Source organism: Paenarthrobacter sp. GQ52 (assembly GCF_059759005.1).
Genome location: NZ_JCAXEJ010000007.1, coordinates 55,746 through 166,482, shown reverse-complemented (window position 1 = coordinate 166,482; position 110,737 = coordinate 55,746). Strand labels below are relative to the sequence as shown.

The 110,737-nt window shown below is 62.5% G+C and carries 110 protein-coding genes, 1 pseudogene and 1 riboswitch (1 of these 112 running past the window's edge); of the genes and pseudogenes, 60 read left to right on the top strand and 51 right to left on the bottom strand.

The features are described 5' to 3' along the window. The 6 genes from AC6CH8_RS12035 to AC6CH8_RS12010 all read left to right on the top strand — a co-directional run. Positions 1–347, top strand: partial view of a DUF7793 family protein gene (locus AC6CH8_RS12035; protein ID WP_498190741.1) — the 3' portion only. It extends 61 nt beyond the left edge of the window; the window shows 347 of its 408 coding nt (coding positions 62–408); its start codon lies beyond the left edge, outside the window; the stop codon is at positions 345–347. 69 nt (positions 348–416) lie between these two features. Next, positions 417–896, top strand: a complete 480-nt coding sequence (locus AC6CH8_RS12030) for a hypothetical protein (RefSeq protein WP_498190739.1) — start codon at positions 417–419, stop codon at positions 894–896. A 205-nt stretch (positions 897–1,101) separates the two neighbouring features. Continuing rightward, entirely contained in the window at positions 1,102–1,305 is a 204-nt protein-coding gene (locus tag AC6CH8_RS12025; protein WP_420179353.1) for a hypothetical protein, read from the top strand. Positions 1,306–1,422: 117 nt separating this feature from the next. Next, positions 1,423–2,226 carry a DUF1206 domain-containing protein gene (locus AC6CH8_RS12020; protein WP_498190737.1) on the top strand — a complete coding sequence of 268 codons (804 nt, stop codon included), beginning with the start codon at positions 1,423–1,425 and terminating at the stop codon, positions 2,224–2,226. Positions 2,227–2,325: 99 nt separating this feature from the next. Beyond that, positions 2,326–3,261 carry an SDR family oxidoreductase gene (locus AC6CH8_RS12015; protein ID WP_420179351.1) on the top strand — a complete coding sequence of 312 codons (936 nt, stop codon included), beginning with the start codon at positions 2,326–2,328 and terminating at the stop codon, positions 3,259–3,261. A 47-nt stretch (positions 3,262–3,308) separates the two neighbouring features. Beyond that, positions 3,309–3,872: a cysteine hydrolase family protein gene (locus tag AC6CH8_RS12010; protein ID WP_498190735.1), complete on the top strand. Its 564-nt coding sequence runs from the start codon at positions 3,309–3,311 to the stop codon at positions 3,870–3,872. Here AC6CH8_RS12010 and AC6CH8_RS12005 read toward each other — a convergent pair. From AC6CH8_RS12005 to AC6CH8_RS11990, 4 genes are all read right to left on the bottom strand, one after another. After that, entirely contained in the window at positions 3,864–4,745 is an 882-nt protein-coding gene (locus AC6CH8_RS12005; protein WP_498190733.1) for an AraC family transcriptional regulator, read from the bottom strand. The two genes, AC6CH8_RS12010 and AC6CH8_RS12005, sit on opposite strands and share 9 nt — an antisense overlap. A 161-nt stretch (positions 4,746–4,906) precedes the next feature. Next, entirely contained in the window at positions 4,907–5,167 is a 261-nt protein-coding gene (locus AC6CH8_RS12000; protein ID WP_498190731.1) for a hypothetical protein, read from the bottom strand. Beyond that, entirely contained in the window at positions 5,160–5,429 is a 270-nt protein-coding gene (locus AC6CH8_RS11995; RefSeq protein ID WP_178993727.1) for a GlsB/YeaQ/YmgE family stress response membrane protein, read from the bottom strand. Before AC6CH8_RS11995 ends, AC6CH8_RS12000 begins: the two co-directional genes overlap by 8 nt. A 304-nt stretch (positions 5,430–5,733) precedes the next feature. Then, positions 5,734–5,931, bottom strand: coding sequence for a CsbD family protein (locus AC6CH8_RS11990; RefSeq protein WP_498190729.1), 198 nt, complete (start codon positions 5,929–5,931; stop codon positions 5,734–5,736). A 183-nt stretch (positions 5,932–6,114) separates the two neighbouring features. Between AC6CH8_RS11990 and AC6CH8_RS11985 the strand changes: the two genes are divergently transcribed. After that, positions 6,115–6,549, top strand: a complete 435-nt coding sequence (locus AC6CH8_RS11985; protein WP_420179346.1) for a hypothetical protein — start codon at positions 6,115–6,117, stop codon at positions 6,547–6,549. A gap of 50 nt (positions 6,550–6,599) precedes the next feature. Here AC6CH8_RS11985 and AC6CH8_RS11980 read toward each other — a convergent pair whose 3' ends face one another. Continuing rightward, positions 6,600–7,304, bottom strand: coding sequence for an alpha/beta fold hydrolase (locus tag AC6CH8_RS11980; protein WP_498190727.1), 705 nt, complete (start codon positions 7,302–7,304; stop codon positions 6,600–6,602). 42 nt (positions 7,305–7,346) lie between these two features. Further along, complete coding sequence (locus AC6CH8_RS11975) at positions 7,347–7,916, bottom strand: YdeI/OmpD-associated family protein (RefSeq protein ID WP_420179344.1); 570 nt, start codon at positions 7,914–7,916, stop codon at positions 7,347–7,349. Between the two features lie 200 nt (positions 7,917–8,116). On the opposite strand from AC6CH8_RS11975, the gene AC6CH8_RS11970 reads away from it, so the two are divergent. The 6 genes from AC6CH8_RS11970 to AC6CH8_RS11945 all read left to right on the top strand — a co-directional run bounded on the left by AC6CH8_RS11970 (position 8,117) and on the right by AC6CH8_RS11945 (position 14,636). Continuing rightward, entirely contained in the window at positions 8,117–9,634 is a 1,518-nt protein-coding gene (locus tag AC6CH8_RS11970; protein ID WP_498190725.1) for a fumarylacetoacetate hydrolase family protein, read from the top strand. Then, positions 9,627–10,310, top strand: coding sequence for a GntR family transcriptional regulator (locus tag AC6CH8_RS11965; protein WP_420179343.1), 684 nt, complete (start codon positions 9,627–9,629; stop codon positions 10,308–10,310). Before AC6CH8_RS11970 ends, AC6CH8_RS11965 begins: the two co-directional genes overlap by 8 nt. Positions 10,311–10,345: 35 nt before the next feature. Next, on the top strand, positions 10,346–11,857 hold the full coding sequence (hpaE, locus tag AC6CH8_RS11960) for a 5-carboxymethyl-2-hydroxymuconate semialdehyde dehydrogenase (RefSeq protein ID WP_498190723.1): 1,512 nt from the start codon (positions 10,346–10,348) through the stop codon (positions 11,855–11,857). Between the two features lie 103 nt (positions 11,858–11,960). Continuing rightward, positions 11,961–13,058, top strand: a complete 1,098-nt coding sequence (hpaD, locus tag AC6CH8_RS11955) for a 3,4-dihydroxyphenylacetate 2,3-dioxygenase (protein WP_498190721.1) — start codon at positions 11,961–11,963, stop codon at positions 13,056–13,058. Positions 13,059–13,062: 4 nt separating this feature from the next. Beyond that, the gene (gene hpaH / locus AC6CH8_RS11950) at positions 13,063–13,848 is read left to right on the top strand and encodes a 2-oxo-hept-4-ene-1,7-dioate hydratase (protein WP_018779811.1); all 786 of its coding nucleotides are present in this window, start codon (positions 13,063–13,065) and stop codon (positions 13,846–13,848) included. Continuing rightward, positions 13,833–14,636 (top strand): HpcH/HpaI aldolase family protein, encoded by an 804-nt coding sequence (locus AC6CH8_RS11945; protein WP_498190719.1) that lies wholly within the window; start codon positions 13,833–13,835, stop codon positions 14,634–14,636. Before hpaH ends, AC6CH8_RS11945 begins: the two co-directional genes overlap by 16 nt. Before the next feature lie 14 nt (positions 14,637–14,650). Here the strand turns inward: AC6CH8_RS11945 and AC6CH8_RS11940 are convergent, their stop codons facing one another. From AC6CH8_RS11940 to purB, 5 genes are all read right to left on the bottom strand, one after another. After that, positions 14,651–15,022 (bottom strand): nuclear transport factor 2 family protein, encoded by a 372-nt coding sequence (locus AC6CH8_RS11940; RefSeq protein WP_498190717.1) that lies wholly within the window; start codon positions 15,020–15,022, stop codon positions 14,651–14,653. Between the two features lie 126 nt (positions 15,023–15,148). Continuing rightward, positions 15,149–15,583, bottom strand: a complete 435-nt coding sequence (locus tag AC6CH8_RS11935) for an acyl-CoA thioesterase (protein WP_017198826.1) — start codon at positions 15,581–15,583, stop codon at positions 15,149–15,151. Between the two features lie 52 nt (positions 15,584–15,635). Then, positions 15,636–16,139, bottom strand: a complete 504-nt coding sequence (locus AC6CH8_RS11930; RefSeq protein ID WP_017198825.1) for a GNAT family N-acetyltransferase — start codon at positions 16,137–16,139, stop codon at positions 15,636–15,638. 238 nt (positions 16,140–16,377) lie between these two features. Further along, complete coding sequence (locus AC6CH8_RS11925; RefSeq protein WP_498190714.1) at positions 16,378–17,040, bottom strand: histidine phosphatase family protein; 663 nt, start codon at positions 17,038–17,040, stop codon at positions 16,378–16,380. A gap of 149 nt (positions 17,041–17,189) precedes the next feature. Then, a complete protein-coding gene (gene purB, locus AC6CH8_RS11920; RefSeq protein WP_091463764.1) occupies positions 17,190–18,596 on the bottom strand; it encodes an adenylosuccinate lyase in 1,407 nt (468 codons plus the stop codon). Positions 18,597–18,779: 183 nt separating this feature from the next. On the opposite strand from purB, the gene AC6CH8_RS11915 reads away from it, so the two are divergent. Together AC6CH8_RS11915 and AC6CH8_RS11910 are read left to right on the top strand one after the other, a co-directional pair. Continuing rightward, entirely contained in the window at positions 18,780–19,076 is a 297-nt protein-coding gene (locus AC6CH8_RS11915; protein ID WP_256870589.1) for a hypothetical protein, read from the top strand. 95 nt (positions 19,077–19,171) lie between these two features. Further along, positions 19,172–20,419, top strand: coding sequence for a hypothetical protein (locus AC6CH8_RS11910; RefSeq protein WP_498190712.1), 1,248 nt, complete (start codon positions 19,172–19,174; stop codon positions 20,417–20,419). 28 nt (positions 20,420–20,447) lie between these two features. Here the strand turns inward: AC6CH8_RS11910 and AC6CH8_RS11905 are convergent, their stop codons facing one another. Further along, positions 20,448–20,876, bottom strand: a complete 429-nt coding sequence (locus tag AC6CH8_RS11905; RefSeq protein ID WP_017198820.1) for a phage holin family protein — start codon at positions 20,874–20,876, stop codon at positions 20,448–20,450. Between the two features lie 72 nt (positions 20,877–20,948). On the opposite strand from AC6CH8_RS11905, the gene AC6CH8_RS11900 reads away from it, so the two are divergent. The 5 genes from AC6CH8_RS11900 to AC6CH8_RS11880 all read left to right on the top strand — a co-directional run bounded on the left by AC6CH8_RS11900 (position 20,949) and on the right by AC6CH8_RS11880 (position 26,703). After that, positions 20,949–22,067 (top strand): histidinol-phosphate transaminase, encoded by a 1,119-nt coding sequence (locus AC6CH8_RS11900; RefSeq protein WP_178993705.1) that lies wholly within the window; start codon positions 20,949–20,951, stop codon positions 22,065–22,067. 151 nt (positions 22,068–22,218) lie between these two features. Beyond that, entirely contained in the window at positions 22,219–23,412 is a 1,194-nt protein-coding gene (pdhA, locus tag AC6CH8_RS11895; RefSeq protein WP_178993703.1) for a pyruvate dehydrogenase (acetyl-transferring) E1 component subunit alpha, read from the top strand. Next, a complete protein-coding gene (locus tag AC6CH8_RS11890) occupies positions 23,412–24,392 on the top strand; it encodes an alpha-ketoacid dehydrogenase subunit beta (RefSeq protein ID WP_091463755.1) in 981 nt (326 codons plus the stop codon). Before pdhA ends, AC6CH8_RS11890 begins: the two co-directional genes overlap by 1 nt. A gap of 66 nt (positions 24,393–24,458) precedes the next feature. After that, on the top strand, positions 24,459–26,030 hold the full coding sequence (locus AC6CH8_RS11885) for a dihydrolipoamide acetyltransferase family protein (protein ID WP_498190709.1): 1,572 nt from the start codon (positions 24,459–24,461) through the stop codon (positions 26,028–26,030). 76 nt (positions 26,031–26,106) lie between these two features. Further along, positions 26,107–26,703, top strand: a complete 597-nt coding sequence (locus AC6CH8_RS11880) for a phosphatase PAP2 family protein (protein WP_498190817.1) — start codon at positions 26,107–26,109, stop codon at positions 26,701–26,703. A 3-nt stretch (positions 26,704–26,706) separates the two neighbouring features. Here AC6CH8_RS11880 and AC6CH8_RS11875 read toward each other — a convergent pair whose 3' ends face one another. From AC6CH8_RS11875 to AC6CH8_RS11865, 3 genes are all read right to left on the bottom strand, one after another. Further along, positions 26,707–27,018 (bottom strand): hypothetical protein, encoded by a 312-nt coding sequence (locus tag AC6CH8_RS11875; protein ID WP_420181208.1) that lies wholly within the window; start codon positions 27,016–27,018, stop codon positions 26,707–26,709. A 173-nt stretch (positions 27,019–27,191) separates the two neighbouring features. Then, on the bottom strand, positions 27,192–27,620 hold the full coding sequence (locus AC6CH8_RS11870) for a universal stress protein (RefSeq protein WP_178993701.1): 429 nt from the start codon (positions 27,618–27,620) through the stop codon (positions 27,192–27,194). Continuing rightward, entirely contained in the window at positions 27,617–28,924 is a 1,308-nt protein-coding gene (locus AC6CH8_RS11865) for an aminotransferase-like domain-containing protein (protein WP_429330788.1), read from the bottom strand. The genes AC6CH8_RS11870 and AC6CH8_RS11865 overlap by 4 nt, the downstream gene beginning before the upstream one ends. Before the next feature lie 110 nt (positions 28,925–29,034). On the opposite strand from AC6CH8_RS11865, the gene AC6CH8_RS11860 reads away from it, so the two are divergent. The 3 genes from AC6CH8_RS11860 (at position 29,035) to AC6CH8_RS11850 (ending at position 31,556) form a co-directional block, all read left to right on the top strand. After that, positions 29,035–29,883, top strand: coding sequence for an isocitrate lyase/PEP mutase family protein (locus tag AC6CH8_RS11860; protein ID WP_498190707.1), 849 nt, complete (start codon positions 29,035–29,037; stop codon positions 29,881–29,883). A 100-nt stretch (positions 29,884–29,983) separates the two neighbouring features. Continuing rightward, positions 29,984–31,036, top strand: coding sequence for a hypothetical protein (locus tag AC6CH8_RS11855; protein ID WP_498190705.1), 1,053 nt, complete (start codon positions 29,984–29,986; stop codon positions 31,034–31,036). Continuing rightward, positions 31,017–31,556, top strand: a complete 540-nt coding sequence (locus tag AC6CH8_RS11850; protein WP_091467373.1) for a hypothetical protein — start codon at positions 31,017–31,019, stop codon at positions 31,554–31,556. The genes AC6CH8_RS11855 and AC6CH8_RS11850 overlap by 20 nt, the downstream gene beginning before the upstream one ends. Before the next feature lie 52 nt (positions 31,557–31,608). Here AC6CH8_RS11850 and AC6CH8_RS11845 read toward each other — a convergent pair whose 3' ends face one another. Continuing rightward, on the bottom strand, positions 31,609–32,280 hold the full coding sequence (locus tag AC6CH8_RS11845) for a GerMN domain-containing protein (protein WP_498190703.1): 672 nt from the start codon (positions 32,278–32,280) through the stop codon (positions 31,609–31,611). Between the two features lie 323 nt (positions 32,281–32,603). Continuing rightward, the gene (locus AC6CH8_RS11840) at positions 32,604–33,170 is read right to left on the bottom strand and encodes an NAD(P)H-dependent oxidoreductase (RefSeq protein ID WP_017198806.1); all 567 of its coding nucleotides are present in this window, start codon (positions 33,168–33,170) and stop codon (positions 32,604–32,606) included. 119 nt (positions 33,171–33,289) lie between these two features. On the opposite strand from AC6CH8_RS11840, the gene AC6CH8_RS11835 reads away from it, so the two are divergent. The 8 genes from AC6CH8_RS11835 (at position 33,290) to AC6CH8_RS11800 (ending at position 42,036) form a co-directional block, all read left to right on the top strand. After that, positions 33,290–33,895, top strand: a complete 606-nt coding sequence (locus AC6CH8_RS11835; RefSeq protein WP_498190701.1) for a TetR/AcrR family transcriptional regulator — start codon at positions 33,290–33,292, stop codon at positions 33,893–33,895. 354 nt (positions 33,896–34,249) lie between these two features. Next, complete coding sequence (locus tag AC6CH8_RS11830) at positions 34,250–35,233, top strand: ABC transporter permease (protein ID WP_091463741.1); 984 nt, start codon at positions 34,250–34,252, stop codon at positions 35,231–35,233. Beyond that, positions 35,233–36,192, top strand: coding sequence for an ABC transporter permease (locus tag AC6CH8_RS11825; protein ID WP_364308427.1), 960 nt, complete (start codon positions 35,233–35,235; stop codon positions 36,190–36,192). The genes AC6CH8_RS11830 and AC6CH8_RS11825 overlap by 1 nt, the downstream gene beginning before the upstream one ends. Further along, a complete protein-coding gene (locus AC6CH8_RS11820) occupies positions 36,189–38,348 on the top strand; it encodes a dipeptide ABC transporter ATP-binding protein (protein WP_498190699.1) in 2,160 nt (719 codons plus the stop codon). Before AC6CH8_RS11825 ends, AC6CH8_RS11820 begins: the two co-directional genes overlap by 4 nt. 76 nt (positions 38,349–38,424) lie before the next feature. Beyond that, positions 38,425–40,152 (top strand): ABC transporter family substrate-binding protein, encoded by a 1,728-nt coding sequence (locus tag AC6CH8_RS11815; protein ID WP_498190697.1) that lies wholly within the window; start codon positions 38,425–38,427, stop codon positions 40,150–40,152. Between the two features lie 299 nt (positions 40,153–40,451). Next, the gene (locus AC6CH8_RS11810) at positions 40,452–40,721 is read left to right on the top strand and encodes a type II toxin-antitoxin system Phd/YefM family antitoxin (RefSeq protein ID WP_309075110.1); all 270 of its coding nucleotides are present in this window, start codon (positions 40,452–40,454) and stop codon (positions 40,719–40,721) included. Further along, positions 40,718–40,975, top strand: a complete 258-nt coding sequence (locus tag AC6CH8_RS11805; protein WP_498190695.1) for a type II toxin-antitoxin system RelE family toxin — start codon at positions 40,718–40,720, stop codon at positions 40,973–40,975. Before AC6CH8_RS11810 ends, AC6CH8_RS11805 begins: the two co-directional genes overlap by 4 nt. Before the next feature lie 14 nt (positions 40,976–40,989). After that, positions 40,990–42,036: a Gfo/Idh/MocA family protein gene (locus AC6CH8_RS11800; RefSeq protein ID WP_498190693.1), complete on the top strand. Its 1,047-nt coding sequence runs from the start codon at positions 40,990–40,992 to the stop codon at positions 42,034–42,036. On the opposite strand, the gene AC6CH8_RS11795 is transcribed toward AC6CH8_RS11800, so the two are convergent. After that, entirely contained in the window at positions 42,020–42,499 is a 480-nt protein-coding gene (locus AC6CH8_RS11795; protein WP_091463728.1) for a hypothetical protein, read from the bottom strand. The two genes, AC6CH8_RS11800 and AC6CH8_RS11795, sit on opposite strands and share 17 nt — an antisense overlap. A gap of 34 nt (positions 42,500–42,533) precedes the next feature. Next, entirely contained in the window at positions 42,534–43,739 is a 1,206-nt protein-coding gene (locus AC6CH8_RS11790) for a WXG100 family type VII secretion target (protein ID WP_498190691.1), read from the bottom strand. A gap of 298 nt (positions 43,740–44,037) precedes the next feature. Between AC6CH8_RS11790 and AC6CH8_RS11785 the strand changes: the two genes are divergently transcribed. From AC6CH8_RS11785 to AC6CH8_RS11775, 3 genes are all read left to right on the top strand, one after another. Further along, the gene (locus AC6CH8_RS11785; RefSeq protein ID WP_498190689.1) at positions 44,038–44,748 is read left to right on the top strand and encodes a hypothetical protein; all 711 of its coding nucleotides are present in this window, start codon (positions 44,038–44,040) and stop codon (positions 44,746–44,748) included. An 89-nt stretch (positions 44,749–44,837) separates the two neighbouring features. Then, positions 44,838–45,389 carry an RNA polymerase sigma factor gene (locus AC6CH8_RS11780; protein WP_498190687.1) on the top strand — a complete coding sequence of 184 codons (552 nt, stop codon included), beginning with the start codon at positions 44,838–44,840 and terminating at the stop codon, positions 45,387–45,389. Then, on the top strand, positions 45,386–46,246 hold the full coding sequence (locus AC6CH8_RS11775) for a hypothetical protein (protein ID WP_498190686.1): 861 nt from the start codon (positions 45,386–45,388) through the stop codon (positions 46,244–46,246). The genes AC6CH8_RS11780 and AC6CH8_RS11775 overlap by 4 nt, the downstream gene beginning before the upstream one ends. A gap of 150 nt (positions 46,247–46,396) precedes the next feature. Here the strand turns inward: AC6CH8_RS11775 and ald are convergent, their stop codons facing one another. After that, positions 46,397–47,515, bottom strand: a complete 1,119-nt coding sequence (gene ald, locus AC6CH8_RS11770) for an alanine dehydrogenase (RefSeq protein WP_017198625.1) — start codon at positions 47,513–47,515, stop codon at positions 46,397–46,399. Positions 47,516–47,724: 209 nt separating this feature from the next. Between ald and AC6CH8_RS11765 the strand changes: the two genes are divergently transcribed. Further along, positions 47,725–48,939 carry a PucR family transcriptional regulator gene (locus tag AC6CH8_RS11765; protein ID WP_498190684.1) on the top strand — a complete coding sequence of 405 codons (1,215 nt, stop codon included), beginning with the start codon at positions 47,725–47,727 and terminating at the stop codon, positions 48,937–48,939. A 127-nt stretch (positions 48,940–49,066) separates the two neighbouring features. Here the strand turns inward: AC6CH8_RS11765 and AC6CH8_RS11760 are convergent, their stop codons facing one another. Next, positions 49,067–50,536 (bottom strand): hypothetical protein, encoded by a 1,470-nt coding sequence (locus AC6CH8_RS11760; RefSeq protein WP_498190682.1) that lies wholly within the window; start codon positions 50,534–50,536, stop codon positions 49,067–49,069. 2 nt (positions 50,537–50,538) lie between these two features. After that, positions 50,539–50,685: riboswitch (cyclic di-AMP (ydaO/yuaA leader) on the bottom strand. A gap of 129 nt (positions 50,686–50,814) precedes the next feature. Then, positions 50,815–51,048 carry a hypothetical protein gene (locus AC6CH8_RS11755; RefSeq protein ID WP_498190680.1) on the bottom strand — a complete coding sequence of 78 codons (234 nt, stop codon included), beginning with the start codon at positions 51,046–51,048 and terminating at the stop codon, positions 50,815–50,817. A 45-nt stretch (positions 51,049–51,093) separates the two neighbouring features. On the opposite strand from AC6CH8_RS11755, the gene AC6CH8_RS11750 reads away from it, so the two are divergent. Next, positions 51,094–52,164, top strand: a complete 1,071-nt coding sequence (locus AC6CH8_RS11750; protein ID WP_498190678.1) for an ATP-dependent DNA ligase — start codon at positions 51,094–51,096, stop codon at positions 52,162–52,164. A 61-nt stretch (positions 52,165–52,225) separates the two neighbouring features. On the opposite strand, the gene AC6CH8_RS11745 is transcribed toward AC6CH8_RS11750, so the two are convergent. The 7 genes from AC6CH8_RS11745 to ptsP all read right to left on the bottom strand — a co-directional run bounded on the left by AC6CH8_RS11745 (position 52,226) and on the right by ptsP (position 57,529). Further along, the gene (locus AC6CH8_RS11745) at positions 52,226–52,489 is read right to left on the bottom strand and encodes a DUF6480 family protein (RefSeq protein WP_420179309.1); all 264 of its coding nucleotides are present in this window, start codon (positions 52,487–52,489) and stop codon (positions 52,226–52,228) included. Between the two features lie 151 nt (positions 52,490–52,640). Continuing rightward, complete coding sequence (locus AC6CH8_RS11740) at positions 52,641–53,399, bottom strand: alpha/beta fold hydrolase (RefSeq protein WP_498190815.1); 759 nt, start codon at positions 53,397–53,399, stop codon at positions 52,641–52,643. A 59-nt stretch (positions 53,400–53,458) separates the two neighbouring features. After that, positions 53,459–54,124 (bottom strand): maleylpyruvate isomerase family mycothiol-dependent enzyme, encoded by a 666-nt coding sequence (locus tag AC6CH8_RS11735; protein ID WP_498190677.1) that lies wholly within the window; start codon positions 54,122–54,124, stop codon positions 53,459–53,461. An 18-nt stretch (positions 54,125–54,142) separates the two neighbouring features. Further along, positions 54,143–54,562, bottom strand: a complete 420-nt coding sequence (locus AC6CH8_RS11730) for a helix-turn-helix domain-containing protein (protein ID WP_498190675.1) — start codon at positions 54,560–54,562, stop codon at positions 54,143–54,145. 136 nt (positions 54,563–54,698) lie between these two features. Continuing rightward, positions 54,699–55,400: a DUF8817 family protein gene (locus AC6CH8_RS11725; protein ID WP_498190673.1), complete on the bottom strand. Its 702-nt coding sequence runs from the start codon at positions 55,398–55,400 to the stop codon at positions 54,699–54,701. Between the two features lie 118 nt (positions 55,401–55,518). Then, positions 55,519–55,797, bottom strand: a complete 279-nt coding sequence (locus AC6CH8_RS11720; protein WP_498190671.1) for an HPr family phosphocarrier protein — start codon at positions 55,795–55,797, stop codon at positions 55,519–55,521. Positions 55,798–55,828: 31 nt separating this feature from the next. Then, positions 55,829–57,529 carry a phosphoenolpyruvate--protein phosphotransferase gene (gene ptsP / locus AC6CH8_RS11715; protein ID WP_498190669.1) on the bottom strand — a complete coding sequence of 567 codons (1,701 nt, stop codon included), beginning with the start codon at positions 57,527–57,529 and terminating at the stop codon, positions 55,829–55,831. 129 nt (positions 57,530–57,658) lie between these two features. On the opposite strand from ptsP, the gene AC6CH8_RS11710 reads away from it, so the two are divergent. From AC6CH8_RS11710 to AC6CH8_RS11680, 7 genes are all read left to right on the top strand, one after another. Beyond that, positions 57,659–58,381, top strand: coding sequence for a TetR/AcrR family transcriptional regulator (locus tag AC6CH8_RS11710; protein WP_017198635.1), 723 nt, complete (start codon positions 57,659–57,661; stop codon positions 58,379–58,381). Between the two features lie 66 nt (positions 58,382–58,447). Next, positions 58,448–60,511 (top strand): PTS mannitol transporter subunit IICBA, encoded by a 2,064-nt coding sequence (locus tag AC6CH8_RS11705; protein WP_498190667.1) that lies wholly within the window; start codon positions 58,448–58,450, stop codon positions 60,509–60,511. After that, on the top strand, positions 60,511–61,659 hold the full coding sequence (locus tag AC6CH8_RS11700; protein ID WP_498190665.1) for a mannitol-1-phosphate 5-dehydrogenase: 1,149 nt from the start codon (positions 60,511–60,513) through the stop codon (positions 61,657–61,659). Before AC6CH8_RS11705 ends, AC6CH8_RS11700 begins: the two co-directional genes overlap by 1 nt. Before the next feature lie 169 nt (positions 61,660–61,828). Further along, complete coding sequence (locus AC6CH8_RS11695; protein WP_498190663.1) at positions 61,829–62,779, top strand: siderophore ABC transporter substrate-binding protein; 951 nt, start codon at positions 61,829–61,831, stop codon at positions 62,777–62,779. Positions 62,780–62,803: 24 nt separating this feature from the next. Then, a complete protein-coding gene (locus AC6CH8_RS11690) occupies positions 62,804–63,811 on the top strand; it encodes an ABC transporter permease (protein ID WP_498190661.1) in 1,008 nt (335 codons plus the stop codon). Next, positions 63,804–64,820: an iron chelate uptake ABC transporter family permease subunit gene (locus AC6CH8_RS11685; protein ID WP_498190659.1), complete on the top strand. Its 1,017-nt coding sequence runs from the start codon at positions 63,804–63,806 to the stop codon at positions 64,818–64,820. Before AC6CH8_RS11690 ends, AC6CH8_RS11685 begins: the two co-directional genes overlap by 8 nt. Before the next feature lie 25 nt (positions 64,821–64,845). Then, positions 64,846–65,604 (top strand): iron ABC transporter ATP-binding protein, encoded by a 759-nt coding sequence (locus tag AC6CH8_RS11680; RefSeq protein WP_498190657.1) that lies wholly within the window; start codon positions 64,846–64,848, stop codon positions 65,602–65,604. A gap of 79 nt (positions 65,605–65,683) precedes the next feature. Here AC6CH8_RS11680 and cycA read toward each other — a convergent pair whose 3' ends face one another. From cycA to AC6CH8_RS11655, 5 genes and pseudogenes are all read right to left on the bottom strand, one after another. Continuing rightward, positions 65,684–67,144, bottom strand: a complete 1,461-nt coding sequence (gene cycA / locus AC6CH8_RS11675) for a D-serine/D-alanine/glycine transporter (protein ID WP_498190655.1) — start codon at positions 67,142–67,144, stop codon at positions 65,684–65,686. Between the two features lie 175 nt (positions 67,145–67,319). Further along, on the bottom strand, positions 67,320–68,081 hold the full coding sequence (locus AC6CH8_RS11670; RefSeq protein WP_498190654.1) for an ABC transporter permease: 762 nt from the start codon (positions 68,079–68,081) through the stop codon (positions 67,320–67,322). Next, the gene (locus tag AC6CH8_RS11665) at positions 68,078–68,857 is read right to left on the bottom strand and encodes an ABC transporter ATP-binding protein (RefSeq protein WP_498190652.1); all 780 of its coding nucleotides are present in this window, start codon (positions 68,855–68,857) and stop codon (positions 68,078–68,080) included. The genes AC6CH8_RS11670 and AC6CH8_RS11665 overlap by 4 nt, the downstream gene beginning before the upstream one ends. Further along, entirely contained in the window at positions 68,854–69,219 is a 366-nt protein-coding gene (locus AC6CH8_RS11660; protein ID WP_498190650.1) for a DUF1048 domain-containing protein, read from the bottom strand. Before AC6CH8_RS11660 ends, AC6CH8_RS11665 begins: the two co-directional genes overlap by 4 nt. Before the next feature lie 7 nt (positions 69,220–69,226). Next, positions 69,227–69,550 (bottom strand): annotated as a pseudogene (locus AC6CH8_RS11655) (PadR family transcriptional regulator); the annotation flags it as partial. Between the two features lie 112 nt (positions 69,551–69,662). On the opposite strand from AC6CH8_RS11655, the gene AC6CH8_RS11650 reads away from it, so the two are divergent. The 4 genes from AC6CH8_RS11650 to AC6CH8_RS11635 all read left to right on the top strand — a co-directional run bounded on the left by AC6CH8_RS11650 (position 69,663) and on the right by AC6CH8_RS11635 (position 73,374). Further along, a complete protein-coding gene (locus tag AC6CH8_RS11650; protein ID WP_498190648.1) occupies positions 69,663–70,169 on the top strand; it encodes a GNAT family N-acetyltransferase in 507 nt (168 codons plus the stop codon). Between the two features lie 79 nt (positions 70,170–70,248). Continuing rightward, the gene (locus AC6CH8_RS11645; RefSeq protein ID WP_498190646.1) at positions 70,249–71,625 is read left to right on the top strand and encodes an HNH endonuclease; all 1,377 of its coding nucleotides are present in this window, start codon (positions 70,249–70,251) and stop codon (positions 71,623–71,625) included. Between the two features lie 34 nt (positions 71,626–71,659). After that, positions 71,660–72,100, top strand: coding sequence for a MarR family winged helix-turn-helix transcriptional regulator (locus AC6CH8_RS11640; protein ID WP_420179290.1), 441 nt, complete (start codon positions 71,660–71,662; stop codon positions 72,098–72,100). A gap of 47 nt (positions 72,101–72,147) precedes the next feature. Next, complete coding sequence (locus AC6CH8_RS11635; protein WP_420179289.1) at positions 72,148–73,374, top strand: MFS transporter; 1,227 nt, start codon at positions 72,148–72,150, stop codon at positions 73,372–73,374. Positions 73,375–73,439: 65 nt separating this feature from the next. Here the strand turns inward: AC6CH8_RS11635 and AC6CH8_RS11630 are convergent, their stop codons facing one another. The 3 genes from AC6CH8_RS11630 to AC6CH8_RS11620 form a co-directional block, all read right to left on the bottom strand. Then, the gene (locus AC6CH8_RS11630; protein ID WP_091463674.1) at positions 73,440–74,909 is read right to left on the bottom strand and encodes a sugar porter family MFS transporter; all 1,470 of its coding nucleotides are present in this window, start codon (positions 74,907–74,909) and stop codon (positions 73,440–73,442) included. A 330-nt stretch (positions 74,910–75,239) separates the two neighbouring features. Then, the gene (locus AC6CH8_RS11625; protein WP_498190643.1) at positions 75,240–76,601 is read right to left on the bottom strand and encodes a formimidoylglutamate deiminase; all 1,362 of its coding nucleotides are present in this window, start codon (positions 76,599–76,601) and stop codon (positions 75,240–75,242) included. After that, positions 76,598–77,797 carry an allantoate amidohydrolase gene (locus AC6CH8_RS11620; RefSeq protein ID WP_498190641.1) on the bottom strand — a complete coding sequence of 400 codons (1,200 nt, stop codon included), beginning with the start codon at positions 77,795–77,797 and terminating at the stop codon, positions 76,598–76,600. Before AC6CH8_RS11620 ends, AC6CH8_RS11625 begins: the two co-directional genes overlap by 4 nt. 188 nt (positions 77,798–77,985) lie before the next feature. On the opposite strand from AC6CH8_RS11620, the gene AC6CH8_RS11615 reads away from it, so the two are divergent. From AC6CH8_RS11615 to AC6CH8_RS11585, 7 genes are all read left to right on the top strand, one after another. Beyond that, positions 77,986–78,714 (top strand): IclR family transcriptional regulator, encoded by a 729-nt coding sequence (locus AC6CH8_RS11615; protein WP_091463666.1) that lies wholly within the window; start codon positions 77,986–77,988, stop codon positions 78,712–78,714. Beyond that, positions 78,715–79,818 carry an ABC transporter ATP-binding protein gene (locus AC6CH8_RS11610; protein WP_498190639.1) on the top strand — a complete coding sequence of 368 codons (1,104 nt, stop codon included), beginning with the start codon at positions 78,715–78,717 and terminating at the stop codon, positions 79,816–79,818. Beyond that, a complete protein-coding gene (locus AC6CH8_RS11605) occupies positions 79,818–80,468 on the top strand; it encodes an ABC transporter permease (protein ID WP_014923069.1) in 651 nt (216 codons plus the stop codon). Before AC6CH8_RS11610 ends, AC6CH8_RS11605 begins: the two co-directional genes overlap by 1 nt. Further along, on the top strand, positions 80,429–81,181 hold the full coding sequence (locus AC6CH8_RS11600; RefSeq protein ID WP_243836611.1) for an ABC transporter permease: 753 nt from the start codon (positions 80,429–80,431) through the stop codon (positions 81,179–81,181). Before AC6CH8_RS11605 ends, AC6CH8_RS11600 begins: the two co-directional genes overlap by 40 nt. Before the next feature lie 97 nt (positions 81,182–81,278). Then, complete coding sequence (locus AC6CH8_RS11595) at positions 81,279–82,193, top strand: ABC transporter substrate-binding protein (protein ID WP_091463659.1); 915 nt, start codon at positions 81,279–81,281, stop codon at positions 82,191–82,193. A 46-nt stretch (positions 82,194–82,239) separates the two neighbouring features. Next, positions 82,240–83,976 carry a urocanate hydratase gene (gene hutU, locus AC6CH8_RS11590; RefSeq protein WP_498190636.1) on the top strand — a complete coding sequence of 579 codons (1,737 nt, stop codon included), beginning with the start codon at positions 82,240–82,242 and terminating at the stop codon, positions 83,974–83,976. 480 nt (positions 83,977–84,456) lie between these two features. Then, positions 84,457–85,911 (top strand): aromatic amino acid ammonia-lyase, encoded by a 1,455-nt coding sequence (locus AC6CH8_RS11585; RefSeq protein ID WP_498190634.1) that lies wholly within the window; start codon positions 84,457–84,459, stop codon positions 85,909–85,911. 163 nt (positions 85,912–86,074) lie between these two features. Here the strand turns inward: AC6CH8_RS11585 and AC6CH8_RS11580 are convergent, their stop codons facing one another. Both AC6CH8_RS11580 and rraA read right to left on the bottom strand, forming a co-directional pair. Further along, positions 86,075–87,727: an MDR family MFS transporter gene (locus AC6CH8_RS11580; RefSeq protein ID WP_498190632.1), complete on the bottom strand. Its 1,653-nt coding sequence runs from the start codon at positions 87,725–87,727 to the stop codon at positions 86,075–86,077. Positions 87,728–87,859: 132 nt separating this feature from the next. Next, a complete protein-coding gene (gene rraA / locus AC6CH8_RS11575) occupies positions 87,860–88,333 on the bottom strand; it encodes a ribonuclease E activity regulator RraA (protein WP_017198727.1) in 474 nt (157 codons plus the stop codon). 157 nt (positions 88,334–88,490) lie between these two features. On the opposite strand from rraA, the gene AC6CH8_RS11570 reads away from it, so the two are divergent. Continuing rightward, positions 88,491–89,795, top strand: a complete 1,305-nt coding sequence (locus AC6CH8_RS11570) for an MFS transporter (protein ID WP_498190630.1) — start codon at positions 88,491–88,493, stop codon at positions 89,793–89,795. 252 nt (positions 89,796–90,047) lie between these two features. Here AC6CH8_RS11570 and AC6CH8_RS11565 read toward each other — a convergent pair whose 3' ends face one another. From AC6CH8_RS11565 to AC6CH8_RS11555, 3 genes are all read right to left on the bottom strand, one after another. Next, complete coding sequence (locus AC6CH8_RS11565; RefSeq protein WP_498190628.1) at positions 90,048–91,061, bottom strand: FG-GAP repeat domain-containing protein; 1,014 nt, start codon at positions 91,059–91,061, stop codon at positions 90,048–90,050. Between the two features lie 163 nt (positions 91,062–91,224). Continuing rightward, positions 91,225–92,370: an FG-GAP-like repeat-containing protein gene (locus AC6CH8_RS11560; RefSeq protein ID WP_498190626.1), complete on the bottom strand. Its 1,146-nt coding sequence runs from the start codon at positions 92,368–92,370 to the stop codon at positions 91,225–91,227. A 51-nt stretch (positions 92,371–92,421) separates the two neighbouring features. Continuing rightward, the gene (locus AC6CH8_RS11555) at positions 92,422–93,549 is read right to left on the bottom strand and encodes an FG-GAP repeat domain-containing protein (RefSeq protein WP_498190624.1); all 1,128 of its coding nucleotides are present in this window, start codon (positions 93,547–93,549) and stop codon (positions 92,422–92,424) included. A 205-nt stretch (positions 93,550–93,754) separates the two neighbouring features. Here AC6CH8_RS11555 and AC6CH8_RS11550 point away from each other — a divergent pair, with 205 nt between their 5' ends. The 3 genes from AC6CH8_RS11550 (at position 93,755) to AC6CH8_RS11540 (ending at position 96,460) form a co-directional block, all read left to right on the top strand. Continuing rightward, positions 93,755–94,366, top strand: a complete 612-nt coding sequence (locus AC6CH8_RS11550) for a TetR/AcrR family transcriptional regulator (protein ID WP_091463639.1) — start codon at positions 93,755–93,757, stop codon at positions 94,364–94,366. Positions 94,367–94,642: 276 nt separating this feature from the next. Continuing rightward, positions 94,643–95,833 (top strand): NAD(P)-dependent malic enzyme, encoded by a 1,191-nt coding sequence (locus AC6CH8_RS11545; RefSeq protein WP_179016759.1) that lies wholly within the window; start codon positions 94,643–94,645, stop codon positions 95,831–95,833. A gap of 123 nt (positions 95,834–95,956) precedes the next feature. Next, positions 95,957–96,460 (top strand): DUF456 domain-containing protein, encoded by a 504-nt coding sequence (locus tag AC6CH8_RS11540; RefSeq protein ID WP_091463635.1) that lies wholly within the window; start codon positions 95,957–95,959, stop codon positions 96,458–96,460. Positions 96,461–96,544: 84 nt separating this feature from the next. On the opposite strand, the gene AC6CH8_RS11535 is transcribed toward AC6CH8_RS11540, so the two are convergent. Continuing rightward, positions 96,545–97,492 carry a polysaccharide deacetylase family protein gene (locus AC6CH8_RS11535; protein WP_498190621.1) on the bottom strand — a complete coding sequence of 316 codons (948 nt, stop codon included), beginning with the start codon at positions 97,490–97,492 and terminating at the stop codon, positions 96,545–96,547. Continuing rightward, positions 97,489–99,024, bottom strand: coding sequence for a purine-cytosine permease family protein (locus tag AC6CH8_RS11530; RefSeq protein ID WP_498190619.1), 1,536 nt, complete (start codon positions 99,022–99,024; stop codon positions 97,489–97,491). Before AC6CH8_RS11530 ends, AC6CH8_RS11535 begins: the two co-directional genes overlap by 4 nt. Positions 99,025–99,132: 108 nt before the next feature. Here AC6CH8_RS11530 and AC6CH8_RS11525 point away from each other — a divergent pair, with 108 nt between their 5' ends. Beyond that, entirely contained in the window at positions 99,133–100,614 is a 1,482-nt protein-coding gene (locus AC6CH8_RS11525; RefSeq protein ID WP_498190618.1) for a PucR family transcriptional regulator, read from the top strand. A gap of 93 nt (positions 100,615–100,707) precedes the next feature. Here the strand turns inward: AC6CH8_RS11525 and purU are convergent, their stop codons facing one another. From purU to glyA, 7 genes are read right to left on the bottom strand one after another with little or no spacing between them, the layout of a single operon-like run. Continuing rightward, the gene (gene purU, locus AC6CH8_RS11520; RefSeq protein ID WP_498190616.1) at positions 100,708–101,607 is read right to left on the bottom strand and encodes a formyltetrahydrofolate deformylase; all 900 of its coding nucleotides are present in this window, start codon (positions 101,605–101,607) and stop codon (positions 100,708–100,710) included. Between the two features lie 2 nt (positions 101,608–101,609). Further along, on the bottom strand, positions 101,610–103,001 hold the full coding sequence (locus AC6CH8_RS11515; RefSeq protein ID WP_091463615.1) for an L-serine ammonia-lyase: 1,392 nt from the start codon (positions 102,999–103,001) through the stop codon (positions 101,610–101,612). Continuing rightward, the gene (locus AC6CH8_RS11510; protein ID WP_498190614.1) at positions 103,001–103,639 is read right to left on the bottom strand and encodes a sarcosine oxidase subunit gamma; all 639 of its coding nucleotides are present in this window, start codon (positions 103,637–103,639) and stop codon (positions 103,001–103,003) included. Before AC6CH8_RS11510 ends, AC6CH8_RS11515 begins: the two co-directional genes overlap by 1 nt. Then, complete coding sequence (locus AC6CH8_RS11505; RefSeq protein ID WP_498190612.1) at positions 103,632–106,577, bottom strand: sarcosine oxidase subunit alpha family protein; 2,946 nt, start codon at positions 106,575–106,577, stop codon at positions 103,632–103,634. The genes AC6CH8_RS11510 and AC6CH8_RS11505 overlap by 8 nt, the downstream gene beginning before the upstream one ends. Positions 106,578–106,579: 2 nt before the next feature. After that, the gene (locus AC6CH8_RS11500; protein ID WP_498190610.1) at positions 106,580–107,020 is read right to left on the bottom strand and encodes a sarcosine oxidase subunit delta; all 441 of its coding nucleotides are present in this window, start codon (positions 107,018–107,020) and stop codon (positions 106,580–106,582) included. A 21-nt stretch (positions 107,021–107,041) separates the two neighbouring features. Continuing rightward, positions 107,042–108,262 (bottom strand): sarcosine oxidase subunit beta family protein, encoded by a 1,221-nt coding sequence (locus AC6CH8_RS11495; protein ID WP_091463603.1) that lies wholly within the window; start codon positions 108,260–108,262, stop codon positions 107,042–107,044. Continuing rightward, on the bottom strand, positions 108,259–109,641 hold the full coding sequence (gene glyA, locus AC6CH8_RS11490) for a serine hydroxymethyltransferase (protein WP_498190608.1): 1,383 nt from the start codon (positions 109,639–109,641) through the stop codon (positions 108,259–108,261). Before glyA ends, AC6CH8_RS11495 begins: the two co-directional genes overlap by 4 nt. 150 nt (positions 109,642–109,791) lie before the next feature. Here glyA and AC6CH8_RS11485 point away from each other — a divergent pair, with 150 nt between their 5' ends. Next, on the top strand, positions 109,792–110,463 hold the full coding sequence (locus AC6CH8_RS11485; protein ID WP_498190606.1) for a GntR family transcriptional regulator: 672 nt from the start codon (positions 109,792–109,794) through the stop codon (positions 110,461–110,463). Positions 110,464–110,737 lie beyond the last annotated feature (274 nt).

Sequence of the window (110,737 nt, the reverse complement as noted above, 5' to 3'; positions counted from 1 at the left end):
TGGCTTGGGACCCGGGTGTCAGAATTGAAGCCGGCAACGCCCGGGCTGCCGTGGACGCTGTCAACGAGTTCGCTGCCGGTAGTCGCTATCCCTTGCTGGTCAGGATGGCCAACGCGAGCCACTTGAGTCGCGCCGCACGTGACGTTTTCATCGAGCCCTGTGCGGCCTCCAGAATCGCGTTGCTGGGTGAAAATCCTGTTGACCGCATACTCGTCGACTACCAACTGGCCGCCCAGCCCGCGCCCTGCCCCACGAGGTTCTTTACCTCCGAAGCCGAGGCAATGACTTGGCTCTTGGAACCGGAGCAGCAGGCTATCGATCCGCATCAGGGCCGTGCAGTTGAGTGAGAACACCGTGACGCTCTATACCTCTAACAGGAGGTGTGGAATCATCGGCGAATGGACCAATATCTGTGGGTGTTGAAACAAGATCAACTTGATTTGATTCGCGAATTGGAGCCAGCAAGACTTGAGCTCCTCGACGAGGAAGGCCTGCTCCAACTCCATAAACGGGTGCGGAAGGCCCGGAACAAATACACCACCAACTATCGACGCAAAGCGGCAGACGAAGTGCTGGAAGCCGGTGGTCGCGGAGCCGCCGCCAACAAGTCGGACAAAGCGCGTGCCCGGGCCCTGGTGTTCGAGGAAGCACTCTCCATAGTGAGCACAGAACTCGCCAGGGTGGCTCACGAGGCGGCAGAAGAACTCAAGGATGAGAGACTGGAACGCGCCGGCGCCGACAAGTCCACCGGGCCGGAGAGCTCCGGAACCGGCACCAAATCCACTACCACTTCGGGCCGGACCCGGTCTCACCAGAAGACCACCGGCGGAGTAAAGCGGGACGCTTCCAGCCGTTCGCAAGGTGCCCAGCGCCAAGCCAAAAAGGACGCCCGCTAGATCCTTTGCCCCGCCGAGGTGGCACTTAGTGACAATCGCGACGCGGAACATTGTCATTAAATGCCACCTCGGCGGGCGGACTCGACGCGCCGGGAGGAATCTTGAGGGAATCTTGAGATGACCCGGCGTCCTTCTTGAGGACCCCGTCCGATGGTTGAAACATCAGCCAATCAGCTGACGGGAACTTCCAGGAAGGACCACCGAAATGACTGACCAGATCTCCGCCAAGTCCGTGACTGCCGGCGCCGCCCACACCAAGTCCGAAGCCCTCACAGGTGCCCCGGACGCCGCGGGCCACGCTGGGGAAACCGTTGGCCAGACCCGTGCAGTGGTGACCGTCCGTGAGCAGTTCAACCCCCTTGGCGCGGGGCTCAGGAGCATCTGGCCGCAGTCGGTCGTCGGCTTCTAGGGCGCCAAGCTTTCACTAGGGCAGGCACCTCGTTATTCGGGCGAGTACCTGCCCGACGCCGTTTAAGGGACGATGGAGTCCAGCGCGAAAATAAGGAGGCTTGCCATCAAGGAAGAGATGAGAAAGGCCGCTGATGTGGCCGAGGAAGCCGCGAATTCGCAGGCTTTCGCAGCTGTTGCCCGGGCCGGTTATGCCGTGAGCGGGCTCCTGCACCTGCTCATTGGCGTCATAGCGATCCAACTCGCGGTGGGCCGCGGCGGCGAGGCTGATGTCAGCGGCGCTGTGACCGAGTTGGCCAACAAACCAGCCGGGCCCCTCCTGCTCTGGGCCTGCTTTGGAGCCTGTGCGGCGTTGGCTTTATGGCAACTGGGAAATGCCATCCTCGGCTACCGAATCGCCTCTGACAACAAACTGACCAAGCGGTTATCGGCTTTAGGCCAGGCCTTGGTGTTCGCTGCGTTGGCGGCCACCATCATTTCTTTCGTAGTGGGGCAGGGCCAGAACAGTCGGGAGTCCAGCAGCGACTTCACCGTCACTCTTATGAAGGCGCCGTTCGGGGTCTTCTTGCTGATCGCCATCGGCGCCGGCGTCGCGATTACCGGCGTCGTCTTCGCTGTGAGGGGTTTTCGTCGAAAGTTCACCAAGGACCTATCCCTTTCACCCAACCCGGGCGTGCACAAGTTCCAACTCTGGGTTGGCATAGTGGGTTACATCGCCAAGGGGATCGCCCTCTTCCTGGTGGGGCTGTTGGTGGTCATCGCCGCGGTTCGCGCGCAGCCCGAGCAATCAACGGGCCTTGATGGAAGTTTGAAAGCCTTGAAGGAGCAGCCCTATGGCCCGTACTTGTTGGCCGCCGTCGCACTGGGGCTCATCGCCTACGGGTTGTTCCTTATGGTCAAAGCGAGGACCCTCCGGACCTAGTCCTGACTGCGTTTAGGAGCTCGGGTGTACGGGTACAGGGCAAAAGTACCGTGGAGTGAATAAAGCACCGTGCCGTGCAATCTGAAAAGGGGCAGAACCATGACTCAAGGTGATCCGAACCAGACTGACAAGCCGCAAACCGACGGGAACCGTCTCACCTCCCCACCGTCAGACCCCCGCCGCGGGTACCACTCGGGCGAATTCCCCCAGCAGGAGCAGGAACAGCCGGGCCTCACCAAACCACTGGATCCGCAACCGGACCATGGCGAGAAGAGTTATGTGGGGCACGGACGCCTGCAGGGTAAGACCGCGTTGATCACCGGCGGTGACTCCGGCATCGGCGCTGCGGTAGCCATTGCCTACGCGCGCGAGGGCGCCAACGTGGCCATTAGTTATCTTCCGGAGGAAGAGGAAGATGCGCAGTCGACGGCGGATTGGATCCGTGAGTGCGGAGCGCAAGCCCTGCTGTTGCCCGGTGATGCGCGGGATGAAGGCTTCGCGGCGGAGATTGTGCAACGTACAGTGCAGGAGCTTGGTGGGCTCAACGTGGTGGTTTTGAACGCGGCTTACCAGAAGAACCGCGAAGGCCTGGAAACCATACCCACGGAGGAGTTCGACCGTGTCTTCAAAACCAATCTGTACTCGCTGATCTGGACGGCGCAGGCAGCCATTCCGCATCTCCGGCCGGGCGCCTCGATCATTGTCACGGCATCCATCCAGGCGTTTAATCCGTCCGCCCAGTTGATCGACTATGCCATGACCAAAGCGGCCCAGGTGGCCTTCACCAAGGCCATGGCCGAGGAACTCGGGCCCAAGGGGATCCGCGTCAATGCAGTGGCGCCTGGCCCTATCTGGACTCCACTGATCCCAGCCACCGAATGGCCGGACAAGCTCCCCACCTTTGGGCAGGACACACCCCTGGGTCGTGCCGGCCAGCCTGCCGAGCTGGCGCCAGCCTACGTGTTGCTGGCGTCCGATGAAGGTTCCTATATTTCGGGAGCAGTCCTTCCCGTCACGGGCGGGAAGGGACTCTGATCTCTGCCCGGGCGGATTGTTGAGGTTTAGGTTTAGGGAGTACAACGATGATCGCTGTGTTGGTGATCGACATGCAGAACGCCTACTTCGAGGACCCTGCTCTCAAGAGGCGCCAGGAAGAAATTGTTGCTGCCTGCAATTCGTTGACCAGCGCAGCGCTCCAAGCCGGGTCCAAAGTGCTCCTGGTAGGAACAGTGCATGAACGGGACAAATCCACATGGAGCCTGAACATGCTCGACGATGATCAGGGATTTATCTTCAGGGGCAGTGAGCAGGCCGAGTTCGTTCCCGGACTGCTCACTGCCGATCATCCCCGGCTGGTCAAGACCCGGGACAGCGCCTTTTTCGGTACAGATCTTGCCATGCGCCTGAGGAACTGGGGCGTCGACACCGTCATTCTTGCCGGCATTTCAGCCCATAACTGCATCGCCCAAACGGCCGCTGACGCCTTTGCCCACAACATCAAGGTGATTTATGCGGCCGAGGCCATTGGGACAGAGAACGCGGAAGCCGCAGAGTCCGTACTGCGGGTCCTCACCCGTGAATACCGGCAGAACGTGTTGCCCTTGGATGAAATTCGGCAGCTTCTGGGATCAGCTCCCTCAGCGTAGTTCTTCCCTTTCAATGGGGATCCACAGTTGCCCGCGGCCATGCGTGCCGCCGGGTTCCACCTGGACGCTGAGCATTTCCGGACCCGGTGCCCACCTGTAGGGGTTGGCAGGAAACCATTCCGTGGCGGCATCAGCCCACATACCCTGCAGGACTTCCGGGAACTTTCCCTCGGCTTCAAAGACCACCCACAGGCCGGCCGGGACCTCCATGGACTCGAAACCTTCCGGGACCGGTTTCGTAGAGGCTACTGCGTGCCAGTAGTCCAGTTCGCTTCCCTCGATGCGCTGCTCTTCGATGTTGTCAGTGACTGATAGCGGGCCTGCGGGATCCATGTCCGCAATCTTCAACAATTGCTTGGTGACAGCGGGGTCCAGTCCTCGCTGGAAGTCGATGATGGCTTGATTGGGTCCCTCGTGGACCAAAGGGACACGGGCTTTCAGGCCTATGAGGCGGAAAGCAGGTTGATCTTCTATGCGGTGCTTCATGTCGGCGTTTCCTTCAACTCGGAGGTGGAACCTCAATTGAGGTTGGGAATGGAGAACCGCGCCCGGCAGTCGTGCCTCAGAGGGGCTCAACCCGTGCAGGGCTTTGAACGCACGGGTGAATGCCTCTGCCGATCCGTACCCATAGCGGACGGCAACGTTCAGCACAGTCCCGCCCTCGAGGATTTCCGCAGTGGCTGCCGTCAGGCGCCGCCTGCGGATGTACTCAGATATGGGCAGGCCAGCCAGGGAGGAAAACATCCGGCGGAAGTGGTACTCGGAGGTCAGGGCAGCACGAGCCAAAACACCTACCTCGATATCCGAGGTGAGGTCTTGCTCGATGAGCTCTATGGCCCGATTCCAACCCTGCATCATGCCTCCGTCTTGCACCCGGTGCTCCATCCTTTTCATCGACGCTACGCGGACTTCCGAGTCGATGCCCCAACAATCCATGCCCGAAAATATCAGGCCACACAATGTATGAACCCGCACAACGCAAGAACCCGGAGACTGCATCTGCAGTTCTCCGGGTTCTTGGCTGTATTCAGTTGTTACGGTCGACTGGAGCCTGAAGCTTCTTCGTCCGGTTCGGAGGAGAAGGGTCGGTCCTCAGGGATGTCTTCCGTGTTCTTTTCATCCAGTTCGGCGTCAGCCGAAGGTACCGTCTTCTCGGCGTAGTCACCTTCGGTATAGTCGCCTCCGGCATCTTCCTTCAGTGTCTCCGGGGACACACCTGTGTCTCCGTAGTCGCCTTCGGAATACTGGCCTTCGAGTTCGTCGCCGTTGGCGTCGCGGTTCTGGTTGTTAGCCATGGTGGGTCCTGCGGTTGGTGACCAGGCCGTAGATCAGCAGCACAATGATGGAGCCGCCGATAGCCAGGAGCCATGTGGTGAGGGAGAAGAATTCCTGCAGGCCCGTGTTAAAGATGAGCCCGCCGATCCAGCCACCCAGGAGTGCGCCGACGACGCCCAACAGGAGGGTGACCAGCCAGCCGCCACCCTGGCGGCCGGGAAGAATAAGCTTTGCGATAGCGCCGGCCAAAAGACCGAGCAGAAGAAAACCAAAGAAACCCATTTTTGCTCCTACTTTCTTGTTGATGGAAATTCCATGAACGTGATGAAGCGAGTATGTTCATCGGGTGCCTGTTCCAAGGTGTAGGCACCGTAATGGGGCCCCTGGAGGCCCTATGGAATGTGGGGATTGGAACTATTTATGCAACCCCGATGAATTTATGAAATGCAGCCAATAAAGCACTCCTGCCGATTGGGTCGGACTCGGTACTACATCAGCAACGCTAGCGGCTCCCGGGGCAAGTAGCAAGTAACCTGACTATTAGTCAGCCCTTGCTTGCGGGCCCCGAATGCTGCGGATTCGCGGTCTAGTGGCCCTTGAGGGAGTCTTTGGCTCCTTGAGCTGCGTCCTTGACTTTCTCGCCGGACTGCTTGAGGTTTGCCTCAGATTGTTCGCCGACGCCCTCGGCCTGCAGGTTCCTGTCGCCGGTGGTTTCGCCGGTCTTTTCCTTGACCTTGCCGCCTGCTTCTTCGGCGGCATTATTAATCTTGTCACCCAGTCCCATGGTTTCACTCCTCGGGTTTCATGCGGCTACTTCCTGCGGTTATCCGCTGGTTGGCATAACAGTTTAGTCGAATGTTTTATTTCGGCAAATCACTATTAACCGGCCTGCAATCAATGGGCAGGTGACACGGCATGCCCGGCAGGGATAGTGTCAAGGAATAACACCTCGGAAGGAGTGATTGCTGTGAAAGGCAAAGCATTGTTCGCCGTCGGCGTGGCTGTCGGCTACGTATGGGGATCGAAGTCCTGGCCGGAGGTGTACCGGCGGGTCCGCGGAGGCACCGAGAAGCTTTGGAAGAACCCTGAGGTTCAAGAGAACGTGCACCAGGCCACGGAAGCAGTCCAGGAATCCGTGCCGGACGTTCTGGACAATCTGTATGAGGCCGGCAAGAAGTTGCTGGAAAAGGCAGAAGCGATGTTCCCTGGCATCACTTCCCCCAAGGCGGGTCAGCATACTGACTCCTCTTCCAGCAGCAAGCCCACCGTCACCACCGTCCCTACTATCAAGTCGGACGTGGTGTCCGACCCTGCCTTGGATGACGCCACGGGAAGTGACTGGACAGGCGAGGGCGGCGCTGCGCCGGAAGGTCCGGCGACCAACACGCCGCCCAAGGCCTGAACTCTCCTCACTGAGGGCAGCCGCGTCGGGTAAGTGCCGCCGTCGGAGGTCTATTTGGCGCGTTCGACCGCCGTCAGGATCGCCTCACCCAGCTCTTTGGGTTTGGTGAACTGAGGCCAATGTCCGGTGGGGAGGTCGAGGTACTCGACGTCCCGGATCCTGGCCAGTTCTGCCGTGAACGGGTGCCCGGCATCCATCCACTCCTTGAGAAGCGACGACGGGAACTGGCAGGCGATGATCGTGGCCGGTACGTCGTAGCGCCGGATGTCGCTCAGGTGTTGCTGGTCGAAGGCAACGCCCTTGGGCTCCGGGATGGCCCGTACCCGGAACGCGTCCTTGAGGTCGTCAGTCAGGTCTACGAGGTCTTCTTCCTCGAACAACTCCCATGGCGGCAGCGGGACGTCGTCGCCGTCGTCGGGCAGTTCGTCATTGATGACCCCGCCCTCACCGAGTGGTCCGCTGTCAACGTAAATGGCGCGGGCCACTCGGTCCGGGCGGGCATCTGCTACGCCATGGATGATGGCGCCGCCACCTGAATGGCCCACCAGGATGACCTTGCCGTCGAGGGAGTCTACTTTCGCCACCACGGCGTCGATGTGGGTGCGAAGGCCGATGCCCGCGCGTGATGCGTCCACCGACTCCAGCCCCGGCAGCGTCAGCGGATGAACCGTGTGGCCGGCTGCTTCCAGCGGTGGCGTCACCTCCTCCCACGACGACGCGTCCAACCAGAAACCGGGTACAAGGATGATGTCCATGCCGGTGCCCTACGGGAGCCCACCGACAGTTTGTAAGGGCAGCTAGCTCCTCACCGCCAGCGTCTCCACTGCCTTCGCCAGGATCTTGGCGCGCGACTCCGTGGAGCGAGCTTTTAACACCTGCAAAATGATGAGGTAGCGCTCTGTCTTGCCCAGATTTTCAAAGGTTTCCTTGGCGGCCCGGTTTCCGGCGAGTGCGGCCTGCAGGTCCTCCGGAACCTCTGCGTTGGCTTGCGAAACGTAGGCGGCTTCCCAGCGGCCATCAGCTTTGGCTGCATCTATTTCGGCGTACCCGGCAGGTTGCATGCGTCGTGCCCGTATCAGTGCTTCCACTTTGCCCACGTTCACTTGGGACCACGAGCTTCGGGCCCGACGTCGGGAGTACCTTTGCAGGAATGTCTTGTCGTCGTGGCCCTTGCGTTGGCCGTCGATCCAGCCGAAACAGAGGGCGCCGTCCAAGGCTTCCTGTATCTCAATGAGTCCGGCGCCCGAGTTCTTTTTCCCGATGACAAGCCAGGCTTCGGCCTTGGTGTTGTGGTTCGCGGAGAGCCAGTCTTCCCACTCCGCGCCGCTGGCAAATCTCAGCAGCTCCGGCTCACTCTTCTGCTCCATGCTGCTACCTCCCCACTGCTCCTGGTTCAAGTACCAGCATCCCCCAAGTAGGTAGCAGCAGAGGCCGTGTTGGACGCTCAAAACGCCTCAGCTGCTACTTAGTTGGGTTTTGGGGAGGGGGTTGACGCAGATCACGTTTCCGGTCCATAGTTATCGTATACGATTTCGTACTTGATGCAGCTTGAGGAAGAGGAGGCGCCGTGACACTGGAGTTCCGGACTCAGGAAGTCAGCCAGGAGATGCTGGCCCGGACGCGCAAAGTCATTGCGGTCCACATCAACTACCCCAGCCGCGCGGCCCAGCGCGGGCGTACTCCCGAGCAGCCGTCCTACTTCCTGAAGCCTTCCTCGTCGCTGGCAATCGGCTCCACGGATGCTCCCGGAACGGTTGAGCGCCCGGCCGGCTGCGAACTCCTCGGCTACGAGGGCGAGATCGCGTTGGTGATCGGCAAGACCGCCCGCCGTGTCGGGTTGGAGGATGCCTGGAGCCACGTCGAGTGGGTTACCGCGTCCAACGACCTCGGTGTCTACGATCTCCGTTACGCAGACAAGGGATCCAATGTCCGGTCCAAGGGCGGCGACGGCTTCACTCCCGTTGGCCCGGCACTCATTCCTGCCGACGCCGTCGACCCCACCGATTTGCGGATCCGCACCTGGCATAACGGTGACCTGGTCCAGGACGATACCACCGGGGACCTGCTCTTCCCGTTCGCACAACTCGTCGCGGACCTCTCCCAGCTGCTCACGCTCGAAGAGGGCGACATCATCCTCACCGGCACCCCGGCCGGCGCCTCGGTAGCCAAGCCGGGCGACGTCGTCGAGATTGAGGTCACCGGAGGTGATTTCAGCAGCGGCCGCCTGGCCACCAAAGTAACGGAAGGCACGACGCCGTTCGCGGACTTTGGTGCCCGTCCCAAGACCGATGACACCCAGCGGGAAGAGGCGTATGGATCGCGGGAGGCGGCTGGTCTGGAGGCTGCAGGACCGGAGGCTGCTTCCGTCCTGACGCCGGAGCTGAAGGCGAAGCTGGAGTCTGTCGCCACCGCCACATTGTCGTCCCAGCTCCGTAAGCGCGGGCTGAACAATGTGAGCATTGACGGCTTGCAGGCCACCCGCCCGGACCGTAAGGTGGTGGGCCTGGCCCGGACCCTGCGCTACGTACCCAACCGCGAGGATCTCTTCAAGACCCATGGCGGCGGTTTCAATGCCCAGAAGCGCGCCATCGACGCCGTGAACGACGGCGAAATCCTGGTCATGGAAGCCCGCGGCGAGAAAGGCACCGGCACCGTGGGGGACATCCTGGCACTGCGTGCCCAGGTCCGCGGAGCTGCTGCCATCATCACTGACGGCGGTGTCCGCGACTACTCCGCGGTGGCTGACCTGGAGATGCCCACCTACTTCGCCAACCCCCACCCGGCAGTGCTGGGACGCCGCCACATTCCGTGGGACACCGACATCACCATCGCATGCGGCGGCGCGACCGTTCAGCCGGGCGACATCATCGTGGCCGACTCGGACGGCATCCTGGTGATCCCGCCGGCCATTGCCGAGGAACTGGTGGACGACTGCATCCAGCAGGAAAAGGAAGAGACGTTCATCTTCCAGATGGTCCAGGAAGGCAACAGCGTTGATGGGCTGTACCCGATGAACAAGGAATGGCAGGCACGCTACACGGAATGGTCGGCCAGCCAAAGCCCGGAAGGAGCCTCAGGTGACTGAAACCGCCGTCGGAAGTCCTGCCCTGAAAGCTAATCCCGAAAGCAAGTCCCAACAGGCGTATGCCGCCGTGAAGGCGCGCATCGTGGAAGGCGCGTACACCCCGGGGTACCGGCTGGTGCTCGCGAAGATCGCCGAGGACCTGGGCTTCAGTGTGGTGCCGGTCCGGGAGGCGATCCGCCGGCTTGAGGCCGAAGGGCTGGTCAAGTTCGAGCGGAACGTGGGCGCCACGGTGGCCGGAATCGATCCCACCGAATACCTGTACACGATGCAGACGCTGAGCATCGTGGAGGGCGCGGCCACCGCGTTGTCGGCACCGCTGATCGATTCGGTAGCCGTCGCCCGTGCTCGTGCGGTGAACGAGGAAATGCGGGAGTGCCTGGAGCACTTCGATCCCGTCCGCTTCACCGCGCTGAACCAGGACTTCCACAGCGTCCTTTTTGAGCACTGCCCCAATCCGCACATTCTTGACCTGGTGCATCGGGGATGGAACCGGCTGGCCTCGCTTCGTTCGTCGACTTTCCGGTTCGTTCCCGGCCGCGCGCAGGAGTCGGTGCGCGAACACGAGGCCTTGCTGCAGCTTATTGAGGGCGCTGCAGACGCCGACACCATCGAAAAAGCAGCCCGCCAGCACCGCGCAGCCACCCTGGACGCCTACCTGGCCCAAGCCAAACAGTAACCACCAGCCACTGATCACTAGTTAGGACTTCAACGATGACGACCTCCGTAGAGACCGCCAAGCACTACATTCCCGAGAACCTTCCGTCCCATATCCAGCACTTCATCAACGGCGAGTTCGTTGATTCGGTATCCGGCAAGACCTTCGACGTCCTGGACCCGGTATCGAACGGCAACTACGCCACCGCTGCTGCCGGCCAGAAAGAAGATATCGACCTCGCCGTCGCCGCGGCCCGCGAAGCATTCGTCAATGGTCCGTGGCCGAAGATGAAGCCGCGTGAGCGTGCCCGGGTGCTGAACAAGATCGCCGACGCCGTGGAAGCCCAGGAGGCCCGCCTCGCCGAACTCGAAACCTTCGATACCGGCCTGCCGATCACCCAGGCCAAGGGCCAGGCGCTGCGCGCTGCCGAGAACTTCCGCTTCTTCGCGGACCTGATCGTGGCCCAGTTCGACGACGCCATGAAGGTCCCGGGCTCGCAGATCAACTACGTGAACCGCAAGCCCATCGGCGTCGCTGGCCTGATCACGCCGTGGAACACCCCGTTCATGCTGGAGTCTTGGAAGCTCGCCCCGGCTTTGGCCACCGGTAACACCGTGGTCCTCAAGCCGGCCGAGTTCACGCCACTTTCAGCCTCGCTCTGGGCTCAGATCTTCGAGGACGCCGGCCTCCCTGACGGTGTGTTCAACCTGGTCAACGGCCTGGGTGAAGAAGCCGGCGATGCCCTGGTGAAGCACCCGGACGTGCCGCTGATCTCCTTCACCGGTGAGACCACCACGGGCCAAACGATCTTCCGCAACGCAGCCGCCAACCTCAAGGGCCTGTCCATGGAGCTCGGCGGCAAGTCACCGTGCGTCGTGTTCGCTGACGCCGACCTGGACGCCGCCATCGACTCGGCACTGTTCGGTGTGTTCTCCCTCAACGGCGAACGCTGCACCGCCGGCTCCCGCATCCTGGTTGAGCGCGCCATTTACGACGAATTCTGCGAAAAGTACGCCGCCCGGGCCAAGAACATCGTGGTGGGCGATCCCCACGATCCCAAGACCCAGGTAGGTGCCCTGGTTCATCCCGAGCACTACCGGAAGGTGGCCTCTTACGTGGAGATCGGCAAGTCGGAGGGTCGGCTCCTGGCCGGCGGAGGCCGACCCGCCCACCTGCCTGAAGGCAACTACATCGCACCCACGGTGTTTGCCGACGTCGCGCCTGACGCGCGGATCTTCCAAGAGGAGATCTTCGGTCCCGTCGTGGCCATCACGCCCTTCGAGAACGACGACGAAGCCCTCGCCTTGGCCAACAACACCAAGTACGGCCTGGCGGCCTACATCTGGACCCAGAACCTCACCCGGGCCCACAACTTCTCCCAGAACGTGGAGGCCGGCATGGTGTGGCTCAACAGCCACAACGTCCGCGATCTGCGTACTCCGTTCGGGGGCGTCAAGGCCTCCGGTCTTGGTCATGAGGGCGGCTACCGTTCCATCGACTTCTACACCGATCAGCAAGCCGTGCACATCACGCTCGGCTCCGTCCACACGCCCAAGTTCGGCGCCTAGTACCCGACTAGGTCGCAATAGTGCGCGTTTTGAGTCTCCAAAACGGCATCTACTGCTACTCAGTTGGGTTCCCACACCACCCTTTCAACGAAGAGAGACCATCATGAGCACCCCCTTCAGCGGCCCCATCCCCACTCCCGCAGTCCCGGCTCCGGACATCGTCCGCTGCGCCTACCTGGAACTCGTGGTCACGGATCTGGCCAAATCCCGCGCGTTCTACGTGGACCTTCTGGGCCTGCACGTCACCGAGGAAGATGAGAACACCATCTACCTGCGCTCCTTCGAGGAGTTCATCCACCACAACCTGGTCCTCCGCAAAGGCCCGGTCGCAGCAGCCGCAGCGTTCGCGTACCGTGTGAAGTCCCCGGCCGAGGTGGACGCCGCCGAGGCGTACTACCGCGAGTTGGGCTGCCGGGTTGAGCGCCGCAAGGAAGGCTTCACCAAAGGTGTGGGCGACTCCGTCCGCGTGGAGGACCCGCTGGGCTTCCCGTACGAGTTCTTCTACGACGTTGAGCACGTCGAACGCCTCACCCAGCGCTACGACCTCTACTCCGCCGGAGAACTCGTCCGCCTGGACCACTTCAACCAGGTGACCCCTGACGTCCCGCGTGGCCGCAAGTACCTGGAGGACCTCGGCTTCCGCGTCTCGGAAGACATCAAGGATTCCGACGGCGTCACGTACGCCGCGTGGATGCACCGCAAGCAGACTGTGCACGACACCGCGCTGACCGGTGGCAACGGACCCCGCCTGCACCACATCGCGTTCTCCACGCACGAGAAGCACAACATCATCCAGATCTGCGACAAGATGGGCGCCCTGCGCATCTCCGACCGCATCGAACGCGGCCCCGGACGCCACGGTGTGTCCAACGCTTTCTATCTCTACATCCTTGACCCGGACGGCCACCGCGTAGAGATCTACACCCAGGACTACTACACGGGTGATCCGGACAACCCCACCGTCACCTGGGACGTCCACGACAACCAGCGCCGCGACTGGTGGGGCAACCCGGTGGTCCCGTCCTGGTACACCGAAGCCTCCCTGGTCCTTGACCTCGACGGCAACCCGCAACCCGTGATCGAGCGTACCGACGCCTCGGAAATGGCTGTCACCGTGGGCGCCGACGGATTCTCCTACACTCGTCCGGATGGCGCATCCGGCGAGGCTGCCGAGGGTTTCAAACTGGGAGCGCAGGTCTAAAGCCATGCTGGACGCGAAAACGATCGAAGCCATTGCCGACGAACTGCTCGAGGCCGGACGCAACCGCAAGCCGGTACCGCGCCTCACCGCCCGCTACCCGGACATGACGGTGGAGGATTCCTACGCCGTGCAGCAGTTGTGGATGCGGCGGAACGAGGAAGCGGGGCGCACGTTGGTGGGGCGTAAGATCGGCCTCACGTCCAAGGCCATGCAGGCCGCCACGGGCATCACGGAGCCGGACTACGGCGCCATTTTTGATGACATGGTCCTGGAGACCGGATGCTCCGTGGAATGGGATAAGTACACCCATCCCCGGGTTGAGGTGGAGCTGGCATTCGTGCTCAAGTCAGGCCTCAAAGGACCGGGCTGCACCATTTTCGATGTCCTCAACGCCACCGACTACGTGGTTCCGGCCCTCGAAATCCTGGACTCCAGGATCGAGATGGAGGGCCGGACCATCGTGGACACCATCTCGGACAACGCCGCGATGGGCGCCATGGTGGTGGGTGGCCGCCCGGTGCGACCCGACGCCGTCGACCTCCGCTGGGTCTCCGCCATCCTGTACAAAAACCAGACAGTGGAAGAGACCGGAGTGGCTGCCGGAGTGCTCGATCATCCGGCCAACGGAGTGCATTGGCTGGCCAACAAGATCGCTGCACACGGGGACTCAATGAAAGCCGGAGATATCATCCTCGCGGGCTCGTTTACACGCCCCTTATGGGTGTACAAAGGTGATACCGTACACGCAGACTACGGACCGTTGGGAGTTGTGACATGTCACTTCAGCTGAGCCCCACCTTCTATTCGGCCCTTGGTGACGCGGGGCGTCCGCTGGCGGGCATGTGGGTGTGTTCCGGAAGTCCGCTGGTTGCAGAGATCTGTGCCGGCTCGGGTTTGGACTGGCTGCTGATTGACGCAGAGCATAGCCCGAACGGCCTCGAATCCATCGTGGCACAGCTTCATGCCGTGAGCGGCTACCCTCTGCAGGTCATGGTCCGGCCTCCCGTGAATGACACGGTGGTAATCAAGCAGTATTTGGACCTCGGCGTGCAGAACCTGCTGATCCCCATGGTGAACTCAGCCTTTGAGGCAGCCACCGCCGTTGCCGCTGTTCGTTATCCGCCGCTTGGCGTCCGTGGTGTTGGCTCGGCACTTGCCCGAGCCTCGCGTTGGAACCGCGTCCCGGACTACTTGGCCAACGCCTCCGACTCGATCAGCCTCACCGTTCAGATCGAGTCCGAGGCCGCGGCATCCGCCGTTGAGGAGATCCTTGCCGTCGATGGCGTTGACGGCATCTTCCTTGGTCCCTCGGACCTCGCCGCTTCAATGGGCCTGCTGGGACAGCAGGAGAATCCCCTGGTGAGGGCCGTCGTCGAGCATTGCCTTGCAGCCGCGAAAGCAGCCGGAAAACCGGCTGGCGTAAACGCCTTCAATGAGGCAACTGCCCGCGCATACCTCGACGCTGGTGCCTCCTTTGTACTGGTCGGCGCCGATGTCGCTGTGCTTGCCCGCGCTTCCGAGGGCTTCGCATCAACGTTCATTCCGGTGCCTGAAACGGCTGAGCGCGAAAGCTACTGAGCCAGTTGCGCGGGCTAGTTGGCCGATGACTTCTTGCGGGCCATGTACCACTCCGTGAATTCGCGGGCGCGACCGTCCTCGGCGAAACGGATAACCCAGAGGTTGTCATAGGTGGGCTCGCCATTCAGGTACGTGGTGAGGCCCTGGACGAACACGGTGTCACCATCCTGTCCGAGCAGCGTCCATTCGAAGGTCCAGTCCTCGGGCTTGTCGCCGGCGTCTGCCCAGGCTTTGACGATCTCGTCGTGGCCGCCCCATTGTTTTTCGGTGTTCGGCCGATCGGAATAGACGGCATCTTCGGTAAACAGGGCACGGATATCGTCGGGGTCATTCGAGGTCCACGCGCGTACGTACTGATCCATCCAAGAGTTCACGTCGTTGGTCATTTATCCGTTCTACCCTCCGATGGCCTGGGGTTCAACGGTGGCTTGCGCTGTTTGCCCAACGTTCCTGCTTGGTTGGCGGGCTGGTTACACGCCGCCAACCTGCGGGAACGCACGACGCCGGGTGGTTTAGTCCTCGTCCAGGGTTTCCGTGAGGTGGTGCGTGGGAATGCGGTCGCGATCGTACGTAATCTCCGTGTAGCCGTGCGGCTGGGGGCGGCCATCGGCGCCGAGATTCACGAAGACAATTTCCTCGATGGTGAGGATCGCCTCCCGGGTGATCATATTGCGGACCTCGGCCCGCATGGTCAGGGACGTGCGTCCGAAGCGTTTCGCCGTCAGGCCCATCTCCACCAAGTCGCCCTGGACCGCGGAGCTCACAAAGTTGATCTCGGAAATGTACTTGGTGACGGCGCGGCCGTTGCCCAGTTGGAGGATGGCGTAGATCGCAGCCTCTTCATCGATCCACTTAAGCAGGCTGCCACCAAAGAGTGTGCCGTTGGCGTTAAGGTCCTCGGGCCGCACCCATTTGCGGGTGCGAAAGGTGATGTCTGCTTTTTCCATAATCCGAGATTATCGAACCGGCGCAACCTTCGCTTGATATTGCGCCCGTGACCTAGGCCATTGCAGTGTGCGACGCGCTGTGTGAGTCGATCCGCTTGGAATAGCAATACGACTCGCTAACGCCAACGTAGGGACCAAAATTTGGCACGGCGGCAAACCCCGCACTTTCGTAGAAACTCCGCCCATCCGACTGGGCCGATCCTGCCTCAGCCGCGATCACACTGAACCCGTGGGAATGAGCCTGCGCTTCGAGCGCTGCGAGGATCGAGCTCGCCACTCCCGAGCCCCGGGCATAGGGGACAACGTAAAGCCGCTTGATCTCGGCGGTCTTCTCGTCCAGCATTCTCAGGCCGCCGCAGCCGAGAGGTTGGCCGGAGCACTTCTCGTAGGCCACAACGAATACTGCGGTGTCGGCCTCCGACGGCGGGGGCCCGGGCTCGTGATCAGTGGTTCCGAACCTGGCATCGAGTTCTGCCTGCTGTGCGGCGCGGAGGTCTGCGCCCACGGGGTTCGCCCAAGTTACCTGCCGGATGTTGAGCCGTGGGTTGGTCTGCATCTTGCCTCATTTCGCCGGGTTTCGGGGAGGTGTCTATGCGTCTTAAGCCTAGGGAACTGTGGTTACCGCGGTGTTTCCTGCGCGTAAGCGTCGGGAGAAATGCAGGCAGTTCCCCCCCTTTGTGAGGCCCGCTCGGCGCCCTCCGGAGTGGGTTTTGCGTGCAAAGCAGGCCCCGCAACGTACCGGAGCCCTGCAACATCCCTGAATCACGCAACGTCGCTGAATGGGCCAAGCCGGATCAGGGCTGAAGTGCCTCGCCCGTGGGATCCTCGGCCGTTTGGTCTGCCAGCGCCATGCCTCCAACCGGGATCTGGTCCCAATGCAGTACGCGCCATCCGCCTTCGGGATCGCCCTCCAGGGCCACAATCCCGGTGTTGGGGAGTTGATGGGTTTCTGCGAACACCGTATCTATGTCCGTTGCCCTGCGTCCTGCCCAGCAGCGGATTGCGGCACCGTGGCTGACGATGGCCGCTGTGGAGTGTCCAGCTTGGGCAACTTTCCGTACTGAAGCATCAAACCTGGCGAAGAAGTCGTGGCCGCTGAATGCTCCGGGCATGCGCACATCCAAGTCGCCGTCTGTCCAAGCGAAGACTGTGCTCATGTAGCGGAGGTGGGATTCGTGGTCGGTTTTCTTCTCCAGAGCCCCTGCCTCAATTTCATGGACGCCGTCCAGAATTGTCGGCTCCAATCCGGTGGCCTTCGCCAAAGGCGCGACGGTCCGGCGGGTGCGCAGCAACGTCGAGGTGTACAGGGCTTCGATGGCTTCGTCAGCCAAGGCCTCAGGCAGTGCGGCCGCTTGTCGTTCGCCGAGCTCTGTGAGCCCTGGCCCCGGGAATGCTGTGTCCAACTGGCCTGCGACGTTGCCGGGTGTCTGTCCGTGCCTGATCAACAGGAGCTTCATGCGTGCTCCGCTCCTTACGTTGGTAACTGTTCCGCGATTTGTGGTGAGGAAACACAATTCTGTTCATCAGCTTAAACGCCGACGGCGGACCGAGGCACTCAGCCCCGGCCCGCCGTCGTCGAGCATTCTGTCCTACCTGCAGGTGATCCTTACTGAAGGTGGTCCACCAGTTTGTCCGCGATGCCCGTGTACTTGCCCGGCGTAAGGGCGAGCAGGCGTGCCTCGGCGTCGGGGGAGAGGCCAAGACCCTGGACGAATTCCTGCATCCGGGCGCCGTCCACGCGCTGGCCGCGGGTCAGGTCCTTGAGTCGTTCGTACGGGTTTTCCATACCTTCGACGCCGGCGATGGCTTCGGCGCGCATGACCATCTGGATTGCTTCGCCCAGTACTTCCCAGTTGGTGTTGAGGTCACCGGCGAGGACTTCCTCTGCGACGTCCAGGGCCTTCAGGCCCTTGGCTACGTTGGAGATCGCGAGCAGCGAGTGGCCGAAGGCAACGCCGATGTTCCGCTGCGAGGAGGAGTCCGTGAGGTCGCGCTGCCAACGCGAGGTGACCAGTGTGGCGCCCAAGGTGTCCAGGAGCCCGTTGGAAATTTCCAGGTTGGCTTCGGCGTTCTCGAAGCGGATCGGGTTGACCTTGTGCGGCATCGTGGAGGAACCCGTGGCCCCGGCGACCGGGATCTGGCGGAAGTAACCGATTGAGATGTAGCTCCAGATGTCCGTGCAGACGTTGTGCAGGATGCGGTTGAAGCGTGCGATGTCGGCGTAAAGCTCTGCCTGCCAGTCGTGGCTTTCGATCTGCGTGGTGAGCGGGTTCCAAGTGAGGCCCAGGCCTTCCACGAATGTCTTGGCGACAGCTTCCCAGTCAGCACCAGGGACGGAAGCGACGTGCGCGGCGTAGGTGCCGGTGGCGCCGTTGATCTTACCGAGGTATTCCGTCTTTGCAATGCGCGCCAGTTGGCGGTTCAAGCGGTGCGCTATGACAGCAAGTTCCTTGCCAAGCGTGGTGGGCGTTGCAGGCTGGCCGTGGGTGCGGGACAGCATGGGCACCGAGCGGTTTGCTTCGGCCATGGCTTCGATCTGCTTCACGAGGGCGGTGGCGTTGGGCAGCCATACGTTCTCCACGGCACCCTTGATACCCACAGCGTAGGAGAGGTTGTTGATGTCCTCGGAGGTGCACCCGAAATGCACCATGGCGGTGAGGTTCTCGATGCCAATGGCCGGCAGTCGGCGGCCGATGTAGTACTCAACAGCCTTGACGTCGTGGACGGTGACGGCTTCGATCTCGGCGAGTTCGTTGACAGAGGCGGCATCGAATTCATTAACGATGGCACGCAACTGGGCCACTTGCTCGTCGGACAGCGGCCCCGCGCCGGGCAGTACGGACTGGCTGGTCAGGTGGATGAGCCATTCAACTTCGACGTGAACGCGATCGCGGTTAAGCGCAGCCTCGGACAAGTAGTCAACGAGGGGCGCGACGGCGGCGCGGTAGCGGCCATCAAGGGCGCCAAGGGCGAGAGGTTCGGAAGCGAGGGACACTCGGGTGGATTCAGCCATGTCGACTATTCTTTCATGCTCCGTGCAGGGGTCGGGAGTCGATGACAAGCCTATGTGGACGGCTGATCGGGTTATCCACATAGCCGACGGCGGCACTTCCGTTGGGTTCGGCCGCTGCGTAGCGTCGACCCTACCGATCAGCAGAACAATCAACGGAGTACACAGACGATGAGCGTCGGCTTGATGCCTGCACCCAACCCGCCTACTTTTGATCCCTTGGAATGTGCTTCCCGAAGCCACGAAGTCCAAAGGCTCGCTTGGCGGATGCAAGCGTGCGTAGACCAAGTGGACCAGGTTCTCACGTCCCTGCGGAGAGCGCAGGTGGATGACTGGCTTTCTCCCGCGGGACGGGCCTACCGGACCACCCTTGCCCTGCATGCTTCAGCGCTGATGCGTGCGCGTGAGTCGGTGGAAGCTTCCGTTGCCATGGTGCTCCGACACTCTCAAAACGTCTCCGTCTCAGGCGAACGGGGTCCGTAATGGCAGATGCAGCTCCCGTCGGGGCCGGCACAGCACCACAGCCCTCTCGCCCAGCCAGTGACGGAATCCTCGCTATCAGGGGAGGGGTGGGCGGAATGTCCTTTCAGCTCGAGGAGCTCCTGAGGGGTGCGGGCAAGCTTGACGAACTGGTCCAGCAGCTCCTGGACATCGAAGAAGAAGCGCGTCAGGTTCAAGACTGCCTGGAACCCTTTCTCTACGATTCCTATGACACTGGCTGTAACGCCCTCAACGCTGTGGCCGAGAGCCGGAAGGAAGTGGGAAAGGTTCGCCAGGAATTGGTGGAGATCAGTGGAAGTGTGCGGGCCAGCCACAGGGACTATGTGGAAGCGGAGGCCAAGAACGCCAGGCCGCGACTCCCGGCCTTTGACGAGATGAAATTGGCCTGGCCGCCGACGCGGGACACGAGTAATTACCTGGCAGGTGCAGTTTTTCCTTATTGGACGAGTTCAGGGGGCGTCGCTCGCGGCGTCCTTGAATCGCCTCTCCGTCCGGACCTGCGGCCAAGACCCGTGAGTGTTGAAAGAGTGGACGAATCGGTGGCGGACGTGGATCCGTCCATGGCGGAAAGCCTCCGTCGTCTCGAGAGGCTCCACGCCCGCAACAGCGGAGAAATTGAAGTGATCCGCTTTGACAACAACGGCTCTGCTTCATGGATGGTGCTGATCCCTGGAACCCAGCCTGATTCACCCCCTACCAATCCATTCGACATTCAAGGAATAGGTGAAGCACTGGGCTACGACTCCGAAGAAGTTGTCCCGGCTGTTGGCGCGGCACTGCGTGAAGCCGGGGCTGAAGCGGGCGATCAAGTGGTGGCAGTGGGACACAGTCAGGGAGGTGTTCACGCCATGAACCTCAGCCGGGACAAGGCGTTTCTCAGCGAATTCGATCTCAAGTATGTGCTGACGGCCGGGGCACCTGTCGGCGGCATCACCGCTGAGCCCGGCATCAGTTCACTCCATTTGGAGCAGGTCCAAGACTGGGTTCCAGGAGCAGACGGCCGGGTCAACGCCGATACTAAGGACAGGGTGACGGTCACGCTGACCAATGAAGTCAAGACACCCGAAGGGGAAAATCCCGGCATCGGTCCTGGACACGATCAGGAAAACTACGCTGCCGGAGCGGAACTCGTTGAGGCAAGCCGTGACGAGTCACTAGCGGCATCTACTGCCGCGTTTGCTGGTGTTGTCGGGGCTGGCGGGGCTGGCGGGGTGGCCAAGGTGACGCGGTTCAAGCTGGAAAGAGCGCCGATCCCGGCTCTCCGTCCCGGAACGCCAGCCACTTCCGGATACGAGGGCTGGAGCCGGAACAAGGTAAAGCCCTGAAGAAGGAGGTGACGAGTACGAGGAGATGCTAGCGCTTCCTGGCCCCTGGAATTAGGCCCGCCACCATGGAGATGATGCTGATGATGATCGAGGCCAGGATTGCCGTCCAGAAAAAGGAATCGATAGTGAGGTGCACGGGCGTGAAGGTGCTCAGCCATGCCGTCAGGTACAGCATCGCTGCGTTGATCACGATGGTGAACAAGCCAAGCGTCAGGATGGTCACAGGGAGGGACAACAGCCTGACCAGCGGACGGACAAAGGCGTTCACCACTCCAAAGATCAGGCCGATGAACAGATACGCCAGAATGATGCCGGCGGTGTCTGCCCCCTGCGTAAGCCCGGCGTTGGCTGCGGCCGACTCTGTGGCACTTGTGGAGATATCCATGCCTTGCAGGAGCCAGGTTGCAACCCACAGGGCAAGCCCGTTGATCAGGACACGAATGATGAAGGAACCCATGGGCCCATGCTTTCACACACGCCTGTTAAAGAGCTCGGCGGAAGCCGTAGATGGGCAAGTAGGCTTGAAGCCATGACTACTACTGACAACGTACCGGAGGGCGTACTCCCTCGTCCGGTCGTAGACAGGCTCCCCAAGTATGCGGCTGGAAAACCCCCTGCTGCGATTGAGGGCCTCACCAGCTACAAATTGTCGTCCAACGAAAACCCTCTGCCTCCGATTCCTGCAGTGTTGCAGGCAATTGCGGACCAGACCGACATCAATCGATACCCGGACCCCCTGGCCACGAAGCTACGGAACGCTTTGGCCGGCTTCCTGGATGTTCCCGCTGACGATGTCGTCACCGGCGCCGGGAGCCTTGGGGCGCTGAACCAGATTTTGGCCACGTTTGCCGGCCAGAATGAGGACGGCAAGCAGGACGAAGTGATCTACGCCTGGCGGTCCTTTGAGGCCTACCCCATCTGCGTGGGCCTCGCAGGGGCAGCCAGTGTGCAAATCCCCCTGTTGTCGGACGGGCGCCACGACCTCGAGACCATGGCTGCCGCAGTCACCGTACGCACCAAAGTGATTCTCCTGTGCACGCCCAATAATCCCACCGGACCGATCCTCACGGCTGAGGAAACGGAGCAGTTCATCCAAGCCGTGCCGCCCAATGTTGTGGTGGTCATCGATGAGGCCTACCAGGAATTTGTACGGGACGCGGAGGCCGTGGACGGCATTAAGCTCTACCGCAAATACCCCAATGTGGTTGTGTTGAGGACCTTCTCCAAGGCGCACGGCCTGGCTGGCCTGCGTGTTGGCTACAGTGTCTCCGGCCCTTTGCTTACCCAGCACCTCCGGGTCACGGCCACTCCTTTTGCCGTTTCCCAAATTGCAGAACGTGCCGCCGTTACTTCACTCGAGAATTTCGATCAGGTTGTGGAAAGGGTACAAAGCCTGGTGGACGAACGGGATCGCGTGACGGCTGGCCTGAGGGAACTGGGCTGGTTCGTTCCCGAGGCTCAAGGCAACTTCGTCTGGTTGAATCTCGGGGAGCATAGCGGGGAGTTTGCTGCCTTGGCGGCAGGACAGGCCTTGTCTGTTCGTGCCTTTGGAAATGAAGGTGTTCGGGTCAGCATCGGCGAGGTGGAAGCCAACACCCGGTTCTTGGATCTCTGTGCAGGTTATACAAAGGCTCCGCAAGGTTCCTAGCGGTTAACAAATGCGCCATCGCTACTTACTGCCGATAAAGTAAGGGACGAAAGCCAAAATATATGCCTGTTCCGGAATGCATTCCGGAACAGGCATATATCCCAGCGACAGACATTGCCCGGCGCCTCGCCACGGCAAGCAAGGAGACGGAATGGGCTCGACACAACTGCCCCACGGGACGGAAGAAAGTCTCGCGGCAACCACCGCGGCAGCAGCCGCACCAGGCGAACCAGTGGAAATGGTGCAGTTGCTCGGGCCCGACGGCAAACTGGGCTCCGATCCCGTCTTCTCGGACTACGCCAAGCGGATCGATCCGGAGAAGCTCCGTGTTTTCTACACGGATATGGCGAGGATCCGTCGCTTTGACCAGGAGGCCACCGCGCTGCAGCGCCAAGGCGAGCTTGCCTTGTGGGTGCCGCTGACTGGCCAGGAGGCCGCGCAGATTGGTTCGGGCCACGCAAGCCAGGCCCAGGACTACATCTTCCCCACCTACCGTGAACACGGCGTCGCGCTGGTCCGCAATGTAGACCTCGCCGAGCTGCTCAAGCAATTCCGCGGTGTGTCCAACGGTGGCTGGGATCCGCGGGAGAACAACTTCCACCTCTATACATTGGTGCTCGCAGCCCAGACGCTTCACGCTGTTGGCTACGCCATGGGCATCCAAAGGGACCAGAAGCTCGCCTCGGCCTCAGACTCCACAGACCCCAAGGCTGCAGTCATCGCTTACTTCGGTGACGGCGCCAGCTCCGAAGGCGACGTCCACGAGTCGATGGTCTTTGCGGCGTCGTACAACGCCCCGGTTGTTTTCTTCTGCCAGAACAACCACTGGGCCATTTCCGTGCCTACTGAAGTCCAGACGAAGGTTCCGCTGGCGAACCGCGCCAAGGGCTATGGCTTTCCGGGCATCCGGGTGGACGGCAACGACGTCATCGCCGTCCATGCCGTTACTGAGTGGGCACTCGAACATGCCCGGGAGGGCCGCGGCCCTGTGCTCATCGAGGCGTACACGTACCGGGTGGGCGCACACACCACTGCGGACGACCCCACCAAGTACCGGGAATCCGCCGAAGAAGCTGCCTGGCGGGAGAAAGATCCACTGGACCGCCTGGAGAAGTACCTGCGCGCGGAGGGTTTGGCGGATGAAGCGTTCTTCGACCAGGTCAAGGCCGACGGCGATGAGCTCGCCAAGTACGTCCGCAGCACAACACATGGCCTTGAGGTCCCGGATATCCGTGAAGCCTTCGCCAGTGTCTACGCCGAACAACACCCGCTGATCGCGGAGGAACTGGCCTGGTTCGAGGAATACTCTGCCGGCTTCGAGAGCGACCAGGAGGCAGCTAACTGATGGCAACAATGACCATTGCGAAGGCCATCAACGAGGGTCTGCGGGCATCGCTGACGAACAACCCCAAGTCCTTGCTGATGGGTGAGGACATCGGACATCTGGGCGGTGTTTACCGTGTCACGGATGGCCTGATTAAGGAGTTCGGCGACGAACGCGTCGTGGACACCCCCTTGGCTGAATCCGGCATCATCGGAACCGCCATAGGCCTGGCGCTTCGCGGATACTCACCAGTGTGCGAAATCCAGTTCGACGGCTTTGTTTACCCTGCCTTCAACCAGATCACCACCCAGCTGGCCAAGATCCACTCCCGCAGCCTCGGCAAGCTGACCGTTCCGGTGGTCATCCGCATCCCGTACGGCGGCGGCATTGGCTCCATCGAGCATCACTCAGAGTCGCCCGAAGCGCTGTTCGCCCATACCGCGGGTTTGCGCATCATTTCCCCTTCCAACGCCCATGACGCCTATTGGATGATCCAAAAGGCCATCGAATGCCAGGACCCCGTCATATTCTTCGAACCCAAGCGCCGTTACTGGCTCAAGGGTGAGGTCGACGTCGAGAATGCAGGTCTTTCCGAGGACCCCTTCAAAGCTCACGTTGTCCGTGAAGGAACGGACGCGACCATCGTGGCCTATGGCCCGCTGGTGCCGGTTGCGCTGGCGGCCGCCAACGCCGCCACTGAGGACGGACGGAGCATTGAAGTCATTGACCTCCGTTCCATTTCGCCTTTGGACTTTGACACCGTGGAAGCATCGGTCAAGAAGACGGGCCGCCTGATCGTAGCCCACGAAGCCCCTACTTTTGGTGGTATCGGCGGCGAGATCGCCGCGCGCATCAGCGAGCGGGCATTCCTGCACTTGGAGGCGCCCGTCATTCGAGTTGGCGGGTTCCATATGCCCTACCCGGTGGCCAAGGTGGAAGAGGACTACTTGCCGGACATCGACAAGATCCTTGAGGCGCTCGACCGCTCCTTGTCCTACTAAACGTCCTACCAACCGCCCTGATCCAGCCCGGCTTCGCTGCCGGGTGACCGGAAATCGAGGACCACTGTGACTGTAAAGAAATTCAACCTGCCGGACGTTGGCGAAGGCCTGACCGAGGCCGAGGTAGTGGCTTGGAAGGTCAAGCCAGGTGACGTCGTCGCCATTAACGACGTCTTATGCGAGATCGAGACCGCCAAGTCCCTCGTCGAACTCCCTTCTCCTTTTGCGGGTACTGTCACGGAGCTGCTGGTTGAGGAAGGCATCACGGTTGAAGTCGGCACGGCGATCATCGCTGTTTCGGAAGGCCAGGAGGGTGAAGCTGCGCTGGTGACGCCTGCTGCGCCCAAGGCACCCGCCGTCGAGATGCCCCTGTATGGCAAGCTACCCGCCGACGATGACACCGACGACAACCGTCCGGCTGGCGGTCCGCTGGTCGGTTCAGGACCCAAGGCCGACGCCGTGAAGCGTCGGGCGCGCAAACGTCCGGCCGGGGCAGTGGTTGAGGCAGCCACGGTCGCCGAGAGTGCCGAAGGTACTGTGCAGGACCACCAAGCAGCGGTGGAAGCCAAAGCAGCCGAATCGCCGGTTTCACACCGCACGACGGCGGGCCCCGCCGTCGTCGCACCCCTCACCTTTGCGACTGCCACCCCAGCGCAGTCCGTCGCGCCTCAACCCCAGGCGCCGCAAGCGGCGGCCTCCCGCGGTGCGGCGATCAGCGGAACCATCAGTGGCTTGGTCAACAAGGTCCTGGCAAAGCCTCCGGTCCGCAAGTTTGCCCGGGACCTCGGCATCGATCTCGCTGACGTCGTGGCTACCGGTGAGCGCGGTGAAGTGACACGCGAGGACCTGGTGAGCTACCAAGCCCAGCGCGACGCCGAGCATGACCAAGCAGATAGTTTCTGGGGTGCCTCGAAGAAACCGCAGGATCAGCGCGTGGAACGGATGCCCGTCAAGGGCGTTCGCAAGGCGACCGCTAAGGCCATGGTTGATTCAGCTTTCTCGGCTCCCCACGTCAGCATTTTCGTGGACGTGGATGCCAGCCGCACCATGGAGTTCGTGAAGCGGCTGAAGGTCTCCCGAGACTTTGAAGGCATCAAGGTGTCCCCGCTGCTCATCCTTGCCAAGGCAGTGATCTGGGCTGCTGCCCGGAACCCCAGCGTCAACGCAACGTGGGTGGAGAACGCTGACGGTAAGGGTGGCGCGGAGATCCTGGTGAAGCACTACATGAACCTTGGCATCGCCGCCGCAACCCCGCGCGGACTCATGGTGCCCAACATCAAGGACGCCCAGGACCTTTCCCTCAAGGAACTGGCCCTTGCGCTTAATGAGTTGGCAACCAAAGCCCGGGCAGGGAAGACGCAGCCGGCTGAGATGCAGGGTGGAAGCCTGACCATCACCAACATCGGCGCGCTTGGCATTGATACCGGAACCCCTATCATCAACCCGGGTGAAGTAGCCATCATTGCCTTCGGAACCATCAAGCAGAAGCCGTGGGTGCTGGACGGCGAAGTCATCCCGCGCTGGATTACGACACTCGGTGGTTCTTTCGACCACCGCGTGGTTGACGGGGATTTGTCCGCACGCTTCATGGCGGACGTCGCATCAATTCTCGAAGAACCGGCGCTGCTGCTTGACTGACGAGCAAGCCGACCCACGCGCTGGCCGTAACACGGAGACCATAACTGAGGAGCCGGGCCATGTGCCCCCTCAGTTGTTGACGCGGCCATGGCGCACGGTTGCCCGGGTGCTGACGGAAGTATTCCAGCCACCGGTTGTTGTTCTTGCCCTCCTGCTGATCAGCCCTGCCATTGAACCAGGGTTCCCGGGAACCATGTGGTTTGGGCTGCTCGCGGCGATGTTCGCCTGCGTCCTGCCGCTGGCCTACGTGCTGGTGATGGTGAAGCTGGGCAGGATCACGGATCACCATGTCAGCGATCGGCGCCAGCGGCCCGTTTTGCTTCTGATGACGTTGGCGTCAGTGCTGGTTGGCCTGCTCGTCCTGCATCTGCTCAGTGGTCCGGTGAGTGTCACGGTGATGGTCATTGCGCTCATCGGAGGCATTGGAGTTCTGGCCGTAGTCAGTGCCTTCTGGAAAATGAGCGGGCATGCATCGGCTCTTGCCGCGGCCGTCGTCATCTACGTGATGATGTTCGGGCCGGAGTGGCTTCCCCTGCTGCTCCTCGTGCCGGCGGTTGGCTGGTCACGATTGGTATTGCGCGCCCACACCCTTCCTCAGGTTATTGCAGGCTCATTATTTGGAGGCATTGTCATCGCCGGCCTGTGGTGGCTGCTGCGGGAGTGGATGCTCTAGCAGCTAGAACGCCGGGTAACTGACCAGCAGCGCCTGCAGTTCCGTCGTCGACATGTGGTTTGCCATCTCCACACTGATGCCCATCGCGACGGCGGCCACTGTGACCATGGCAACACATGCCACGGAAAGGAAGCGCCAATCCTTGCGGAAGACGCTGCCCAACGTCTCGGGCATCTCCAGGCTGGGGGTGATCATGTTGGGGGCGCTGTCCCAGGAGCCGTCGTCGAGCATGGCGATGACGCGGTCGTTGGTTCGGTCGTAGCGCATGGTGCTGATGTGGTTGCCGTGGCGGGCAAGAAGAATATCGTGTCCCACGCGCTGGCGCGGCTGCAAAGTAAGCACGTAAATGATCCCCTGAAGTCAGTAAGTGGAGGTGGCGCGCGCCATTGCGGGCATCTCAATTTTATAACGATGACTTCAGGCAGCCGGCCCAAAAGACGCCAAACGCCGGGTGAGGCTCCCCACCCGGCGGCGTGATCCAGCTCGCGTTAGGGCTGGTCGGTCTTGGCGATGTAGACGTCGCAGGGCGCGGTGTGCGCTACGGTGTTGGCCACGCTTCCAAGAACGCGACCCAAGCCCTGCATGCGACGGTTGCCCACCACGATCAAGCGGGCATCTTGCACCTCAGCCTCCTTGACCAAGGCTTCACCCGGTTTGCCGCGCGCAGCGGAGTAGGTAACCTCGAGCCGGTCATCCATCAGGCGCTCCGCCACGGCGCGAGCCACAGCTTCAGCTTCCGCGGCGTCGGAGACGATCCACTTGTCGGTGCCTATCTCAACCACCTCTGTCCGGTTGCTGTCGAAGGCACTGACCACGCGAAGGCTGGCTCCGAGGCCGATCGCCAACTGCTGGGCGGCCTGTGCTGCCCTCATTGCGGTCTCGCTGCCGTCTACTCCGACGATCACAACTCCGGTCATTGTGGTGCTCCTTCATTGGTAGCTTCAATGGCATCCGCCAGGACAGGGGCCAGGCGGCGGACACCTTCAGCTATCGTATCCGGCGGTACGGCGCTGAAAGCGAGACGGAGCTTGTTGGAAGGTCCGTCAGCCGGGGAGAAGGCGGCACCCGGGATGAAGACGACCCCCGCGTCTATCGCCTTTCCGAGCAGGGGATAGGTATCCACGCCTTCGGGCAGCGTGACCCACACGAAGAAGCCGCCGTCCGGGCGTGTCCAGGTGAGGCCTGCCGGCATGTACTCGTCGAGTGCGGACAACAGGGCCCGGCAGCGTTCCGCGTAGAGCGCCCGGTAGGTTTCGATCTGCCCTTCCCAGTCGTACTCACGGAGGTATGCCGAGACGAGCATTTGATTCAGGGGAGGCGGGCAGAGTGTCACTGCCTCGGAGGCGAGGTAGAAACGACGCTGCAAGTGCGTGGGAACCAGGGCCCAGCCGATGCGCAGGCCGGGGGCAAAGATTTTCGAGAACGAGCCCAGATAGATGACGTCATCCGGGTTGGCGGCTCGCATCGGGGCGATCGGGTGGCCATCGAACCGCAGGAGTCCGTAGGGATTGTCCTCGAGGACAATAATATTCGCACTACGGCATATATCGACGATTTGCTGCCTGCGTTCCGCGGCCAGCGTGATGCCTGAGGGGTTGTTGAAGTTGGGGATCGTGTAGAGGAACTTGATGTTCTTGCCCTCTGCCTGAAGTGCCGCGATCCTGGCCTCAAGAAGCTCGGGTACCAACCCGTCGTCGTCCATTTCGATGGGTTCCACCTGGACTTGGTACGCCTCAAATGTGTTCAGGGCGCCCACGTAGGTGGGGTTCTCCACCAGGACAACGTCGCCCGGGTTGCAGAAGACCTTGGTGGCAACATCCTGCGCGGACTGCGATCCCGCAGTGATCACGATGTTCTCCGGGGCGGCGTCAGCGATTCCCTCGGCGGCCATGATGGTGCAGATCTGCGCGCGGAGTTCTTCCGTGCCTTGGCCGCCGCCGTACTGCAGGGCGGTCATACCCTCTTCGGCGATGATGCGGGCCGCGGTTTGGCCCAGCTTCTCCAGAGGTAGCGACTGCAGGTACGGGTTGCCGCCGGCAAGGGAGACAAGGCCTGGCTGCATCGAGATGTCGAAGACGTCCCGGACAGCGGACTGTTTGATATTGGCGGCCCGCGCGGAGAACAATTCCTCGTGCGGGTGAGCGGCCGTGGCCGCCCGCTCAATGGCGTCGATGGCTTCAGCGGGCAACGTTGCGCCGGCATCCAATGTTTCGTGGGTCACAGTGACAGGATACTCCTCGATGTTGCTAAAGAGGCAACAGTTGTTTTCGGATCACTTCATTTTCGCAGGCTGTCCTTTACGCCGCGATCGTGAAGGGCTGGAATGTAGCTATGACAGCGCACAGGGGATCCGTGACCAAAGCAGAACACTTCCATAAACTTCACGACGCCGGGCCAACGCCGCTTGTGCTCGTGAACGTGTGGGACGCGGCTTCCGCCCGCGTTGTGGAGGAGGCGGGTGCGACGGCGATTGCCACCTCAAGCTCGGCTGTCTCCTGGAGCCTGGGGTTCCGGGATGGCGACCACGTGCCGTGGGGCCTGGCAATGGCTGCACTGGGCCGGGTTGCCGGGGCAACCCGGTTGCCGGTTTCGGCAGACATCGAGACGGGCTACGGGCGCACCGACGACGAACTTCGTGCCACTGTCCACGCCGTCCTGGACGAGGGAGCCGTGGGCATCAACATTGAGGACTCCGCCACTGAGCCGCTCACGGACTTCAACGAACAGTCGCGCCGGATTGCCTTGATCCGCGCAGTTGCTGACGATCGTGGAATCCCCCTGTTCATCAATGCCCGCACCGACACCTACCTGTCGGGCCAGTTCGCGGACACTGCCTATGACGAAACCCTGCGCCGTGCCGAGGCCTACCTCACTGCGGGTGCGGACGGAATCTTCGTGCCCGGCGTCGTGGATCTACATGTCCTCCATGAGCTGTCCAGCAGGATTCCTGCACCGCTCAACGCCTTGGCGGGCGTCGGGGCGCCGTCGCCCCTTGAGCTCCACGATGCAGGGGTCCGTCGCGTCAGCATTGGCGGCAATACGGCCAAAGCAGCGTATGCCAAGGTGGCGCGGGTGGCGAAGGAAATCCTTGGTGACGGCAATTGGGCGGGGCTGGCTGGCACACGCAGCCACGGCGAAATGGACTCCCTGTTCGCGCCAGGGCCGAAATACAGCCTTTGAACGCGGTCCTTGCCAGCGGGCTTTAGGCACGACGCCGGCCCTCGGCTTTACTGTCAGACCTCGCCGATAGCGTGGGTCATGGAAAACGAGGGGAGGATCCATGGCGCGACGCAGTGTACAGTTCTGGCGGATCGAGCAGCTGAACGGGGACGAGCTCAGCCGGCCATTTCCAGCGCGCCGTCTGGCCGAGGTGCTGAAGAAGGCCCAGGACTCAGGGGTGAACCGGCACTTCACAAGTGCGGACGGGACTGTGCTGCTCGCCCAGGCTGTGGCATCGTCGCCCTTTCCCGTGCTGCTTTTGGACCGGGTGCGGGACACTAATCTTCCCAGCGTCGGCGATGCCCTCGGGCGGCGCAAGCCCCTGCCGTTGGCTCCGGGTGACCATTTGCTGGAGACCACCTACTTCGCCTTCCTGAAGAGGAATGTCATAGCGGTGCTGACCAGTGGCAATGGACCCCGGGCATCCAGGATGGGCGAGTACCTCGAAGGAATGCTGGGGCTTGAGCCAAGCCTGGTGCCGGTTGTGCGCGAGGACATCGAGGAAATCCTTACCCGGCTGGAGGTGAGCCGTTTCGAGTTCGCGCTTCCTGCCGAACGTCTGTCCGGGAAGCTTATGGAGGGGGAGTGGGCTGACGTTCTGGACAGCGCCTCGCGGCTCATGAATGAGGGTACGTTCAGGATTTCCCTGAGCGTTGGCAGATCGGGCAAGGCCGAGGATAAACAGCGGATTCGGGACCGGATCCAGCAACTGATCGATCTCTTCCGCAGGGCCGGGTCCGTGGAGCATTTCGATTATGTGGTGGCTGAGGGCAAGGACTCCCTGACGGGCGACCGTGAGGTGGTGGACCTGCTGAAGGAGCGGTTCATCTCGCATATCGAGGTGGATCCCGATGTCTTCAACGACCCCCAAAAGACCACCACCGAGGCGATCGCCATCCTCAATAGACAGGCCAGGGACAACGAGGCATTTTTTGCCAAGACCCTGCCGGACATCAAGGGTTCGGCTGATTCCGCGTTGGTTCCGGACATCGTTGCGGGCGGAATGGCCACTGTTCGGGCAGCCATGGCCGCGGCCGTGGAGAGCGCTGACAAGGCCGGTCAAGCATCCGAGGAGAATCAAGGCGGTGCAGATCATGAGCTTGTACGGGGTTGACGTTGAGCGAACCGGGCGCCGCAGGACTCTGTGGCGTTGGTTTCTGTTGCATCCCAGCGCAGACTTCGGATGGGCTGCGCTTGCCGTCCTGATCTGGCTGGGAATCGGGCTGCTTTCGCGTCAACCGCTGATGCTGGAAAGCGTGGACCCTGGTGCACGGCGAACCCTGTTCCAGACTCTCGCCACGCTGGCCGGCGCCACGGCTGGCCTGACGCTGACCAGTGTGTCCATGCTGATCAACGTGCTGGGAAAGAAGGCTGCCCCGGGTCAACGGGAACTTCCCTTGGAGAAACTCTCAGCCACTCATCGGCGCCAAATCGGCGAAGTCTTCCTTTTTGCCATCCCTGGGCTCGGCCTTTTGGTGGTTGCCGCCTTGGCCACGGTGGTCCTGGAAGGAGATGCCGTCACGGGCCTGTGGATTCCTGAAGCACTGGCCTTCGTGCTGACCTTCGCCTCAGTCCTTGCCCTGTTGCGTGTGGCTTGGGCACTCCGGAGGGTGCTGGCGATCGCAACGGCATGAACAGGCAAAGCCGATACCCCGTGCCTGGTAACGCGCGCAGCAGGCCCCGCAGTCACCGTACGCTCAGGGCCTCCGTAAGTGTCCGGCCGTTCACATAGATTTCGGCTCTCGATGCACCACTGGCGGACACGATTGTCTGCGTCAGTTGCGCCTGGATCCGTGGGATGTCGCACACGCCCCCGGGCCGCAGGGAGCCACTGAGGTTAACCACCACCGTCGCACCGCTCATGTAGCCCGAGAGGTAGCGCAGCGACGAATCAGCCAGGGAGTCGTAGAGGGCCGCATCACTGTCCACTGGCATTCCGGCCTCCAGCAGGCGGCCGAGTGCCACGGACAGCGGGTCACCGGGCACGGCAACGCCCCTGATAGGTACCAGGCTGTCGTTGCAGCCGAACCGCACGCCGCGGGCGCCGCCGTCGTCGATTGCCACGTAGTAGACCGCCGGTCCGGAGTTTTCCGAATCCACGGGAATGACTGTTGCGGTGGCTGTTGGTTCCGGCGCGCTGGTGCCCGGTTGGGGTGAAGGCTCGACGACGGCAGCCGGTGGGGTGGGCGAGGTCACGGAGGAAGCGGGAGTGCTCTCGGACGGTGCTGGAGCTGGTGTTGCTGCCGCGGGCGACGCGGCGGGGACGGCAACGGACGGAGTACCCGGGCTCGAAGGCGCAGGAGTTGAGGCGGCGGGTATGGGAGCAATGGGCGAAGCTGTTGGCACAGGCGAAGTCATGGAAACTATAGGCAAGGGGCCCGCGGCCCCTGATTCGGAGGGTTCGGCAGGGACAGCAGTGCAGCCAGCCATCCACAGGCCGAAGATGAGGCAGGCAGCCGTGATCGCCGTCGTACTTTGTGGTCCCCGTCCGGCATGCATGACAGCCCAGCGCTCCTGTCCGTCCACCTGTATCTCCAACGTTAGGACGGGACGGCGGAACACAACATGCCGTTACGGTGACGGTTCGGACAAGAGTTGGTCACGCCTCGTCCGCAGCGGCAGGAATGCGAATGCCCCCGCCCCGCGGAATGCGGAACGGGGGCATCGAAAAAGCGAGGAGGCTAGGCTGCTGCTTCTTCGTCCTGAACGGCGGTCAGGGGCTCGAAGATGCCCTTGATCTGCTCAACAACTTCGGCGTCGTCCTTCGGGTGCAGTTCAGCGAAACGGATCATGGAACCCGGGACGGCCAGCTTTACGTCTTCAAGTACCTTGGCGCCGGCGATGCCGGCAGCCTTGCGGGCTTCGTCCTGGGCCCATACTCCACCGAACTGGCCAAAAGCGGTTCCGACGACGGCGGTCGGCTTGCCGGAGAGGGCGCCGGCGCCGAACGGGCGGGACAGCCAATCGATGGCGTTCTTCAGGGAGGCGGGCATGGTGCCGTTGTGCTCGGGCGTGACGAGCAGGATGGTGTCGGCGTCGGCTGCTGCAGCGCGGAGGGCGGCGGCTTCGGCGGGAACCTGGCCTTCGACGTCGATGTCTTCGTTGTAGAAGGGGATGGTGCCCAGTGAGCCGTGGATCTGCACATCAACGTTGTCGGGAGCGTTCAGCTGGATGGCTTCGGCCAGCTTCTTGTTGTGGGAATCGGCGCGCAGGCTGCCGACGAGGGTAAGAACGGTGCTCTTTGACATGGTGTCTCCTTTTGTCTGGCCGGGTGAGGTGCCGGCCGTTCGATGTCTGGGCTGGGAGCCTTCATCGATACTAAACGGACTATGGTCCGCTTTCTATTCCCGGGGTCTAGAATATTTCTGTGAGCTCGATCCCCATTCGGCCGGACGTGCCCCTAGGTGCGCCCCACGAGCGCAGTGACGCAGCGAGGAATCGCGAGCGATTGCTCAACGCTGCCCGGGATCTGGTGGCCGAGCTCGGCGCCGAAGCGCTGACCATGGACGCGCTCGCCTGCAAGGCCAAGGTTGGCAAGGGGACAGTCTTCCGCCGCTTCGGCAGCAGGGCGGGGCTCATGATGACCCTCCTGAGTGATTCTGAGTCCGAGTTCCAGCACGGTTTTATGTTCGGGCCGCCGCCGCTGGGTCCGGGAGCCGCGCCGAAGGATCGATTGGTGGCCTTCGGTGAGGGGCGAATCTACTTCGTCCTTGAAAACGGCGAACTCCTGAAAGCGGCGGGAGCCGCTACCCGTAACCGGTTCGATGTTCCCGCGACTAAGCTTTCGCATCGACATATGGAAGTCCTGCTGAGGGAGGCGGGAATCGCTGATCCGTGGGTGATGGCGATGTCACTGACCTACGCCCTGGACCCCGAGCGAATAGTGGACGATGTTCGCGTTCGAGGTATTTCACCCACGCGGCTTGCGGACTCCTGGCGTGAGTTGATCACCCGTCTCCTGAGCGCTGGCTGAGTCGCGCCGCGACATCAGCCGCAACCAGCGCAGCCAAGGCAGGAACCTCTGTTAGCGCCACCAATCCTGACGTAGTAAGCGCAACAGTGCTGCCGAATTCGTAAACATGACGCAGCCTGCACATAACAATCTGGCTGCAGGCGCGAAACCGGACGCCTCGAAGCAAAACGTGAAGCAGTTATTGTGGTAGTTTCCTCTTGAATGTGACGCATGCCATACAGGGCTGGTGATCACTGAAGGGGTGCGGGGGGCCCAAGAACCCGCTGCGCCAATTCGTAGCTGACGCCGGCCACAGCCGGGAACCGCGGAAGGACGAGCATTGAGTTTTGCCACGATTCGGGGCAGCCGCCCGACATGCTGAAATATCTGATGAAGCGGTCGGGCATCTACCTGATCATGATCTTCCTGACGACGAGTGCGGGTTACTTCCTGGCGGTCTCGTCATTGAAACCCGCAGTGCTCGAGCAGGAAAAAATCCCCCGGCCGACCCCTGAACAAGTAGCTGCTTCTTTCCGGGGACTCGGGCTGGACCCGGATTTGAACCCTTGGGAACGGTACATTCAGTGGCTCTGGGGCATCGTCACCCGCTGGGACTGGGGCCGCAGCCCGAACGGCGCGTTCGTCAACGCCGAATTCGCGGACCGCGTGATGGTCTCCACCCGGCTGTTCATCGCCTCGATCATCCTCACCCTGGTCATCGGCGTAGCCCTCGGTGTCTACTCCGCTGCCCGCCAGTACAAGTTCCAGGACCGCGCCATCACGTCCTACAGCTATCTGGTGCACATCCTCCCTGCACCCATCGCGTACTTCCTGGTGCAGCTCGGTGCCATCAGCATCAACGAGGCGGTCGGTGAGCGCATCTTCTTCGTCACGGGAATTTCGACGCCGGGAATTGAGCCGGGCTGGCCGGCTTTCGTTGACCTGGTGGCCCACTACGCCGTGCCAACTTTCGCGATGACCATCTTTGGCTGGGCGGGTTACCAGATCGCCCAGCGGCAGTACCTCTTGGACAACGTGAATGCCGACTTCGTCCGCACTGCCCGCGCCAAGGGACTGACGCGAAACCAGGCCATCAGGAAGCATGCCCTGCGCGTCTCCTTCATTCCGGTGGCGCAGAGTATCGCCTTCACCATCCCGGCCATCTTCACGGGTGGCTTCTTCGCGGAGGCCATCTTCGCCTGGCCGGGCATCGGTCTCTGGAGCATCCAGGCCATCAGCCTCCAGGACGTCAACGTCGCCACCGCCACGCTGGCCTATGGCTCAGTGATCTTCGCGATCGGCGCCATCCTTGCCGACTTCGCCACCACGCTGGTCGATCCACGAGTGAGGGTCCAGTAATGACCAACATCATTGATCCCATTGCGGAAATCGACGAGGCCCGGGTAGCTGACCAGGACGTCGTCATCGGGAAGTCGCGGATCATCTTCCGTCGCTTCATGCGGAACCGGACCGCCGTCGCCGGCTTGTTCATCTTCCTTGCGCTGTTCCTCTTCTCGATCTTTGGCGGGTTCCTGACTTCGTGGGACAAAGACACCCTTGACCCGTTGAACATCGGCATGCCACCGTCGCCAGACCACTTGCTGGGGACCACCCAGGCCGGCATCGACCTCATGGCGCTCATTGTGGACGGCACCCGGACGTCCATTCTTATCGGCCTGATCGTGGGCGGCGTTTCCGTCCTGATTTCGGCGGTATACGGCTGCACCATGGCGTTCTTCGGGGGCAAGGTGGACGCCACCATGCTGTTCATCCTTGAAGCGCTCATCATGATGCCCGCCATCCTGGTGGTCGCCGTCGCCACCAGCGGAAGCGGCGGCCTGAAAGATCTCCCCAGCTGGCTCCTGCTGATCGTCGTGTTGCTCTTCTTCAGCTGGATGGGCACCGCCCGCCTGGTGCGCTCACTGTCCATGTCCCTGATGCAGCGTGATTACGTCAAAGCCGCCAAGTACATGGGTGTCCCGTCCCGGCGCATCGTGTGGCGCCACCTCGTCCCCAATATCGGCTCGCTGCTGGTCCTCGACTTCACCCGTGGCATCACCGGTGCGATCCTCGCCGAAGTCGCGTTCTCCTTCATCGGAATCGGCATCAAGCTCCCGGACGTCAGCCTTGGTGTGCTGATCGGCCAAGCGACGGGCCAGGTGTCCTCCTTCCCTTGGATGTTCTGGGTTCCGCTGACCGTCATGTTCCTGTTGACCGGTTCGCTGGCCATGATGAACGACGGACTCCGTGACGCCTTCGACCCCAGCTCCAGCTCCATCGGACGGGCCAAGACCAAGACCGCAAAGGCTGGCAAATGAGCACCAACATCACTCCCGTCGAGCGGCTCCGCGACGCTGGACTCTACGCTCCCGGCGACGCCGTCCTCAGCATTCGCGACCTCAACGTCCGCTTCAACTCCGAAAACGGTGTGGTCCATGCTGTCCGCGGCGTGGACTTCGACCTCATGCCTGGCAAGACCTTAGGCATTGTGGGTGAGTCCGGCTCCGGCAAGTCCGTCACGTCCATGGCCATCATGGGACTCCTCCCGGAAACCGCGGACATCACCGGCTCCGTGCGCTTCAAGGGCAAGGAACTCCTTGGCCTCAGCGACAAAGCCATGTGCAAGCACCGCGGCAGTGACATCGCCATGGTGTTCCAGGACCCGCTGTCCTCGCTGACTCCCGTCTACACGGTGGGCACCCAGATCATCGAGGCGCTCACGGTCCACAACCCCACCATGAGCAAGCAGGCCAAAGAAGCCCGCGCCGTCGACCTTTTGCGCATGGTGGGCATCCCGAGCCCCAAGGACCGCCTGAAAGCGTTCCCGCACGAGTTCTCCGGCGGCATGCGCCAGCGCGTCATGATCGCCATCGCCATCGCCAACGATCCGCGGGTACTCATCGCGGATGAACCCACGACGGCGCTGGACGTCACCATCCAGGCGCAGGTGCTGGAAGTCCTGCACACCGCGCAGGAGGAGACCGGCGCCGCCGTCGTCATGATCACGCACGACCTCGGCGTCGTAGCCGGCATGGCAGACGACATCATGGTCATGTACGCCGGTAAGCCGGTGGAAACCGGAACTGTGGAGGACATCTACTACAACCCGCGGATGCCGTACACGCTGGGCTTGCTCGGCGCGGTTCCGCGCGTGGACACCGCCACCCGGCAGTCGCTGGTTCCCATCGAGGGAACACCGCCCAACCTGGCGTTGCCGGTGACTGGCTGTTCGTTCGCGGCCCGCTGCCCGCTAGTCAGCGACGCCTGCCTGCACGGCGAGCCGGAGCTCATCACCGTCCCCGGTGTTGAGGACCAGACGCTGGGGCACAAGGCCGCCTGCATCAAAGCTAATGAACTGTCCGGCAACGCTGACGCCCACAAGATTTTCCACGCACCGCCCAAGCCGATTTCAAAGTTCGACGGCGTCGCTCGCGTCGAGCGCGAAAAGGTCCTGGAACTCAAAGACGTGAAAAAGCACTTCCCGCTGCTCAAGGGTGCCTTGATCAAGCGACGGATCGGCACGGTGAAGGCCGTGGATGGCTTGAGCTTCGATATCCGCGAAGGCGAGTGCGTTTCGATCGTGGGGGAGTCCGGCTGCGGCAAGACCACCACACTCCTGGAAATCATGGAGTTCCACCCGGACCAGGTGGGCGAAGTGGTCATTGGCGGCGTCAGTAACAAAGTCGCCACGGATCACAAGACCAAGATGGCCATGCGCAAGGAAATGCAGATGGTGTTCCAAGACCCCACGGGTGCCTTGGATCCGCGTTTCACTGTGTACGAGGTCCTTGCTGAGCCGCTGGAAAACCTCGGGATGCCCAAGGCTGCCATCAGGAAACGCATCATGGAACTCATGAAGCTTGTGGGCCTGCAGCCTGACCACGTCAACCGCTTCCCCAACCAGTTCTCCGGCGGGCAGCGGCAGCGCATCGGTATCGCCCGGGCCCTCGCGGTCAATCCGAAGCTCGTGGTGCTTGACGAACCGGTCTCTGCGCTGGACGTGTCCGTGCAGGCCGGAGTCATCAACCTGCTGGACAAGCTCCGCGCTGAGTTGGGCTTGAGCTACCTGATGGTGGCCCACGACCTCTCCGTTGTCCGCCACATCTCGGACCGTGTCGCCGTGATGTACCTCGGCAAAATCGTGGAAACCGGCGATGTGGACGACGTCTTCGACAACCCGCGCCACCCTTACACGCGGGCCTTGCTGTCAGCGATCCCGGTTCCGGACCCCAACCTGGAACGGACCCGCGAACGCATCATCCTGCAGGGCGACCTACCCAGCCCGCTTGATGCTCCCAAGGGATGTAATTTTGCGACCCGTTGTCCCGTGTTTGCCGCATTACCTGCCGCAAAGCAGGAGAAGTGCCTTACTCTGGAGCCGCCACTGGCTTCGGAGAAGGGGGACACACAGGACTTCGCATGCTTCTTCCCGGACGGAGAGATAGATGCCGACATGCTGGTGGTGCATGCCTGACGACATATGACGCATCGATTGAAACCCTGTTATTCAACTCGCAAAGATTTCCAGTCGTAAACATGAAGGGCAAACCATGAAGAAATACACGACGATCGGTGGCGTAGCGCTCGCAGCAGCGCTTACGCTGACCGCTTGCGGCGGGGGAACGCCGTCGGGTCCGGCCTCGCAGAAGGCCGAAGAAGCAGGCGGTGACATCAGCAAGCTGATCAGCGTCAACGCCAAGGAAGTGAAAGATCTGGACCAGGGCGGCACCGTCACGCTGGCGGTGGGCAGCATCGGACCGGATTTTAATGGCTTCTCCAACGTGGGTAACAGCGCGGATACCTCAGCTGTCCTGACTCCGGTCAACACTGCTGCTATCAACAGTGGCGGCATCGGTGGTTGCTGGAAGCTGGATTTCAACGGCAAGGCGGAGCCCAACAAGGACTTCTGTGAAGAGGTCAAGAGCGAAGTCAAGGACGGCAAGCAGACCATCACCATCAAGGTCAACGAGAAGGCGGCCTGGAACGATGGGACGCCCATCGACGTCAAGACTTTCGAAAACACCTGGAACATGCTCAAGGGTGAAGACAAGTCCATCGACATCGTCACCGCCGGCAACTATGTTTTCGTAGATTCCGTGAAGGCTGGTGCCAACGACAAAGAAGTCATCATTACCACCACCCAGCCCATCTACCCGCTGGAATCGCTCTTCTTCGGCCTGATCCACCCCGCAATCAACAATGCTGAAACCTTCAACACCGGTTTCGCCGGCAACATGCATCCCGAATGGATGGCAGGGCCGTTCAAGGTGGAGAACTACGACACCACCGCCAAGACGGTCACCATGGTTCCCAATGACAAGTGGTGGGGCCAGAAGCCGGTCCTCGAAAAGGTCATCTGGCGCCAAATGGAACCGAGTGCAACGATCGCGGCCTTCAAGAACGGCGAAATTGATGCAATCGATGCTCGCACCCTCAGCCGCTACAAGCAGGTTGAAGGAACCAAGGACGCCGATGTTCGACGCGGCCAGCGCTTGTTTGCCGGTGGTTTGAACATCAACGCAAAGAAGCCTGCGCTGACTGATGTTGCCGTCCGCAAGGCTGTCTTCGCCGCCGTCGACCGCAAGGCCATCCGCGACGTCCGCTTCAACGGCCTGAACTGGTCCGAGGAGAGCTCGGGCTCCATGATGCTCATGCCGTTCTCCGAGTACTACCAGGACAACTACCCCGTGAAGGACACCGGCGCCGAGGCTGCCAAGAAGGTCCTGACGGACGCCGGTTACACGGCCAACGACAAGGGCATCATGGCAAAGGACGGCGTTCCCATATCCTTCAAGGTCACGTACTTCGGTGACGACCCCACCCAGGCTGCCACCGCTCAAACCCTGCAGAAGCAGCTTCAGGCCGCAGGCATGGACGTCGCTATCGACCAGCGAGGTGACGCAGACTTTGGCAAGGTTGTTGGAACGCGCGACTTTGACCTGACCATCTCCGGTTACACCGTTGGTGCTGATGCCACTGACGCTGTGAAGCAGTTCTACGATTCCACCACCAACGAGAATGGTTTGGGCGACGCCGAGCTCGACGCCGAGATCAAGCGTCTTTCCACCATTGCCGATGACACCGAACGCAACAAGGCCGCCATGGAGGTGGAGAAGAAGCACATGGAGAAGTACTACTCCATGGGAGTTCTTCTGAACGGCCCTGAGATCCAGTTCGTGCACAAGGGCCTGGCTAACTACGGCCCGTCCCTGTTCAAGAGCCTCTCGAACGTTCCGGACTGGACCACCCTCGGCTGGGAAAAGGGCGCCAAGAAGTAGCCCCTCAGCAGTAGTTTCCGAAAGTGTAGTTTCCTGAAGGCCGGGGATCTCCCTGAACCTATTCATCGGTTCGCGAGGTTCCCGGCCTTCGCCGTCCCCAACGCTCGCTCACGTCCCGCGCCCTTCACCCCAACGCTCGCTCACGTCCCGGATGTTTCACCCCAACGCTCGCTCACCTCCCGCGCCCTTCAGCCCGATGCTCGCTCACCTCGCGGGCGCTTCAATCCGATGCTCGCTCACCTCCCGCGTCCCATCCGTACTTTATGTACATAGAGTACAGATGCGGCTATGGTGGACTCATGGGTACCGCCGACTATGTCGTGAGTGTCGCTGACCTCCGAGTTCATCTTTCAGACACCATCAATCGTGCTGCTTACGGCCATGAACGGATCAGCATCACCCGGAGGGGCAAGGTCGCCGCGGTGCTCATCAGTGCTGAGGACCTCGAGAGGCTTGAACGTCTCGAAGATGAGGCGGACCTTAAGGCGCTTCGGACCGCTAAAGCGGAAGATGATGGTGCCAGGGTCAGTCTCAATGATCTTCTGGAGGAAAACGGCATCACCCGGTGAGCCGATACCGCGCGGAGTTCAGTACCGCCGCTGCCAAGCAGATTCGAAAGCTAGACGCTCCAGTACGCCGGAAGATACTGCTGGCCATCGCCGAGTTGGAACTGAACCCACGTCCGGTCGGAGCCAGGAAGCTTTCCGCAGAGTCGAATGCATGGCGAATTCGTGTTGGTGACTTCAGGGTCCTCTACGAGATCCATGATGGTGAACTCGTCATCATCATCTTCCGCGCCGCCCACCGACGCGAGGTCTACTGATCTAGCCTAGGGTCATGACTTCCCAGCCGATCCGTACCGCCGTCGCAGGTTTTGGCCTGTCGGGCAGCGTCTTCCACGCGCCCTTCATCGCCAGCAACCCCGCGTACGAGCTCGCCGTCATCGCAACTTCGGACGAGGCGCGCCAGACGAAGGCGAAAGAGCGCTACCCGGCAACGCAGATCGTCAACACCCCTCAAGACATCCTGGCACTGGCCGACCAACTGGATCTCGTCGTCCTGGGCACCCCGCCCGCAACCCACTTCCCCCTAGCGAAAGCTACGCTGGAAGCCGGGCTGGACGTCGTCGTCGACAAACCGTTCACGGTCCGCAGCGCCGAGGGCGAGGAGCTGATTCAGCTGGCTGCGAGGCTGGGCCGCGTCCTCACCGTGTACCAAAACCGGCGCTGGGACGGTGACTCGCTCACGGTGAAAAAACTGCTCGACGCCGGAACGCTGGGTACCGTGACCAGGTTTGAGGTGGGCATGGAGCGCTGGGCGCCGGAGATCGCCAAGGCCTGGAAAGCCAGTGCCACGGCGGAAGACGGCGGTGGTGTCCTGTTCGATCTCGGCACCCATGTCCTTGATCTCACTCTCCGGTTCTTTGGGCCGGCCACTGTCACCTTCGCAGAAATCACGGCCCGCCGCCCCCAGGAAAGCGCCGACGACGACGTTTTCCTGGCACTCCAGCATGAGTCGGGCGCGGTCAGCCACGTCACCATCAACCTCAACAGCCACCTTCATGGCCCCCGCTTCCGCATCCTCGGCACGGAAGGTGGCTTCGTGAAGTTCGGCACCGACCCGCAGGAGCCCTACGTGCTGGGCGGTGGGTTGCCTACGGACGCGGAGTACGGCGTCGAGCCTCCAGAAAACCACGGCACGCTGGAACGGAACGGGCAGCGTACCACCATCCCCACGGAGCGAGGCGCCTACCCCGAGTTCTACCGCATGCTGGCGGAAAAGCTCGACGGCGGCGGCACCGCCTCCGCACTTCCGGTACCGGTGGATCCGGCCGACTCCGTTGCGGTGCTGAAGCTGATTGAGCAGGCTAGGGCGCTGGCGTAACGTCCGCGCTGGCAACCAGCGAATAGATGGCCTTGAGGTCGTGGTTGCCTTCAATGGGTTGGCAGCTGCCGGTCAACTGGACGACATCCGCTGCGGCGTCCTGGTGGACCACCGTGACGGCTGTGAACTGCGCCAGCGAACCTGCCTGTGGGTGCGTGTAGCGTGCCTCGCGCACGTGCCAATCCCGACCATTGATAACCACTGGCTCTGTGGCGAGCAGTACGGCGTCCGGCAGGGCGTCCAGGAACGAGTCCACGGATGCAGCGATATCCCGCAGCTGGTAACCAGGCAAGCGGCGGGACACGGAGATCACCACATTTGCCGTGTAGCGACCTTCGGCGGCCGGGGCCATCAGGGCACCCAAAGCATCGGGGACCACTTGATGTGTCCAACCGGATGGTGGATTGAGTTTGATGGTGGGGTAGGCGGGGAAAGATGCGGACGGGAAAACCTGTTGCGACATTGGAGCCTTTCCGGCGGTGGTGTGGTGGCGAAGGTCAGTTGTTCAGGAAGTCGACGAATCCGGTCACGGAATCCACTAGTCCTTTGGGGCTGAGGGTGATCTGGCCACCCGCACCCAGTCCCAGTTCGGCGGTGAGCTTGGCTCCCGCGCCCAGAGTGAGCCCGTCTTCATCCACGGAAGCCGTAAAGAAGTGCCCCTCACCCGCTCCTGCGGCCACCGTCGCGTTGAACGTCAGTGTTTGGCCCAGGACTTCGACATACCGGCTCCCTGTCAGCTCCGCACCCGCTCCTGCGCTGAACGCAGTGCCTGAGACATCGCGGCCCTTGACGCTGATTTCGCCTTCACCGGCGCTGGCCCAGGCCCCGGCGCGGAATTCTCCACCTTGCCCCAAGGCGAACAGCCCGCCAGCGAACTCGGTCTTGTTGTCCACGGTGAGTTTTTGACCCGCGAAGCCCTCACCACCAGCCGAAAACAGAAAGGGGCTGCTCGCGTTGGCGTGTGCGCTCGCCTCGACTCCGGTCATTGCACGCGTCGTGGAGGTGTTGCTGACCCAGCCGTCAAAGAAGTCGGATCGTATGGTGGTGACGTTTTCCGCGCCAGCGAATGCTTCACCGTTAACGTGGGCATTGGGAAGTCCGAGTCCGAATGGCACACTGGCCTCGAACTCGCCATCCGCGCGGGCGCCGACGAACGTTTCGTTGGTGACAGTTGTCGTGCCGGGCCCGAACCCGGTCTCTGCCGTCCAGGTCATTTCACCTCCGGTGGACGCCTTGCCGGATCCTCCGAATGCGATGCCGCCGGGACCAACGGAGCCGTGGGTTTCGCCCGTTGCTTGACTGTCGATTGAACCGCTGCCTTCCACGGTGACGGGGCCGTAGCTGGTGGGATCAAAAGTAAACCCGGGTGCCCCAGGGGTGCTCTTTCCCTGCCCTGTGGAAGGTCCCCCCTTGAGCCCTCCTCCGGGGCTGCCCGTGGAAGCTTGTTCCTGCTGCTCTGCGTTGAGTTTCAGGGCGCGGGCATTGGTGCGCAGGCAAGAAGCTGCTGCTCCCAATCGTCCCTGCAGGTCGCTCTGCCACCGGCTTCTGAACTGGTCGGCGTCATTCCCCCGCCAGAAGTTGCCGTTCTGAATCAGCGCATTGAGCTGTTGTTGAAGCTTGGTGATCTTCTCCGCCTCGGAGTCCATCACGGCCGAAAGTCGTCGGAGATCTCCGACGTCCGCGCCCACCATTCCCTGTCCCACTAGGTACCCAACCCCATTACGTATCCCCTGACGTAGTGATATGTCGATCGCCGGGCATCCAACGGGCCAGGCGTTTCCTGAGCATAGTTGGCTACGTCGGACGCGGCCATGGGGACCTCTCACCAGTGTGGATAAAGAGCAGCACGCCAAAGCCCTGAAAAAGAATTTTGTGCAACGCGTAACCTCACCGACGCCGCGAACGATGTAAGGGGAGTGCGGGCCACGTCCGCACGCTGATCATCCGGTCGCGACCCAACCGCGGCCGGGGCAATCCCAAAATCGTTTGTCGGAGGGTTTCATGTCCTTGTTCACTATCCTTGCCACCAGCAAAGTCGCCGCGGGCGTCCTGGCTGCCGGAGCTGTAGCTGCCGGTGGAACCGGCGTCGCTGCCTTCAATGGCGCGCTTCCCACCGGAATCCAACAATCCGCGCATGACCTCGTTGGCGCACCGGCGCCTGTTGCTGAGAAGGCCGCTGAAGCAGCCGATGCAGCCGAAACCGCCAAGACCAAGGCAACTGACGCCGTCGAGACCGCGCAGGCAACTGCAACCGAGGCCGCTGAAGCCGGCCAGGCCAAGGCCGCCGACGCCGTGTCCGATGCCAAAGCAACGGTGGAAGACGCCACCTCCCCGGAGGCTTTTGGCCTCTGCACCGCACTCCTCAATGGCGGCCTGAAGTCTGACGCCAAGGTCCCCGGCTTCGAGTCCTTGACCATTGCTGCCGGTGGCGAAGCCAAGGTGGAGGCGCACTGCGAGGCTGTGGTGGAGGCGGGTAAGGCTGCCGGCCTGAAGGCTGACGGCTCGGCGACGGCAGAGGCCGACGTCGATGCTGCCGTGACGTCCGAACTGCCGGTTACGCCTGCTGTTCCTGCAGTGCCCGCTGTGCCGGGAGTTCCTGCCGTTCCCGCCACGCCCGCTGTCCCCGCAGTGCCGGCCGTCCCCGCGACGCCTGAGCTGCCGACACAGGTACCCACCGACGTTCCGGCTGCACCCCTCGATTCTGTCCGCTAAGCAAGCAGCGGTTACGGTTTAAGGGCGGGGCTCCTTGGCTTAGGACAGGGAGCCCCGCTACGTAGTGTGTGGGACGGAGGCATCCACGGGTGCTTGACCCTTTGGCTGATGAATATGTGCAGGCGGATCAGGACGATCCCGCCCTGCTCTTCACGGCTGCCTACAATAACTTCGCCGGACCGGTGTTTGGCTACCTCCGTGCACGGGGTGTGGACGACCCGGAGGCCGTGACGCAGGACGTCTTCCTCGCCCTGTATCCGAAGCTGGAAACGCTCCACGGCGGGCTGCAAGGGGCAAAAACCCTGTTGTTCTCCATCGCGCATGCGCGGATGGTGGACCACTATCGCAAACGCGAACGAACGCCCGACGCGACGTCGTACGAACCGGACCTGGACGCGCGGCGGTCGCCGTCGGCCGAAGACCAGGCCTTCGGACGGGTTGCCGGCCTGGGCGTCACTGAAATTTTGGACGACCTCCCCGACGATTATCGGGAGGTTCTGGCCCTCCGGGTCGTCGCCGACGTGTCGGTGGAAAATGCGGCGGCGATCATGGGCAAGTCCCAGGGAGCCGTCAAGCAGCTACAGCGCAGGGCATTGAGTGCACTGAAGAAGCGTGCACTACTAAGGAACGGCACATCATGAGCGAACAACATACGCCTCGCGGACGTCATGACCAGCAGGCAATCGACTTCCTGTTGGCCGACGCCGGCCTCACAGGCGACGCCGACCTCCGCACTGAACTCCTCGAGCTCCGTTCCTTGGCGAACACTGCCCCTTTGCCGTCCGCAGCAGTCCGCGCGCTCATGGTCAGCAGCCCGGCCGCAGCCACCCAGCAGATTACTGCCACCCAGAGGATCACGACGGCGGACGGTCCGGCGGCATCGGCGGGTGCACCAACGGCGGTACTCGCCACAGTTGCTGCGGAGTCCGCTCTTGCGAACGACCTGCCTGCGAACGACGTGCCTGTTGACGAACTTGCCGCCCGGCGTCGGAAGAAGCGTCGGACGGCCATCGCAGGCCTCGCCGTAGCTGTGTCCTTGGCTGGCGGCGCGACCGCTGCCGTCGCTTCCGAGGGCGGCCTGCCGGGTGCTTTCCAGCACCTCGGGGCAGCCATCGGTTCGGTGGTCTCACAACTAAATCCCGGTTCCGGCAGTGCTCCCCAGCCCGATACCCCAGCCGGTACCAGCCCAGAGCCCTTGCCTGTCCGGGAAGAGCCGCAGCAAGCTCCTGCGACGGTCGTACCCCAGCCGACGCCGGCCGCGCCGGGCATCCCGGTGGTTCCTGCTCCTGAGCCGCAGCCCGGTGGAGCGTCGCCGCATACACCTAAGGCTCCGTCGCACAGGGAGCCCGGCAACGGCGTCATCCCCACACCGCCAGGGTTGCCTGTGACCCCATCGGAGATCGACCCCTCCAAGATTGATCCCTCAAAGCTCGGCCCTTCGGGCGTCCCCGTCCCGGTTCCTTCGGAGCTAATCCCGTCGCTCCCCGGAAAGCCCTAGTCTCCAGGCCCAAAACCTCCCCGCCGAGATGGCACTTAGTGCCAATGTTCTTCGCGAACATTGGCATTATGTGCCATCTCGGCGCGCGTTAAACCACGACGGCGGGGTGCGGCTTCGCGTGGAAGCCGCACCCCGCCGTCGAGCTTGAAGCTATGCGGAGACCAGCGTGTGCCAGTCGTTGACGAGCGGCAGGTTGTGCGCCTCGGAAACGGAGTGGTGCGCCACGTGGCCGGCGGCGATGTTGAGGCCGGCAGCCAGGGCGGGGTCGCGGTCGAAGGCGGCCTTGACGCCCAAGTTGGCCAGTGCCACGGCGTAGCGCAGGGTGACGTTGGTCAGTGCGTACGTGGAGGTATTCGGAACAGCGCCAGGCATGTTGGCAACGCAGTAGAAGATCGAGTTGTGGACCTTGTACGTCGGTTCCTGGTGGGTGGTGGGGTGCGTGTCCTCGAAGCAGCCGCCCTGGTCAACAGCGATGTCCACCAGAACCGAGCCGGGCTTCATGCGGGCAACCAGTTCGTTGGTGACCAGCTTGGGAGCCTTGGCGCCCGGGATCAGGACGGAGCCGATCACCAGATCTGCGTCGATAACTGACTTCTCGATCTCGTAGGCGTTGGAGGCAACGGTCTTCAGGCGGCCCTGGTAGAGGGCGTCCAGTTCGCGCAGCCGGTTGATGTTGATGTCCATGATGGTGACATCAGCACCGAGGCCCAGCGCCATGGCGGCAGCGTTGGTTCCCGCAACGCCTGCGCCGAGGACAACAACCTTCGCCGGGCGCACGCCCGGTACGCCGCCAAGGAGGACGCCCTTGCCGCCGGCCGGAGCCATCAGTGAGGAAGCGCCAACCACGACGGACAGGCGGCCTGCGACCTCGGACATTGGGGCGAGCAGCGGAAGGGTGCGGCCTTCCTGCACGGTTTCGTAAGCGATGGCCGTGACGCCGGAGTTGATGAGCTCGGCGGTGAGCTCAGGCTCTGCGGCAAGGTGCAGGTAGGTGAAGAGGATGAGGCCCTTGCGGAAGCGGTGGTACTCGGCCGCGATGGGTTCCTTGACCTTCATGACCATGTCCGCGCGGGCCCAGACGTCATCTGCTTCGTTGACGATTTCGGCGCCGGCAATCGAGTATTCCTCGTCGGTGATGCCCGAGCCAAGGCCTGCGCCGCGTTCAACCAGAACGGTGTGTCCGTGGGTGCGGAACTCGTGGACACCGGCGGCCGTGATGGCTACGCGGAACTCGTTGTTCTTGATTTCTTTGGGGACACCGATGATCATCTGTGGGCTCCATCGTTAGCGGCCTCTTCGGCCGAAAAATGTGTTGCGGGCTGTGATTCCAGAATAGATCCGGCTGTGAGGCAGGCGACATGGACCCGGGGCCGCCCTCGCGCGGAAAGTCCGGAAATCAAGGGATCTTATGCCAGCCAGCTCGACATTTGTCGAGCACTAGAGCGTCAAGTGTCGCCTGCTGTTGGTACGCTTTCCAGATGCTGCAGGACGTGGAACAGATCGTTGAACGCGTTGCCTTGAAGCTGGGCCGCGGACTGTCCTTGGAAGATCTCGACGGCGTTCTTCTCGCCTATAGCTCCAACCAGTCCCACGCCGACCGCGTTCGCGTGAACTTCCTCCTCAGCAAGCGGGTCCCCGGAGACGTCAGCGCCTGGCAACTCGCTCATGGCATCGCCACGGCCGTGCGACCCGTCGTCGTTCCTGCCAACGACGAACTCGGCATGCTGGGCCGCGTCTGCGTGCCACTTTTGGTCCGCGGTTTCCGCGTGGGGTACTTGTGGGTGCAGCTGGACCTTGAAGAACAGAGTGCGACGGCGATACTCGCCGAACTGCCCGGCGTGCGGGACGAGCTGGACCTGTTGGCGGGCTTGCTCCTTGATTCCAATACGGCCGAATCGGAGTTCCGGCGAAGGCGTGAGCAGGAGTTTCTGTCAGCCTGCGGCGGCGAATCGAACGCTGTGGCCGCCGTCGCGGGTTGGAAGGAAATCCAAGGGCGCGGTCCGTGGCAGTTGGTCACCATACTCGACCCGGATGGTGCGAGGTCCGACGTCGATCCTATTGCCGCTACCCTGACGCATCGATCAGCGGCGCTGCAGTCCACTATCGGCGTCAACGCCGCCTTGTTCAGCGCCGGAACGGAGACACATTCGGTGGTCCTGTTCCGCGAGTCGGGCGGCCGGGCAGACCATGCCCAGGTGCTGGTGCATTATCAACTGGAGCTTGCGAAGCGCGCTGGCCGCAAGGTGGAAAGGGTGATCCTGGGCATCAGTGAACCCTTCCAAGTCATCCGGCAGCTATCAGGCGCTTACCGTCAGTCGAAGGTTGCTGCGCAGGCGGCCGCCGTGGACCTCCCGCTAGGTGAGCTCGTGGACAGCCGGACCGTTGGTGTCTATCAACTTTTCGATCGTCTGGTGGCACCCGGCGGCTGGGATGACACAGGATCGGTGCATTTTCAGGCCCTTGAGGACCAGGACAAAAACGGTGAACTCCTGCCTGTCCTGGAACTGCTCTATGACAATGACGGCTCGGTGCAGGACGTCGCCGCCAAACTTCACCTCCACCGGAGCAGCATCTATAACCGGCTCGGCCGGATCCGCCAACTCATCGGTGCTGATCCGTTGAGTGGCGCGATCCGGCTCGAGTTACATGCGGCCCTGAAGGCGCGGCGCTGGGCCGGGCGGCCGCGGATCTGAGCCTACGAGCGCCGCAAGCGCTGGCAGCTCCAACGTCCCATCCGGCGACGGAAAGCGGCAGTCCGGCTGCTGCTGCAGTACCGGCTATGCCACCCCGCGTGAGTGGAGGTACGGGGCAGGCGGGTGCTCAACCGAGGACCTTCTGGGCTGCGTCCAGGATGTCTTGAAGCGCAGATTCGCTGGGCTGGGGGGCCGAGGCGGCCTGCGGCTTGCTCGGCCGGGGCTTAGAGGTCGAGGTTGCAGTTTCCGTTGGTGTGGGCGTCGGCGTCGGTGTTGGTGTGACCGTCGGGGTCGGTGAGGTTGTGGGCGTCGGAGTAGTGGGCGGTGTGGTGACCGTGTCCGACGGCACCTCGCTCGGCGCGGGAGCTGGCTGGGTGGGGGCTGGGCTTGTCACCCCAGGGACGGCCGGGACTGAGGAGGGGACAGTCGATGGAACCCAAACCGGGTTGGCAAGGGACACCTTCGGGGTCGGAGCCGGCGACGACGACCCGGCCGCGGGTGCCTCGGCTAATGTCGCGGGCTGGCCGGCTTCCGAGGACGCTGTGGCAAGTGACGAGGCTGCTGGCGACGACGCTGATGGTGCGGAAGCCGTGGAATACGAGGCACTGGGCGCAGGGGCCGCGGAGCCCGAATTCCTGTCGGCACCGCTGGCTTCATGCGTAGGAGTTTCCTGGCCGAAGAACGGAAGCTCAAGGGCTTGCCCCAAGGTCCCGGCCGTCAGCACTAGTCCAAGCGCACCTGCAACCACGGCCATGCGCTGGCTCATGTGCTTGACCGACGCTGCTTTCCGAAGGGCGGCGTGGGGTTCGCGGCCGAAGGAGGAGGTGGACCCCAGGCTGGGCCTGGCCGCAGAGGGTGCGTCAGAGGGTGCGGCAGCCTGCCGGCGAACATCCTTGCGGCTTGCCAGTGCTGCCGACGCCGTTGCCGCGGCAGCAAGCTGCGCCGGAGACTTACCCCGAGGTGACTCGGTTTGCAGGGACTCGGTGCGGGGCGAGTCGTTGCTCGGTGACTCGGCGGCTTCGGGGGTGCTCGCGGATTCTTCGCGGGCAGGCACTACTGGAATGGCCGTCGTGGCAGGTTCCGGCGTTGAAGCCTGAACCACTGGAATGGCCGCGGTTGCAGGCTCCTGGGCGCTCAGCTCCTGAGGATCCGGCTCCACGCCAGCAGGGGGTGCGCTGGCCGGGGTCACAATAGGGATCGCCGCGGTAGGGGGTCCCGGTGTGGTCGACCTCCGAGCCGCTGGCTGCACCGTAGGTATCGCGGCAGTCATGGGTTCCGCCTGCTCGGACGGTTCGGGCGACGGCTGTGGGGCCGAGGCCTCAGGGGCAATCACGGCAAGGGCTGCACGCTCCCGCTCGGCTGCACGAATTTCCGCACGAGTGGCAGGCGCCACCGTGGTGGGCATGGCCGCAGTGGCGGGTTCCGGCGTCGTGCCTGTGTTAACCGTGCCTGTTACAGCAGCGTCAGTGTTAGTGGCGCCAGTGTCATCTGGGTTTCCGGTGGGGAATCCGCTGGGTTGGGCCCGACGGCGTCCGGTTGGCTTGGTGCGCTCGCCTTCAGTCTGGGCGCGGCGCGGCTGATCCATGGTTGGGGACATGGTGGTTGCCTCTCAACGCCTTCGAGGTTAGCTGTCGGGTTCGGACGAGGCCGTCCGGCCGCCTAAGCGGCTTCACCCCGAGGACTTGGATACCAAGCCCGGGAACTGTGGGTCCCCCGCCTCTGCCGCGGGTCTGGCGGATCCCGGATTGCGGCAGAGCTCGGCGTCAATCCGGAAGCGGCCCAGCGGAGATACGGGTCGCCCTACGACGGTACATGAGCCGGAAAGTAAAGTCACATTAATGTAACGGGCGGTAGGCCTGCCCAACCGAGGGGTTTCTATGACTTAGGCTTCGGTGCCGGTGCGGGAGCCGGCAACTCATGCTGGATCTTCTGGATCTGCACGGCTTGATGAGTTTCCGGGCGGAAGACTTCGTCCACGACTCCAAGCATCCCGCCGGTGGCTCCACGCCGGACTTTGCCCTGGCTGCTCCGGCGCGATGACCAGGACCAAACGCCGGCCAGCAGGGCCGGGAATCCGAGCACTGCCGCCAACACGAGCAAGATATCCATGGCCTAACACTAGCTTCGCGGTGCACCGGCAGGTAGACATTGTCTATGGACCTGCCTGTGATGCCACCCGTCTCGCCCATGCTCGCCAAATCCGTTCCGACCATCCCCGATGTTGGGCACTACGAACCCAAGTGGGACGGATTCCGGACCATCGTCTTCAAGGATGGCGACGAGATCATCCTGGGCAGCCGCAACGAGAAGCCAATGACCCGCTACTTCCCCGAAGTGGTGGAGGCTCTCAGGAAGAACCTGCCGGACAAATGCGTGATCGACGGCGAGATCGTCCTGATCGAGGGCAAGAGGCTCGAATTCGAGGTACTCCAGCAAAGGATCCATCCCGCCGACAGCCGCGTGAGGATGCTCGCCGAGAAGACTCCGGCTTCCATGATTGCGTTCGACATCCTGGCGCTGGGCGACGAGAACCTCATGGACAAGCCGTTCTCCGAGCGCCGCGCCATCCTGGAGCGTGCGCTCGCCAAGGCCGAGCCGCCTGTCCATGTGACCCCGGCAGTGACGGATCTCGAGCGGGCGCAGGAATGGTTCGTGCAGTTGGAAGGCGCGGGACTGGACGGGGTGCTGTCCAAGCCGTTGACCGGGGCCTATCAACCTAACAAGCGCGTGATGTTCAAAACCAAACACGAGCGCACGGCGGATTGTGTGGTGGCCGGTTTCCGCTGGCACAAGACCGCGAAGGTTGTTGGCTCGATGCTGCTGGGCCTCCACGATGACACTGGCCGCCTGCATCACGTGGGAGTGGTGGCATCGTTCCCCATGGCCCGGAGGGAGGCCCTGGTGGCCGAGCTTGAGCCGTATCAAGTCGAACTCAGCGAGCACCCCTGGGGTGAGTGGGCCAGTCAGGACGAAGCTGCCGGGGGTTCACGCATGCCCGGCGCGCAAAGCCGGTGGAGCGGGGGCAAGGATTTCTCGTTCGTGCCCCTGCGCCCCGAACTCGTGATCGAAGTGAAGTACGACTACATGGAAGGCGACAGGTTCCGGCACACCACGCAGTTCCGTAGGTGGCGGCCGGACAGGACCCCCGAGAGCTGCACGTACTCGCAACTGGAGGAGCCCGCTGAATACGATCTCGGGGAGATCCTGCAGCTGCCGCACAGCTAGGACGTTGCCAACCCGCTGCTACGTCGCTGGGTACCAACGGAGCCGCGGGTTGGCGACTGTGTTACTCCTCGTGGCCTTGATCGCTGCTCATGCTGCCCTCGGCCGGCGGGGTTTCTCCCGGAGGGACTCCGCCGCCAGGCTCCAAGCCGGTGACGTTGCCGTCGAGGGGATCGGGGTTGGCGGATGCAGCGGGGTCCTCGTCCTCATCCTGGCGCATGTCGGGATCCTCGTGGATGCTGTCGGCATCGGACGTAGTGTCAAGAGGCCCTGTGGCGCCGGTGGCGCCGAAGCCCTGGGTTTCCTCATTCGAGTCTTTGTCGGTCACGATCAGCCCTTTCGTAAGCAAACTTACTAATGTGCTTGCTCCGCCAGCTTAACCGGGACCAGCTAAGCCAACAAGGTGAGCCGACAAACCGAGCCCGTTACCAACCCAACACGGGACGCTCAACTCGTGCGCCGGCGTCGTGCGTCAGGGGTCAACGGTGAGGCGTCGTGGCGGTGACAAAGCTCCGGATGGCATCCGCCACAGCCTTGGGGCGCATGTGCTGCGCCACGTGCCCGACCCCCGGAATTTCCACCAAACGCCCCTGCGCGACCGTCCTTGATAGCCGCAACGCCCAGTCCGGTCCTGCCACATGGTCGCGGCTTCCCCTCAGAATCAGTACCGGCACGTGGACGCCGGCGAGCCGTTTCTCCGTGGGGTAACTCATCATGACGGGAAGCTCAGTGAGGTACCAGCGCGGGCCGCAGCGGAAGTAGTCCGAGATGACGATCCAGTTGGATGACGGGCTCTCACGGAGCAGTCCGTCCATGAAGAGTGCCAGGGACTGGCGGCGAACGTTCTTGTGCCGGGAATCCACCACCGGCCCCATCAGCACCAACTGCCTGATCTGATCCGGGGCATGCAAGGCCGCCTCGATGGCAAACTGCACGCCCATCGAGTGGCCCACCAACACATAGGAATCGATGCCGCAGCTTTTGAGCGCCTCAGCAATGAAGGTGCCGTAATCCTCCACGGACAGCTGGCGGCCGGGCTTGGGTGTGCCGCCAAAACCAGGCAGGTCCAACGCATAGGCAGGCGCGTTCGCGGCCAGGACTCCATGCAGCCGTGCCAAATACCGATGCGACACGCCAATGCCGTGAATCAAGATGTATGCCGGCTCATTCCGGGGCTCTGCGCCCGGTTCCGGCGGAGGCGTGCCCTCGGTCCAGAGAATCCGTCCGGTCAGGCCCATCACCTCGACGTCGGCGGACAGGAGTGTTGCCGCTTTGGAGCGCGCCTTGCCCAGCGCGTTCACTGGTTCTCCAAGCGCTGCAGGAACACGGGAGCCCCTGGCCCGCTCACTTCATGGGCTCCGATGGGCCGACCGGAGACGGCCAACAGCAGGGCCAGGGCGGAGCCTTCAACCGCCGGACCGTTGCCATGACGGAATGACGTGTCAGTTGCTACCAAGCGCCAGCCCTCAGCGATTTCCTTGCCGCCACCCATTTTGGTGGTGGTCTTCACTTGGTAGCTAAGGGCGGTGGCCACGTGCTCGGCTGGGTATTCGCGGTGGATCCCCAAAGGGCGCCGGATATCCTCTCCGTGGACGAACGCCTCAACCAACCGGGTAGCCAAACTCGCCGGCGGGCCCGAGGTCCGCGAAAGCACCGCGCGCAGCCCGTTCAACGTCTGCGCAGGTTCTGGTGTCTTTTCGCGCTCCACACCTACGGCGTTATCACGGTCGAAGTCCATTCGGGAGGCAACCAGCCGGCGGATGAAGCTCAACCTCGTCGTCTTGGCGCTGTCGATCACATGAGCCAGGACGTCGTGCACGTTCCAACCGGCACACAGCGACGGCGTCTGCCATTGAGCTGCCGGAAGCGGCTCCAAATCCTGCAACAGGACACGGCGTTCATGGTGCACCACGGGCCAGACGGTGGAAGGTTTACTTGAAGCCATACCGCTATTGAACAGCATGCTGGCGACTCGGGACGGCTAGCCGTGGGAATCGGTGGACTCGTCAGCCCCTGCGCTCGCCTCGGCCTGCTGCCTCTTCTTCTGCGTTTCCAACCAAGCCATGATGGCAGCCTGCCGGATGCGACGATGCGTTCCCCGGTACTCCACCGGGATCTCGCCTCGGTCGGTCATGTTGCGCAGATAGGTGTGAGAGATGCCCGCGAGCTCTGCGGCCTGCGATGTGGTGAGCATTTCCTCGACGCTGCCCACCGTCACTGTTTCGCCGCGGCTCAGTCTCGCGAGGAGATCGACGACGGCGTCCCTCGCCTCAGTCGGTAGGCGGTGGACCGTGCCATCCACGAACACGGTGATGTCGTTGCTGTCCTCAAGGGAGCGCGCCAGATTCCGGGCGTCATCGGCGGGGAGGCCAGCCGTGACGCGGGGAGCTATCAATGCCATGGCAGAAGCCTAGCCTGTGGGAGTGGGGGGCCTGAGTGAGCTACCCATTTCGATGACTAGCTGCGGGCAGTGCCGTGCGCACGGCACGATGTGCAGCCTGGCCGCGAAACGGGTGAGGGCAGCCAACCCGGGCAGCCTACAACGACGCTCGGAGCTCCGCGGCGTTGGCCAACTCTGCAGCCAACCCTTCACGTTCCACGGGGTTCAGGGCCAGGGAGTCCACGGAATCCAGGGCTTGCGCCGCGAACTCGAGGTTCCCGATGCGTAGCTGCAACTCAGCGAGATACACCAGCAGCGGTAGCTTTTCCACGTCCGGGGCATCCGCATGACGTGACAACCCGGCCTCAAGCACCGATATCGCTATGGCGTCATCCCCGCGGGCATCTCCTTGCCGCGTAGCGTTCATCAGTACTCTTTCCAGGCGGCTCTCCGAGCCGTTGCCATCTTCCTCCGTTGCCCCCAGAGCGTAGATTCGTAGCCAATTCCCTCCCGGGTCCACAACGGTGAACCCGGCCGCTGTCCCCTGTTTCCTGCGGGGCCGAGTGATCCGGGGGATTCCGGAAATCGGCAACTTCCCGAAGGCAGCACGAAGTCCGGCGGCGAACTCGTCGTAAAGCACACCCGTATCCGGGACCAGCAGGATCGCGCTGCCCATGGAATTCTCCGGCGCGAAGGCTTCCAAGCCGAAAAAGTGGAGGTCGATCCCGCCCCTGTTGAAGCACACATACGGGTTCGGCCGGGCCTGCCGAAAGGTCAGTGTGAAGCCCAGCGCCTCGTAGAACGGCACGACGTCGTCCACGTTTTGGCACGGCAGGATAGGGATCACGTGCTCGTTCATAAACCGAACCTACCCCCAGCCGGCCCAGCGAGCTACCCGATTCGGGGGTTCCCTGCCGGCCATGCCGTGCGCACGGCATGGCCGGCAGGGAACCATCGAAACGGCCGCCCGGCAACAACTACTCCGCGTCCAGGTCCGTCTCCAGCAGCCTCACCAGTGCGTCCAGCGCAGCGTCGGCTCCGTTGCCCTCGGCCCGCAGCACAACGACGTCGCCCTTAGCGGCGCCGAGCGTCATGAGCGAAAGGATGCTGGCGGCGTCGAGCGCGTCATCGGCAGGTTCGCCTTGCATGGCAATGGTGACCTCCACGGGCTGCTCGCCGGCGGCTTCCGCGAACAGGGCGGCAGGCCGGGCGTGCAGGCCGGAGCGGCTGGCGATGGTGGCTGTGCGTTCGGGCATGGTTTCTCCTTTGACAGAAAACAAACTGAGGTTAGAGGCCGAGTTCTTCGAGGACGGGGAGCTTGGCGCGGACCCAGTCCCGGGCCTCAAGAGCGCTGGGCGCGGAGAGGGCGAGCGTGGCCAGCTCCTGGGCCTGCTCCAGCGTGACGGTTTTCAGCACAGTCCCGACGGCGGCCAAGGAGCGCGCGGTCATGGACAGTGTGGTCACACCCAAGCCGGTCAGTACGACCGCAAGCGCAGGGTCAGCTGCTGCCTCACCACAGACACCCACGGGCTTGGCAGTACCTTCGCGACCAGAGCTTTCCTGCTCCGCACCTTCGACGGTGAGCTGCACGAGCCGAAGCACGGCAGGCTGCCACGGAGTGTTGAGTTCGGCGAGCGGTCCAAGCTGGCGGTCGGCGGCCATGGCGTACTGGGTGAGGTCGTTGGTGCCCAAAGAGGCAAATCCGACTTCGCGCAGCACGGTGGCAGCGGTCAACGCAGCAGAGGGAACTTCCACCATGACACCCGGCGTCTGGATTCCGGCGGCGGCACACAGTGAGGCGAACCGTCCGGCTTCGGCGGCCGTCGAGATCATGGGGGCCATGACCCAAACGTCTGCCTCGGACTCCGAAGCTGCCCGGGCGATGGCCTCGAGCTGACGCTCCAGGACGCCTGGTGTGGTGAAATCGGTGCGGTAACCGCGGACACCCAGTGCAGGGTTGGGCTCGGTGGCATCCGTGAGGAAGGGGAGCGGCTTGTCGGCGCCCGCGTCAAGGGTGCGGAGGACCACCTTCTTGCCCGGGAACGCGTCGAAGACGGCTTTGTAGGCTGCGGCTTGCTCATCCACGGAGGGTTCGGTGTCCCGCTCCAGGAAGCAGAACTCCGTGCGGAACAGGCCCACTCCCTGGGCACCCAAAGCGGCAGCTGCCACGGCGTCCTTGGCTCCACCGACGTTGGCGAGGAGCGGCACCAAGTGGCCGTCCGCCGTCGTGCCGTTTCCGTCGAATTCGGCGAGGGTGGCGGAGGTTTCCGCCCAGGCCGTAGCGGCCGCACGGTGCTCGTCGGTGGGCGAAACGGCAATGAAGCCAGCCGCGCCGTCCACGTACACTTCGGTTCCATCCGCGATGTCGTCAACACCATGGGCTGCAACCACGGCGGGCAGGCCGAGCGAACGCGCAATGATGGCAGTGTGGGACTGCGGGCCGCCGCCTGAGGTCACCAGCGCCTGCACCACCGCGGGATTCAGTGTTGCGGTGTCGGCGGGAGCGAGGTCCTCGGCCACCAGGATGAAGGGCGTGTCGGAGGCAGGAATGCCGGGAGCGGGGACGCCGCGAAGTTCGGCCACGATGCGGGCGCGGACATCCAGGACGTCGGTGGCACGCTCGGCCATGTAGCCGCCCAGGTTGTGCAGCATTTCGGAGACGGACGCACCGGCTTCCCAGATGGCCCTCTCTGCAGAGGAGCCGGCGTTGATGAGCTTGCTCGCGGATTTCAGGAGCATCGTGTCTTTGGCCATGAGGGCTGTGGCTTCGAGGACGGCCTTGCCGTCGCCGGAAGCGCTGTCCGCACGTCCCTTGAGTTCGTCATGGACCGCTTGCGCAGCCGCTTTCAAGCCCGCGACGGCGTCTTCCGGGCTCACGTCCGCAGCCAATCGATCTCCCGACGGCGGCTCACTCACCGGCTTGGGCATCTGGCGGACGGAACCAATGATGCGGCCAGGGCTTACCCCTACTCCTTGGAAATTCTGCACTGAATCCTCTGTTCCTGCTTGTTGGTTCAGGCCCTCCGGCGACGGCACCGGGAGCCTCGAAAACTAGCCTACAAAATTCCTTTGTGAGCCACTTCATATAGCAACGCTATAGGTGCTAGGGTAGCGGTTATGAGTTTCGATGACCAGCTTCCGCCTAAAATTCGGTTGCTTCGCGCAGCTGCCGAATTGCTGGCGAATTCGGAGGGGTCAGCAGTCTCGACGCGCCAGATCACCAAGCTTGCCGGGGTTACGGCGCCAACGCTCTACCACCACTTTGGCGACAAAGAAGGCCTGTTCGACGCCGTCGTATCAGCCGGATTTGAAGAGTATGTGGCGGGGGAGCGGGATTTTGCACCGTCCGGGGAGCCCTTGGAAGACGTCCGGCGAATGTGGGATAACCACGTTCAGTTCGGGCTGAGCCAACCCCATCTTTACCTGGTCATGTTCGGCAACATCAGGCCGGAGAGTCGCCCGGCAATCGTGGCCGATGCTGAAGCGCTTCTGGAGGAGATGCTGAACAAGGCCGCCATCGCCGGCCAGATCAACGTGCCGCCCCGGGAAGCGGCGCGGAGCATCCTTGCGGCCAACGTGGGCGTCACGCTCATGCTGATCGCTGAACCGGTGGAGGAACGGAATCTCGAGCTCTCAACCATGACCCGGGATTCCATGATTTTTGCCGTCTCCACGGACACCGCCCGTGGCGCCGCAGCGGAGGACTCCGGTAAGTCCTCGGTAGTTGTTGCGGCAATCGCCCTGAATGCGGCACTGCAGGCCTCGCATTCGGACCAACTTTCCAGCTCTGAACTGAAGCTTTTCCTTGAATGGCTTCACCGCATTTCCAGCAGCTCCTAAGGCTGCGCTCTCTCGATCTATATCGACTGACCCCGCGCCGCCGCGGGACACACGTTAGGAATTCACATGGCAACAGAGACAGTTGCGAAGCCCCGCACCAGCGTGCGCGTTGGTGTCCAAAAGTTCGGAACATTCCTGTCCGGCATGATCATGCCCAATATCGGCGCCTTCATCGCCTGGGGTCTTATCACGGCCCTGTTCATCGAGAAGGGCTGGATTCCAGTTGCGGAACTGGGCGGTTTCGGCACGAACGCCGAGGGTGATCCCAACGTGGGCATTGTCGGTCCAATGGTCACGTACCTCCTTCCGATCCTGATCGCCTACACAGGCGGCCGAATGGTTTACGACGTCCGGGGCGGCGTAGTCGGTGCCATCGCGACCATGGGCGTCATCGCAGGTACTGACGCGCCGATGTTCATCGGGGCCATGATCATGGGTCCGCTGGGTGCCTGGACCATGAAGAAGATCGATGCCCTGTGGGACGGCAAGATCCGCCCCGGTTTCGAGATGCTGGTCAACAACTTCTCCGCCGGTATCTGGGGCGCGTTGTTGGCTTTGGGCGGCTTCTACGGCCTTTCCTGGGTAGTCCAGCGCTTCACTGACGGTGCCGGTGCAGTTGTGGGGTTCCTGGTCAACAACGGCCTGCTGCCACTGACCAGCATTTTCATCGAGCCGGCCAAGGTCCTCTTCCTCAACAACGCCATCAACCACGGCGTGCTCACTCCACTTGGCATTCAGCAGTCGCTGGAACAGGGCAAGTCCATCCTCTTCCTGCTTGAAGCGAACCCCGGTCCGGGTATGGGCATCCTGCTGGCCTACATGTTCTTCGGCCGCGGCGCCGCGAAGGCTTCGGCTCCCGGTGCTGCGATCATCCACTTCCTCGGTGGTATCCACGAGATCTACTTCCCGTATGTCCTGATGAAGCCCATCCTGATCCTCGCTGCCATTGGTGGTGGCATGACGGGCATCGCGACCCTGGCCATCACCAATTCCGGCCTGGTTGCTCCTGCCGCGCCGGGTTCCATCATCGCGGTACTGGCCCAGACGTCACGTGACAGCTACGTTGGTGTGATTCTTGCCGTCATCCTGGCCACGGCCGTGTCCTTCCTCATTGCTGCAGTCATCCTGCGCACGTCCAAGAACAAGGGTGAGGACGACCTCTCCGCAGCCACATCCCGCATGGAGGCCATGAAGGGCAAGAAGAGCTCCGTCTCCTCGGCACTTACCGGTAACAGCGCTGGCGCCCAGGCCGGTACCGTCCTCACTCGCCCCGTCCAGAACATCGTGTTCGCTTGCGACGCCGGGATGGGTTCCAGTGCCATGGGTGCCTCGGTCCTGCGCAATAAGATCAAGGCCGCCGGCTTCCCGGAGGTCAAGGTCACTAACTCGGCCATCGCCAACCTCAACGACAGCTACGACGTTGTGGTCACGCACCAGGACCTGACCGAACGCGCCCAGCCGCGGACGGCCAGCGCAGTTCACTACTCGGTGGACAACTTCATGAACAGCCCCAAGTACGACGACATTGTTGAACTGGTTCGGAGCAGCAACAGTGAAGGCGCTGCAGCTGAAACAGGCACGACGGCGGAATCCACTGCCGGAGCCCAGCCCACCGCCGCCGCCACCTCAGTAGCCGCCGGCCACGGTGCGCATGTCGCCGAGCCGGTTGCCGCCGTCGAAGGTCAAGCCGCCGAAGGTAAAGGTGTCCTGCTCCGCGAAAGCGTGGTCCTGAACGGAACGGCAACGGACCGTGACGCAGCGATCGACGAAGCGGGCAAGCTCCTGCTGGACCGCGGTGCCGTTGATGTCAGCTACGTCCATGCCATGCACGAGCGCGAGGAATCCGTGTCCACGTACATGGGCAGCTTCCTGGCCATCCCGCACGGCACCAACGATGCCAAGGAACACATCAACCACTCGGCGGTGTCCATCATCCGTTACCCGGAGGGCATCGACTGGGGCGGCAAGCAAGTGAAGTTCGTGGTCGGCGTGGCTGGCCTCAACAATGAGCACCTCCACATCCTGTCCTCGATTGCGAAGATCTTCACCAGCAAGGCGCAGGTGGCCCAGCTGGAGGAAGCGACCACGGTTGATGAAGTTTTGGAGCTGTTCGGAAAGGTCAACGCATAGTGAAGGCAGTTCATTTTGGGGCAGGCAATATCGGGCGTGGCTTCGTGGGTCTGCTGCTTCACGAGGCCGGCTATGAGGTGGTGTTCGCGGATGTTGCGGACGCGCTGATCAGCCAGCTCGCCTCGGCAAGCAGCTACGACGTCCACGAGGTGGGCGAGAACCCGGCGGTCAAGACCGTTAGGGGCTTCCGTGCCTTCAATTCCGCTTCGCAGGAAGCCGCTGTTGTGGAGGAAATCTCGACGGCGGATGTGCTCACCACTGCTGTGGGGCCGCACATCCTGAAGTTCGTGGCACCGGTGATCGCCCGCGGGCTGGCCGCCCGGCCCGCGGACTTGCCACCCCTTCAGGTCATGGCCTGCGAGAACGCCATCAACGCCACGGATCTCCTCCACACGGAGATCCGGGCAGCTTGGGACGACTCCGCCGGCGACCTGGACACCGTCGCGGTTTTTGCCAACACCGCAGTGGACCGCATTGTCCCTAACCAAGCACCGGGCCAGGGCCTGGACGTCACGGTTGAGACGTTCTACGAGTGGGTCATCGACCGTACGCCGTTCGGTGGCAACGCGCCGAACATCCCCGGAGCCACCTTCGTGGATGAGCTGGGCCCGTACATCGAGCGCAAGCTGTTCACGGTAAACACCGGTCACGCGTCGGCGGCGTATTTCGGTTACCAGGCCGGGCTGGCGAAGATCTCCGATGCCATGGCGGATCCGTCTGTTGCCGCGAAGGTCCGGGCGGTGCTGGAGGAAACCAAGGAACTGCTGGTGGCCAAGCACGCGTTCGTTGAGGCCGAGCAGGAGGCCTATGTGCAGAAGATCCTGTCCCGTTTCACCAACCCGCACCTGCCGGACACCGTGAATCGAGTGGGCCGGGCGCCCTTGCGGAAGCTCAGCCGACACGAGCGGTTCATCGGTCCCGCCGCGGAGTTGGCCGAGCGTGGCGTGACGCCGGTGGCCCTGCTCGAGGCGATGTCCGCGGCCCTCCGTTTCGACGACGGCAACGACGATGAAGCCGTGGAGCTCGCCAACATGCTGACCGACTTGGACCCGGCTGCCGCCGTCGAGCGCATCACGGAACTTACGCCGTCGCACCCGCTGTTCCCGGCCGTCCAAAAGCTCGTGGAGGATCGTCAGGCCGAAGCGTAAGCGCCACCCGAAAGTAACAAAGGCTCTCCGGCGGGAGAAAAACAAGTGAGTTCCGTCACTTTTTACCGCCGGAGAGCCTTTCGGTTTTGAAGTTAGCCTCACCTTACTAATAGAGTCAAAAAGCAATTAGGCAACATATCTATGACTTATTAGTGAGTGGAGTACTGGAGTGAAAAAGAGGCTGTCGAGCTACATTGGGGCACTGGCTGCAGGCGCAGCCTTGCTGACCGTTACGGCGTGTGGCGGCGGGGCCACCGCATCCTCGCAGACCGAGGAAGCCGGCACCATCACCATCGAGCACGCCCAAGGCTCCACGACCAACGTTCCTGTGAACCCGGCCAAGGTTGTCACGTTCGACCTCGGCGTCCTGGACACCATGAACGCGCTCGGGGTCGAGCCCACCGGTGTTCCCGAAGCAAGCTACCCGGAAGCGCTCAAGAAGTTCTCCGACGCCAAGTACACCAAGGTGGGCTCGCTCAAGGAGCCGGACTTCGAGGCCGTCAGCTCCGCCGCGCCGGATCTCATCATCGTCTCCGGCCGCACCGCCGGCGCCTATGAGGAATTGAGCAAGATCGCACCTACCATCGACCTCGCCGTGGATGCCGCCAAGCCCATGGAAAGCTTCAAGGCACAGACGGAGAAGCTCGGCAAGATCTTCAAGAAGGAAGACGAGGTCGCCTCCAAGCTCGCAGAGGTGGACAAGACCGTTGCGGACACCAAGACCAAGGCGGCCTCGGCTGGCAAGGGCCTGATCGTCCTCACCTCCGGCGGCGAAGTTACCGCGTACGGCGCTGGCTCCCGCTTCGGCATCATCCACGACGTCCTGGGCGTCCCCACCGCTGCCGACGTCAAGTCGGAGGGCTCCCACGGCGAGGCTGTTTCCTTTGAATACATCAAGGAGACCAACCCGGACATCCTCTACGTCATCAACCGCGACACCGCGATCGGCACCGCAGGCTCCACCGCCAACCCGATCCTGGACAACGAGCTCGTGAAGTCCACCAACGCGGCCAAGAACAACAAGATCGTCAACCTGGATCCCGCCGGCTGGTACATCGTTGGCTACGGCTTGAACAACGTTCAGGCCATGGTCACGGCAGTGGCCGATTCTGTCGCCTGATACTGCCTCACCTGAAATCCTGACGTGACAACTACAGCCGTGCGCCCCACGGCGCCAGCAAGCCGCAACCGGACTGGCGAGACCGCCCGCCTGGTTGCGGCTGCTGCCGTTGTGCTGGTGATCGCGGTCGGAAGTATCTTCGTTGGGGTCAGTGATGTCTCGCTGCCCGCATTGTTGGCGAACGACGCCGGTGCTTGGGAAATCTTCTGGGTCTCCCGGGTGCCGCGCACCGTGGCCGTGGTCCTGGCCGGGATGGCCGTCGCCGTTGCCGGGCTGATCATGCAGCTCATGGCCCGGAACCGCTTTGTGGAGCCGTCCACCGTGGGCACCGTTGAGTCAGCGACGCTCGGGATCCTGGTGGTCACAGTGCTTGCTCCGGACTCTCCGATTCTCACCAAGATGCTGGTGGCTTCTGTGTTCGCCGTGCTGGGCACGGCGCTCTTCCTGGCCATTCTCCGTAGACTGCCCGCCCGTAACACCCTGCTGATTCCGCTGGTGGGCATCATGCTGGGCGGCATCATTGCTGCCGTCACCACGTTCTTTGCCTACCGCTTCGATCTCCTCCAGACCCTAAGTAACTGGATGATCGGCGACTTCTCCGGCGTGCTCCGTGGACGGTATGAACTGCTGTGGATCGTGGCTGTGCTGGTACTGGTGGGCCTCTTTGCTGCCGATCGCTTCACCGTGGCCGGCATGGGGCAGGATTTCACCACCAACCTTGGCCTGAACTACGCCCGGACCATGCGGCTCGGCCTGATGATTGTCTCGTTGATTTCGGCTGTTGTGGTCACCACCGTGGGGGCCGTGCCCTTTCTCGGCCTGGTGGTTCCCAACATCGTTTCCCTGCTGTTCGGCGACAACCTCCGCCGTGCGGTTCCTTGGACAGCCCTTTTTGGAGCGGCATTCGTGTTGGTCTGCGACATTATCGGCCGGACCATCCGCTTCCCCTACGAGGTTCCCGTGGGCATGGTCATGTCCGTGCTGGGCGCCATCCTCTTCCTCTTCCTGCTTTTGAGGAAACGCAATGCCTGAAACATTCCTGGCCACACCCCGCCTCTCCGCCCGCACCCGCATGCGCGACGCCATCCGAAGTACCCCGCCGGGACTGGTGATCGCCGCTTTGGCGATTGCCGCCGTCGTGCTTGTTGCCGTTTTCCTGACGATCGACCTCAAAGGCAACATCGCCTACATCCTGCCGCGGCGGGCCATCAAGGTGTCAGCGATGCTGCTGGTGGCTGTGGCGGTGGGTGTTTCCACGCTGCTCTTCCAGACCGTGACGGCCAACCGGATCCTGACGCCTTCCATCATGGGCTTCGATTCCCTGTACATCCTGGTGCAGACCGCGCTGGCGTTCGTTGCCGGTGCCGCGACGCTGGCGACCGCTCCTTCCACGCTCAAGTTCGGGGTGGAGATCCTGCTGATGGTGGGGTTCAGCGCATTCCTTTACCGGTGGATGTTCACGGGTGCCACGCGATCGCTGCACCTGCTGTTGCTCGTGGGAATCGTGCTCGGTACCTTGTTCCGTGGTTTCTCCTCGCTCCTGCAGCGGCTGATGGAACCGAGCGAATTCATCATCCTGCAGGACCTGTTCTTTGCCAGTTTCAACAACGTGGATCCAGGGTTGCTGGGGGTTTCCGCTGTGCTGATTGCCCTTGTGTGCGTTGCTGTGTGGCGCATGCGGCACACTTTGGACGTGCTGGCGCTGGGCCGTGAAGTGGCCATCAACGTGGGCGTCGATCACAAACGCGTGGTGATGGGGGTGCTGCTCGCGTGCTCGCTGCTGGTGGCGATTTCCACTGCTCTTGTGGGGCCGGTGACGTTCTTCGGGCTCTTGGTTGTCAGCCTCGGTTACCAGCTCTGCCGTGGATTCCGGCATGCGTGGCTGCTGCCGATCGTGGTCCTTATTGGTGCGATCGCACTGGTGGGCGGCCAGTTGTTACTGGAACGGGTGTTCGGTTTCGCCACTGCCTTGAGCGTCATCATCGAGTTCACGGGCGGCATCCTCTTCCTTTACCTGTTGTTGAAAGGCTCGCTGAAATGACCACTGTTATGACCGGGGTCCGTCCATGATTACCGTCCGCAACGTGACCAAGCGCTACGGCGGCACCACCGTGCTGGATGACGTGTCCTGCGATATTCCACGCGGCGGCATCACGTCCATCATCGGTCCCAACGGGGCCGGCAAGTCCACGCTGCTCTCACTGATTAGCCGACTGCAGCCCATGGACGCCGGGGGAGTGTCCGTTGCCGGCTTGGACGTCACCGCGACGCCCAGCATGGAACTCGCCAAGACCATGGCCATCCTCCGGCAGGAAAACCACCTCACGATGCGGCTCACGGTCCGTGACCTCGTGGCATTCGGGCGCTTTCCGCACAGCGGCGGGCGGCCAACGGTTGAGGATCTTGAGCACGTTGACGAGGCCATCCGCCAGCTGGACCTCACCTCCATGGCTGACAAGTTCGTAGACGAGCTCTCCGGCGGACAGCGTCAGCGTGCCTACATCGCCATGGTCCTGGCCCAGGACACGGAATACCTGTTGCTGGACGAGCCGCTCAACAACCTGGACATGAAGCACTCCGTGGAAATGATGCGGCTGCTGCGGCGTTTGTCCGATGAGCTCGGAAAGACCATCGTGCTGGTGGTGCACGACATCAACTTTGCATCCTGCTACTCGGACACCATCCTGGCCATGAAAAATGGCCGCCTCATCCATCAGGGCACACCCGCGGACATCATGCGTGCGGGGATGTTGCACGACGTCTACGACATCGATATCCGCATAGAGGAGATCGACGGCAACCGCATCGGCGTGTACTTCGCCTGACGCTCCTGCCGACAGAAGAAAGCGCGACGTCGGCACCCAAGCCCGGGTGCCGACGTCGTAATTTCTGCTTGCTTCAGCGTTAGCGCGCTGCCGCGGCTTCAGCTTCGGACATTGCTTTCCACTCGGCCACGCGGGCCTGATGCAGGGGCGACTTGCGGACCACAGCGTAGGCAACGCCGAGGATGGCGAACCAGATGGGCGTCACCAGCAGCGCGGTGAGCGTATCCGGCTGCGTGGTCAGGGCCCACACGAGGAACGCGAAGAACGCGAACACCACCCACACCATGGGGATGCCGCCTGGCATCTTGAACGGCGAGGCCGCGTGCTGATCGGGGCGGCGTTTACGGTACACCAGGTAGCTGGCCAGGATGATCGACCAGACGAACATGAAGCAGACGGCGGACACGGTAGTCACCATGTCGAATGCCACGCCAACGTCTTTGCCCGCGTACAGAAGGGCGACGCCGGCCAGCAGCAGGACGCAGGAGAGGAACAGTGCGTTCTGGGGTACTTTGCGGCTGGAGAGGCGGCCGAAGAGCTTGGGTGCGTCGCCGTCGTGGGCCAGGCCGTACACCATGCGGGACGTGGAGTAGATGCCCGAGTTGGCCGACGACATAGCCGAGGTGAGCACTACGAGGTTGACCACGGTAGCTGCCATGCCAAGGCCGGCGAGCGAGAACATGGCGATGAACGGGCTCTGGCCCGCCTTGAATTCTGTCCACGGGGTGACGGACATGAGGATGATGAGGGCGCCTACGTAGAAGAGCATGACGCGCAGGGGAATGGCGTTGATGGCGCGGGGGAGGTTGTGCTCCGGGTTCTTGGTTTCAGCGGCGGCGGTGCCCACCAGTTCGATGCCCACGAACGCGAAGACGGCAATCTGGAAGCCGGCCACGAAGCCCATGAATTCCTTGGGGAAGAAGCCGCCGTGGCTCCAGAGGTTGGTGAAGCTCGCGGTTCCTGCGTTGGACTGGAAGCCGGTGAAGATCATCACCAGGCCCACCACGATCAGCGCCACAATGGCCACGATCTTGATGAGGGCGAACCAGAATTCTGTCTCACCGAAGGCCTTCACTGTGGGCAGGTTGAGGAGCAGCAGGATGATGATGGTGGCGATACCCGGGATCCAGAGTTGGATTCCCGGCCACAGTTCGTTGGCGTAGCCAGCAATCGCAATGACGTCTGCCACGCCGGTGACTACCCAGCAGAACCAGTAGGTCCACCCGGTGAAGAAGCCTGCCCAGGGGCCCAGGAGATCGCCTGCGAAGTCGCTGAAGGACTTGTAGTCCAGGTTGGACAGCAGCAGCTGGCCCATGGCCCGCATGACGAAGAACAGCATGAATCCGATGATCATGTACACAAAGATCACGGAGGGGCCGGCGACGGAGATGGTTTTGCCGGAGCCCATGAAGAGGCCGGTTCCGATGGCGCCGCCGATGGCAAGGAGCTGAATGTGGCGGTTGCTGAGCGAGCGTGACAGGTGGGGCTCGCTGTCCCTGCTGGAGACGTGGAGCTTCCCCTGTGTTGTCTGATCGGACATTAGTTCAAGAACCCTTCAAAGGACCCGTCAAAATGGTGACGGCCGTTACAAATCTGTTCGATAAAGCTATAGCTAATGCCTGGCTCATGGCGAATCGGTCTGCATGGCGAAAGCTCCCGCCCTGGTTGGAGGGGGAGCTTAGGCCGTGATTGGCGCCGTATTTTGGCTGCGGCGGCTAGGCGATCTGGCGCTTGTAGGCAGCTGTGGCAAAGACGTAAGAGACGATGAGGATCCCCAGGCACCAAGCCAGGGCCAGCCAAATATCGCCACCCACCGGGCGTTGGGCGAACAGGTCCTGGATGGTGTTCACGATTGACGTTACCGGCTGGTTTTCGGCGAACCAGCGGACCGGGCCGGGCATGGTCTCCGTCGGAACGAAGGCCGAGCTGATGAAGGGCAGGAAGATCAGCGGATAGGAGAACCCACCGGCGCCATCCACCGATTTCGCTGAGAGGCCCGCGATGATCGCAATCCACGTGAGCGCCAAAGTGAAGAGTGCCAGGATGCCTGCGACGGCCAGCCAGTCCAGCACGTTGGCAGAAGTGCGGAAGCCCATGAGGAGTGCCACCAGGACGATGATCACCAGCGAGAGTCCGTTGGCCACCAGCGACGTCAGCACGTGCGCCCAGAGAACCGAAGAGCGTGCGATCGGCATCGACTGGAACCGCTCGAAGATGCCGCTCTGCATGTCCGTGAACAGCCGGACTGCCGTGTAAGCGATGCCGGAGGCGATCGCGATCAACATAATGCCCGGGAGCAGGTAGTTTACGTAGTTCTCGGTGTCGGTCCTGATGGCTCCGCCGAACACGTAGACGAACAGCAGCATCAGGGCGATCGGGGTGATCGCAGTGGTGATGATGGTGTCAACGCTCCGGAAGATGTGCCGCATGGAACGGCCCAGCAGGACGGAGGTGTCTGCGAAGAAATGGGTGTTCATGACCTGTCCTTTACTGACTCGTTGGTACCTGTTCCCACCAGGGCCAGGAAGATGTCCTCCAGGCTCGGCTGCTTCTCCACGTACTCCACCTTGGCCGGTGGCAGCAGCTGCTTGAGCTCGGAGAGGGTGCCATTGGCAATGATGCGTCCGGCGTGCAGGATGGCAATCCGGTCCGCGAGCTGCTCGGCTTCGTCCAGGTACTGCGTGGTGAGCAGGACCGTGGTTCCTTGCTTGGCGAGATTCTTGACAATCTGCCATACCTCCAGCCGGGCCTCCGGGTCGAGGCCGGTAGTGGGTTCGTCCAGGAAGATCACCTTCGGGTCGCCGATCAGGCTCATGGCAATGTCCAGGCGCCGACGCATACCGCCGGAGTACGTCGCCACCTTTCGGGGCCCTGCCTCGGTGAGGCTGAACTGCGCCAGCAGCTCGTCCGCGATGCCGCCCGGGTTCTTCAAGTGACGCAGCTTGGCCACCAGGACCAGGTTCTCCTTGCCGGTCAGGACTTCATCCACGGCCGCGAACTGCCCGGTGAGGCTGATGGACTGTCTCACCCGAAGCGACTCGGAGGCGACATCAAAGCCCTCGACGGCGGCCGAGCCGGCATCCGCTTTGAGCAGTGTGGACAGGATCTTCACCATGGTGGTCTTGCCCGCTCCATTGGAGCCCAGCAAGGCAAAGATACTGCCCGAGGCTACCTCAAAGTCCACACCCCGGAGCACGTGGAGATCCTTGTAGGACTTCTCAATGCCCTCTACGCGGATTGATGCAGCGGTCATGATTCCGCCTCCTTCGCGTTATCGATTGCCTTGGTAAGGCGCTCGCGTTCCTTGTCGATCCAGCGCTTACCGCCGTAGGCCTGGGCGAAGCTCTCGGCGAATTCGATGGGATCTCCGCCCACGATTTCGCCCACGGGCGTACCGTCGATTGCGGCCCGTTCCCATAGGTCAGCCAGGTCGGTAAACATCTGCACCATGGTGTCGCCCTCAGTGACGCCGCCGTAGTACATCAGGTACCGGTTGAAGGCGGTGGCTACGGTCAGGTAGGGCTCAGGCAGGGCATTCATCCTTGCCTTGGCTTGCTTGTACTGCTTCTTCTGTTCGAGTGATCCGGTGACCAGTTCGATCCATTTCGCTGCCATGCCATTTTCCTTCCTTGCGGAGCTCTTCAATCCGTCCGGACAGGAAGCTCCATGTGTTCCAGAATTCGTTCAGTTCGTTTTCGCCCTGTGCATTGAGCGTGTACACCTTGCGGGGCGGCCCTTTTTCGGACGGACGTTTCTCAACGTCCACCAGCCCCTTTTGCTCGATCCTGACCAGCAGCGCATACACGGTGCCTTCAGCGATCTCAGTAAATCCCTGCTCCCGGAGCAGCGTGGTGATCTCGTATCCGTACGCTGCCTTCCCGGTCAGGAGGGCAAGAACGATGCCCTCCAATGTGCCTTTGAGCATCTCCGTCATTTGCTTGCCCATCGGACACCTCCCTCGCTACTCAGTATTACTAGCTACCACTACATAGTAGAACTAGGTACCGGTACCTAGCAATACTGAGTTCTGGGTTTGTTCTGTCGGATGGCAGGCTGGGGTGGTGACTACTCAATCCGGTGCCGTGCCCGCTTTCTTTACCGCCGCCGTCGAACGTGGAACCTTCACCCTCAGGCGTGCACGGAAAGGCGACCTGCCGCGGATCCTCGCGTTACTGGCCGACGATCAGCTGGGCGCTACCCGCGAAAGTGCCGGCGATTTAGTGCCGTACGAGCGGGCTTTTGACGCGATCGACGCCGACCCCGCACACCTTCTGGTGGTGGGCGAACTCGACGGCGATGTTGTGGCTACCTTCCAGCTCAGCTACATCCCGGGCCTCTCGCGCAAGGGGTCCTGGCGGGCGCAGATCGAGGCGGTTAGGGTTTCTGAGGTGTTGCGGGGGCAGGGTGTGGGTGCGCTCGTGATCCAGTGGGCTATTGACCAGGCCCGGGAGCGTGGCTGCTCGCTGGTGCAGCTCACCACGGATAAGTCCCGCGTTTCGGCTCATCGTTTCTATGAGCGGCTTGGCTTTGTCGCGAGCCACGAGGGCATGAAACTCACGCTGTAGGAGAGTGCCTTGTCCCTGTTTTCCACATAGGGAAATTCCCGCCTTACCGTGCCCCTGACCCCGCTGGAAGAGTTGGGCCATGGAGACGATTCGGGAGCGGCAAGGCATTGACACCGGTTCATGTGCCTCCGGGGTTGGGAACAAAGCCGGAGAGCAAGCGCTCGGTGTCCCAGCCCTCATCACACTGCTGAGGGACGTTAGCCTAGGTTCTTCCAGCGTTCAGCTGGTTGATCAGCTGCGTGGGCTCGAAGACTTGAAGTGGGCCGTTACCGGCCTGCAGGCCCGTGCCGCGGTGGCTTTGGATCTTGCGCAACGGCGTGAGCAGACAGTTGCTGGTGTTCCCGCTTCGGAGCAGGGGCAAGGTGTCGCCGCTCAGCTTGCGTTGGCCCGGCGTGAATCGCCGAACCGCGGCTCCCGTCTCCTTGGACTCGCGAAGGCGTTGGTCACCGAGATGCCGCGCACCCTGGCCGCGTTGGAATCGGGCCAGCTCAGTGAATGGCGGGCAAACTTGCTCGTAAGAGAGACGGCTGGCCTTTCCGCGGAAGATCGGTGCGCCGTGGACGAGGAACTTGCACCTGATGCGGGCACCTTCGAGGGCGCCGGCGACAAAGCAATCATCGCCGCCGCGAAAGCCGCCGCCTACCGGCGCGATCCCCGTTCCGTTGCCCAGCGTGCCAGTCATGCCGCCACGGAGCGAACAGTCACCCTGCGCCCGGCGCCGGACGCTATGACTTACCTGACTGCACTGCTTCCTGTAGCCCAAGGAGTTGCCGTCTATGCCGCGCTGACCCGCAGGGCAGACTCTGCACGTTCCGGTGGGGACTCCCGGACCCGCGGACAAGTCATGGCAGATACCCTCGTCGAACGCATCACCGGGAGGCGCGGCGGGATCAGCGGTGTCGACCTGGAGGTCATCATGACGGACCGCACGCTATTGCAGGGAGACGGCGAGCCGGCCCGGATCAAGGGCTACGGGATAGTCCCGGCGGCGTGGGCAAGAGGCCTTGTTGGCGCTGGAGGGGCTGCTGCGACGGGCGGTGGTCCGGCGCCAAAGCAGGACGAGGAGTTCGCCGTGTGGCTTCGCCGACTCTATACAGCGCCGTCCACGGGGGAACTCATCACCATGGACTCCAAGGCGCGACTCTTCCCGCCGAGGTTGAGGCGTTTTATCGAAGTCCGGGACGACACCTGCCGCACGCCCTACTGCGACGCGCCCATCAGGCATATCGATCACGTCGTCCCGTGGCGTTCAGGTGGCACCACAACCGTTGACAACGGCGCAGGACTCTGCGAAGTCTGCAATCAGACCAAGGAAAGCCCTGGCTGGACGGCGAAGCAGGTGGTCGAAGATGTCCACACGCTGGAAGTCGGCACGCCAACAGGGCATAGCTACCGATCGTCCGCACCGCCCCTGCCCGGGCATGTGCGCAGACCACCTTCACCAGTCGGGACTTGACTATTAGGTACCCTAACTATTAGGGTACCTAAATATGAGCTCTTTTGATCCGCGGCTACTTGATCTCGCACAGGAATTTCGTGAGTCACTGCGACTCGGCGTGTACATGTTCCGTCGTCTTGATCCTGAAGGTGACCTTACCGCCGCGCAACTCAGCCTGCTGTCCATGATTTCCGCCGGCGGTCTCCGCGTGGGCGATATCGCCAAGAACCTGGGCATTAAAGTCCCCAGCGCTACGGAGCAAATCATCAAGCTTGAGCGTGCAGGCCTGGTCACCCGCGAGCAGGATCCCGACGATTCGCGAGCTGTCCAAGTGGTCATCACCGAAGCCGGGACGGCCGCCGTCGCCTCTGCCAACCAGCGGCGCAACGCCATGGTGGCTGAGCTGCTGCAGGACCTCAGCCAAGACGAAATTGAACATCTCGCAGCGGCCTTGCCCGTGATCGCCAAGCTCAACAGCTCGTTCCAAAACTGAGAAACCAGCACGACTAAGAAGAACCCGCACCGACAAGGAGCCATTGAATGTCACGCCAGTTGGCTGACGCTTCAGCAAGCGCCGAAACTGTCTTGGAAGCTGAGAAAGCTTCCTTCCTCAAACAGCCCAAGGCGGTGTGGGCCACTGCGCTCGCGGCCGTTTTCGCCTTCATGGGCATCGGGCTCGTCGATCCGATTCTTCCGGCTATCGCTAAGAACCTTGAGGCATCCACAAGTGAAGTCTCGCTGCTTTTCACCAGCTACTTCCTGGTGACGGCGATTGCCATGTTGATCAGTGGATTCGTGTCCTCAAGGATCGGTGGAAAGAAGACCCTGTTGATCGGGTTGGCGATCATCGTGGTGTTCGCGTCGTTGTCGGGCCTTTCCGGCAGCGTTGAACAACTGGTGGGGTTCCGGGCAGGCTGGGGTCTTGGTAACGCATTGTTCGTTGCAACTGCCTTGGCCGTGATCGTGGGGGTGGCCAGTGGCGGCACCGGGACGGCCATCATCCTTTACGAGGCAGCACTGGGTTTGGGCATCTCACTCGGCCCGCTGCTAGGGGCCCTCTTGGGTGGCTGGCAGTGGCGCGCACCCTTCTTCGGCACCGCAGTGCTGATGGCTGCGGCCTTCATTGCACTTCTCGCATTGTTGCCTAAAACAGCCGCTCCCGCCAAGAAGTCCCGCCTCAGGGATCCGCTGCTGGCGCTCGGGCATAGGGGCCTCCGCACTACTGCCGCCAGCGCGTTGTTCTACAACTACGGCTTCTTCACCATCCTCGCCTTTACTCCCTTCATCCTCGGCATGGATGCCTATGGCATCGGGGCAGTCTTCTTCGGTTGGGGTGTTGCCGTGGCCGTGTTCTCGGTGTTCGTGGCGCCGGTGCTCCAGAAGCGGTTCGGGGCCGTCAAAGTCTTGACCGGAACACTAGCGGCGCTGATGCTCGACCTGATCGGCTTGGGATTGGCCGCTGGGCACTCGGTGACAGCCGTCGTCGTGCTTGTCATTGCGGCAGGTGCCCTTCTGGGCATCAACAACACGGTTTACACGGAACTGGCCATGGGTGTCTCTGATTCACCGCGCCCCGTTGCATCCGCCGGCTACAACTTTGTGCGCTGGATGGGTGGCGCGCTTGCACCATTCGCAGCAGCCCAGCTGGGTGAGCACTTTGGCCCGCAGGTGCCGTTCTTCGCCGGTGCCGCTGCCATGGTTATAGCTATCCTGGTCGCTTTCGGAGGACGCGGCTACCTAATATCCCACGAACCACACTTGGTGTGATCCTCCCGTGAACCACAAAAGCCCGGCGAATTGGACCAGTTCCAATCCGCCGGGCTTTTCCTGCGCTACTTTGCTTCGTCGGAGGTCACGGGCAGCGGTGCTACGGGTGCGCCTTTCGGAACGAACAGCGTTTCGGCCTGCTCCAGGGACATGCCGTTCGTTTCGGGCACCTTGAACATGACAAAGAAGAACGACGCCGCAGCGAAGGCTGCGTACATGGCGTACGTCAGCGGCAGCGAGCCTGCCGCCATGATGGGGAAGCTAAGCGTGATGGCAAAGTTAGCGATCCATTGCGCTGCGGCAGCGAGGCCAAGGGCCCGGGCGCGGATGCGGGACGGGAAGATCTCGCCCAGCAGCACCCACACGAGCGGACCCCATGAGGCACCAAAGCTGATGACGAAGACGTTGGCAGCCACAAGGGCCACGGGACCCCAAGCGCCTGGAAGACTGATTTCGGAGCCGGTACCAACAGCGGAGGAGAAGGCCAGCGCCATAACGCCGAGGGACGCGGCCATGCCGATGGAGCCGGTCAGAAGGATGGGGCGGCGGCCGATCCGGTCCACCAAAGCGATGGCTACCAGGGTCACCAGGATGTTTGTGACGGACGTGGCGACGGAGATCGTCAGGGAGTCCTTTTCCTGGAACCCGACTGCCTTCCACAGCGTGGTGGAGTAGTAGAAGATCACGTTGATGCCAACAAACTGCTGCAGCACAGACAGGATGATGCCGATCCAGACCACTGGCAGCAGGCCAAACCTGTTACCACGCAGCGAGCCCTTCTTGGTGGAGAGCTTTTCCTGTTGGATGGATTCCTGGATCTCGCGGATGTGGCGTTCGATGTCATCGCCGGGGATCAGTTTGTTGAAGATGGTGCGGGCTTGGTCTTCTTTGCCGTTGAGCACGAGGAAGTGTGGGGACTCCGGCAGGCGGAAAGCGATCCAGCCGTACACCGCGGCGGGCAAGGCACAAGCGATGAACATCCAGCGCCAGGCTTCAATGCCCAGCCACAACGTGCCGTCCGCGCCACCAGCCGAATTAGCGAGCACCGCGTCGGAAAGCAGGGCTGCGAAGATACCCGTGGTGATGGCGAGCTGCTGAAGCGATGCCAAACGGCCACGTACGTGCCGTGGCGAAATTTCCGAGATGTAAGCCGGGGCAATAACCGAGGCAAGCCCAATGCCCAGGCCGCCCACCAGCCGCCAGAAAATGAGGTCCCAAACTCCGAACGCAAGCCCGGTTCCCACTGCGCTCACCAGAAAGAGCAGTGCGCCGATTTTCATGGCGGGAATGCGGCCGTACCTGTCCGCGATCTTGCCGGCGAAGTAGGCGCCGGCGGCGCAGCCCAACAGGGCAACGGCCACGGCGAAGCCTGTTAGTGCCTCGCTCATGACGAACTCGTCCGCCATCGCATCCACGGCACCGTTGACCACGGACGAATCGAAGCCGAAGAGGAACCCGCCCACGGCACCGGCGACGGCCAGGCCGATCACCTTCCGTGAAACAGGGGGCGCGCCTTCGGGGCTGGAACTGGACATGGGTCTCCCTTGGGGAATGGGGTTTGGTAAGCGAAGTGCGGGTCGTCGTCGGCTGTCCGACGGGGACGCCGGTGCACTCGCGCTACACAGTGTGGCACGTCATATCCGCCAAGTTCCAGTCAAGTGACGGACGTGACATGCATTCAGATCATTAACGCAGTACCGCCTGTCTGGTGGCTGGGAGTTCACTGTAAGTGTCTGTAACGCGCTCTGAGTACGGTATGCAGGTGCTTGAGTCCAACAATTGAACACAAAGCATGACGACGGTTGGTGACTCATGTAGCCAAGCGGGATGCCGCCGTCGTCAGGCTGCGGGCGCTGAAGGCGCGGCTAGGAGAACTCCTTGAGTGCTGCAGTCAAAAGGTCTCCCGGTGCACCGAGGCGCGTGTGCACCCCGTGGGAAGCGATCAATTCACCGGCGATGACTACCTGCGTTACATCGCTTGCCGTCGCACTGAAAGCCAATTGCAGGGGACGGGAACCGGCAGTCCGGGTGGACGCGGGATCGACAACCATGAGGTCGCAGATCGCGCCGACCCTTAGTGCGGACGAGGCGACCGGTGTAGCCATGGAGCGCGCTGCTCCTTCCGTTGCGGCCAGCAGCAGTTCCCTCGGTGAGAACCTTCCACGCTGACCGCTGCCTAGTCGCTCTCCGTGTTCCAAGGTGCGCATTTCAATCCAAGGATCGATCACCGCGTGCTGGTCGGTGCCCAAGGCGATAGTGGCTCCGGCGTCGGAAAGTTCACGGGCGGGCCCGATCCCGTCCGCAAGGTCGGCTTCCGTGCTGGGACACATCACAACGGTGGTTGATGCTCCGCCCAGCATGGAAATATCCTGCTGAGTCAGATGCGTGGAATGGACTGCTGAAAGCCTGGGAGACAGGAGGCCGTGGCGTTCCAAAAGACCCGCGGGAGTGGTGCCGTAGGCCTCCAAACAGGCTTCGTTTTCGGCAGGCTGTTCGCTCAGGTGAATGTGAAGGGGAATGTCGCGAGGGAGTTGCTTGGCAACAACCTTCAGGGCCTCTTCGGGCACGGCGCGGACGGAATGCAGGGCGGCTCCTACGGCCACCTTCTCGGGCGGAAACTCCTGCGCTATTGCGGTCCGGAGGGAACGCAACCGGTCCAGCCACGCTTCCACATCCGTGTCCCCGAACCTTGCCTGCCCGGGACTGAGCGAGGTGCCTATTCCGCCGGACAAATACAGGGTGTCCAGAAGTGTCAGGCGGATCCCTGCCGACATTGCTGCGCGGGCAAGGGCCAACTCCATGGCGTGCGGTTCTGGGTACGCCGCACCACCGGGTTGGTGGTGGACGTAGTGGAACTCGGCCACGCTGCTGAAACCTGTCACCACCATCTCAGCGAACACTGCAGCGGCGAGTTTCTCGTACTTTTCAGGAGTCAGCTCCGACGCGCTCCGGTACATCTGCTCCCGCCACACCCAAAAATCTCCGCGCCCGTCATGCGTTCTTCCGCGGAGGATCCTGTGGAAGGCGTGCGAGTGTGCGTTGGCAGCCGCAGGAAAGACGACGCCCATCAGTTTCGTGTCGCCGGGTTGGGGCCGCGCGCCGCTTTCCATGGCGGAGATTCGGCCATTGATAGTTTCCACACGCACGCCCGTAGCTACCTCCGAAGGGCCAGTGTCGTCGTCGCCACGGCCCGCGATAACGGCGGTCTCGCACCAGAACGTGCTCATAGGAGTCCCTCCAGAACATCTGCCAATGCAACAGCACCCGCGGAGGCGTCCTCATCGGCTACGTACTCCTCGGGAGAGTGTGAGATGCCGCTCGGGTTGCGGACAAAGAGCATCGCGGAGGGGACGTGGCCGGCCAGTACGCCGGCATCATGCCCTGCGCCGGTTGCCAGCACTGGAGCTCCCGGCAGAAGGTTGGTCAGGCGACGGCTGAGGTTGGCATCAAAGTGCACAGTGTCGCTGTAGGACTCTTCAGTGAGGGTCGCGGTGCAACCTTCCGCCGCGGCGACGCCCTGGGCTGCACGGTAGATCGCTTCGATGAGTTGGGCGGTCACGGCGTCGTCGGGGTGGCGGGCGTCCAACCAAAGGTCCACGCGCGAGGCGATCACATTGGTCCCGCCCGGAACGGGCGTCAAGCGCCCCACTGTTGCACGGGCGTCGGGTTGCTTGGCAGCTGTTTCCCGAACGGCCAAGACGATCTGTGCGGCTGCAACCATCGGATCGGCGCGGTCTGCCATGAGCGTGGTGCCCGCGTGGTTGCCTTGGCCGTTGACGCTGATCTTCCAGCGGCCGTGGCCCAGGATTGAATTTCCTACCGCGATGGCAGGACCGTCCTGGCCCAAGCCCTTTCCCTGTTCGACGTGCAGTTCAACGAAGTCGCCGATGCGCGCCATGGCTTCCGGATCCGGGCCTAGATGGCGGGGATCCAGCCCATTGGAGCTGGCGACGTCGGCGAAGGAGTCGCCGTTGATATCGCGCAAGTTCAGGGCCTTCCCGACGTCGATCGCGCCGGTGAGGAGCCGCGAACCCAGGCACGCCACGCCAAAGCGCGACCCTTCTTCCTCCGGAAAAACGGTGACTGCCAGTGATCGTGGCGGCTGGACTCCACGGGCTTTGAGGATGTCGACGGCGGCCAGCGCGGAAGCGACGCCGAGCGGACCGTCGAATGCGCCCCCGCCGGGCACCGAATCGAGGTGGCTCCCGGTGACGAGGGCGCCGTCATGGGGCTTGCCCCACCATGCCCAGATAATGCCGTTCCTGTCCGTTTGGACATCGAGGCCGCGTTGCTGGGCTTGCTCGACGAACCACTCCCTGAGATCAAGTTCGGGTGTTGTATAGACGGCCCTGGAGTAGCCTCCGCGCACCGCGTCGCGGCCCACGTCCTGGATTGAGGCAAGGAGCTGATTGACGGTTTCCACGTTTTTCCTCCGATTGAAGACTGCCACCAAGTAAAAACCAGATGCCACCACATGACAAGGGCTTCGGCGACTATTTACGTGGTGGAAACATGCCCGGCCCCATTTGAGGAACCACAACGTCTTATAACTGGAACTTCTCGCAAATTTCAGAAAACTCTTGCCATTTGGTGAAAAGTGATTTTTACTAAGTGGCAAGACATGGTGATGTAGACCACTTGAAAGCAGGTCAGGCAGTGGCAGCTGATTCTTCCACCCGAACAGTCGAGAGGGCGCTGGCCCTCCTCAGTGCGGTCTGTACTGACGGCTCCATCAGCCTCAGTGACGCAGCGCGGGTGGTAGACCTGTCGGCCAGTACCGCGCTCCGCCTCCTCCGCACCTTGGAAGGCAGCGGCTTCGTGACGCGGGATCCCGGGGGCAACTTCCGCCCGGGCGCAAGTGTCATTCAGCTGGGAGCGCTGGCACTAGGCCAGGAATCCTTGGTGTCGCTTTGCACGCCGCACATGAAGCGGCTTGTGGCTGAGACTGGCGAGTCCTGCTACTTGAGTATTCCCGGTCCTGGGGAAACCGGAATCTACATAGCCATCGTCGAAGGTACCCGCTCTGTCCGGCACACCAGTTGGGTCGGCAGGAGCATCCCGCTGGAAGGGTCCGCCGCTGGCAAGGTGCTGACCGGCGGACAAAACGGCCGCGGTTACGCCATCGTGCGGAGCGGCGTAGAGGACGACATAACGGCCGTCGCCGCACCCATTGTGATCGGCGGCCGAACCGTGGCAGCCCTCAGCATCGTGGTGCCCAGCTACCGCTTGGACGAGGCGAAGGCCCACACCTTTGGCGAGGAACTGGTGAAGGTAGCCGACACCATCCTCGTGGAACCCGACGAAAACCATGAAGTGCCCCAGGAAAGCATGGAAAAGTAAATGATCAAATTTGAAAATGTCACCAAGGCCTACCCTGACGGGACGGTGGCAGTCGATGGCCTCAACCTGGAAGCCCCCACCGGAAAGCTGACCATCCTTGTTGGTCCTTCCGGCTGCGGCAAGACCACCTCCCTGAGGATGATCAACCGCCTCATCGAACCCACCAGCGGCACCATCTACCTGGATGATCAGCCCACCTCCGGCATGGACGCAGCGTTGCTCCGCCGCAGGATCGGATACGTCATCCAGCACGCAGGGCTCTTCCCGCACAAGACCATCGTGGACAATGTCTCCACCATGCCGCTACTGCTCGGGGAAAGCCGGCAGAAGGCCCGGACCAAGGCGCTCGAACTGATGGAGCGTGTTGGGCTGCCCGCGAGCTTCGCCAAACGTTATCCCTGGCAGCTTTCCGGTGGCCAGCAGCAGCGCGTGGGTGTTGCCCGTGCTTTGGCATCTGACCCGGCGTTCATGCTGATGGATGAGCCTTTCAGTGCCGTGGATCCTGTAGTACGCGCCCAGCTTCAGGAGGAGTTCCTGCGCCTGCAGCGCGAAATCGGCAAGACCATCATCATGGTTACCCACGACATCGACGAAGCCCTCAAGCTCGGGGACCAGGTGGCCGTGATGCGCGTGGGCGGCAAGCTTGCGCAGATGGCGTCCCCTTCAGAGCTGCTCACTGCGCCCGCAGACGAGTTCGTGGCCGATTTCGTGGGCCGTGACCGCGGTTACCGCTCGCTCGGCTTTACGAAAACAGCCGGTGCCGTGGCTATCGGCGAAGAAGCCGTGGTTCACCTCGGTGCTTCCGCGGATGACGCCCGCGCCAAGGCGCTGGGTGCTTGGGTGTTGGTGGTCGACGGCGGCCGGAAGCCTCTCGGTTGGGCTCAGACACAGCTTCTCAATGGTGAAGTGAAGCGGGAGAACCTGAATCTGAGCGGGATCCCGGCAGCAGCATCGGGAACCATGCGGCAGCTGCTCGACGCTGCCCTCTCCTCACCCAGCCGCCGCGGCGTGGTTGTCAACGAGCATGGCGAATTGATTGGGACCGTGTCTGCAACGGACGTGGTCAAGGCTATCGAGGCCGAACCACACCTGGAGACGATCTGATGAACTTCGAGTGGCTGGGCCGCCAGTTCGACAACATTGTGTTCCTGCTGGGCTGGCACGTTCTGCTGGCCGTCACCCCGCTGATCCTGGGGCTGCTCATCGCACTGCCCCTTGGCTGGTGGGCGCACCGCAGCCGGCGGATCTACCCGCTCTTGGTGGGTGTTGCCGGGCTGCTCTACACAGTCCCCTCCCTGGCGCTCTTCGTGCTCCTTCCCTTGGTCCTGGGTACCAAGATCCTGGACCCGCTCAATATCGTCGCCGCACTGACCATCTACACCGTGGCCCTGCTGGTCCGTGTGGTGGCAGATGCCCTCGATTCCGTTCCGGAGGATACCGTCCAAGCCGCCAAGGCCATGGGTTATCGCGGATACCAGAGCCTTCTGAAAGTTGAACTTCCCGTGGGTGTCCCGGTGATTTGCGCAGGCTTGCGCGTCGCCGCCGTCTCCAACGTCAGTCTCGTATCTGTCGCCGCCCTGCTGGGTATACCGCAGCTCGGCTCCCTCTTCACACAGGGCTTCCAGCTCCGTTTCTACACTCCGATCATCGCCGGCATTGTGCTTTGCGTGGTCCTTGCCATGATCCTTGACGGGCTGATTATCCTCATCAACCGGTGGCTGACACCGTGGACCCCCAAGGTGGTGGCATCGTGAATTATTTGTTCGACCCCGCACACTGGAGCGGCGCAGACGGCATTCCAACGTTGATCGCTGAGCATCTCCTGTACTCCCTTATTGCCTTGGCAATTGCCGCCATCATTGCCGTGCCGCTGGGTATCTACATTGGTGTGACCGGCAAGGGTGTGTTCATGATTGCCGGCCTTGCCAACGCGCTCCGGGCACTTCCCAGCGTTGGCTTGTTGATCTTGCTGGTCCTGCTCATCTCGCCAGCTTTCCCATCCCGCATGGGCTACATAGTTCCAAGTCTCATCGTGCTGGTTCTTCTGGCAGTTCCGCCCATCCTGACCAACACCTACGCCGGCGTGCGCGCTGTGGATGCTGCCGCCGTCGACGCCGCAAAAGGCATGGGCTTCCGCACCATGAAGATCCTCACGGACGTCCAGCTGCCCTGCTCTCTTCCGCTGGTTTTGTCCGGTGTCCGCAGCGCATTGTTGCAAATCATCTCGACCGCGACCATCGCTGCATACATTTCGCTTGGCGGCCTGGGCCGCCTCCTGATCGACGGCAAAGCCCAGAACGATTACGGACAAATGGTCGCCGGCGCCGTTCTGGTCGCCCTGCTGGCATTGTTCTTCGACCAGCTTCTCGCTTTCATCACCCGCCGCGTTGTCTCACCCGGATTGACCCGGCGCACCATCAAGTCGGCCGCTGTGGCCGAACCCGTGAAGACCCCCGTCACGGTCTAACCGATCCCGGCGCCGCGGATTCGGCGCACAAGATTCACCTCCACCCACCCCACTTGGCCGCTGCATGCCTTGCAGCACCCATCACAGGAGAGTTGACATGAAGAAGTACCTCACTGGATTCACCCTGGCAGCCGTCGCTGCCATCACCCTGAGCGCCTGTGGCGGCGGGGACCCCATGAGCTCGTCCAACACAGCCGCAGCAGGGGGTTCGGGCGACAGCATCATCGTAGGTTCCGCGGACTTTCCCGAGAGCCAGCTGATCGCCAAGATCTACGCCGAAGCCTTGAAGGCCAAGGGCGTCGAGGTAACTGAGAAGCCGAGCATCGGCAGCCGTGAAGTCACCATCCCTGCGCTCAAGGACGGTTCCATCGACCTCATGCCGGAATACGGCGGCGCGCTCCTGCAGTACCTCGACTCCGCCACCAAGGCAGTGTCGTCCGAGGACGTTGCCAAGGAATTGACCACAAAGATCCCGGCCGGCCTGACTGCATTGACTCCTTCCGAAGCAGAGGACAAGGACGTCCTCACCGTCAAGAAGGAAATCGCCGATCAGTACAAGCTGAAGACCATCGAAGACCTCCAGCCCGTTGCCAAGGAACTGGTGTTGGGTGGCCCGCCGGAGTGGAAGACCCGCCTCAACGGCGTTGCCGGCCTGAAGTCCGTCTACAACCTTGAGTTCAAGGAATTTTCAGCGCTCGACGCCGGTGGGCCGCTCACGCTGAACGCCCTCCTTTCCGGTCAGGTACAGGTAGCCGACCTCTTCAGTACCGATCCCGCGTTGGCTGAGAACAACCTCGTGGCGCTTGAGGACAACAAGAACCTCTTCCTTTCCGAGAACATCGTGCCGGTCATCAATGAGAAGAAGTCCACGGACACCGTCAAGGAGACACTGGACAAGGTCTCTGCTGCGCTAACCACTGAGGACCTGATCAAGATGAACGGTCGTGTGGCCAAGTTCGAGGACATCGGCGAAATCGCCAAGGAATGGCTCAAGACCAAGAACCTGGGCTAAATCCCCCTGCTGGTCCATTTAGCTGGCTGCTTTAGAGGAGTAAAGAATGACTGCCGATTTCACTACTGGTGCCCGTCCGGTTAAGGCCGCGCGGGGTACTGAGCTTACTGCCAAGTCGTGGCAGACCGAGGCGCCGTTGCGCATGTTGATGAATAACCTGGATCCGGAGGTTGCTGAGCGTCCGGATGATCTGGTGGTTTACGGCGGCACGGGCCGCGCGGTCCGTTCGTGGGCTGCGTTTGATGCGATTACCCGGACGTTGGAGACGATGGAGAAGGACGAAACGCTCCTGGTGCAGTCGGGCAAGCCGGTGGGTGTGTTCCGTACTCATGAGTGGGCTCCGCGGGTGTTGTTGGCGAACTCGAACCTGGTGGGGGATTGGGCGACGTGGCCTGAGTTCCGCCGTCTCGAGGCCGAGGGTTTGATGATGTATGGGCAGATGACGGCCGGGTCGTGGATTTATATCGGCACGCAGGGCATCCTGCAGGGCACGTATGAGACGTTCGCCGCGGTGGGGAACAAGCTCGCTGCGGAGGGCCGTCACCCGGCCCCGGCAGTTGAGGGTTCCACGGAGGGCCCGTTGGCCGGGACGCTGACGTTGACGGGTGGTTGTGGTGGCATGGGCGGGGCCCAGCCGTTGGCGGTGACGTTGAACGATGGTGCGTGCCTGATCGTGGACGTGGATGAGTCCCGCCTGCGTCGTCGTGTGGGGAAGCGGTACCTGGACGAGGTCGAAACGGATCTGGATGCTGCGATCAAGAAGGTCCAAGCCGCGAAGGACGAGCGCCGCGGCTGGTCGGTGGGGTATGTGGGCAACGCCGCCGAGGTTTTCCCGGAACTGCTGGCCCGGCATAAGGCCGGGGAGGTGACCTTTGATGTGGTCACGGACCAGACCAGTGCCCATGATCCCCTGTCCTACCTTCCGGAGGGTATTACCGTGGCGGAGTGGCATGTTGAGGCCGGGGCGGATCCGGAAGGGTTCACCAAGAAGGCCCAGGCTTCGATGGCGCGGCAGGTCCAGGCGATGGTGGAGTTCCAGGACGCCGGTGCTGAGGTGTTTGATTACGGTAACTCGATCCGTGACGAGGCGCGCACGGGCGGGTACGAGCGGGCGTTTGAGTTCCCCGGTTTCGTTCCGGCGTATATTCGTCCGTTGTTCTGTGAGGGTTTGGGCCCGTTCCGCTGGGTCGCGCTGTCGGGGGACCCGGAAGACATTGCCGTCACGGACAAGGCCATCAAGGAGTTGTTCCCGGAGAACAAGCACCTGCACAAGTGGTTGGATGCTGCTGCGGACCGGGTGGAGTTCGAGGGCTTGCCGGCGCGTATTTGCTGGCTTGGGTACGGCGAACGCGCCAAGGCCGGGTTGTTGTTCAACCAGCTTGTGAAGGAGGGCAAGGTCAAGGCCCCGATCGTGATCGGCCGTGATCACCTGGATTCGGGCTCGGTGGCGTCCCCGTACCGGGAGACCGAGTCCATGGCCGATGGTTCGGACGCGGTTGCTGACTGGCCGTTGCTGAACGCCCTGATCAACACCTCTTCGGGTGCTACCTGGGTGTCGATCCATCACGGCGGCGGTGTCGGCATTGGCCGGTCCCTGCACGCCGGGCAGGTCTCTGTTGCTGACGGCACGGACCTGGCCGCGGAAAAGCTCGAACGGCTCCTGACCAACGACCCCGGCATGGGCGTCATCCGCCACGTCGACGCCGGCTACGACCGCGCCGTCGAGGTCGCCAACGAACGCGGTGTCCGCATCCCCATGAACGAGACCGCAAGCGCGCGCTAACTGCATCTCGAAGGACATCCCGGGACGGCTATGCAACGCATTCTTGCCTGGCCGTCCTGGGGCAACCTAGGCATTAGTTCGAATAACAAACGATCAGCACACGCATCGGAGAGCGAGGAAACGCACCATGGACAGGGAAAGCCCGGGAACGTGGGCATCAGTCGCTATCGGAACACGGGTGACAATGACAAAAGGCGGTCACAATCCGTTTCGGGGGACTGTGGATGATAGAACCGCGGATGGCACAATTCTCTGGATCCTTTCCAGGACAGGGATTCGGAAGCTCTTTCACACTGAGGACGGGTTTCAGTTGACCCCTGGTGAACGATGACGGCACAACTCTCTCCACTGGCCTTCCTGCCTGACATCCGAGATAGTGCAGGTGTCGAACAAAACCAGTTGTCTTGTCCGGAGGACTGCTTCTACTGCGCTGCCCCGGAAACGGACTAGTGCCGGAAACTGACTGGAAAGGACCGGTTTATGGTCACGATTGATGGCTTGACGCTGGACTTGGCCGATGTCGTCGCAGTAGCCGACGGCGAAGACGTCGTGCTGGCTCCGGAAGCTTTGGTCCGAATGGACGAATCGCGGAAGTCTGCTGAAGCTACGGCATTGCGGCGTCCGGTCTACGGCCGATCGACCGGCGTTGGAGCGAACCGCACCGTGTCGCTGACGGCAGCCGGCGGCCAGGATACTCACGGGCTGAAGCTTCTGCGCAGCCATGCTGTGGATGCGGGCAGAGCACTGGATCGCAGGACCGTTCGTGCGATGTTGGTTGTCAGGCTCAGCCAATTGGCGGCCGGCGGATCTGGGATCAACCCCTCCATTGCCGAACAATTGGTGGAACTCATCAATAGCGATGTCTTTCCGGAAATCCGGGAGTTCGGTGGCATCGGAACTGCGGACCTGCAGGCATTGGCCGGTACGGCGCTCACTTTGCTGGGCGAACGCCAGCCATTGGGTGGCGGTAACGTTCCCGTTCGCCTAACGGCGTGGGCAACTGCCGATGCCCTTCCGTTCATCAGCTCCAGTGCGCTGACTATTGGTCAAGCAATCCTGGCTCAGCAAAAACTGTCGAGTATCTTGGACAACGCAGCGTCATCGGCTGCACTGTCCTTCATTGCGATGTCCGGCAACTCCGAAGCCCTGAGCCCCGCGGTAGCGGCGGCTGCGGATACCCCAGAGGTGGCCTCGGCCGCAACGATGTTCCATGGCATGGTTCACGGCAGCGGCGAGCCTGCCCGCATTCAGGATCCATACTGCTTACGGACCTTGCCGCAGATTTTTGGTTCCCAAGCCGAGGAACTCGCGGGCTTGCATGCTCTGCTGAGCCGTCTTGTCACAGTGGGCAATGAGAATCCGCTCGTTCACGGCTCGCCGTCCGATGGCACGAACGACGTCGCTCACCACGGGCTCTTCCAGATGACTAACCTTGCCCGCCGCGTGGATACGCTGCAGCTGGCCATCGGCGCGGCGTGCGCCGCTCACCTTCGGAGGATCGACCTCCTTTGCGACCCGAAATACACGGGCCTGCACCCCTTCCTGGCTGAGGACGGTTCAGGTCAGTCAGGGGTGATGATGCTCGAATATGTGGCTGCTGCCGCCGTCGGCCGGATTCGGGCCAACGCCCAGCCGGCAAGCCTGCAGACGGTGGTGCTGTCACTCGGGGCTGAGGAAGATGCAAGCTTCGCAAGCATGGCCACCGCCCAGTTGGAATCGACGGCGGACGCACTGGCCACCGTTGCCGCCGTCGAGCTTGTTTGCGCTTCCCGTGCCCTGCGGCTGCAGGGGCGGCGACCCGAAGAGTTCGCCAGCCCACGGCTGCGCGCCATGATGCAGGCAGGTTTCACGCTGCCGTCCGATGTGGAGGATCGTGACCTTCGCGGTGATCTGGAGATGGCCATCGAGCTCATAAAGGGTTCGTACTGGAAGTAAAAGGTTCGTACTAGAAGCTGTCGACGAATTACACGGATGACAATGACCCAAAGGAAAGCGGCAGGCGGTCCGGAGACTGCCTGCCGTTCTCTACGAACCAGCTATTAATGAGCCGTTTGTCTATGAACCGGGTCTTTAGTAGCCGGCTCAATCTGTCCAGGTATCAGTGCGCCGGAACGGATTCCTTAGCTGCTGTCTTGGGATCCGTCAGCTTCTTGTTGGGCAGGGCGAAGCTGATCAGGAAAGCAATCAGCATGAGCCCCGCAGCCGTGAGCATAACGATATCGATCGCTTGGGCAAAGCCTTCAGTGATGGGCCGTGTCAGTGTGCTGTTGGCCGTGTGAAGCCAGCTGGTGTCGTTCAGCGATTCGTTGTTGGCGCCATTCTTGAAGAAGTCGAAGAGCTTGGCGTTTGCCGGGTCCGATGCCACAGCCGGGTCCGTCATCACGGCTTGGTAATCAGGGCTGGAAGCGGCGGTCTTCATGCCGTCGGCGATCTTGTCGGCCGCCGTGCTGAACAACATGGAAATGAACACTGCCGTTCCCACAGCCCCGCCCATGGAACGGAAGAACGCCGCAGTGGAAGTGCCTACGCCCATGTCCTTGGGCGGGACGGACACCTGCATGGCGAGCGTGAGCGGCTGCATGCAGAAGCCCAATCCGACGCCGAAGAACACTGCTATCAGGCCGGGAACCCACAGGCCGGTATCGACGCCGAGCACCAAACCCATGACGGTGGCTGCAGCGGTCAGGATGGCCGTGCCCAGGATCGGGAAGATCCGGTATACGCCGGATGAGGAGATGGTTCGGCCGGCAGAGATCGACCCGAAGAGGATGCCCACGGTAAACGTGATCATCATCAGGCCAGCCTCGGTAGGAGTCAGCCCCTTCACGAGCTGCAGGTACATAGGCAGCATTGCGATTGCGCCGAACATGCCTATGCCGATGATGAAGTTCAGGAGCGAGGACAAACCGAAAGTGGTGTTCTTGAAAAGACGCAGCGGGATCAATGCGTAGTCCCCGGCACGCTTCTCAGCGAGCAGGAACGCCACAATGCCGATCACACCAAGTCCGTAGCAGAGCCAGGATGCGCCGGAGGCCCAACCCCAAACGCGGCCCTGTTCTGCAACCAGCAGCAGGGGCACAATCGCCAGCGTGATGGCCGCCGCACCCCAGTAGTCGATCTTTTGCTTCACGTGCCTCGCCGGCAGGTGAAGGTACATGAAGACAACCACAAGGGCGGCGAGCCCGATGGGGAGGTTGATGAAGAAGACCCAGCGCCAACCTTCGAAGCCCAGGATGTTGGCCGAGCCCGCGAAGGCCCCGCCGATCACCGGGCCGAGGACGGAAGAAATGCCGAATACTGACATGAAGTAGCCCTGGTACTTCGCCCTGTCCTTCAGCGCCACGATGTCACCGATGATGGTCAGCGCCAATGCCAGCAGGCCACCGGCGCCGAGGCCTTGGATTCCGCGGGCAATGGCGAGCTCCGTCATGGAGTGGACCGATCCCGCGTAAAGGGAGCCAATCAGGAAGATCACAATGGCCACCAGGTAGAGCGGGCGGCGGCCGAATATATCGCTGAGCTTGCCGTAAAGCGGGGTGCTTACCGTCGATGTGATGAGGTACGCCGTGGTGGCCCACGCCTGGAGGGACAGGCCATCGAGATCATTGGCAATGGTGTAGATGGACGTGGACACGATGGTTTGATCCAGCGAGGACAGGAACATGCCGAGCATGAGCCCCACCATGACGGTGAGTGTCTGACGATGCGTCAGGACCTCACCGGCGGCCCGTACGGGCGCAGTTTTGGACATATCTTCTCCAGAGGTGGCAGAAAAGTGGGATAAGCAGGATAGTTGCTTTCAGTAACTATCTTACGGCCCGATTGATTCCCGCCGAGAGAATGTTTCTTCGACTTTCCTTCCAAGTCGGCGCCTTCCGGAGGTTTAGCGCTCCACCAAAATGCCGTCCGTGTCGCAAAAGATCATCACGCCGGGCTGGATCCGCACGCGGTCGATCACCAGTTGAACGTCCACCTCGCCCACCCCTGTCTTGGCACTCTTTTTTGGGTTGCTACCCAGAGCTTTGACGCCCAGGGGCAGGCGGGCGATGGCCTCGCGGTCGCGAATGGCTCCGTTGATTACTACTCCGGCCCAGCCGTTTGCTACGGCACTTTCCGCGATCATGTCACCCATAAGTGCAGTCCTCAGCGACCCCTGGCCGTCAATGACCAGAACGGCTCCGTCCCCGGGAGTGCTCAGGACGGTCTTTACCAGGGCGTTGTCCTCGAAGCATCGAATAGTGCGGACAGGCCCACTGAAGTGTGTGCGGCCACCCAAATTCTGAAACTGAACAGCGATGGACTCCAGTTCCTCGCCGCGTTCGTCGTAGAGATCGGCGGTATTTACTTGCTCGCTCATAGTGCTGCTCCTCTATCGGTTTGAGGCCACACTAACGTGTGCGTCATGGCTGCCGCAGGAGATGTTTCGGCCTATGTGGAAAAAGGCGCGACGGCGGTTCAGTGTCGCTCCACCGCGCTAGGCTGAGTCCAAACATTGAAATGAGGGGGAACCTGCTATGAGCTTGTCCGATCTACCGGGCCCGGTGCCGGATCCAGCCGTAGTCCGCGGAGGTACGGCAACGGCACTGGCTGAACCTGTTACCCGGGTTCGGCCGATCTGGGTCACCGGCGTTGTGCTGGTCAACCTTGGCATCAACGCAGCGTTCTTTGGCCCCCTCCAAGTTCTTCTCGGACAGCAGGCGGCCCACTTCGATGAAGGCCAGAAGGAAGCAATCCTTGCTTTGGTCACTGGCTGTGGTGCCGCTGTTTCCATGGTTGCGAATCCGCTCTTCGGGGCGTTCAGCGACCGCACGACCTCCCGGTTTGGACGCCGTGTCCCATGGGTTTTGATGGGTGCCGTCCTGGGGGCAATTGCACTTGTTGCTTTGGCTGGTGCTCCCAACGTTGCAGCGATGACGTTGCTGTGGTGCCTTGTGCAGGCCGGAGCAAACGCCATGTACGCAGCCATCACAGCCGCCGTACCTGACCGCGTCCCGGTTCCCCAACGCGGAACTGTCGGAGGACTGGCCGCAATGGGTCAGACGGTAGGGATTCTGATCGGCGCGGTGATCGCGGCGGTAGTTGTCGGAAACTTTACGGCCGGGTACTGGCTGTGCGCTGCGGCGTTGCTCGCCGGCGTCGTTCTTTACCTCTTTAAGAATGACGATCAGCAGCTTCCCCCCACCGAACGCCCGCCCTTCAACTTGGCAGAGTTCCTCAAGGGCTTCTGGGTTTCGCCTAAACGCTATCCCGACTTCGCGTGGGCTTGGCTGACACGTCTGCTGGTAAGCACTGGTAACCACATGGTCACGTTGTATCTGTTGTTCTTCCTTAGTGATGCTGTGCGCCTGAAGGAAACCGAGGGAATCGAGCCCTCGTTTGGCGTCCTCGTTCTTACTGGCCTGTACGCGGTCTCGGTCATTGTCACTAGCGTGCTCGGAGGGCGGCTGAGCGACAAGATGGGCAAGCGGAAGCCTCTGGTGATCGCGTCGTCGGTCATCATTGCACTTGCATCACTGATCCTCGCTTTCGCACCAACGTGGATCGGCGGGCTCGCCGGTGCGGTGGTGTTGGGGATCGGGTTTGGAGCTTACCTCGCCGTCGACTTCGCGCTCATTACGCAGGTCCTTCCGACCGGGATGGACCGCGGCCGGGACTTGGGCGTCATCAACATAGCCAATTCACTGCCCCAAGTGATCGCCCCTTTGATCGCATCTCCGTTTGTCCTCTACTGGGGCGGCTACGTCTCGCTATATGTGGCCGCGGCAGTGATCGGCCTGCTGGGAGCAGTGTTCGTGGTGAAGATTAGGAGCGTCGCTTAGGCTTGGGGGTCTCCTGAATTAGCTGGACTTGTGAGTCTGGTTGCATGCAGGGACGCGAGCACGCACAACCCGCGGTCCCATCGATAAAAACGCCATCGATAAAACACTGGAAGGCAACCCAGATCCGAGGGAGAATGGGGTCAAACGGGCGGAATGACCCCGTTGTCGTACCCAAGGGTGCTGACTGGAACACGCCGCTAGACGGCCATTGGTGGCGTTCCGCCCGCCACATGCCCTTTATTCAGCCGTCTCCTAGAACACCGCGTTCATGACGTTCCAGCCGCTGCCGACAACCGGCTGGCCCTTCCATGTGAAGCCGTAGATGCCCCGGCTGCTGAAGCCCGAAGGGTCGGCGAGGTACATCGTCAGCTGACCGTTAGGGCTGATGCCGTAAACGTCGTTGTAGCCATCGCCATTGAAGTCACCGGCGACCCCAAAACGACTGAGCATTTCCCAGCCCCTGCCAATGGTTCCGTCGTAGCCGCTGGGATGACCGTACTCATTGAAGAAACCGTTGCGCGGAGAGGACCGAACCTGCAAGTCGCCCCACGAACTTCGACTCAGGACCACGGCATCAGGTGTGCCATAGAAATGCCCCGCCCCGGCAGCATCCAGGCCCTGCCAGGCCGAGGAGACCTTGCTGGGTGCGAGCCAGCCGCCCCGCCCGTTTCCTGGGTAAAGGAATACATTGCCCGCTGCATCCTGGGCAAGGATGTCGTTGGTGCCATCGCCGTTCAGGTCGCCGGGTGCGATGAGGTTGATGAACCCCTGCCACCCTTGGCCGATCTGGAAGGCCTGTTTCCAGGCCCCGGCGCCGTTTCCTTGGTACAGGAAGAGCCGTCCGTAGCCATCGCGGCCCATGACGTCCACCGTTCCGTCGCCGTCGAAGTCTCCCGGCGAAACCAGGAGGTTGTAAATGTGCCAGCCATTACCGATCACTTGCGGTGCCCGCCAGTTGCCTCTTCCGTCCGTGGGGTAGAGCAGCAGCCGACCAGCGGCGTCGCGGGCGAACAGGTCAAAGGTGCCGTCGCCATCGAAACCCTTTGAGCGGGGCGCGGCTTCGACAGGGAGCCCAAGGGTGGTTTCTTTGCTGGGCACAGTCACCATGGTGAGGGAAGCCGCGGTGTTCACCGCTTCTTCGGCGGCGGAAGCAGGGACGGCCGAGACCAAGAGGCAGGTGGCTAAAGCCGGGGCCGTGATGAGTGCAAGCAGTCGGCGTGGACTGCGGCGGCGCGCACGCACGCGACGGGCAGAGTTGGAGCCCAAGGATTCCCCCAGAAATAAGACGGCACAGAGCTGGCCGAAGAGATCAATTGGGATGACACTACCGCCTGCGGGGTCGCTGGCATATAGCTGGCCCTTTTATTGCGAAAACCCCGTCCGGATCGCTCCGAACGGGGTTTTACAACGCCGTGCCCGGAGCCAATAACTAAAACAGGTCCGTGAACCCGCCCCAGCCCCAGCCCACCACTTCAGCACCAGCCCAGCCGGCATTGCCGTTGCCGTAGTAGGCGCGCAGTTGGCCTGAGCCGTCCACGGCAAAGACGTCGAGGCTGCCGTCGGCGTTGATGTCGCCTGCGCTGCCGATCTTGCTCATGCCGTTCCAGCCTTGACCAACAACGGTCATGCCGTTCCAGCCACCGATGCCGTTTCCGCTGTAGAGCCTCAGGTAGCCGGAAGCATCGCGTGCCAGGACGTCAACGTTTGTGTCGCCGTCGAAGTCTCCGGGGGTGATGATCGCGTTCAGGGCGTTCCAGCCTTGGCCGGCCACGGACCTGGGCAGCCATCCGCCCTCCCCGTCCCCGGGGTAGAGGTAAAGAATTCCGTTGGCGTCGCGGGCCAGGATGTCGTTGGTGCCATCGCTGTTGAAGTCCCCGGGGGCCACCAACGACGTGAAGATGTTCCAACCGGTGCCGACTTTCCTGGGACCGTTCCAGCCGCCTGAACCATCGCCGCTGTACAGGTAAAGGCCGCCGGTCGAGTCCCGACCCAGGACGTCGTTGCTGCCGTCGCCGTCGAAGTCGCCGGGGGAGAGCACTGTCGGGAAGATGTTCCAGCCGGCGCCGACGGTCCGTGCCGGTTCCCAGCTGTTGAACACGCGCGGGTACATCACCAAGGCGCCGTCGCTGCGGCGGGCCAGGAGCTCGAATGCGCCGCGGCTGGTGAAGCCATTGGGGCGGTTCGAAGCGGAAATCGGTGCAGTTTCCTCGCTGGCAACTTCCAGGCCCTCGCAGGGATGGTTTGCCACCAGGTGCGCTGCGATGGTTTTGCCGCGGTCTTCTTCGCCGAGGAGGTAGTGGGGCCAGGTTGTATGGTCGGCGGCCAACTCGCCGTCGCGAGTCCAGTAGATGCGTGTATCGGGCCCGGAGGCCTGGGCGCAGCCCTTATAGGCCATAGGATCCCATGAAACTGTCAGCGTGGAACCAACATAGGGAGCGCCTGTAATTACTGGAGGTTCAGGGTCCATGTTGGCCATGGCGGGAGCGGGGGCAAGTACTACTGCTGCAAAGATCGCAGCCGCTACTCCGGCAATTGCCCGGCGCATGCCGGACGTAGGGCGTGATGAAGCAAACATTGTGTCCTCCCCAGACTTTATGCGGTTAATGGTACCGCGTCTGGGATTTTCCTAGAAGATTGCTGTGAACCATCCAAAGCCTGCGCCTACAGCCTCGGAGCCCTTCCAGCCGGTCTTTCCGTCGCTGTAGTAGGCAAGCAAGCGGCCTTGCTGGTCCACCCCGTAAACATCGGGGAAGCCGTCCCCGTTGAAGTCGCCGGCGCCGCCTATGAACCTGAGCGCGTTCCATCCGACGCCGACCATCCAGGACCGTGACCAGCCGCCTGCACCGTTGCCTCCGTAAAAGAACAGGTACCCACTGCGGTCACGCGCCAGGATGTCCACATTGCCGTCGCCATTGAAGTCGCCAGGGGTTGCCAATGCGTCCATAACGTTCCAGCCGGTCCCGACGGCGGTTCGAGCCAACCATCCGCCGGCGCCGTTGCCCGGGTAGAGGTAAAGGGCGCCGCCGGGTTCTCTTGCCAGGACGTCGTTTTGGCCATCGCCGTTGAAGTCGCCCGGGCCGATGATGGAGTTGAACACGTTCCATCCATTGCCGATTGACTTGGCCGGTTTCCATCCGCCGGCCCCGTCTCCGCCGAAGAGGTAGAGCCCGCCGACGGAGTCGCGAACGATCACGTCGCTTTTGCCGTCGCCGTCGAAGTCGCCCGGGGAGAATGCCGTGTTGAAGATGTTGAAGCCATATCCCACTGTCCGGGCAGGGTCCCAGGCACTGCCATTTCGCCCGTAGAGCAATAGCGAGCCGTCATTGGCGCGGGTTAAGAGTTCGAAGCTGCGACCCGTGAATCCTGCCGCCCGGTTCACGGCGCCAACAGGCTTGGTTTCGTTGCTGTGCAGGGATTCTCCGCCGCAGGCCGTTCTGCTGGCGGTGACGTGGGCGGCCATCCGGGCGCCTGTGTCATCGGGCTCAAGGAGGTAGCTCCGGGTAGTTTCGCCGGCCACGAGGAAGCCATCCCGGGTCCAGTACACCGTGAAGTCCGGGCCTTTGCCGCCCCCGCAGCCATAGAACGTATAGGGACCTATGTCAGCCGTCAGCTTTTTGCCTACAAACGCTTGCCCATTGAGTATGGGGTCTGGTCCGTTGCTGGGCGCGGCCGACGCCGATAGGGGGCTAAGTGCCGTGGCCGCCACAGTGGCGGTCAGCAGCGCCGCCGCAACCCGACGTCGTAATGTCCCCATGTGTGTTCCTCCAAGTGCGCCATCCAAACCTTCATGAAGTTTATGTGTTTGCAGGGTAGATAGCCGGGAACGGCGTGGCTCATGGGCGCTAAGGGAGCTCTCAGCAAACGGTCATTTTGCTCCCGTATCATTGATGCGATCGGCCAGCCGCGGTCCTTGACCCAGCCGGCCGTTTCCTTGTCAGCCTGCCAAGAGATCGCCGGAAATGCCCGCATCAAACTCACTGGAACCCTACTCCCTTGACCTGACCACGGGGCTGCCCCGTATGGCTGCCGCACCCACCACGCCGCGGCAGCAGCTGCGCTATGCCCGCATCCTGAAGACTGCCGAAGGATTTGCCCAGCGGCAATTCGATACCTTGAGCTTGTCTGACGTTGCCGCCCGCGCTGACATTCCACTTGGCACGCTCTACCGCTACTTTCCCTCTACTGCCCACCTCATGCTGGCCGTCTATCGGCAGCAGCTGCGGGAACTCCGCGACGGCGTCCGACTGCGGGAAGGCAAAGGCCACGCCCTCGCCGGTTTGATGATGGAGATTTTCCATCTGAGGGTCATGCAGCCGGGAGTGGAACACTGCCTCATCCGGCCCGCGGGCAAGGACGATGACACTGCGCAGCTACTGCGGGAAATAGATGCCCTGTCCGAGGAAGTGGTTGGGTCGCTGAGCAGGGACCCCGGGAAGGACGCCGTCAGGGCCCGGATCCTGTTGCACCTGGTGAGCGGGTTGGTACAAGCCGTCCGCTGTCGCAGGCTATCTCTGTTTGAGGCCGAGAAGGATCTCAAGAAAGCGTGCACGCTCCTCACTGGCGAGGAGTGAAAGTCCTGCTGGTCTAGACCGGCATGGCGTAAGAACACGTTTTTTGGAATGACGTAGATCACATTTATAGCTGGTTGAACGTTTTACTCTCGAATCGTCTCTCTAGGTATTGAATCTTGTACCCTCGGCGCTTCCCTAGGCTGGAAACACCGAAGCGGCTAGCAGCCCCCTATCTGCAGAAGCAATGCCGGACCAGTCACCCTTGGTCCGCACCAGCAGTTCTGTTCCTGCCCGAATCGTGCCGTGGGTTCACGGCTAGCCTGAGGAGACAAAGACGTGTCCATTGAGACAATTGCAACTGATAACGACGCCCTGGTACTGAGCGAAGAAGAGATCTTCGCGGCACACGAAGGCGGCAAGCTGACCATCTCCAGCACCGTTCCGCTCAATAACAAGCGGGACCTTTCCATCGCATACACCCCGGGCGTCGCCCAGGTCAGCCGCGCGATCCACGCCAACCCCGAACTTGCCCGCACGCACACCTGGGCTGAACGCCTGGTTGTTGTGGTCAGCGATGGCACTGCCGTTCTGGGTCTTGGCAACATTGGCCCCAGCGCCTCATTGCCGGTCATGGAGGGAAAGTCGGCCCTGTTCAAGTCCTTCGGCGATCTCGACTCCATTCCGCTGGTGCTCAACACCACCGACGTGGACGAGATCATCGAGACCCTGGTCCGTCTCCGCCCGAGCTTCGGCGCCGTGAACCTTGAGGACATCTCGGCTCCGCGCTGCTTCGAACTCGAAGAGCGCCTGATCGAAGCCTTGGACTGCCCGGTCATGCACGATGACCAGCACGGCACCGCCGTGGTGGTTCTTGCCGCCCTGACCAATGCTGCCAAGGTGACTCAGCGCGAACTCTCCGGCCTTAAGGTTGTTGTATCGGGCGCAGGTGCGGCAGGCATCGCCATTGCCGAGATTCTCCTTGCTGTTGGCATCAAGGACGTCATCCTGCTCGACTCCAAGGGCGTGGTCAACGCTGACCGTGCCGACCTCGTGGCCGACCCCGGAAGCGTCAAGGCCCGTATGGCCCAGCGGACCAACCCGCGCGGCATCACCGGTGGTCCGGGTGAGGGTCTGACGGGTGCCGACGTCTTTGTGGGCGTCTCCTCTTCCAAGCTGGATGAAGAACACCTGAAGCTGATGAACGACCAGTCGATCGTGTTCGCCCTGTCCAACCCGGACCCGGAAGTTCTTCCCGAGGTTGCCCGGAAGTATGCAGCAGTAGTTGCCACCGGCCGCAGCGACTTCCCGAACCAGATCAACAATGTGCTGGCCTTCCCCGGCATCTTCCGCGGCGCACTCGACGCCAAGGCCCGCCGCATCACGCCGGCCATGAAGATCGCCGCAGCCAACGCCATCGCTGAACTGGCCGCAGAAGACCTCTCGGCGGATTACATCGTGCCGAGCCCGCTGGACGCCCGAGTGGCGCCGGCCGTCACCGCGGCAGTCGCTGCCGCAGTGACTGAATAGCGGTTACCGACTTCGAACCAACGACGGCGACGCTTCCCCTGCTGGGGAGCGTCGCCGTCGTTTGTGGTTAAGCCGGTCTGGCTGCGCCGCTGGCCGGCCAAGCGGGCCCATAGACTTGGGGCCATGAATGCCGAACTTATCGTGACCATCCTGTGCGGCCTGGCCATTGCGGTAGGTGTCGCCGGAACCATCATTCCCGTACTTCCCGGGAGCATCCTCATTGGCGCGAGCCTGCTGGCTTGGGCCATCTGGGGAGGTGCAGGTCCGCTCGGCTGGGTGATCTTCGCCGTCGGAATGGTGTTCGTGGTGGCGGGAATGGCGGCTAGTGCCGTGCTCACCGGAAGGAAACTGAAACAGCACGGTATCCCCAACAGGTCTGTGCTGATCGGCGTGGTCCTGGGTGTTGTGGGAATGTTCGTCATTCCCGTGGTGGGGCTCTTTGTTGGGTTCGCCGTCGGACTTCTCCTCAGTGAAGTCCAGCGGACCCGTGACTTCCGTGCAGCTGTGCGTTCGAGCGGCGCTGCGCTAAAAGCGACCGGCATCGGCATCCTGGTGGAGTTCGGACTCGCTTGTGCTGCGGCCAGTACGTGGATCATCGGCGTCTGGATCAACGCCGTGAACGGTTAAACCTCATAAAACCTCCGCCGAGATGGCAGCTCACCCCCATGTTGCGGTTCAACATGGGGGTGAGCTGCCATCTCGGCGGGAGGGCTAGTGGTGCGCGGGGGCGTGGACCTGCGCGGGGCGGAAGCTTGCGCCGGCTCCCGGGAACAATGGAACCTCGATGCGCGCGTGGGTGTGGATTTCCTGCACGGTGTCCTTGGTGTGCTGCGCAATCTCAGCCAGCGTGGTGACCCACATGCCGTCCAGGTCCTTGACCCTCTCGATCAGCTGCTCCAAGGCGACGGCACGGGACGGTCGGCCTGAAATGAACGGGTGGTTGGTCAGGACGAAGCAGCTGCCCTGGGAGTGGTGGGCCTGAGCTTCGAGGGTCCACATTTCCAGCGCCTTGGCCGGGCTCTCGATGACCCCGCTGCCGGTGACTCCCGGGTAGAACCCGTACTGCTCCCAGTCATCCAATGCCCAGTCCACGGGGATCTCCACGATGTCCCGGGAGTCGCCTTCGGCGACCGCCATGCGGTAGGGGGCATCGCCGTCGAGCAGGCTTGAATCATAGAGGAAGCCACGGTCCGCAAGGAGTGCGGGCGACTGCCAATTCAACTCCCACCAAGGTGCCCGATAACCAACCGGCCGGATCCCCGCGACGTTGGCCAGAGCCTCGAGTCCCCGGTCCAGGTAACTGGCCTCGGTTGCAGCGTCGATGCCCTGCATTGGCTCGTGAAGGTAGCCGTGGTGGGCGACTTCGTGCCCTGCATCAGCGATCCTGCGGACGACATCCGGGTAGCTTTCCGCCGTGAAGCCCGGAACGAAGAACGTCCCCTTGATGTCCTGGCGGTCCAGGATCTGAAGCAAGCGCGGCACCGCGATCTTGGGGCCATACGACTGGTGGCTCATGAGGGACATGCGCCGGGTGCTGGAAGGATCGTGCGCGATGGTGCAGGACTCCGCGTCGACGTCGAAAGTGAAGGACGCTGCAGCTTGGTAGCCCTGCGGCCACGTGATCGGGTGGAGCGAATCAGCGAAAGCGGGCTGGTTCATGCTGTGGTCCTTTCGGAAACTACGGGAGCGGGCGCGGCCGGCTGCATGACGGAGACGTGGTTCGAATCCGCTAGAAGGTATTTCTTGTGTGCCCGCGGGCCGAGGACTGCGTAACTCGCAGCGCTGGTGAGGCCACCAGCCAGCCACGAGAGGTCCCAGCCGCCGAGGGCCACGGCGATGGGGCCTTGCATGGCAGGAACCAGTCCGTACATGAACAGCCAGGTGGAAAAGATCCCCACCAGGAGGGACACGATTCCGGCCCAGTTGATGACGGGCAGGCGGTGCGTTCCCACGGCATCGAAGAGACGGTCAACCTTGGCGGGCCAGCGCTTTTCCAGCCAGAAGTAGTGCACCAGCATGACGCCACCCCAGGCGGCCACCCAGGCGACCAGCCCGATGAGCCAGGCGTCGAGCACCGCGGCGAAGTCCTCCTGGAAGATGAAGAATACGACGGCAATCAGCGAGAAGACACCGACAAACAGGTTGAGTTTGCGGCGACTGATCTTGATGTCCAGGGCTTGGGTGGCCACGGAGAAGGTGTAGATGTTCAGGATGTTGGTGGCGATGGGGCCGTGCAGCACCATGAGGAGGACGGGGAGGGCCAGGACGCCGAAGTTCTGGACGATCAGTTTTCCGGGGTCGATCTCGCCGCTGTTGGTGGCCAGGCTTGCGCCGAGGACGCCTAGCCACACTACGGGGATGAACTGGCCGAGAACCGAGGCGAGGTAGACCCTGCGCTTGGGAACCGAAGTGCTGACGAAGCGGGAGTAGTCGGCGGCGTACGTGAACCAGGTAATGCCCCAGCCGATGCCGATGGCGGTCATCACGGCGCTCATGGCGGCGATGCGCTCGGACCCCTCGAGGATGTTGCCTGCGGGTCCTGCATAGCCCCAGTCGATCTTCATGCCGAACCATGCCACGCAAGACATGACGGCCAGAATGATGATGGTGGGCGGGACCGTCCACTTCTCAAAGGCTGCAATGGCCTTGTAGCCGAACCAGGCGATGGCAACCTGCGCTGCCATGATGGCCGTGGCGACGCCGATCTTCCAGGCGTAGTTCTTGGCGTCGGGATCCACCCAGCCAAGGGTTCCGAATAGGGCCATGACCAGGTCCAGGATGATCCAGGTGTTGACTGCGCACCAACCGATCACCAGCAGGGCTTGGATGGCGGCCGGGAGGTAGTTGCCTTGACGACCGAAAGCGGCGCGGGCGAGCACCATGCCAGTGGCGCCGGTCTTCTGGCCAAGGAGAACGAAGCAGCCGAACAGCAGCATGCCGATCAGGTTACCCAGGACCAGGACGATCACTGTGTCAGCGAAACCGAGGCCGAGGTGGATGCCAAGGGCGCCGAGCACCCAGTTGATAGGTGCGAGGTTGGCGCCCGCCCAGATCCAGAATTGTCCGGAGACTTTGCGGGTACGGTCTGCTTCGGGGATGGGCTGAAGCCAGGCTTCGCTGTCATGACCCGGCGCCGTTGCCGGACCTGACTGCGATGGGCTTGAAGGCGCAGGGGAGAGGTTGTCTTGCATGGGGAGAGCCTCCGTGTTTGAAAGGGACTCTTTCAGCGTATGTGCCCCGCATCACAGCAACAAGATACGATGTGTATAAGCAAATGCCGAACAACCATACGGAGTGTCATGTCCATAGAGTTGGGTGCGGCTTTGGAGTGCCAAAGTCTCAAATCCGCAGAACCCCGGTTCCTTAATAACGTGCCGGAAGCGCTGAACCGGCCCGTCCGTTGGGTGCACTCCAGCGAGGTATTGGACATCGCACCGCTCCTCAGTGGCGGCGAGTTGTTGCTGAGTGGAGGCCAGGCTCTCGCCGGCGTCACTGCCGAGCGGCAAGCCGACTACGTTCGCGAACTGGCCGCCCGCGGGGTCGCCGCGTTGGCCCTGGAGACTGGTCCGGCACTGCCGGAAGCTCCGGCGAGCATGCTGGAGGTTGCCGAGGCCGCCGGCTTGCCGGTCATAGAGCTACGCCAGGTGGTCCCGTTCGTGGGAATCATGCAGGAGATCAATTCGCTCTTGGTGAGCGAATCCGTGGAGCACCTTCAGCGCGGCGACCAGGCCAGCCACGCGATGGCCGCCGAACTTGCCCACGGGGGCGGGCTCGACCAACTCCTGGCTGTTTTGTCCGAAAGGACAGGTGCCGGCGCCAGGCTGGTCTCGCCGTCGGGCCTCACCCTGGGCGCCGCCGGATCGTTCGACGACCGTGGCACCGTCACCACGGTGGATGTGCCGGTGCGCGGCGTCCTCGCCGCGAGACTTGAACTGCACATGCCCGACGACGGCGATGGCGGCCTCGCGCGGGTGGCGGGCGAACGTTCCGTGGACATCCTGGGGCTGGCGTTGCTGCAACGCATGCCGCCCGGGCTGAAGGAGTTGGCGGGCATCGAGCTCATGCGTGCCATCAATTCCGGGAGCCAGCAGTGGCAGCTGCAGCAGCTAGGACCGGCCTCGGGATTCCCAGTCAAGGGCGCGGTGGCGGCGGTAGTGATTCGGTCAACCGGCGCCGGGCATCTTCGTCCGGCAGTGGACGCGCTGCTTCGTGAAGGTGTGCCGCACAGCGCCAGCTACGCCAACAATGCGGAACTGATCGCACTCGCGTCGTTGGCCGGAGGTGCGGCGGGGGATGGGGCGGCCACCCGGCGTGCGCTTATGGAATCACTGCGTCAGCTGGAGGTGCCGGCTGGGTCCTTGGTGGCCGTCGGACCTTTGGGCAGGGGAATCGGTGAGGCGCCGTGGTCCTTGGCTGAGGCGCGTCGCGCGCTGGATTTGCCCTCGGCCGGCGGCGGCGGCGGTGTCGTGGACGCTGACACGCTGGCCGTGGAGCTCCTTGCCCAAGAGTCGCTGGACCCGGCCACGTGTGAAGGGTTCGTACAGCGGCAGCTGGGTGCCGTCGTCGAGCATGATCGCTTGAAGAAGTCCGAACTGATGCGGACCCTGGCCGTCTGGCTGGATACCGGGTGCAACACTGCCCAGGCTGCGAGAGAACTGCACCTGGAAAGGCAGTCCCTGCATCACAGGCTCCAACGGATCTTTGAACTGTGTGGCGGGGATCCGCGGGGAACCGGCAGGCTGGCTGCGCTGCATCTGGCAACGCGACTGGCTCGGTTGTAGGTCCCTAAACGCCAATTCGATGGTTCCCTGCACACACCGCCGTTCGCAACAGCGTCTGCGCAGGGAACCATCGAAATGGGTGCTTGCAGGGCCCTACTTCAGCACGATCGTCCTGTTCCCATTCAGGATGATCCGCCCCTCGCAGTGCCAGCGAACAGCGTTGCTGAGGGCCTTGCATTCGGTGTCCCGGCCGGCGGCTACGAGATCGTCCGGCCCGAACGTGTGGTCCACTTCCACTACCTGCTGGGCGATGATGGGACCTTCGTCCAACTCGCCGTTGACGTAGTGGGCGGTGGCGCCCACAGTTTTCACTCCACGCGCGTACGCCTGGTGGTAGGGCTTGGCGCCCTTGAAGCTAGGCAGGAACGAGTGGTGGATGTTGATGGCGCGGCCATCCAGCTTGCGTGCCAGATCGTCGCTGAGGACCTGCATGTACCGGGCCAGGACAATGAGTTCCACGTCCAGTTCGTCGATGATCTCCAGCAGGCGGCCCTCGGCCGCGGGCTTGGTGGCAGCAGTGACAGGGACGTGGAAGAACGGAATGCCGTGCCACTCCGCCAAACCCTGGTGGTCTGTGTGGTTGGAGACGACGCCCACCACATCGATGGGGAGCTCTCCGATTCGTGCGCGGAACAAGAGGTCATTCAAGCAGTGCCCAAATTTGGAGACCATGATCAGCACACGGCGCTTGTAGCCCTGTTGCTCCAGCTGCCAGTTCATGTCGTACTTCTCGCCAACGGGAGAAAACGCAGAACGAAGCTCGTCAACAGTGGATTCGTCACCGGTCGACGCGAAGTGGACCCGCATGAAGAAGTGGCCCTCAGCGCGATCACCGAACTGCTTGTTGTCGATGATGTCGCAGCCGTGTTCCAGCAGGAAGCCGGACACAGCGTGAACGATTCCGGGACCTTCGGGACAGTCGAGGGTGAGCACGTGCTCCACTGTGGTCTCTGGAGAGGAATCGACGGTTGTTTCAGTTTGGATGGCAGTCATGGCTAGCACTCCACTACGTTGACGGCGAGGCCTCCACGGGAGGTCTCCTTGTATTTGGATTTCATGTCTGCGCCTGTTTCGCGCATGGTCTTGATGGCTTTGTCCAGGGACACTTTGTGGCTGCCGTCGCCGTGCAGGGCAAGGCGGGCGGCGTTGATGGCCTTGACGCTGGCGATCGCGTTGCGCTCGATGCAAGGGATTTGCACCAGCCCGCCCACGGGATCGCAGGTGAGGCCCAGGTTGTGCTCGATGCCCACTTCGGCGGCATTTTCCACTTGTGCGGGCGTTCCGCCGAGGACTTCGCAGAGACCGGCGGCGGCCATGGAGCAGGCAGAACCCACCTCACCTTGGCAGCCCACCTCGGCGCCTGAGATGGACGCGTTGATTTTGAACAGGATTCCGACGGCGGCCGCCGCCAGCAGGAAGCGCACGACACCGTCGTCGTTGGCTCCTGGAACAAACTTTGTGTAATAGTGCAGCACTGCCGGGACAATTCCGGCGGCACCATTGGTGGGTGCTGTGACGATCCTGCCGCCCGCGGCGTTCTCCTCGTTCACAGCCAGGGCAAACAGGTTCACCCATTCCATGGCGAGGAGTGGATCGGCAGAGTGCGCACCGTTCAGGTCTGCGTCAGTTTCGGAGAGCTTCTTGAACAACGACGGCGCCCGTCGCCTGACCTTCAGGCCTCCCGGCAGGATTCCCTCGGCAGAGCAGCCGTTGTCAACGCATTCCTGCATGACGGCCCAGATGCCCAGCAGCCGTTCGCGGAGCTCTTCCTCAGAACGCCATACGAGTTCGTTGGCCAGCATGATGTCCGAGATCGACTTGCCTTCCCGGAGGCAGATGGCCAGCAGTTCGTCGGCAGTGGTGAAGGGGTAGGGCAGGACGGTGTCATCGGCTACCACTTTGTCTGCTCCGGAGACGTCCCCGTCCACCACGAAGCCGCCCCCAATGGAGTAGTAGCTGCGTTCCCGCAGCACGGTGCCCGTGTGGTCCAGAGCGCGGAACGTCATGCCGTTGGGGTGTGCCGGCAAAGACTTGCGGCGGTGCAGGACCACGTCCTCGTCCCAGTTGAAGTCCACCCGGTGGTTGCCGCCCAATCGAAGTTCCGCGTCGAGCGCTGCGGCTGCCACCTGGTCATCCGCGGTGTGGGTATTCACGGTTTCCGGGGAGTGGCCTTGCAGCCCCAGAACCACAGCCTTGTCTGAGCCGTGGCCCCGGCCGGTGGCGCCCAGGGAGCCGAAAAGCTCAGCCTGGACGCGCACCGTAGCCGGGAGCTGGCCGGACGATTCGAGACCGTCCGTGAACTGCTTTGCCGCACGCATGGGGCCTACCGTGTGTGAAGAAGACGGCCCGATGCCAACAGAAAACAGGTCAAGCACACTTAGTGCCATTAGGGGACCTCTGGTGAGGCGTACTCCCGCATGGCGTCGAGGAGCCAGCGTCCCAGGAAGTCGGCAAACGAGGCCCTGGGAAAGATCCGGTAGGACTCGTCCGAGGTCTTCCAGAGCATCACCGGAATGTGCGCGAGCTCTGTGGAGACAGCGGTGCCGGCCTTGAAGACGCGAGGGTGGAGGTCTAATGCGCAGGTCTTTTCCAGCACTGCGCGGGCGTGGCTACCGGAGAGCTCGAACGTGGTGCGGTTGGCGGACAAGTCCACCACCTGGCCGACGTCATTGCCCAGGGCGGCGGTCAGATCGCTGACCAAGGATCCGCCCAGCGAATCGTGGGCTTCCTCCGGGGCCACCACCATGAACTCGGTGGGGCCCAGCCACAGGGTGTTCACGGAACCCGTCCCCGCCACGTCACCGCACGTGGCAGGCAAGCCGCCGGTCACGGACGCAACGCGGGCACCGGCGTCGGACGCTGGGTGAACCCTGATCCCCACCATGGCCTGGTACGGGATTTCGGTGAGCGTCACCGTGCCCGGCACGGAGCCGGAGGTGAAGGCCTCAGCCAGGTGTTCGGCCGGGCTGCGGCGGGCGCCCCGGACGCGGTTGACTGTTTCTGATGGTGTTGCTGTTTCAGCCATCTTTGCGGGTCCCTTCAGCATCGAAAAGTACGGTTTCGCCAACAACCACGTCCACCAGTTGGTCTCCCAACGAGGCCACCAGGGTCTCGCCGATGCGGTTGCGGCCGTTTTGAATGAGTGCCAGGGCGAAGGAACGGCCCAATGCGGCGCTGTGGTAGCTGGAGGTCACGAAGCCCTCCATGGGAACGGGTCCGTGAGCCGGGTTGACCGGAATGCCCTTTTCCACGAGCTGCGTGCCTTCCGGCAACCTCAGGGAGTGGTCCACGGGAAGCACGCTGACCAGGTGCTTGCGGTCCTCACGGCTTGCGTCCTGGCGGAGGTAGGAGCGCTTGCCGATGAAGTCCTTGGCCTTGGAGACGATCCAGTCCATGCCGGCGTCCTGCGGTGTGACCGTGCCATCGGTATCCTGCCCGACAATCGGGTAGCCCTTCTCGGCGCGGAGAACGTGCATGGTTTCAGTGCCGTAAGGGGTGATGTTGAACTCGGCGCCTGCGGCAGCGACGGCTTCCCACGTGTTGAGCCCATACCAGGACGGGATGTTGATCTCGTACGCCAGTTCGCCGGAGAAGGAGATGCGGCAAACACGAGCCTGAACTCCGGAAACCAGCGTGGTCTCGCGGAATGTCATGAACGGGAAGGCTTCAGCATCCAAGCCACCGTTTTCGGCGAGCTGGGGAGCAACCTTGGCGATCACGGCGCGGGACTTCGGGCCAACAACGGCGATGGTGCTCCACTGTTCGGTGACGGACGTGCAGACCACATCGAGTTCCGGCCACTCCGTCTGGTGCCACTCTTCCAACCAGTCCAGCACCTTGGCTGCGCCGCCGGTGGTGGTGGTCATGAAGTAGCGGTCATCGTCCAGGCGGAGGGTCACGCCGTCGTCGAAGATCATGCCGTCCGGGGTGCACATGACGCCGTAGCGGGCGGATCCCGGTGCGAGCTTCTTGAACGCGTTGGTGTACACACGGTTCAGGAATTCGCCGGCATCCTTGCCACGGATTTCGATCTTGCCCAGCGTGGTGGCGTCCATGAAGCCCACGGAATCGCGGACGGCGGCGCATTCGCGCAGGACAGCCGTGTCCATGTCTTCCCCGGCCTGCGGGTAGTACCAAGGGCGCTTCCACTGTCCAACGTCTTCGAACAGTGCGCCTTGGGCGACGTGCCACGGGTGGATGGAGGTCACTCGGGCGGGATCAAACAGCTCGCCTCGCTGACGGCCGGCCAATGCTGCGAAAGCCACGGGCGTGAAGGGAGCACGGTAAGCGGTGGTTCCGATCTCACCGACGCCCGGGATGTTCTCGGCTCCGCCGAACTTCAGCGCTGCGGCGATGACGCCGATCGCGTTGACGCCGGACGTCTTGCCCTGATCGTTGGCCGTGCTGATGGAGGTGTACCGCTTGACGTGTTCCACGGACCGCATGCCTGCTCCAGTGGAGCGGAGGACATCGGCCACGGACTGGTCGCGCTGGAAGTCGACGAAGTGATGGTGCCACTCGCCCGGTTCGCCGGTCTGGCCGGGAACCAGCCAGAGCTGGCGGCTCGGTGCGCTGGCCACGGGTGCCTGTAGCTCTACGGGAGTAGTGGCGGATTCGAAACCGGCCGCGATGGACGCTGCTGCTCCCGCCGAGATGCCCTCTGCCAGGCAATCCTGGAGTTCGAAGCTGCCACGGCCTGCGCCCACAACGTGCTGGTCCCTTACAGGAGCGGTGGGAATGAACGCTGCGAGCTCGTCATCCCAACGCAGCTTGCCCTGGCGCTGGCTGTGGAGGTGAACCACCGGGCTCCAGCCGCCGGAAACTGCAAGCAGGTCGGCAGCCAGCTGTTCGACGCCCGAGGTGAGTTCGCCGTCGTCGTTGATACTGCGGATGGTGACGCCGTCCAGACGGCCGTTTCCGTCTGCGGAAGTGTCAGCCACGGCACTGCCGATGAGGACCCGGATACCGGACTCGACGGCGGCGGCAGCCTTCGCGCTGATCTGCGGACGGGCATCGACGACGGCGGCAACCGCCACGCCTGCCGCCTTCAGGTCCGAGGCAAGAGCGTAAGCGGAGTCGTTGGTGGTGCTGATGACCACTCGCGAACCGGCTGCCACGGCGTAACGGTTCAGGTAGGTGCGGGCGGCCGAGGCGAGCATGATCCCCGGACGGTCATTGTTCTCGAACACCAGGGGACGCTCGTGGGCGCCCGGTGCCAGGACAACCTGCTTGGCACGGATGTGCCAAATACGCTGGCGGGAGACACCCGAAGCTGCGGGAACGCTCAAGTGGTCCGTGCGGTTCTGGGCTGCAATGAAGTAGTTGGAGTCATAGGAGCCGAATGCGGTGGTGCGGTTCAGCACCGTGCATTCGCCGGCGGAAACCAGCTCGGCTTCCACGTCAGCAACCCATTCCAGGGCCGGCTTGCCTTCGATCTGTTCTGCCAATTCCGGGGCGGTGGAACCGGAGAGCAGTGCGCCGCCAAGTTCGGGCTGGTCGTCGATCAGGATGACGCGGGCGCCGGTGCGGACTGCTTCGCGTGCTGCAGCCAGGCCGGCGATACCGCCGCCGACCACCAGGACGTCGGTGTGGACGTACTTCTTGTCGTACTCGGCCTTGTCCTCGTTGGGATCCAGTTTGCCCAGGCCGGACAGGAGCTCAATGTTCATGCCGTCCACCAACGACACTGCGGTGGCGGGAAGCATGGACTCGGCGACATGTCCGCGGAAGCGGGGAGCGATCTTGACCAAGGCGTTGGACTCTTCCACGCCGGCCGCCATGATGCCGCGGGGTCGGTCCTCATAGAGTGAGTTGCCGGCGTTGATGTGGCCGTTGGCCAGCAGCGCCGATGCGATGGTGTCGCCCGGGTGACCAGTGAATTCCTGACCGTCCACGGTGAAGCGCCAAGAGATGCTGCGATCAATGCGTCCGCCGGTGGCGAGGCGTGCGTTCTTGCTGGTCACTTCTAGACTCCTTCCGAGGAGGTGGGTGCTGTGGCGCCTGTTGTTGCGGCGCCGGGTGCGAGGCCTGGTTCGCCAGCCTGGCCGAAGTCCCCGCTTTGGGTGAACTCGCCGGGCTGGGACGGTCCGTTCTTCGGGCTGATACCTGCGGCGGCGCTGGCAGCGCTTGCTTGGAGTTCCGGACGGGGCTGGCCCATTGCGTAGATGGAGTGGATTTCGTAGCTCACGGTGTCGCGGAGCATGTTGAACCACTGGCGGCAGCCGGTGCTGTGGACCCAGCGCTCGGCGAAGGTGCCCTTGGTGTTCTCGCGGTAGAACAGGTACTCAGCCCATTCGCGGTCCGTGAGGTCGTTGGGGTTCTCCGGGTAGGCGATGTGTGCCTGGCCGCCGTAGTGGAATTCGGTTTCGTCGCGGGGCCCGCAGTTGGGGCATGAAATGAGGAGCATGTCTTTCCTGTCCTGTCCTGGCTAGTGGGCCACGGCTGCGGCGCCGTGTTCGTCGATCAAGGCGCCTGTTTCGAAGCGTTCCAAAGCGAAGGGCTTGTTCAGCTTGTGCGGTGCGCCCGTGGCAATGGTGTGCGCGAAGGTCAGGCCCGCTGCAGGGGTGCCCTTGAAGCCACCCGTTCCCCAACCACAGTTGACGAACATGTTCTCCACCGGGGAAAGACCAACGATCGGCGAGGCATCCAACGTGGTGTCCACAATGCCGCCCCAAGTCCGGAGCACGTGGGCCCTTGCGAAGATCGGGAAGAGCTCCACGGCTGCTGCCATCTGCTCCTCGATGACGTGGAACGAACCGCGCTGGCCGTAGCCGTTGTAGGAGTCCACGCCGGCGCCCATCACCAGTTCGCCCTTGTGTGCCTGGGAGACGTACACGTGCACGTGGTTGGACATGACCACCGTGGGGTGGACCGGCTCGTGCAGTTCGGACACCAAGGCCTGGAGCGGGTGCGACTGGATCGGCAGCCGGAAGCCTGCCATTTCTGCCAGTACCGAGCTGTGGCCAGCGGCGCAGAGGCCCACCTTTTCGGTGTTGATGTTGCCGCGGCTGGTCTTGACGCCGGTGACCCGGTTGCCGTCCTTGATGAAGCCGGTGACTTCACAGTTCTGGATGATGTCGACGCCGAGTTCATCGCACTTGCGGGCGAAGGCCCACGCAACGTGGTCGTGCTTGGCAATACCTGCACGCGGCTGGTACGTGGCGCCCATGACCGGGTAGCGGATGTTGTCGCTGATGTTCAGGATGGGGCAGAGTTCCTTGACCTGCTGCGGGTCCAGCCATTCAGCGTCCACGCCATTGAGCCGGTTGGCGCCCACGCGGCGAACGCTTTCGCGGACATCGCCCAGGGTGTGGGCCAGGTTCATGACGCCGCGCTGGCTGAACAGGAAGTCGTACTCCAGCTCTTCCGGGAGGATCTCCCAGAGCTTGAGGGCGTGCTCGTAGATTGCAGCGCTCTCGTCCCAGAGGTAGTTGGAACGGATGATGGTGGTGTTGCGGGCCATGTTTCCACCGGCCAGCCAGCCCTTTTCCAGGATGGCGATGTTGGTCATGCCGTGGTTCTTCGCCAGGAAGTACGCGGTGGCCAGGCCGTGCCCGCCGCCGCCCACAATAACGGCGTCGTAGCTCTTCTTCGGTTCCGGGTTGCGCCAGAGGAAGTCCGGGTGTTCGGGGAGGTGGTCTGCACTCACTGGGCTGCTCCAATCAGTTCTGCTTCGGTTACGGCGCCATTGCCGTTGTTGTTCAGGTGGGGGTAGAGCGGGAACTTCTCCGCCAGCGCGGTCACGCGGCGGCGAAGCTCGACGGCGTTGGCGTCGTCCAGGGTGACGTCAGCTTCGGTGCCTGCTTCAGTTCCTGCCTGGGTGCCGCTGTTCGCTGCGGCGATCAACGCCGTCGCAATGATGTCCGAAACTTCGGTGAAGTCCTCAGCCTTGAAGCCACGTGCGGCGAGCGCGGGGGTGCCGATGCGCAGGCCGGATGAAACCATCGGAGGGCGGGGGTCGAAGGGGACGGCGTTGCGGTTGACCGTGATGCCGATGCGGTGCAGGGTGTCTTCGGCCTGCTGGCCGTTGAGGACTGAGTGACGGAGGTCGGCGAGGACCAGGTGGACGTCTGTTCCGCCGCTGACAACCGAGATGCCGGCTGCTGCGACGTCTTCCTGGAGGAGACGCTGAGCGAGGATCTTTGAACCCTCGAGGACGCGGACCTGGCGTTCCTGGAACTCCGGCTCGGCGGCCATCTTGAAGGCAACGGCCTTGGCGGCGATGACATGCTCCAGCGGACCACCTTGCTGGCCGGGGAAGACGGCGGAGTTCACCTTCTTGGCGATGTCGGCGTCGTTGGTGAGAATCACGCCTCCGCGGGGACCGCCAAGGGTCTTGTGGGTTGTGCTGGTGACGATGTGGGCGTGCGGCACCGGGCTGGGGTGGAGACCTGCGGCGACGAGACCGGCGAAGTGGGCCATGTCCACCATGAGGTAGGCGCCCACCAGGTCCGCGATGCGGCGGAATTCGGCGAAGTCCAGCTGGCGGGAGTACGCGGACCAGCCGGCGACGATCAGCTGCGGCTTGCTCTCGAGGGCGAGGCGTTCAACTTCGGCCATGTCCACCGTGTGGGTGTCTTCGCGGACGCCGTAGGGGACAACCTTGTACAGCTTGCCCGAGAAGTTGATGCGCATACCGTGGGTCAGGTGTCCGCCGTGGGCGAGGTTCAGGCCCATGATGGTGTCGCCCGGGGTGATCAGCGCGTGCATGGCCGAGGCGTTTGCCTGTGCGCCGGAGTGCGGCTGGACGTTGGCGAATTCTGCGCCGAACAGGGACTTCAAGCGGTCAATCGCCAGCTGCTCGATCACATCAACGTGTTCGCAGCCGCCGTAGTAGCGCTTGCCCGGGTAGCCCTCGGCGTACTTGTTGGTCAGCACCGATCCCTGGGCTTCCATGACGGCCGTTGGGGCGAAGTTCTCGGAGGCGATCATTTCCAGCGTGGACTGCTGGCGGATGAGTTCCTGGGCGATCGCCTGATCGACCTCCGGGTCCGCCTGGGCGAGCGGGCGGATCAGCGGTTCAACCATGGTGTTCTCCTTCAAAAGCTTGTCTAGTGGCCGACTGTTAGGCAACTGATATATTAGAACTATTGCCATAGTATGTTGAAGATCACATGGTCGTCAACAGGTCTGCGGTAACTCATCCAGCAAACTGAAGTACGACGACGGGAGAGAGCAATGAGCGCTGCATTGGAAGCACTGGAATCAGCTCCGCAGGGAACATCCCTGGCGGAGAACGCCTACCTGCTGCTACGCGACAGGCTCATCATGCTGGACGTCAAACCCGGCGACCCCATCAACGACGGCCAAATCGCCGCCGAACTGGGGATCGGGCGCACTCCAGTCCGGGAAGCCATCAAGCGACTTGAAAGCGACCACCTGGTGGTCTCCTATCCGAGGCGCGGCACGTTCGCCACAGGCGTGGACATTACCCAGCTCGCCGAAGTCTCCGAGATCCGCGAACTCCTGGAGCCCCTCGCCTCCCGGAAAGCTGCCCGCATGGCAAGCCCTGCCATGCGTTCGGAGCTCCGCGCCGTCGCTGCTGCAATCCGTGATCTTGAAGGCCAGGACAATTCCTCCCAGGAACTCATGCGGTACGACATCCGAGTGCACCGGCTCATCTACAAAGCCTCCGCCAATGCCCACCTCGAAGACGTCCTCATTCGCTATGACAACCTGGCCACCCGAATCTGGTGCCACATGCTTGAGAAAATGCCCTCCGTTTCCGGCCACATCTCCGAGCATGCCGACCTCCTCACTGCCATAGCCGACGGCGACGAAGACCGCGCCGCTGAGCTCGCCCTGCACCACGTCGTCAGCTTCGAAGAGACGATCCGCAAGGTCCTCTGACCCCCTCTCACATCCCTCGTGTTTGAGCCCAACGCTCTTTCACATTCCGCGGGCTTGAGCCGTGCCGCCTTCCGGTGGCGGGCTCATCCTCTGCGCGCTCGGTCGTTCCTCCCTTAGACGCGCGCTGCCGGATGACCCCGCCCCCTCCCGACGCTCTCTCACGTCCCGCGTGCTTGAGCGGGTCGCTCTCTCACGTCCCTCGGGCTTGAGCGCGTCGCTCGCTCATGTCCCTCGGGCTTGAGCCCATCCCTTCTCCCCTTTTGGTGTTTTTTAG

What these genes read in the sequence shown, in the direction of transcription:
- AC6CH8_RS11995 (WP_178993727.1), bottom strand. Translation starts at nt 5,429, where the DNA reads ATGGGTTTCTTTGGTTTTCTTCTGCTCGGTCTTTTGGCCGGCGCTATC.
- AC6CH8_RS11905 (WP_017198820.1), bottom strand. Translation starts at nt 20,876, where the DNA reads ATGGGTTCCTTCATCATTCGTGTCCTGATCAACGGGCTTGCCCTGTGG.
- AC6CH8_RS11740 (WP_498190815.1), bottom strand. Translation starts at nt 53,399, where the DNA reads ATGGGCCTGACCGGACGGATTCTCTGGACCGAGGGCACGCCTCCGCCG.
- AC6CH8_RS11870 (WP_178993701.1), bottom strand. Translation starts at nt 27,620, where the DNA reads ATGACCGGAGTTGTGATCGTCGGAGTAGACGGCAGCGAGACCGCAATG.
- AC6CH8_RS11925 (WP_498190714.1), bottom strand. Translation starts at nt 17,040, where the DNA reads ATGAAGCTCCTGTTGATCAGGCACGGACAGACACCCGGCAACGTCGCA.
- purU (WP_498190616.1), bottom strand. Translation starts at nt 101,607, where the DNA reads ATGACTGCCATCCAAACTGAAACAACCGTCGATTCCTCTCCAGAGACC.
- AC6CH8_RS11850 (WP_091467373.1), top strand. Translation starts at nt 31,017, where the DNA reads ATGAGCTTGTACGGGGTTGACGTTGAGCGAACCGGGCGCCGCAGGACT.
- AC6CH8_RS12010 (WP_498190735.1), top strand. Translation starts at nt 3,309, where the DNA reads ATGATCGCTGTGTTGGTGATCGACATGCAGAACGCCTACTTCGAGGAC.
- AC6CH8_RS11550 (WP_091463639.1), top strand. Translation starts at nt 93,755, where the DNA reads ATGCCCGCATCAAACTCACTGGAACCCTACTCCCTTGACCTGACCACG.
- AC6CH8_RS11755 (WP_498190680.1), bottom strand. Translation starts at nt 51,048, where the DNA reads ATGGATATCTTGCTCGTGTTGGCGGCAGTGCTCGGATTCCCGGCCCTG.
- AC6CH8_RS11860 (WP_498190707.1), top strand. Translation starts at nt 29,035, where the DNA reads ATGACAGCGCACAGGGGATCCGTGACCAAAGCAGAACACTTCCATAAA.
- AC6CH8_RS11630 (WP_091463674.1), bottom strand. Translation starts at nt 74,909, where the DNA reads ATGTCCAGTTCCAGCCCCGAAGGCGCGCCCCCTGTTTCACGGAAGGTG.
- AC6CH8_RS11815 (WP_498190697.1), top strand. Translation starts at nt 38,425, where the DNA reads ATGAAGAAATACACGACGATCGGTGGCGTAGCGCTCGCAGCAGCGCTT.
- AC6CH8_RS11785 (WP_498190689.1), top strand. Translation starts at nt 44,038, where the DNA reads ATGTCCTTGTTCACTATCCTTGCCACCAGCAAAGTCGCCGCGGGCGTC.
- AC6CH8_RS11645 (WP_498190646.1), top strand. Translation starts at nt 70,249, where the DNA reads ATGGAGACGATTCGGGAGCGGCAAGGCATTGACACCGGTTCATGTGCC.
- AC6CH8_RS11735 (WP_498190677.1), bottom strand. Translation starts at nt 54,124, where the DNA reads ATGCTGTTCAATAGCGGTATGGCTTCAAGTAAACCTTCCACCGTCTGG.
- AC6CH8_RS11535 (WP_498190621.1), bottom strand. Translation starts at nt 97,492, where the DNA reads ATGAACCAGCCCGCTTTCGCTGATTCGCTCCACCCGATCACGTGGCCG.
- AC6CH8_RS11810 (WP_309075110.1), top strand. Translation starts at nt 40,452, where the DNA reads ATGGGTACCGCCGACTATGTCGTGAGTGTCGCTGACCTCCGAGTTCAT.
- AC6CH8_RS11730 (WP_498190675.1), bottom strand. Translation starts at nt 54,562, where the DNA reads ATGGCATTGATAGCTCCCCGCGTCACGGCTGGCCTCCCCGCCGATGAC.
- AC6CH8_RS11670 (WP_498190654.1), bottom strand. Translation starts at nt 68,081, where the DNA reads ATGAACACCCATTTCTTCGCAGACACCTCCGTCCTGCTGGGCCGTTCC.
- AC6CH8_RS11540 (WP_091463635.1), top strand. Translation starts at nt 95,957, where the DNA reads ATGAATGCCGAACTTATCGTGACCATCCTGTGCGGCCTGGCCATTGCG.
- AC6CH8_RS11940 (WP_498190717.1), bottom strand. Translation starts at nt 15,022, where the DNA reads ATGACCAACGACGTGAACTCTTGGATGGATCAGTACGTACGCGCGTGG.
- AC6CH8_RS11685 (WP_498190659.1), top strand. Translation starts at nt 63,804, where the DNA reads ATGCCTGAAACATTCCTGGCCACACCCCGCCTCTCCGCCCGCACCCGC.
- AC6CH8_RS11910 (WP_498190712.1), top strand. Translation starts at nt 19,172, where the DNA reads ATGTCCTTTCAGCTCGAGGAGCTCCTGAGGGGTGCGGGCAAGCTTGAC.
- hpaD (WP_498190721.1), top strand. Translation starts at nt 11,961, where the DNA reads ATGAGCACCCCCTTCAGCGGCCCCATCCCCACTCCCGCAGTCCCGGCT.
- AC6CH8_RS11900 (WP_178993705.1), top strand. Translation starts at nt 20,949, where the DNA reads ATGACTACTACTGACAACGTACCGGAGGGCGTACTCCCTCGTCCGGTC.
- AC6CH8_RS11560 (WP_498190626.1), bottom strand. Translation starts at nt 92,370, where the DNA reads ATGTTTGCTTCATCACGCCCTACGTCCGGCATGCGCCGGGCAATTGCC.
- AC6CH8_RS11750 (WP_498190678.1), top strand. Translation starts at nt 51,094, where the DNA reads ATGGACCTGCCTGTGATGCCACCCGTCTCGCCCATGCTCGCCAAATCC.
- AC6CH8_RS11795 (WP_091463728.1), bottom strand. Translation starts at nt 42,499, where the DNA reads ATGTCGCAACAGGTTTTCCCGTCCGCATCTTTCCCCGCCTACCCCACC.
- AC6CH8_RS11625 (WP_498190643.1), bottom strand. Translation starts at nt 76,601, where the DNA reads ATGAGCACGTTCTGGTGCGAGACCGCCGTTATCGCGGGCCGTGGCGAC.
- AC6CH8_RS11555 (WP_498190624.1), bottom strand. Translation starts at nt 93,549, where the DNA reads ATGGGGACATTACGACGTCGGGTTGCGGCGGCGCTGCTGACCGCCACT.
- hpaH (WP_018779811.1), top strand. Translation starts at nt 13,063, where the DNA reads ATGCTGGACGCGAAAACGATCGAAGCCATTGCCGACGAACTGCTCGAG.
- AC6CH8_RS11640 (WP_420179290.1), top strand. Translation starts at nt 71,660, where the DNA reads ATGAGCTCTTTTGATCCGCGGCTACTTGATCTCGCACAGGAATTTCGT.
- purB (WP_091463764.1), bottom strand. Translation starts at nt 18,596, where the DNA reads ATGGCTGAATCCACCCGAGTGTCCCTCGCTTCCGAACCTCTCGCCCTT.
- AC6CH8_RS11775 (WP_498190686.1), top strand. Translation starts at nt 45,386, where the DNA reads ATGAGCGAACAACATACGCCTCGCGGACGTCATGACCAGCAGGCAATC.
- AC6CH8_RS11705 (WP_498190667.1), top strand. Translation starts at nt 58,448, where the DNA reads ATGGCAACAGAGACAGTTGCGAAGCCCCGCACCAGCGTGCGCGTTGGT.
- AC6CH8_RS12015 (WP_420179351.1), top strand. Translation starts at nt 2,326, where the DNA reads ATGACTCAAGGTGATCCGAACCAGACTGACAAGCCGCAAACCGACGGG.
- glyA (WP_498190608.1), bottom strand. Translation starts at nt 109,641, where the DNA reads ATGGTTGAACCGCTGATCCGCCCGCTCGCCCAGGCGGACCCGGAGGTC.
- AC6CH8_RS11710 (WP_017198635.1), top strand. Translation starts at nt 57,659, where the DNA reads ATGAGTTTCGATGACCAGCTTCCGCCTAAAATTCGGTTGCTTCGCGCA.
- AC6CH8_RS11525 (WP_498190618.1), top strand. Translation starts at nt 99,133, where the DNA reads ATGTCCATAGAGTTGGGTGCGGCTTTGGAGTGCCAAAGTCTCAAATCC.
- AC6CH8_RS11765 (WP_498190684.1), top strand. Translation starts at nt 47,725, where the DNA reads ATGCTGCAGGACGTGGAACAGATCGTTGAACGCGTTGCCTTGAAGCTG.
- AC6CH8_RS11890 (WP_091463755.1), top strand. Translation starts at nt 23,412, where the DNA reads ATGGCAACAATGACCATTGCGAAGGCCATCAACGAGGGTCTGCGGGCA.
- AC6CH8_RS11720 (WP_498190671.1), bottom strand. Translation starts at nt 55,797, where the DNA reads ATGCCCGAACGCACAGCCACCATCGCCAGCCGCTCCGGCCTGCACGCC.
- pdhA (WP_178993703.1), top strand. Translation starts at nt 22,219, where the DNA reads ATGGGCTCGACACAACTGCCCCACGGGACGGAAGAAAGTCTCGCGGCA.
- cycA (WP_498190655.1), bottom strand. Translation starts at nt 67,144, where the DNA reads ATGTCCGATCAGACAACACAGGGGAAGCTCCACGTCTCCAGCAGGGAC.
- AC6CH8_RS11680 (WP_498190657.1), top strand. Translation starts at nt 64,846, where the DNA reads ATGATTACCGTCCGCAACGTGACCAAGCGCTACGGCGGCACCACCGTG.
- AC6CH8_RS11725 (WP_498190673.1), bottom strand. Translation starts at nt 55,400, where the DNA reads ATGAACGAGCACGTGATCCCTATCCTGCCGTGCCAAAACGTGGACGAC.
- AC6CH8_RS11915 (WP_256870589.1), top strand. Translation starts at nt 18,780, where the DNA reads ATGCCTGCACCCAACCCGCCTACTTTTGATCCCTTGGAATGTGCTTCC.
- AC6CH8_RS11515 (WP_091463615.1), bottom strand. Translation starts at nt 103,001, where the DNA reads ATGGCACTAAGTGTGCTTGACCTGTTTTCTGTTGGCATCGGGCCGTCT.
- AC6CH8_RS11800 (WP_498190693.1), top strand. Translation starts at nt 40,990, where the DNA reads ATGACTTCCCAGCCGATCCGTACCGCCGTCGCAGGTTTTGGCCTGTCG.
- AC6CH8_RS11820 (WP_498190699.1), top strand. Translation starts at nt 36,189, where the DNA reads ATGAGCACCAACATCACTCCCGTCGAGCGGCTCCGCGACGCTGGACTC.
- AC6CH8_RS12025 (WP_420179353.1), top strand. Translation starts at nt 1,102, where the DNA reads ATGACTGACCAGATCTCCGCCAAGTCCGTGACTGCCGGCGCCGCCCAC.
- hpaE (WP_498190723.1), top strand. Translation starts at nt 10,346, where the DNA reads ATGACGACCTCCGTAGAGACCGCCAAGCACTACATTCCCGAGAACCTT.
- AC6CH8_RS11930 (WP_017198825.1), bottom strand. Translation starts at nt 16,139, where the DNA reads ATGCAGACCAACCCACGGCTCAACATCCGGCAGGTAACTTGGGCGAAC.
- AC6CH8_RS11855 (WP_498190705.1), top strand. Translation starts at nt 29,984, where the DNA reads ATGGCGCGACGCAGTGTACAGTTCTGGCGGATCGAGCAGCTGAACGGG.
- hutU (WP_498190636.1), top strand. Translation starts at nt 82,240, where the DNA reads ATGACTGCCGATTTCACTACTGGTGCCCGTCCGGTTAAGGCCGCGCGG.
- AC6CH8_RS11570 (WP_498190630.1), top strand. Translation starts at nt 88,491, where the DNA reads ATGAGCTTGTCCGATCTACCGGGCCCGGTGCCGGATCCAGCCGTAGTC.
- AC6CH8_RS11660 (WP_498190650.1), bottom strand. Translation starts at nt 69,219, where the DNA reads ATGGCAGCGAAATGGATCGAACTGGTCACCGGATCACTCGAACAGAAG.
- AC6CH8_RS12000 (WP_498190731.1), bottom strand. Translation starts at nt 5,167, where the DNA reads ATGGCTAACAACCAGAACCGCGACGCCAACGGCGACGAACTCGAAGGC.
- AC6CH8_RS11635 (WP_420179289.1), top strand. Translation starts at nt 72,148, where the DNA reads ATGTCACGCCAGTTGGCTGACGCTTCAGCAAGCGCCGAAACTGTCTTG.
- AC6CH8_RS11760 (WP_498190682.1), bottom strand. Translation starts at nt 50,536, where the DNA reads ATGTCCCCAACCATGGATCAGCCGCGCCGCGCCCAGACTGAAGGCGAG.
- AC6CH8_RS11580 (WP_498190632.1), bottom strand. Translation starts at nt 87,727, where the DNA reads ATGTCCAAAACTGCGCCCGTACGGGCCGCCGGTGAGGTCCTGACGCAT.
- AC6CH8_RS11825 (WP_364308427.1), top strand. Translation starts at nt 35,233, where the DNA reads ATGACCAACATCATTGATCCCATTGCGGAAATCGACGAGGCCCGGGTA.
- AC6CH8_RS11605 (WP_014923069.1), top strand. Translation starts at nt 79,818, where the DNA reads ATGAACTTCGAGTGGCTGGGCCGCCAGTTCGACAACATTGTGTTCCTG.
- AC6CH8_RS11510 (WP_498190614.1), bottom strand. Translation starts at nt 103,639, where the DNA reads ATGGCTGAAACAGCAACACCATCAGAAACAGTCAACCGCGTCCGGGGC.
- AC6CH8_RS11935 (WP_017198826.1), bottom strand. Translation starts at nt 15,583, where the DNA reads ATGGAAAAAGCAGACATCACCTTTCGCACCCGCAAATGGGTGCGGCCC.
- AC6CH8_RS11585 (WP_498190634.1), top strand. Translation starts at nt 84,457, where the DNA reads ATGGTCACGATTGATGGCTTGACGCTGGACTTGGCCGATGTCGTCGCA.
- AC6CH8_RS11975 (WP_420179344.1), bottom strand. Translation starts at nt 7,916, where the DNA reads ATGGAGCAGAAGAGTGAGCCGGAGCTGCTGAGATTTGCCAGCGGCGCG.
- AC6CH8_RS11610 (WP_498190639.1), top strand. Translation starts at nt 78,715, where the DNA reads ATGATCAAATTTGAAAATGTCACCAAGGCCTACCCTGACGGGACGGTG.
- AC6CH8_RS12020 (WP_498190737.1), top strand. Translation starts at nt 1,423, where the DNA reads ATGAGAAAGGCCGCTGATGTGGCCGAGGAAGCCGCGAATTCGCAGGCT.
- ald (WP_017198625.1), bottom strand. Translation starts at nt 47,515, where the DNA reads ATGATCATCGGTGTCCCCAAAGAAATCAAGAACAACGAGTTCCGCGTA.
- AC6CH8_RS11485 (WP_498190606.1), top strand. Translation starts at nt 109,792, where the DNA reads ATGAGCGCTGCATTGGAAGCACTGGAATCAGCTCCGCAGGGAACATCC.
- rraA (WP_017198727.1), bottom strand. Translation starts at nt 88,333, where the DNA reads ATGAGCGAGCAAGTAAATACCGCCGATCTCTACGACGAACGCGGCGAG.
- AC6CH8_RS11990 (WP_498190729.1), bottom strand. Translation starts at nt 5,931, where the DNA reads ATGGGACTGGGTGACAAGATTAATAATGCCGCCGAAGAAGCAGGCGGC.
- AC6CH8_RS11980 (WP_498190727.1), bottom strand. Translation starts at nt 7,304, where the DNA reads ATGGACATCATCCTTGTACCCGGTTTCTGGTTGGACGCGTCGTCGTGG.
- AC6CH8_RS11945 (WP_498190719.1), top strand. Translation starts at nt 13,833, where the DNA reads ATGTCACTTCAGCTGAGCCCCACCTTCTATTCGGCCCTTGGTGACGCG.
- AC6CH8_RS11530 (WP_498190619.1), bottom strand. Translation starts at nt 99,024, where the DNA reads ATGCAAGACAACCTCTCCCCTGCGCCTTCAAGCCCATCGCAGTCAGGT.
- AC6CH8_RS11830 (WP_091463741.1), top strand. Translation starts at nt 34,250, where the DNA reads ATGCTGAAATATCTGATGAAGCGGTCGGGCATCTACCTGATCATGATC.
- AC6CH8_RS11665 (WP_498190652.1), bottom strand. Translation starts at nt 68,857, where the DNA reads ATGACCGCTGCATCAATCCGCGTAGAGGGCATTGAGAAGTCCTACAAG.
- AC6CH8_RS11500 (WP_498190610.1), bottom strand. Translation starts at nt 107,020, where the DNA reads ATGCTCCTCATTTCATGCCCCAACTGCGGGCCCCGCGACGAAACCGAA.
- AC6CH8_RS11845 (WP_498190703.1), bottom strand. Translation starts at nt 32,280, where the DNA reads ATGACTTCGCCTGTGCCAACAGCTTCGCCCATTGCTCCCATACCCGCC.
- AC6CH8_RS11595 (WP_091463659.1), top strand. Translation starts at nt 81,279, where the DNA reads ATGAAGAAGTACCTCACTGGATTCACCCTGGCAGCCGTCGCTGCCATC.
- AC6CH8_RS11840 (WP_017198806.1), bottom strand. Translation starts at nt 33,170, where the DNA reads ATGTCAAAGAGCACCGTTCTTACCCTCGTCGGCAGCCTGCGCGCCGAT.